The following is a 115,343-nucleotide window of genomic DNA, read 5'->3' as shown; positions in this document are numbered from 1 at the left end:
GAAGGGCCCCGCCGCAGCGGAGCCCCTTGGATTATGCTGCCGTTTCAATCGGCTGGCCGTTGTTGTCGAGCCCCAACGCAGCGAGATCCGCGGCGACTGCCGGTTTGATCGTCGCGGGAACTTGATCGTACGTACGGCGTCCTGCGATGATAAGCGTCACATAAACGGATACGATAGCCATGGATATATCACCTCCTCTCAGGCATAAAAAGAGGAGCCCCAGCAGCATGCGGATCATTGCTGTTCAGCTCCTTCGTTCAATGCTGCTTCGACTTCCGGGCGAACGGGCTCGGGAACGCTATCGAGCGTCCGCCGACCCTCGCGGATCAACCGGACATAGACTTGGACGATCATGTTCATGCGGCACCCCCAGCAAGGATCATTTCGTAAAGCTCGGCGACCGCTTCCATGAGGGTCAAGTTATCGGACCGCAAATTGCCGTTCGCCGTCTCCAGCTCCGCAATCCGCTGCTCCGACGTGACCGGCTGCGGTGCGTTGCGGATGGCGTCGATTTCCTCCTGCGTCAGCCCTTCGATCCACTCCGAATTAATAAAGTCCCATCGGGGCAGGTACAGCCCGTCAGGGACTTTCTCGGCGACGATATAGCCGATGACTTCCGGCTCCTTTTCCTCGGGCTCCTCGCCCTCTTCCGGCGGTTCTGGCGCGGCGTAGATTGGCGTCACACCCGTCTGCTCGTCCGGGACGATTGTCGGTTCCTGGTACTTGCCGTTCAGGTCGGCAATGATGGCTTCTTTCAATTGTCACCCCTCCTTATTGTTCGGAGCGGAAAGTGACCCCATCTAGCGATATAAGGTCAGTACCGCCGCCCTGGATGATAACTCTCCCGATAGTATCAATAACAATTTCAGAGATTATGGAACCTGCTTTATAAGAAAAACCGCCGAAGTCCAGAACGGTGTTCGGCCTGTATCCCGCGGGAAGCATTATGGCAACTGTAGTTAGAGACCCCGACTTAATGTTCCCTCTTAGGCGAACGATTCCGTTATCGTCTTTGAAGTACCCTACCGGACGAGCAGCGGCGTCGTAAAGAACCCACCCATTGAGCAAAGTCGGCGCGATCCATTGCGGCGGCTGCTTCTGCGCCTTTGTCGCTTGCAACACGGACAGCGCGGCGCGGGCGTCGGTCATGTCCCGCGTCAGGGTGTCGACGGTCTCCTTGATGTTGGGCGCGTACTCTCCATCGATGGACGCCGGGGCGATGCCGAGCGCGTACGTGTCGAGGGCGAGATAGGTGACCGAGTAGGCGGCTGCCTGGTCAAATTTTGATTGGCCAATCCCCGCTGCGAAGTTACCGTTCACTTCCTGCCCAGTCCAGGTGGCCCACGCATTGTCTACTTTTTCATTCCGAAAAATCGTGACAAATTTCGCGAGTCTGTTTTTGAGCGCTGAACCCGTAGCCTTATTGTTAATGTCCCAGTTTGAACCGAAGGTAGGTTTAACTGCCTCCCGCACGACGACGCCCGTCCCGACCTCGATCTGGTTCGCTCCGTCGTGCAGCATCAGGTCGCCCTCGTAGCTGATCGGCTCGTCCACGGATTGCGCGAGTTGATACATGAGGCGGTAGGGAGTAAAGCCGGCATAAGTGTCTGTCGGCAAAACAAGCGAACCGCCTCCTAGATCAGTACGCCTACACCATCCCTTTGTACCCGAGCCGTTGTATACAGAATTGACGCTCTGGGGATCTCCTACGGTGTACATTTTCCAACCGTAGAAATACGCCTTGATCTCATCGTTACTTGGTGTGTAGTCCTGCCCCCATCCAGAGTCCGCGTTAGTGATAGTTACAGCAAAGTCTCCGTTAGCATCGAGATTAGCCTGGTCACCTGCACTCCAGTTAAGGGAAAATCCGTCGCCTAAGATTTTACCGTCATATTTCAAGACCACTTGAGTCCTGGACTTGAGGTTACTAACCAGCGCCCCCAGACCGACACGCTTATAGCCAGTAAACGGTGCGACACCGTTAGCCCCCCACCAATATGACCCGTCGACTACCATCTCCCGGAACCGCCGCACCGCGCGCGGCCGCCCCTGCCCGTCCGTGTAAAGCTGATCGGCGACGCTTCCGTCTACGTTCGACCGCAGGTTAACGTCGGGCAGGTACAGGTAGGACGGGCGCTGCGGTTCGAACGAGAGCGCAGCCGATCCGACGTTAAGCATCGGATTGGAAAACGTGCATGTATCCGCGCCTGCGGACCCGCTATACACCCGCGCCCTTATCGACCGCGTGTTGGCGTTCGTCGTAAACGGAACTCCCGATACAGCCGCAAAAGCCCCAAGGCTCCCGCCGTTAGCGTCCAACTCCAGCAATTGCAAAAACGGCATGGCTCCGGTCATGCTTATGCTCGGCGTATATGTTGTCGAGCCGGAAACCGGTATGATGATCTCGGAAGTTTGATTTGCCGCAGTAGAATTCAGAGTCAGTTTGTATGGTTCGGTAACAACCGAATTCGCGTGAAGCTGCCACTCCGTAAACGGGGGCAACAGGTTCTTCCCCGGATTGTTCACGTAAACCGCGTTGACATGCTTCACGTCGTCGACATACGGATACATAGCGGCGATCTGCGCAGCCGTCATTCCGTCCAGGGCAGCGTATTCGGCGGCCGTAATCTTATACGTGCGGCAGTTGTCAATGTTGACCGTATTGCCTGATGCCCCAGTGATCGCCACGTAGGGGAGCAAATACGATGTTCCTGGATCTGGCGGGATTTGCGCCTGGAATGCACCGTATAAAATGCTCCATGAGGTTGTACTTGCTATCGAATTGGTCTTGTTCGAATACGCTAAGCCCCCGGAGGTATTGATGGACATGGAAACTCTCATAGCGCTATTGCTAGGCTTCGCTTCCACGACCATCAAGTAACAATCCCAGGCTGCCGGGTACACACGCCCATTCGTAGTGCCACTCGGATAAAACGAGGCCGATGTACTGGTCAAAGATAGTTTAGTGCTCCCTTTGCCGGACTGGTAGGCGGATGTGTCGGTAGAGATCGTCCCTCCCGTGACCGTCTGGCTGGCGGTGGACTCGCATCCACCATCCCGCCCTAGCAGGTTAACAAGCGTCCGGCCCTTAATCCGCAGACCCTTGAGCCGCGACCGACGCGACGCCGTCACGATGTTCTGGCCGGGAACGAGCGAGACAGGGACCTGACCGCTGGGGCTGAGGGCTGCCGTGTTATCGTTGATCTCCCGCCCGATCTGATTCAAGTCTTCGGGCTTGACCGTGTCTCTAATTGTCCAATCTGTTCTTGCCATTAAAACGTCGCCTCCTTCACCTTCAAAGTCTGGAGCATAAATGTGTCCGATGTGATCGGCACGTTCACTGTATTCGACGAAATCAGGTTGTCCGCCGAATCTTTCAACTCGATCAGGGTAATCAGCGTGACGTCGGATACCGGGACGATGTAGTTCAAAACGAGGTTGTTGTTGGTAACCTGTTTCGTTTCGAAATCTGTAATTTCTAAGGCGCCGTTGATGACGACTTTCGAAACCCGGCCCTCCGTATAAACGGCCACATCGTGCAAAAACGTTGTTGCGATCATTTAATCGGCACCTCCGTACCCAGCGTTACAAAAGGTTTCTCCCCGAGCTGCCAAGTCCCGTTTAACTTGTAATTCCATTCAATGGTTTGCCGCGAGATGTGCTCCTCGATCGCTATAGTATTGTCGATCGCCGTTTTTTGCTGATAGACCAAGTTGGCCGGCTTTACCGTCTGGATTGTATATTGGACTTCTCGGAAGACGCTCGCATTCTCAATGCTAGCCGTGACGTACAGCACGAAGTTCTGAACGTCAACGGAAACAATGGTCATCCCAGGGCCGACGAGCCGATCAAGCTGCTCCTGCAAATAGCGAATCGTGAACGGCGGTTTGGTCGAATACCGGTTGATGATCCGGCGGCGTCGGAAGTCCAGCGTCTCCGTCGTCGGGTCCGCCTGGATGCCGAGCATCCTCTCCCGCCGCTTGATTGCGTCCAGGCCGGACGTCATAACAAACTGGTCATTGAATAGCTGGCCAATGGCATCATCGGCTAGCTGCAGCTCCTCATCTTCCGTTTCCGCGAGGTCGATAAACTCCCGAATGTCGCGGTAAAAGGAGGGAAGGTAATCCAGGATCGGGTTGGTCAATGGGTCGTCACCGCCCCCAATTTCGGAATTTGCGCATCGGTAAGCGTCAGATTTGCAGGCGAACCGTTCAATGTCGTGCCGGTCACGTCGTCCACGCCCTGAACCCTCAGAATTCGTGCTTCAATCTGCGCCACGCGAACGACAAGCTGCACTTGATTGGCCCAGTCCTTCCGCAGCTCTAACAGATAGGCGTCAATCGCCGCCCTCACGTCTGCCTGTACTTGCCCGATCGTCACACCTGAAGCAAGCGTCAACGTGGTTTCGACATTAACGATGAGGTCCGTCACCCCGGCGATTGTAACCGTATGACCGATAGGTGCGAAGCCGTAGCCGAGCCCGCTATTAACGGTCGGATCGATAATGGTTTGCACCTGATTGGTCAACGCCGGTGACGGGACGCCCCAGTCCGAAGCAATGATCGTCGCCAGCACAGTCCCGCCGCCAGACCATGCGGGCGTAATCTTGACAGCGCCCACTCCAGCGATTCCGCCGATCTTCTGTTTGTAATCCGCCATGTTCCCACCGAACGCCGGTTCGTTGACCGTTTCGTAATACCGTTTGCGGAGCGCATCGTCGGTCTCATCGTCTTCCCCAGGGACGAGCACGTCCGTTAGATTTGCAGCCGACAACCCGGAGATGTTAACGATCGGAAGCAGTGCCCCGAATTTCTGATTCCCGACGATGCCGGCCGTCTCGCATTCCAATGTGAATACGCCTGTTGAGATTTGGTCGATGACGACATAGGTCAAATCATCGATGCCGTACCGGCTACCGATCGGCACATTCATCGGCACGTTGCCGGATCCGAAAAACGCACCCTTGCGCCGGGCTTTCGTCGCCGGTTTTCGGTTGACGCCGAATTGAGCGGTAATCCTCGATAAAAAATCTCCCGTCGCTGTATCCGCGAACGAGAGATTATAGTTGATGTCCAGCTCGGCATACATCTGCGCCAGCTCGGCGGCCGCCGGCGCCAACGCGTCATGGATGATTGAGCCCTCCCGCTTGTCTACGTCTCCCGGGACGCGGTCAAGCATCCGCTGCAGGATCGTATCAAATGTCTGGCCTTCATACATTGTTGATGCGCACCTCCTCCTGGAAAGCCCCGTACACGGAGACGACGACGAACCGGACCAGCGCGCTGTCCCCGTCGACAGTCGTCTCGAACCGCTCCACCGTTTGGACCCGATCGTCTACGATGAGGGCCTCGCGGATCCGCCGCGGAATTTCGGAACGGAAGAGGAGCGGCGACGTACCGAGGAGCTGCGAGCCCTCCATCCCGTAATCATTGCTATAGATGAGATGCTCGAAGCGCTCGGTGCTCAGCGTCTTAAAGACGAATTGCCTGAGCGCCTCAAGCCCATCTACTTTTCCGACAATCCGGTTTGACTCGAGATCCAAACGATACGTCCTACTTGGCTGCTGGACCTCCTCCACAGGCATGTCCAGCTCAATGCCGCCGCTCGGAATCATTCATCCGTCACCACCCTGTCCAATACGATGTATTGCTGCCCGCCTTGCATCCGCAGGAGTAAAAACTGGTTGCCGATCATGTAACCGCCCGCGGTCGAAGCGGTGAAAATGAGATGTTCTTTCTTGAGCGGCAGCCGCTGGTCAACCGTAATCACGAGCGGCGTCGTCGAGGTGACAATGCCGAAAGCGACCTCGACCGGCGCGCCGGCCGTAATGACCCCGGCGGCCACCTGCTTAATGGTTCCGACCAAGCGTTCTACGCTCATATGACCTTCAGCTCCAAGCTCATGGTATGGCCCCCGTCGAAGTGGTGAGAGCATTCGTCAACAAGGAAGGACTGGTTAATGCCAAAGTCGCCGATGAGAACCGGGAGATAACAACCGGCACGGACCCGAATGTCTCCGATCGCATCGATCTTCAACGTCTTGGTCTCCTTGTTCTTTGTGGCGATCAGCGCGTTGAGCAGCTCGCGGATCTGCGCGGCATTCATCTTCTCGTCCACGGACTGCGTGAGCTGCAGCAATCCCCATTTCGCGATGTTCGCGCTGTCCTGGGCAATGTAGGTGTCACGCTTTCCGGCCTTCTTATTGTCCTGGTACAACTTGACCTTGTTATAGGTGTCGCTGTCTATTGAGCGCTCAGCCGCAAAGTCGTACATGAGGCTTTCGTCGCCGATGAAAAAACTCAGCAACATGTCATATGAATTGCGCAGCGAGAGCTCTCCGAAATCGTCGTAGAGAAAATAGTTTCTGTCCGCCTTGATAAGCGTCCAGTCTAAAGCCTTGCAGATTGTGTCCAACAGCTTCTGATTGTCTTGAATCAAACTCGGGATCCGATACCCGGTGTCATCGATTTTTCCGACCTTCAATTTGAAGTCGGACGCAATCTGCTTCACGACATCTGAAGCCGTTACATTCGAGAAGACGTATGTTTCGCTCGCCAGCAGATAACGAATCTGATCGTAACAAAGGATCTTTACGTCTTCGCTCATACCCTCACCGATCCGGAATACGTACCCATAGAACACGTTCACGCCGTCTTTTCGGAATCGAACGACGTCCCCGTTGTTATACCTGAAGCCAGGATCTTGATAGATCCCATTTCGAACGAGCGTGAACTCAAGGCTCCCGGGCTTCCCGATCCGGCTCGTCTTCCATGTCACGTCGGAAACAATGTTCGAGAGGTCCCAGACATTTCCGTTACGATTATCCAGCAGCAACTCAAGCATGGTTTCCACCCGTGCCTCCCGGTAGCTTCAGCACCTTTCCGACGGGTAGGCTTTTCAGTTGCGCGTCCGTCAACCCGTTGACCTTCTGTATCTCCTTCCAGCGATCGCCGTTTCCCAGTTGCGACTTAGCGATTTTCCAAAGCGTGTCGCCGGACCGGAGCTTATACGTCCCCGGTGTCTGCCTGTCATTAGCGCGAGCTGCTGCGACCTTCTTGATGGTCGCGGGCTTGGTGGCCGTGGCCTTCTCCACCTTGACCTTCTGCGCGCTGTAGAAGACGTACTTCTTCATCTTCAGCGTGTACTCGACGTCACCGCCGCTCCCGGCAACCTCCTTCCATTCGAACGACTCTATCGACGCGGCCACGTTGATATCGAAAGAGTCTCCTGTAAAAACAAAGCGGATGGGCCGCTTAGTCCCCATCCACTTGGTCAGATAGTTGATATAGTCCTCCGGAGCGTATTGCAAATCCGCCTGTACGAGCGGATCAACAGTGATGCCAGATACAAACGCTCGTCGGGACGACAGTGACGGAAAGATGCTGCTGAAGCTGTATTCGCTGAGCTTCGGGTTCTTGATGACATTGATTTCTCCCAAGCCAGCGACATCATATGTCGTCCCCTTGCTCCCGTCTCCTATCTCAATACTGCCGGGATTGACCGGGATCTGAAAGCCCTCGGCTTGGTTGTTGAAGCTCAGCCATATCCCATAGTTCAACCGTAATCCCCCCTCACGGATGCCCCGACGTGTTCCTCCATCGCTACCGTGACCCGGTCGATGATAGTGTTGATGTCACTTTCTTGCTTCACGTGCGTATCTCCAAAGGAGAAAGAAGGCTGCAGCGTAACGAAGTTCTGTATGTTCTTCATCTCGGCCAGCTCCCGCATGGTCTTCAGATCTTCGCTGGAGATATCTACCTTGTTTTTGATCTTACCGACCTCGTTGACTTTGTTGATGTTTCCATTCGGCGAAAACAAAGAAGTTCCGGAGAAATTAGAAGCACTTTGTTTATCGGCTTCCTTCGCCGCGCGTTTGCTCGCTCTCGAATCAAGCAAGTCCAGGACTTTCTTCTCACGCTCCGCCGCTTTATCCGCCGCGGCAGCCTTCATCCTTTCGATCTTATCTTCGCCAGCCTGTCGGATGGCCTCGGCCTCGGCAGCAGCTTTTGCGGTTAGCTCGACATGATCGACAGCATCCAAGCTTACACCAGGGATCTTGTTGAGCGTATCTATTAAGCTGTTAAGGTGATCGATCGTTCCGTTGACCAGTTCTTCCATGATCTTCAATGATGTAACCTTTGCCCATTGGAATCCGTCAACTATTCCATTCCCTATTTTTTGGAAGAATATCGGGACTTGATCGAAGAAATTTAAGATGGTGTTCCAAGCCCTCATCATCCCCGCCGCAAACTGATCGTTGGTTTGCCAAAGACGAACCAAGTAGACAATAAGCCCAGCAATAAGTGAAATAAGAAGGATAAATATGTTCGCTTTCATCGTTGCATTTAGCCCTGTCCAAGCAGCGCGTAAACCTTGTGTTGCGAGCATTTGAGCGAATACTGCTGCGGTCAAAATCCCTGTACGGATGGTCGCGAGTAATTCGCCAGCAGCCGCGACCCTTGTAGCGACTCCCCACGCCACTAACGCTGCAACCACACCCCAGACTATCGGTCCTATTGTCGGCCAATTATCCGCGATGAACACATAAATCTGGGAAGCGAGCGTTGCTAACTGTACCAGCCACGATACTGCAATCGCGACTCCGCTTGCGAGTCCGTTAAACAGCGCTTGCCCGTTAGAACTCTGCAAATATGCAGTAAGCGCTTGGACCTGAGTGGTTATGTTCTTGAGAGGTCCATCAGCGCGATTAAGAGCACCTAGCCACTCGAAGAACGAATTCTTGAGAATGGTCATCGACTGGCCGAATGTCATAGGCATTTGGCTGTACATTTTGTTGATCTGATCACTTTGATTTGCAAACGCCTTGACTATCTTATCGGACGTCAGTTTCCCGTCCGCGCCCATCTTCTTCAGTTCTCCCCGGGCAACGCCTAGACCGTCAGCCAAAATTCTCATGAGGGCCGGAGCGGTTTCGCTCAAGGACCGCAGCTCGTCCCCCTGCAGCACGCCGCTACCGAGCGCCTGCGACATCTGCAGAATGGCGTTTTCCGCTTCCCATGCCGATGTTCCGCTCAGCACCAGCGTCTTATTGAACTGCTCGGCGAACCTCAGCATCTGATCGTCGTTCTTAAACACTCCCTGTGTGCCGGCCCCGATCTTTGTTATAAGGTCAGCTGTAGCCATGTAACTCGCGCGAGTTTCGTTTGCAACATCCAGGACCTGCTGTTGAAATTTTTCTTGCGTTCGAAGACCGTCATTCACGAGGGATAGGCGGGAATTCGTAGCAAGCACCTCGTCTGCCATCTTCATAAATCCGCTGAGTGAATCCCATCCCCGTTTGAGCAGCTCAATTCCCTGATTTATGACGATAACGGCAGCGCCTGCAGACCGGAGATTTGTCTCCCCCCGTTTAACGGATTCATTAAAACGGTCCTGGGAATTCTTCGATTGGTTAATCTGACGATTGATTTCTGTTTCTGCCTGAGCGATACGCTGCTGAGCAGCCAAGAGTGCCTTATCGACATTTACATTCTTGCTCGTGACACTCTCCATCTGCCGCATCGTGGAGATCATGATATTCATCCCCTGGGTAATGCTCTTGAGCGGTCCAGTCATGGAGTCGAAAAGCTTGAGTGTCGAGGATACTGTTGCCATAACACGTCCCCCTTTTTTGTCGTCTTCGGGTATAAAAAAGCACCCTCAGATGAGGGTGCCAGAATAATCGATCATTATTTTACGCCGTTGAAGATTTCCTTTGCCTTACTGTTAGACGACTCGAGAAGAAACTTCCCGTTTACTGGCCAGTCATCCTTGATTATCTTAGCGTCGGCACGAGCCTTTTTCAAGGATTTTGCCGAGTCATATTCATAAATAGCAACTTTTTGCCCGTCAATATCAAAAATAACCCCGTCTTTTGCTCCAATTAACTGAAACATTGGTTTTTCATTGCTATCCACTGTAATACCTTGATCAACATACGCCTGTATTACTCTGTCGAGAGTTACATCACTTTTTTCATTTTTCGATGATGAGCACCCAAATAGAACTACCGAAAAGGCAACCAGCATAATAAAGACCAAACTTCGCTTCAATATGTACCCTCCCTATTTCGATAAAATCCCCTAAATAGTACCACATTTTGCATAGGGAGGGTTAACGTTTTACTTTGCTCGCTTCTCTTTTTTCAGCTTCGAGCCTGAGATCGATAGCCGCCATGATAAATGCTTTCTCCTCCCGGGACATGTTGGTAAACTGGCCCGGGAGGATATGCAGCTTGTGGAGGGCGTAGTAAGCATAATTCGACTCGCCGTCGCCCTCCTTGATCAGTTTTTTGCTTCTTCGACGAGCTCGTTCATATCAACATCGAAGCCGCTGAGCTTCTGGATCTGGTTCACAAGCTCAGAGATTTCACCGGCGAGCAGCACCTTGTTGAGGTACTCATCCGGCGTCGTGCATCCCATTTTCTTGATGCTCTCGGCATCCTTGAAGTCCGGGACGATCGTGTGGTTGATGATAACTGCGGTGTTGAATTTGTGGGCGTCAAATTCTACCTTGCGCCCCTTCTTGACTTCTGTGCAGCGCCGGCGAATATCGTCGAATTCCCGGTTGGTCATCCCCTTGATTTTGAATTTCAGAGGGTTGCCGTCCTTGTCGCGAAACCGCGCAGAGACGACGACGTCATCCGTCAGTTGGTCAATCGGGTTGGAATTCAGAAAATCCTGTAATGCGCTCATTGTAACCCTCCGTTACGCTCCCGTGATGGAGCTGAATTGGTCGAGCAGGTCGTAATCGCTGTAGGTAAACGCCAGCTCTTCGTCGAGCATGTCGTCCCCCGTCGCATCGAATTTCGCAGCGATGATGCTGTCCAGGTTGCAACCCATCAGCACCGCCGTCTGCTTGCCAGCGCTGGATCCCGGCTGCTCATTTACGACTTGCAAGTCGAAGTAGAAGTCGCGGCCGTTCTTGATGTAGTCGAGCATGAGGTTCCGGAACATGGACGTTACATAGTATATCGTCAGTGTTCCCTTGCCTGCCCATCCCGCCGAGCGCTTTGCGACATTCGTCTTTCCCAGGACAGGGACGTCCGTCTTGTTCTTCTCGATCGTCGCTTCGAGGGATTTGGCGTAGAACAACTCCTCCACCCGACCGTCGATCGTTGCGAAAGCCATAGCCTGCTTTCCGCTGATGGCGTCTTTTTCTTGCATGAACATGGTTTACTCGCCTCCTTAGCTCACGGTGACCGCGACGTAGATTTTTTCAATTGAATCTACCGGCTGCACGTTCGTCTCAATTAGGACGGCGTCGCTGTCCGCTCCAGCCGAGACCGTGATGTCCGTCTGGCTGTCGAAGTTCTGAACGGCTTCGATCCCCTGCAGCGTATCCAGGTAGTTGATGCATTCGCCCTTCAGGAGGTTGCGGCCCGCAGCGTTGTTCGATACCTTCCCCAGGTAGAATCCCGAGAAGATTCGGACGAAGTCGTTGCTGATGCCGTCCAGCACACGAACAACCCTGTTTTTGGCGAACATCTTCCCTTTTTCGGGCGAGAATCCCGTCAGGGTGTTGATGTCCTGCTCCACCACGGCCTTGCCCTTGCTCGGCGTGAAGAGAAATTCGCCAGCTCGCAGCGCCGCCACGATCTGAGAATTCGTATATCGCGGCGAGACGTCCACGGCGCCCTCGTAAGCCGCATACGTGAGTGACTCGTTCACATTGGCCCCTGCGGTGGCTCCCGCCGTCCACGCGGTCGCCTGCGCGGCCGTGAGCGTCGTCCCGTCGTCCAGCACGACGCCGTTCTTGACGCTGATGACGCCCTCGTAGTCCGCCGCAGGGTAATTCTCCAGGACGGCAACGATCTTCTTACCCTCGTCCTCGCGCAGCCGCTTAACGAAGGCGACGACGGCCGACTTGATCGTGCTCGTCGTGACCGGCAGGCCGATCGTATTGAAGTCCTCGATCTCGAGCGCCGCCAGGTAGTCGGAATAGTCCTGGATGGCTGCCGTCCCATCAGCGCCACCGACCAAAGGTGCCCCGGCCGTTGTCGCCAGCGAACCGGTTCCGCTCCAATCGATCCACGCATTCGGTATCAGCCCGGTGATGTTCGCAACGGTCTGCGTATTAACTGCCGTCCCTTCCAGCTTCGTGATGACATCGAACTTCGTGTTTTCGTCGACATTCGTTTGAATGACGATGGACAGATCATTCCCGCGTACGCCGCCCCACTTTGCCGTCGCCGTCAAGCTGCCGCTCGTAGCGGTCGCTTTCGTACCTGCGTTCACCCGGTACAGCAGCAGCTTCTTAGCTCGCTTAAGGGCTTCACGGACCAGCAAGAGCTGCGGAGCCGAAATATCGTATCCGAGCTTGGAGGCCGTGTTCTCTCCGGCTTCGATGGCGACAATCACCTTCGGCTGCCCCCATGAAAGGGTAAGCGGCATCGACACGACGCCACGCTCCCCAAGGGAGCCGAGCGCCTTCGGCGCGCTCTTGGTGTTTACGTAAACGCCGGGGCGCGTCTTGTTTTGGACTGTCCAGGTTCCTCCAGCCAATTACTTCGCCTCCTGTTCGAAAAGTTGATCGAGCAGCTGTGCAGCCTCTTCGACCGTATATTCGGCACCTTCTTGCAGCAAAGCTTGCAACCAATCCCGTTGATTCGGACTGAATCGCTTTGCTGCCAAGATCTGCACCTTGGTAAACTTGGCCGGCTCACCAGCAGCCGGCACCTGCGCTTTGCTCATGGCTTAAGTCCTCCTGACTGTTCCATCGTCCCCATGACCGGATCATCCGGTCGCTGGCGCCAGACGAGGAACGTATAGTCCACGAAAAAATGCAGAACCCGGCCGACGATCTCATGTTTCATCGCCATTCCCGGGAAAGCTCCTACGCCAACGTTCAGAACGTCGAGAATGTCATAGAGCTTCTCCGCAACGTCGTGCATCTCCCGGTTGTCCCGACCGAAGTAGTGGATATCAAAGGAGAGAATCCGGCGATACCGCCGCCCAAGCTCGCGATCGGCAGCTGCGTCCAGGAGCTTGACGAAAAAGCAGGGCTCTTTCAGTCCCTGCTTGATCTCTTCGCCGTGAATTTCGACGCCTGGAAAGGCCGCATCCAGTACGGCGTTGACGCCGTCGCGTACCATATTGGTGGTCACGGTGTTCACGGCCTCAGCCTCCCTTTTTCGGCGGTCGCCCATTCATCAGTTGTTCCAGTAATTCCATTTGCCGGCGCTCCAGGTATCGCGGCAGCTCACGCTCGATTTCTTTCATGGAGATCGTCAGCATGAACCGTCCTTCCGTCCACTCTGTAAGGCCGGGACCAGACCGGTGGCCGTACTCCACATATGGGCCGTACTCCGTATTGTTGAAAATCTCGACTACGAACGAGTTACCCCTGCGCTCCACGTTGCCGACCATCCAGTTCCTCCGGAGCTCGCCGCTATCGACTGGCGTGCGCTTCTTGATCTTGCGGACGGCACGCATAGCCATCTCCATCAAGAACTCCCGGAGAAACCTTTCAACCACTCGTTCATCGAGTGCCTTCTGGAAAGTGTCCGCCAACTTCTTCATGTCGCCGAAGTCGAAGCTCCCCCACTTTGCCATCAGGCCCAGTCCCTTCGTTGCAGGCTGACCTCTTGGTGAGTCGAATACGGCGGAAATGGCTCGCCGGCTTGGAAACGCCATGTTCGGCCTTCGGCCAGCGGCTCCCATCCGGATGCCGTATGCACGCCGCGGATGACGTCGACCTGGTCGCCCTGCCGGATCTCGAGCTCGGGAGCGATGAAGAGCTTTGCCTCGTACCGGATGTCGTTCTGCGCGTCGGACTGATCGTTTTTTGCAAGCCCCGACTGCGAAAGGCGGCACGGCACGGCTACGAGCACAGGCTGCATGTCTTCCTTCGTTTCTTTCGTGACTGGATCCTTGACCTTCTCCGGCCGGCTGATCGTGCAGCGGTCCGTATACATTCGCTCGATGGCGCGGCGGTGCTTCGTGAAGATCAATGCTACCACCTCAGCTTCCGAAAGGCGTTCAGCTCTCCGCGATAGTCGAAGACAACCGAATCAAGCACCGCGACCGTCGGCAGACTCGGCGCGGTGACCGATTTGATCGGCTTGACAGTCGTGTCCCCGATCGTCGTCTCGAATTCCACGGTTTCCTCCCCAGGCGGGAACAAAACGGCGAGCTGCTCCGCTGAGAGAGCGCTCGCCACCATTGCCGCCCAGGTGTACGTCAGGGCTTCTGGGACAGCCGTTGCGTTGATATACGTCCGGATCCGCTGGCCGATCTCATCCGTGTACAGCTCGATCAGTTCATCATGATCGTTCACGCGAACGCCGAGCCGTTTCTTGACGAGCGGCCAGATGTCTTTACTGCTGGTCGCCATCGCCCGTACCGCCGTTCGGGGCGCCACCAGCCTGCTGGGCCGCCAGAATAGCGGCCAGAATAGCGGGCTTCTTGTCTGCGTCTCCCAGATCGATATTGTGCAGCTCAGCATACGCCTTCAGCTCTGCCACCGATTGCTTCTCAAGCGGTTTTTCGGCAGCGGGCTTGTCTTCGTCATCGATCACATCGAGATGGCCGGCGATTCGTGCATAGCCGGCGCGGTCGATTTCGAATTCCTCTCCAGGGACATAGCGGTGCCCGTTATGGTTCACCGCGATCAAATTCGGAGTTACGATCATCGTTTATCTCCTCCCCTTAGATTACTTGCGCCTGAAAGACTTCGTCTGCAGCCGGGAAGCTCGGCAGCGCTGTCGCGACCGCCTTCGTCCAGGTGCTCACCGGGTCCGCGCTCTCTTCATAGACCATCGCCAGCACGTTACCGATGGTCTGCGTATCGATGCTCGGATCGCGCGCCAGCCGGATCTCCTCAGCCGTCGGACCGTAGACCGTCTCGCCAAGCGGGCCGTCAGGCAACAGCACGAACTTGTTCTGCGGGAAGTACCGGTACTGCGTATACGACCCGTTTGCGTTCTGCTTGCGGTACACCTCGTCATACGTTGCGATCGTGGGCAGTTCCAACTGTTCGAGGTACGAATTCAGCTCGGCCCGAGACGCGACGCGGCTCGTGTCCTGACCGAACAGCGCGCCCGCAACCTTCGGATGCCGCAGCAGCGCGCCGAGGATGGTATTGGACGTCAATGCACGACGTGGCTTGGTGCCGAGAGCGTTCGACCAGTCCATGATCCGTGCGATCGGGTCACTCGAGACGTCCGTCCACAGGCTGGAACCGGAAAGCACCTCTTTGTGATCAGTCGGCACGCCGTAGTTGATCGTTGCGCTCAGGCCGTTCTCAGCAAGCGTGACCGTACCACTCGCGACTGCCTCCATCCGCATCGATTCAATGCGCGCCCTGACGCCTTGAACGAGAACGTCGACGTCGTTGTACACCTCCCGCATCAGGTATTGCTGTTCGGCTGGCGTACGCGGGTTTTCGAGGGCGATGATGTCCTTTTCCTTCAACGGCAGTTTGCGCTTGATGAGCGCGAGTTCCAGCGCCTGCTTGCTGGCCTCCCGGCTGCCGATCTCGGCCTCCGTGTCGAACGCGTGGACGCTGGCAATGACCGGGATCCGGCGCGCGCCTTTGATTTGGTCGAACTCCAGCGAATCACGCTTCACCTCGGGGAACAGCGATTCGCCGAGCAGGGGTGAGTATTGACGGTTTTGCAGATAGTTCAGCACTTCGCGCTGGTTGAACAGATCCAATACGCTAGGCATGGATGATTTCCTCCTCTTGAGTCGCTTACACGACCGTTTTGAATTTGATAGCCTTCATGGCCGTTTTGGCTGCTGCCACGGGAGCGGTCGGGAGACGTGCCTCCAGGAGCCAGCCCTCCACGATGACTGCGCCAGGCTGCGGCCCATTCGTAACGTCTACATCCGACAGCAGAATGCCGATAGCCGTCGCGTCATTGATCGGAAAAACCGAGCCCGCGGGAACGATCTTCCGGCCGTTCGCGTTGGGAGTAACGCCGGAGTCGTTCACTTGGTACGTAAATGCGGTGTAGTCGGCGCTGGCGAGAAAGTTGATTTCTTCGCGCTTGCCGTAGTCCTTGACATAAGGCATTTGGTTTCGCTCCTTTCTTTAGCCCCAGGGATTCGGCGCGGCAGCGGGGGCTTTTCCGCTCTCATTTGCCGCTTTTGCAAAGCTCGCACCAACCGAGGCGTCCCCACCTCCGCCGGCACCACCTCCGCCGTCCGGCGGTTTCGCGCCTTTGAACTTCGGCGTGTTGCTGGATTCCGGGACAAACAAAAAAGCCTTGCTCGTTTGCAGGGCTTTGATTTGGTCGTCCAGGCCGGTCTTGACGTTGCCTGCGTCGTCCAGTTCGACCTTCGATTTGTCGAGCAGCCCCGCGACGATGTCGGGGTCATGGACTTTGCCGGCGAGTGCCAGCTTGAGCGCCGTGCTTAGGTGTAGGTCTTTGACCTCGGATTCGTATTTGTCCTTTGCGGCCTTGTTGTCGTTCTGCAGCTGGGCAATCTGGTCCTGCAGCGCCTTGTTGTCACCGGCGGACTTTTTCAGCTCCTCGAGCTGCTTGTCGCGGTCTTTCAGGTCGTCCTCGGCCTTCTTCTTGGTCGTGTTGACCTCGTCGAACCGGTGCTTCGGGATCCAGTCCTTATAGTTCGTCTCCACCCCCTCGGTGATTGCCTTGATCTGAGCCTCGCTGAGGCCCTGAGCTTCAAGCAGCTTTTTGAGCCATTCCATTTTAGACCATCCTCACTTTTTTCCCGGTGGTGTCCGGTCATGATTAAGGGCCCCGGCAGTCTCAGCCGGAGCCCAACTCGCATTGTATTTTCACGCAATCAAAAACGCCCTCGCGGATGCGGGGACGCTCATTGATTGATGATTCGATTTGCCTCTTCTTCGGAAATTTCCTCGTAGTCGCTAAACTCGCCGATGAGGATGTCAGCCAAGGAGATGTCCTCAACCCATCTGTCATCCACGTATCGCTCGAATAGACCTTCGTGCAATCGGGCGACCGCAAAGGGGGCCTCCTTGGTCGTTCCAAATTTCGTAATGGCTAGATACTGCGTCTCCAAGTTTACCGCTCCCTTCGTCACCTGATTTGCTCAATGCCTTTCGGTTTCTTCAAGCCCTTCGACATTTCAAGCATTTGCTGCAGCAGCTCTTTCTTGCGTGCCGGCTTCGTGGTCCCAAGCCGGTATTCCTCATAAAGCAAATGGATCCTGTTCTGCTTCATGTCGAAGCTCTCAGGCGTATGGAATTGCAATTCAAAGTTTGGCCCATTTGGGGCATGAAATACGACGTTCACACCTTTGTAAGGATTGAATGGTTGGTTCCAAGAATTCTTAGCCTTAATGAACGTATAGCCTTTCGAGAGAAGCTGATCCTTCATGTCCTCGTAAACTTGAACGAGCCGATCGCCATCGGCAACGGCCGTATACCGGACAACGTCGTTCATGCCGCTTGCGATCTCTTTGCGGAGGATGTTCTGACCTGCCGCCTTCTGCTCGGCGTAGTCGCTGCTCACCTTGCGTTTGAATGAATCCAGCGTCTTCAGCCGGAAATCAAGGCCCACAGGCTCGGCACCGGCTGCCGCAGACACCTCTTTGATGTGCTTGGTGATTGCAGGTTCTGCCGCTGCGAAGGAACGGTAAACATCGGCCAGCGCTTTGTCAGGCCTCACATATTCATCATACCATTGCTCGTATTTCATGTCAGCGGGAACATGATAGGTGTCACCCTCTGTATCCTTGGCGATCCGCTCTCCCGGGTCGATCTCGTCGTCGAAGTAGGGGACAGTCGTCGTCCGGCAGCGCGCATGGAACGGCGGATAGTTTACGCCCGGCTCCTGTTCCGACACCAGGAATACCTTGCCGTCCATCCCGCGGCATATCGAGGATGTCCGATTGTCCAACGTCGCGAGGATCTCATACCGGTTGACGACGCCGCTCTCGCGATAACCCGCCGCGGTTGCCTGGCCGACGAAAAAAGCTGCCTCCGTCTGGACGAGCCGCTCCGCGTTCGATCGTGACACGTCCATGCGCGCGGCGAGATCCCGGATCGTTCTTTCCGCCGGCTCGCCGCGGATGAATGCCTGCGCGAGCTTGGTCCGCAGCTCCGTAGCGAGCTTGTCCCGATCGCCCCAAATGCGCTTACTCCAATTCGATCCGGCGAAATCAGTCCGGAGAATCATCTCCAGGGAGGCCGGATCGATTCGCGCGAAAGACACCCCCATTCCGGTGCCCTTCTGAATCTCGTAAAGGGTTCGATGATAGGTGTCGGTGTAAACGTCGCCCAGGAGATCGCTCGTGCCACGCTGCCGGCTACCGGCGACCATCTCGGCCTGTTGGCGGATCTGAAGCTGCAACGCCTCATATCGACTCACGCGCGTCCGGAAGTAGACGTTGTTGAGCCCCTGGGTCCATCGTCCATCCGCGTTGTCCTTCGCCTTGGCCGTGAACTCTTCAAGTGACATCTTGAACTCGCCGAGCTCGCGGCCGGAAAGCTGCTTTCGAGCCTCGGCCATACTGACGGAGTCGTTGATCGCATAGCGTTGGTAGAAGACTTCCACACTCCGGCGGATCTCGTTCACCGCACGGGCATATTCCCGGTCCTGCGCTGCCTCGTACTGCTCCGCCTTGGCGAATTGCCTGGCCGCGATCTGCTCGCTGCGTTTCTGCCAGTACGCGGTCGGCTTCATCCGCCGTCAGTCCCGTTCGGATCCGAGCCAGACTTATCGCCTTGCGGCTGCCCGAGAGCCCCGTAGTCCGCCAGGCTCGCCTCTCGTTCGCGCTTCAGGCGCTCGAGCTCTTCCTGCGTGTCGGTCACCCACGGGTGATTTGCCACGATCGTCTCGTCCGAGATCAGGCCGACGCTATTCTTGGCGTTGCTGATCGTGTCCGTCTCGTTGATCAGGATGTCTCTGTTAAAGACGATATCGACCGACTCGTCAAAGAAATCGCCGGCGCCTGTGTTGGCAAGGTGCGTGTTTACGAACCATAGTAGTTGCTCGAGGCTGGCCTGAAATTCGGTTTCGATGATATTGGCGTCCATGTCCAAGTCGCTGTAGAGGAAGCGCAGCGCGATACCGCTTGGGCTATTCCCGAACTTATCCGACTGGCTGTCCACTCCGCGGCCGAACTCGTAAATATCCTTGCGCAACTGGTCGATGTGCTGCTTGAGCGCCTCCGGGCTGAACTGGAGCGTCAGCGTCTCCACACCGCCCTCTCCTGATACCTTAACCGCCCGGTACCGTGACAGGTTACGTCGGAACTCCCCGAGATCTGTTCCGTCGTATTCTTTCAGGACATAGATCCCGTTCGGCAGGTCAGTCAGGTTGTTGGAGTTATCACTGGTCTGCTCGTCGTAGTCGTCAACGAGCGACTTCAGAAACTTGATCAGCGGCTGCTCCTCGTCGTTGTACTTGAAACAGATGAACGGCACGCGCTCCCAGTTGAGTGGCTGCTCCGCTTCATCCTCTTGGGCAACAAAGTGCGCCGACACCGCGCCCGCATCCTCATCCGGCGTGAGCCCCGCAGAGCCCGGCGCGTTCAGCACGAAACGCTTGACGCCGCTCTCGTCCCAATACTCGACCTTTTCGAGGACGTGCTTGGTCGTGCCCTCGTAATAGTCCTGCTTGTAAACCCGGATAAAAGCTTCGAGCTCCGTGTGCGCAGCATCGCGCCAGATCGGGATGCCTTCCTCGGTGGGAATGACTTTGAAAGTCAGCTCGCCCGCATCGTTGTAATGCGGATGAAGCCACCCGCGGCCGCCGTTGATCGCGTTCTTCCCAACGTTCTGCAGGATGCGAAGAAACGCCTTGTTGAACAAGCCGCCGATCGCATCGGCGTAGTTCTTGTTCTTCGTCTGAATCGACGGCTGCTTCGAGAGCAGATATCCGACCTTCTGGTCAACAAGCTTGCGGATGAAGGCGTGAATAAGCTTTTTGTTCGCTAGGTTCTTATCTTCGACCATCCGGCCGCCGTCGCCAATGATCTCTCGCTTGCGGTCCTTGATCGCATGTTCAACCCGGTAGTATTCCTTACCGAGCTGAATCAGTTTGAGCTCCGGAGACTTTCTCCAATCATCGATTTCGAGCTGGATGATCTGCTCTAGCCGCATAGGGGCCGCGGCGGTGATGGCGCTGTTAATACGGTCCGTTTCCGTGGGCACGCTCCTCCCTCCTTCCCGTCAGAATGAAATGCCTGGCTTGCGCATGTCGCCTTCCATCGCGTACCGGCATTGGTCGATGCTGTGATTATCCGTCTCTTCGAGCTTCGTGCGCGGGTTGCCGTCCGCGTCCGTCTGGTAGTCTATCGACTCGAACTCCCGGGCCGTCTCCGGCGTTCGCTGCGGATCGATGACGATTTCCTCCAGGTCATCCAGCCACTTCTCGCCGTACTCGACGCTGCCGGGGCCCTTCTTGGCGCTGCGGATCCGCAGGCCGTGCCCCTTCATCTCGTCGATCGACTTCGGCTCGGCTGAGTCCGCCGTCGTCATCTCGGTATGGTAGCCGCGCTCCTTGATCCACTCCGCGGCCTCCCGGTTGCTGATCTTTACGCCGTGCAGCTCGTCCAGGGCATAGAGCCGACGACGCGTCTTGTCGTAATGCCAACGACCGAAAGACAGCGGGTCCACGCCGTAGCCCCAGTCAATGCCCTGCCGGATGTTGTCAAAGGACCGGACTTCTTCGTCTGTGATCCGGCGGAAAGTCAGATTGTCGAACGGAACAACGCCACTGCCGATCGCCTGGCCGAGGTACTCCCATTTGTACCGCAGAGACAGGCCGTCCTTGTCCTTCTTGCCCTTCTTCTTGGCCTCCTCCGCTTCTTGGAGAAAAGCCTTTGATAGATGCGGGTTATCCAGATACGTGGAGTGATGCACGAACGTATTGGCCGGCAGAAACTGCGTTTCGAACTTTTTGTTTGTCCAGTTCTGCTTGCGCTTCGGCGGGTTGTAGCTGTAGTAGAACGCGTAAAAAAGACCATCCGGCAGCTCCGCACGTAGCACGGAATTCTCGATGGTCGTGACTTCTTCTTCAGTCTTAAACTCTGCCAATTCCTCGCCCCAAAGGATGGCGATTGGGAACTTGCTCACCTTGATAGACTTGAGCTTCAGCGGATCGTCGGCGCCGCGGAATATGATCTTGTTGCCGCGCGGTAAGTAAATGAGCTGCAGCGGCGACTTGAGCACGCGCCAATATTGACTGACGCCCAGGATCTCAATCGCCTCCTTGAGCTGCTCAAAGACCGACTCTTCCAACGTGCGGGCCACTTTGCGAAGAACCAACGCCGTAACCGGGTATTTCATGACGTCCTTGACAACCTTCAGAGCGATATGCGTCGACTTCGCACTACCGCGACCGCCCTTTAGCACATGACGCAGGAAGCGGTGCGAATTGGACGCCTGCCAGAACGGAACAAACTGCGGTGTCACGATCTCCGAGAGCTTCACCTGTTGCTGTGCAGCGGTAACCAACCCGACCACCTCCCTCTATGCAGTCATTATGCAAAGACATATGTACAAAACATTGGAATTTGCACAAAAGTCATTTTTAATCATTGCGCGGAATCCCAGACAGGACGTGGCGTTTTCGGCTTAAATGCCGAACGGCAGTTATGCAGCGTTTATGCAGAAATCGCCGAAACCCCGCATCGTTGCAGGATTTCGGCGAGAATTACCGTTGCGATTATTTCCCGAAATACAAAGGCAAAACCGGGTGGATATGCACCGTTTATGCACCGTCTCCGCTGCCAATGTCGTCGATGATCTGGACGCCCACCTCACCGGACAGCTTGAGGCCATCGGTCCACATACCATACCGCTTGCCCAGGAGCTCCAGAGCTTTCAGCTTGTCAGCGAAACGGACCTCACGCTCGATCATCTCCACATCGCCGCTCATGCTCTTTACCTTAACGCTGGCGATCGCGGCCCGGTCGTCGGCGCTCGCATTATCCTGCAACTCGGCGCTATCCATGTTGACGAGCTTCGTCGGATCCAAAAAGGCGATGCGGGCGAGCTCCCGCATGATACGCTCCTGATTAATCCCAGTCCGCGTTGAAATTACGGCCATCCGTTCATCGATGTACGCACGGACCTTAACATTCGCTAACAGCCTCGAACCTTGCTCGGTCGCAGTCTTGAAACTGTATCCGGCTCGGATTGCAGCTTGTGTCGCATTCAGGTCGATCAAAAATTCGTCGGCAAACTTCTGTTGCTTCACAGGCAATGCCACCCGCATCGCCTCCTTTCAACGAGATTTACGACAATAGCCCATCCGTTACAAGAAGGGGAATACTCCCAGCTTGTCGAAGTATGCTTTGGAGGTGTAGCTATGCCAATCAGGTATCCACTTCGGGATGAGCCAGGAAAGACTATGTTCGTATTTGAAAAACTTGGCAAGATATACGGCCATGTCATCAAGGACCGAACGGATAAATCGCCGGCTAAGTTTGTATTTGAAACCACCAAGTACGACACACTTGAGTTGCTGAAAGCCGATTACCCGGAGGCGGAATGATTGTTTAAATCAGGCTTTGAACTCGACACGGATGCCAAACTCTTGGCTGCACAGCACAACCAGTCCGACGTCTCTGTCTGGCAACGTGGCAAGATCGTCTACTACGGCGGCCCGATCGAACGGATATCGTCTGAAGCAGTATGGATTAATAGCGGAATGTACTTCAAGGCTACTTACCAATTCAAGATAAAATAAAGAGCCCGCAGGATATCCGCGGGCTCTTCGCGCATGAACATCCGACTTTACCAGGCACCACTACTGCGGCACGCGCCGCGCCAGGAGTCGCATAATGTCCCTCTACTAATAGGCTTTTCGTACGTCAACCGTACGTCATAAAACCCGAAATCACTTATCCCGTCTGGCACTCGGGGATTTTTCCTTTTGCCCGTTCAACTGATTGTTGTACCGTTCTTTTTGAAATACCCAGTTGCCGGCCGATCTCAGAATAAGATTTTCCCTCGACCGTATGCAACAGGAAACAGTCAAACTCTCGCGGACTCATAGCCCGGATCGCCGCCAGCGCCTCCTCTTTCTGCTCAGGCGTCAATCGGAATAACTGAACAGGCGGATCCTCCTGCAGCGATGGGAACAGGTCCTTGTCCAGCACGTGCGGAGCCTGGTATACGCCCCGTCGATCGATCCCGCGATACACCCCCGGCTGCCGGCCTGTCCGCATCCAATCGATCGCGAAGACCATGCTGCTCACGATGCCGTTCAGCATGGCGAGCTCCTCTGTCTCTCGGTCCGTAAGGTGCTCGGGCTTAATCCGCAGTATACGCGCCCGGGCTTTCGTGATCATGCTTTTGCTCTTTCTGTATTCCCGCAGCAACGGCTCCGTCCAATCCTCCACGCTTGCCACCTCCAGTCTTAGGCCCTCGCTTATTGCCGGACAGGCCATACTTTTTCAAAAGCGTACTAACCGTCCCGTACGGGATGCCCAGCCTTTCGGCCATCTTAGCGACGGTCATGCCCGCGTTCTGCATCTCACGAAACGTCTCTGTGGGGATATTGTGGCGCCTGCGGGTTTCTGGCTGTCGTCTGGTTCGTTTCGGCGGCTCCGGCTGCGGACCCCTATTAACGTTGTTTGCTGCCTTTGGCTTCGCAAGGCCGCGCTGCTCGGCTGTCGGGATCTTGTTCAGCACCCCCGCGTTCAGATATGCTCGCTCGACATCGGATAGCGAATATGTGATAACAGGCCCGTTGCCCGATGAAACCTCGTTTCGTCTGTTCGGTATGGGATACCTCATTGCCCAGTCACCCTCTCGATGCGCGCCTTCAGCGCCGTTAGTAGACGATCCTGTGTCGATGCCTTGTCCTCCAGCGCGGCCATGACGTCCTCGTCCGCTCCGCCCTGAACAACCAGGTGATGCAAGATAACTTTCTGGGTCTGGCCTTGCCGGTGCAGACGGCCGTTCGCCTGCTGGTACAGCTCTAAGGACCAGTTAAGCCCGAACCATACGACGTGGTTGCCGCCGTCCTGCAGGTTAAGCCCATAGGCGGCGCTCGCCGGATGCGCCAGCAGCACGTCGACCTTCTTGGTGTTCCAGTCCAGTTGGTCCTGCGGCGTCTTCAGCTCGCGAACGCGGAGGCCAGACCGCTCCAGCGCCTTGTGGATCCGTGTCAGGTCATGCTGGTAGCTGTAGAACACCAGCGCCGGCTTGCCGTTCAGCTGCTCGATCAGCTCCAGAAACGCCTCGATTTTGCAATCGTGGATCTCGTGAACGTTCCGCTCCTCGTCGTACAAGGCACCGTTGCATAGCTGCAGCAGTTTGCCAGACAGCACCGCCGCACTCGTCGCTGTGATCTCCGTCCCTTCCAGCTCCAGCAGCAGGTCTTCCTCCAACTTCTTGTATTGCTCCTGGGCCTTCGCGTCCAGCATGACCGGCACGACGTTCACGATCTTGTCCGGCAGCTCCAAATAATCCTCCGCCTTCATGCTGATCGCGATGTCGCTTATTCGCTGGTGGATGATCTCCTCGGCGCCGGGCTTGGCCTTGTAGCCGTGGCCGTTGTAGTTCTTCACGAAATACCTCTCGCGGTAATGGGTGACGAACTTCTCCAGCCTCTTGCCCTGATCCAGCAGAAAGATCTGCGCCCACAGGTCCAGCAGTCCGTTCGGCGCCGGCGTGCCGGTGAGGCCGACTAACCGCTTGATGTGCGGCCGTACCCACGTTAGCACCTTGAAGCGTTGCGCTTGGTGATTCTTGAAGCTGGACAGCTCGTCCAGCACCACCATGTCGAACGGCCAGGCGTTCCGGTAGTAATCAACCAGCCATTTGACGTTGTCGCGGTTGATAACCCAGACGTCACCCGGCGTGTTCAGCGCGCGGATCCGCTGCTGCGCCGTTCCCAGCACCGGTACGATCCGAAGCAGCTTCAGGTGCTCCCACTTGCTTGCCTCCGTCGTCCAAGTTGCCTCGGCGACCTTCTTCGGCGCCACGATCAGAACGCGGCGGATAGCTAACCGGTTGTATTTCAGATCCATGACAGCGGTCAGCGTGATGACTGTCTTCCCGAGGCCCATGTCCAATAACAAGCCCATGTACTCATCCGTCAAAAGCCGGTTGATGCAGTACCGCTGATAGGCATGGGGTACGAACCGTTTACGTTCGGGGGCTGGGGCGGCCTGCAGCGCGTTGGCGCCTCTCGTCCTCCGGCTCACAGGCGCCCCTCCCTGAACTCCGTCAGCAGCTCGTCCACTTGCTCACGGCTGTCGATAACACGGACGTGGTGTCCCAATCCTGCCAGCTTCCGGTGCTGCGATTGCTGCAAGGCCGTCGGCTTTTTTCCAGGCGCCTTCGTCTCGACGAATACGGTCACCTTGCCCGGTAGAAAGACGATCCGGTCAGGTACCCCACTATTGCCCGGCGAGTTCCACTTCATCGCGCGGCCGCCAGCGTCCCGGACTTGATCTCGCAGGTAGGATTCTATATCTCGTTCTCTCATGCTTTAGCCCTCCTGAAAATATTACTTGACTCGTATCGAACTGCAGTGTTACGCGTGTGCGCCTCATGTACGCGATAACTTTTCACGAATTAGGCGCGCTAGGCGTATCGCTTACTCTCTATTCTCTTTATTTATTACTTTTAATAGATAAAGTGTCCAAGTGTCCAAGAGTATATAGAAATCGTTGATGTGTCGCGGTTTTTGGCTTGGACAGATGCTTGGACAGATGCTTGGACAGTCGAAAAATCTGTCCAACTGTGACTTGGACACTTGAAAATCTGTCCAACGCCATCTGTCCAACTTGTCCAAGGCCTACCCGACCCCCAATCTGCGAAAGCCACGCTGCCAACTGTATGGGCCGAATGCGCCCTTGTACTCCTCCCATCCGGGCATCCCGGCCAAAATGCCATTGATCTCGCGGGTGTCTGATTGCCTCATAAACTTGATGTCCGAATTGAAGCACTCGCACCAAACCTCCGCGGCACATATGCGGTCCCGGGGCCCTCCCGCGCCTTCCTGGGGCTTCCCGAACTCGCCGCCCCAGTACGTCCGCCGCTGAGACAGATCGCGCCGCTGCCAATCCGGCGGCACTGGCCGCTCCACGAATGCGCGGATGATGCCCTCTTTGGCGTTGCTCTCCCTGTGCGCGTCCTGCTGCTCCTTCGCCATCTGTTCCGCCTCGCCTGTCAGATACAGCTGCTCTCCCAGTCGCCAGTACGCGAGCGCCTCCGCAAGGATCTGAGGCACCTCGGCCTCCAGATCCCGCCAGACGTTACGCTGCGGCGTCTGTGTGCCCACGTCGACCGGCCAAAAGCGCCGATTGCCTGTCCGATCCCGCAAGAACTCAGTATCGTTGGTTGTTCCCCAGAAGACGCCTCGCCGCGGATACGCCTTAGTACGGCGCCCGTATGGCTCCCGGTAGATGTCCTCCGTCCGGCTAAGGAATTGCTTGATCGCGCCGGTCTCCGACTTGCTCATGCCCGCCAGCTCGCCGACCTCGTTGATCCAAATGCCTTGTATGAGCTCGGACGCTTCCTTGCCTTCGAACGTCGTCAAGCTGTCGCTGTACCAACGCCGCCCGAGGATCCGTAAAAACGTACTCTTCCCGAGCCCCTGCGGCCCCGCCAAGATCGGCATTTGATCGTATTTGCAGCCAGGCGTCATTGCCCGGGCCACGCCGGCCACGATCGCCTTCCGGCACACCGCCCGGGTATACACCGTATCGACCGCACCCAGGTAGACCGTCAGCAGCGTATCCAGCCGCCGGACGCCGTCCCATTGCGGCAGCGACCGCAGATACTCCTGCACATCGTTGAACGTATGCCGATGCGCGCAGAGCGCAATCGCATCGAATACGCGCTCCTTACCGGAGATCCCATAAACGCGCTCGAGATAATGCCGTAGTCCCGCGTCGTCGATGTCCGTCCATTCCCGCCGCTCCGTCCGGCGATCCCATGGCAGCGAGCCCAGAACCAGCCCACGCACGGCGAACTCGTCATAGCCCAGTTTGCCGCGCAGCATCGGATCGTGTTCGAGGATGATCAGGATATTGTCGACCGTCTTCGCCGGCGCGCCGGTCGTCGGGCTGAACTGCAGCAGCCGCATCCATTCCGAGTCCGGTACGGCTGGCGCCTCCTGCTCCATGACCGCAACGCTCGCACCTGCACCGGGCACCGTGCCGACCGGTTCCAGCGGCGCCGCGACGGCCTCCCCGAAGCTCGCCAGAGCCTTGTCATATCGCTCCTGGTTGAGTGCGCCGGCCACGGCGGCGTCTTGCAGCGCGTAGGCGCTCATGGCCGTGTAGCTCGGCAGCTTGTTCGTCGGCGTGTCCGGCTTCGCGTCGTCGTCCTGGTCGCCAAACTTGTGCAGACGGACCAGGTCGAACGCGTTGACGAGGCGGCCACTGGTCGGATCCGTCGCATGATGCGAGAACAGGAACTGTCCGTCGTCGTAGATGATCGCGCCACCCACCGTGCTGCCGCCCGCGTACGTCAGGCGCCCGGGGCCGTCCGCCGCCTCCGTGTAGACGCCGGGTAGGAAGGCGGCGATCGCCGCGGGGATGTCATACTGCCGGCAGAATGCGCCGACGACGCCGGGCTTGCTCGTTGGGTCGCCTTGCTTGGCGGCCATACGGACGTGCGCCTGGCTCGCGCCTGGCACCTGCGGCCACTCGTGCCAGTTCCGCCAGTCTGCGTACATCCCCAGCACACCGTCTGCTGAGAGGAACGGCCGATCCGCGAAGTGGAAGACATACTGGCTGTCCGCGCTGCAGCTCGGCCAGTACATAAGCCGGGTCGCTTGGAACGTCGTCGGGTCGCAGAGCTGAATGCCGATGATCTGCCCGAGCTTCCGCGCCAGCGGCTCGTACTCGTCCGCCGTCGCTGTCCGGTTAATCGGCACAAGCACGCGGAGCCTTGGCCGGGCCTCCTCGTGCTTGCGGGTGCTGTAAACGGCATAGGCGCAGCCGAGTCCCTCGAGACGGCGCAGCACGTCGGCCGTGCCGCCTGCGGGGATATTATCAAGGTCAAGCGATAGCACGTCGCGCCCGACGACCGCGTCAACCTTCCGGCGTCCGCCCGCGAGCTCGCCGCCCACGAACCCGCCAATGTCCTTCAGGTCGTCCTGCTGGCTCTTCGGCATCGCGAGGTACTGCGCGAGCGTCTCCGTGCCGCGCACGGCAGTCCGCAGCCGGGTGACCAGCTCAGACCAGAAAAGCGTCTGAGCCGGCCAGTGGGTCGCCTTGCGGCTGCCGGCGGCGGAGATGATGAGTTGCCTGTCGTTAATCACTGCCGTCACTCCTCAAGCCGGACAAATGGTAGATCAGTCAGTAAATTAATTTGATATGCCGGCAAGCCATAAAGTTCGATAGTCCCATGATTCCCGTGTGTCTTTGAATAGTGAATCCAGAGACTGAGCTGTTCGATACGTAGGCTTACGTGATAACCTCGAAGAGTCCGCAGGAATCGTATGAACATCTCATAGTTGATCGTTATAAGCTCACCTTCAAAAGCGACCGTAGTTGGAAGACCCCTTACGTCACGCAGGGCGTCAAACTCTCGGAGCAGCGCGCTCTTCGTCGGGCCGGTTCTTACTGCTCGAATCCGCCGTCCCAGATCCTTGCGCCGCTTAGACAGTTCCAGATTCGCCTGTCTGCGCGCGACTGTGCTTTGCGCTTTCTCTTCTTCCGACAGAGGTCTCATGGACTCCTCACCCACCTTGTTTTAGTGGATAGATCGCGTTCGGCGCGCTCTGCTCGAGAAGACCAGCCTTCCCGGCGTCGTCTCGTGGATCCGACCGGGAACCATCCGTCGGCACGGTAAACCGTGCCTTCATGCCCTTGCCCAGAGCTCGAATATGAGATGAGCCCTTTAATAGAAGGAAGATGCTTACGGATATGCTTACGGGCCAGGGAGAGCGCCCGGCTCTCCGCGTTCGGCTCCGTCTCGTCAACCAGATACATGCGCGTCAGCTCCAACAGCGCCACCTGGTCAAGGCTCCGCGCCGTCGGCCGTCCCCACATCATCGCGCCGATCCGCTCGCCAGCATCGTCCAGGATCCACAGCCGGAGTTGCGCGCCAGGCGGCGTCGACTGGAGATAATGATGCTCGGCCAGCCATCGGTCCAGTTCTGTCGAACGGCTGAGCTCGAGCCTCATAACACCTTGCCCCCATGCCGGCGGTCTAGCATCTCAACGAACGCAACGGCCACCGCCGCCACCTGGATCGCCTCGGTCCGCATATTGGCGTAGCCGCCTTTCGCGCGTTCCGCGGGGCCATTGTTGAATACCGTCTCGTTCACCGCCTGGCAGAGCTCGCCGAACTCCTCGCCGAGGATGCCGGTCCAGAACTGCGGTTCGTGATTCTGCTCGCCCCATTTTGCATCCTGGCGCTTGCGCTCATCTTGTACGTCCAATAGTACAATGGTTGATTGCTTCATATATGAGCCCTCCTTTGAATTAAGCGAATAACAACTCCCTGTCCAACTTCGAGAAACGATCCGCCATCCGAGGCACGCAATGCTCCGGCAGGTTCGCCCGGGTAAGCGCTGCGGACATGACCGGGGATACCGAGTTTCCGCACTTGGCAACTTGCTCCGCCTGTGTGAATGGTTTGCCGTTGAATATCGGATTGATAATGTAACTCTCCGGAAAGCCCTGCGCCCGGTAGAGCTCCCGAGGTGTCAGCATCCGCATTCCGATGTCCACGATAACGTAGTCGACGCCACGGATCCGGACCAATACGAGGCCGAAGCGATCGTGTGTTGTCACAGTGCCTAGCGGATCCGCCATATCCTGTCCGACGCTGCTCCCGTAGTAAGCGACCATGAAGGCATAAACAGCTGCAAGATGCTGGCCACCTGCGGTGATCGTCGGGACCGGGGCGTCCATTCCGCTGCCGATGTTGTCGCCGCGAAACTTGATCAGGTGTGATGCGACAAGCGCGCTCTTGCCTCCGCCTCCCGCGGTGACGGTCCCAACCGGATCGGCCATGTCGCTACCGATCGATTCGCCGAAGTGCCGGGCGATATGCGCCGTCATTAGGCCGAACTTGTTTCCGCCCGCCGTAATTGTTCCGAGCGGGCTCCCGATATCCAGCACGCGTGGATCCTGTCCCGGCCGCTCACCGTAGCCCATTTGAATCAAGCTCGCGCACAGCAGTGCATTGTGGTCGGTCGTTGTGATAGTTGAAAGCGGGTCTTCCAGCGAGTTGCCCGCACCGTTGTAGTTGCCGCCGTAATGCTTGACTAAGGACGCCGTGACCATTCCCATCGCGTGAGCTGCTCCAGCGGGCCGTGTCGCCCCTGCTCCTGACGTAATCGTGTGAAGCGGCTCATCTATCGAATGCCCCGTGGACCCGCCGCGGAACTTCGTGATATGGGGGACAACGAGACCGATACCGTTCTTTCCGGTAATCGTCTGCAGCGGCTCGCCGAGCCCTTGGCCGCGGAATCCTTCGCCTCCGTGGTTCACGTTTACGAGAAAGGGAGCCATGAACGGCACACCACCTGCCGCGGCCACCTGCAGGATAAATTTGTCGATGCCGCGAGCGATCCGCCGCTTCGTGTTATCCGCCAGCTCACGCTTGCGACCGAAGATCGACGGCACCGGAATCGACCAGTCAATAATGTCGGCTGCCCGGCGATATGGCAGTGGGCCGCCTGCGGTGATCTTGAACGGCTTGTCCACCTGGACGTGTGTCGGCTCCGGCCAAACGATCGCTTGACCGTCGCAGCGCGCGATCAGGAACAGCCGCTTACGGATCGTCGGCGCGCCGTAGTCGCAGGCGCGAAGGATGCGCCATTCTACCTCGTAGCCCTGGCGCTTCAGAGCGTTGACGAAGGTTCGGAACGTTCGGCCCTTTTGCGCCTTGATCGGCTTCCCCTCCGCGTCCAACGGCCCCCAATCCGCGAACTCCTCCACGTTCTCCAGCATGATGACACGAGGTCGCACTGTGGCCGCCCACCATACCGCTGTCCATGCGAGTCCACGTATTCCCTTCTCCCGGGGCTTGCCGCCGCGCGCCTTACTATGGTGTGTACAGTCCGGAGAGAGCCAAAGGAGGCCAACGCGCCGGCCTGCAGCGATAACACGAGGATGAATGCTCCAAACGTCTTCGCAGTGGTGTCGCGTCTGCGGATGGTTGGCCTCATGCATAGCGATCGCCGCGGGATCATGATTGACAGCCTCGTCAACGTTGCGACCGATAGCATACTCGATGCCAGTCGAAGCGCCGCCCCCGCCCGCGAAGCTATCGACGAAGATTTCGTCTTTATGAAAGTCCGGATCGCTAGCTATGACCTTGAATAACTGGCGTCGATGTTCGCCGACAGCTATTGCAAGCTCTCGCTCCCTCTTGAGTTTCCGGCGCCGATTCATTTGCAGTCTCCGTTGATTAGGCATGGGTTGACGGACAGCTTCACCACAGCCGGTAGGATCTTGCTGCCGCCGTCGAAGTCCGACAGATTGACCCCGAGCTCCTTCAGGCGTTTATATGCCTTATCACCGCTGTGCGACGAATTGATGATCGTCGTAAGCTCGTCCGTGAGCTTTATGAGATCCTGGTATTCGGCGATCGCCATGGAGTGCTGATCGGCTACGGATGCAGATAACGTATCCAGACCATCCACGAGGACATCAGTGCAACGGTCCAGTAAATTCCCGACCGCTATGTTCGTTTGTCTCTGCACAATGTCCTCGCGAATGCCGATTGCGTATCGATTTACATCTCTTAGCAGACTGGTGAAATTCCAATCGGTCAGGCGTTTGTTTTGGTTGACTGCCCTATCGAGCTCGCGGTGAAAAGCGTCAGCTTTAGTCTCCAGCACTCCAAGATCCGCATGGGCAGCGAAGACGAAGGGCCTAAAAGTCTCCTCAACAGCTGCCCTGACGACTTTCCGCACCTCGGCCTTGCGTTTCTTTGCCTTCTCTTCAATGAACTCTTTCAGATCAGCTTTGTGGATTCCCATGTACGAATCCTCCCTAGATTAGGTATCAAGATATTAAAGCGGCGTTCCTATATTTCGACAACATCAATTTGGGTAAAATGCTATGATTGCCATCGGAGGCGATAGCATGTACAGCGATCTTGTTAATCAATTTTTGGCCTACAGCCGCAAGCACCCCGAGGGTGATGGCGATATATACGATCGGTACAAGCGGTTCCTGATGTTCATCGGGTTTGACGATGTGGATGCTTCTTACGAAGCTGCTCTATGGATGGACAGGGTGGCAGATCTCATGGCCTGATGTCCTTCCGTATACATCCAAATACTTGAGGCCCGGCTTAAGTATCCGAACCGTTGAACAGCCGACCGCCAACCAAGTACCAATGCCCGTCATAATCCGACTTGAAGGCGATTGGCTTCCTGCATATGGAGCAAATATGCTGGTCGTACTCCACCAGCCCGTCCTGCAGGATGAGAGAAGCCCTGCTGCAACACACGACCTGAATAAAGAAGGTGACTCTGGCTCTCGTGGTCGCTCAGTCCTTCAAATAGTAGTTGGTATCGAAGCCCGCGGCCCCGAGCGGCAGCCCTGGCGCCCACGGGATCGGCGCGCCCATGATTTCGGTCATATGATCGACCGTCTCGAAACCATCGGGCACGTCCGCGACCGCTTCGTCGTGAACATGGAAAACGGTAAGATAGCCGGCGCTCGTGAGCCGCCCCAGCGATACGGCCAAGCAGTCGCGCGCGATCGCCTGAACCACGTTCTCCACGAGACGACCGCCGTAGGTCGACATCGTGCCCCACTTCTTCGTCTTCTGGTCGACACCCCAATAGTGCAGCGCCTCCTTGCCGAAATCGTTCTGCGCGAGGTGCGGCCGGGCATAGAAGAGCTTGCGGCCGCTCGGGAGCTGGATCGTCAGGAAGTCCTGTTGCGTACCGTGGTGGCTTTCCCGGGCGATGATCATGCCGCGGATCCCTACGGCCTGCCCGGTTCTCATGACTTCCAGCACAGCGTTCTCGAGGCTGTACCACAGATCGACGATTCGCCGATTCGCATTCCGCCAGCGCAGCACGATGTCCGGCAGCTCGTCCTCCGTCAGGCCCATATCGAGCGCGCCCATTGCGATCAGCGCCCCCGGGCCGCCCTGATATCCTAGCGCGAGCTCGGCCACTTTGCCGCGCTGCCGCAGGTCGCTGCCCTTGCCGATCTCCTCGATCGGGATGCCGAACATCTGCGACGCTGATGCCTCGTAGATCTTGCCGTGTGTCTTAAAGACTTCCAGCCGCCACTGCTCACCGGCGAGCCACGCAATGACGCGGGCCTCGATGGCGCTGAAGTCAGCCACGCGCATAACGTTACCAGGCGATGGCACGAACGCGGTCCGGATGAGCTGCGAGAGCGTGTCCGGGATGTTGCCGAAAATCAGCTTCAGCGCCGCAACGTTCCGGGCCTTGACCAGATTCCGCGCCAGGTCGAGCGGGAAGCCGTCTTTATTCCGCGGCAGGTTGTGAATCTGTACCAGCCGGCCCGCCCAGCGCCCGGTCCGGTTCGCGCCGTAAAACTGCAGCAGCCCCCGGATCCGACCGTCATCACAGACCGCCTGCCGCATAGCGGCGTACTTCTTGACACTCGTCTTGCTAAGCTCCTGCCGGATCTCCAGTACGCGCTTGACGTTCCCTTCATCTACCTTGTCTATCAGTTTGCTGACCGTATCCTTGCGTAGGTTGTCGACCTCTTCTTCTAACTCCGCTGTCAGCCACTTCGTCAGCTGCTGAACGCTCTTCGGGTTATTCAGCCCAGACAGCCGGACAGCCTCCTGCATCAGCTCTGCACTAATCTGCTCGTCGATCGCCAGCGCGCCGTCAATCACGTCCCGGTCCACCGCAACGCCGTACGCGTTGATATGCTGGTCGAGCTGCCACAACCATTGTTCTTGGTCCGGAACCGGGAAGACGGACAACCGGTTCAGAATCTCCATCTCGGCCACGACGTCGCCGGCACAGTACTCTTTAAAGAGCTGCCACTTCTCCGGCTCGTGATGCGGGAGCGTTCGGATCCGCTGGCCGTTCGTCTTGCTAGGCTTCGTCGGCAAGCAGAACGTACGGATGAGCGCGCCGCCGGTCCCAAGCTTGCGCTTGTCCTGCGGGATGCCCAGCGCTTCCCCGGTAGGCCCGAGGCCCGCCGTATAGCCACAGTAGAGGCCGTGCATCATCGTGCAGCGCCATTGATCGATCGGAGATTGCCAGAACTTGTTGAGGCTGTACCACTCGAATGACGCGTTGTATGCGTGCTTGATGACGTAAGGGTCATTGAGTGCGAGCAGGACGTGCCCCGGGATTTCTTCGCCTTGCGCCAAGTCAATGACGCGGACAGGCTCGCCGTCCCAGGAATACGCGAATAGGAGGATTTGAAAATCGGGGCTCTGCACATATTTGTAGAGCCCCGATTTCTTGAGGTCGACCGAGGAATACGTCTCGATGTCAATGGACAGGTGGACGATCATCTCGGCCTTCGTGGTCATATGCCGTATACGTTGCCGTTAAACGGCTTGCCGGTGATGGGATCGACTTGCGGTTGCGCCTGCTGCGGCGGATAGGCCGGAGGCTGCTGCATCGGCTGCTGGCCGTAGCCCTGTTGCGGCGGATAGGCCGGAGGCTGTTGGCCGAAGCCCTGCTGCGGCGCAGTCGCTGGCTGGCCGTACTGCTGGGCCGGAGCTTGTCCAAAGCCCTGCTGCGGAGCAGTTGGTGCCTGACCATACGACGGTTGTCCGAAAGCCTGTCCGGGCACTTGGCCGAACCCGCCAGGTTGGCCGTAGCCTCCCTGTGGCGCAGGAGATCCGCCGAACGCCTGCTCCGCGCTGACACGGCCGCCGAGCGGTTCCCCGTCGGAGAGCTTTTGCACCGGACCGAGTCCAGCACCGATGCCCTTCTTCCTGTTGGAATACTCATAGAAGTTGATGTTCACGCGAGCGTACACGCCGCTGTAGATCTCCGACTGGTTAAGGATCGGATTCATGTTGATATCCACTATCGCCTGCTGTTGCTTGCTTCCTGCCGTCAGAACCCAATGTCCTTTGCACTCCTGTCCAAACGGCTCTCCGTTCGGGCGGACTCCGTCTCCGTCGTGGATAGGAACGTTCGGTTGCGAGTTGGCGGTCCAGTATCCCTTCGCGACACCCTTCTGGTGCGCGGCATGGGTGGCGGCCTGGATGCGCTGCATCGTGGCGACATCCGACTTCGGAATGAGGATGGTCGTGCTATATTTCGGCTCGTCACCCGGTTGGCTTGCGTACGGCTGGAACAGATGGACGAAGCTCAGACGGACGCGATCGGTCGTAACGCTAGTTGCTTGATTTTGCTGGGTCATAGAAGTGGTGCCTCCTGATGTTTTTATTTTTTCGGGCATCGAGGGCGCGACAATTCGCTGCAGCTCCGCCCGATGCCCTAATGCTTAGGCTTCTTCTGCTACGGTGCCGAACACAGTCGCCGGATCAATCCGGTCCGTGATGGCTTCCCGCTTGTCATCGGCGGGAGCGATCGTCGGCTTGCCCGGATCCACTCGGATGTGACCCGGCTCCTCGAGCAGCTCCCGGTACTGCTTCGTTTTCAGTATCTTCTCGACTGCCGGTGCGGTCAGCGGCTTGCGCTCATAGAGCAGCGCCTCGTCGATGCCGTTGGCCATCAGGTGCGCGAATGCCGCGTCGATGTTGGCATAGTTCCGGCTGCTGCGTCCTCGGACAGCCTTCCAGCCGGGAACTTCGCCGCCCTGCAGCAGCTGGGTGAGCGCCTGGTCCTTCAGCTTGCCGTACCAGTTGACGACGCCAAGCCTTTCGAACTGCTCCAGCACCTTCGCCGCCTCTTCCCACGAGATCAGCGGCGGCTTGAGCGGCGCGGCGGCCGTGGCGGACATAATGCTCTCTACGCGCGCCCGGCAGGTCGCCTGCGCCCGGCAGAACTTGCAGTGTTCACCCGGGATATAGTCGCCCTCGCCGGCGTAGGCTTTGGCCGCGATCGGCTTGATCGACTCACCCCAGGCTAGCAACTCTTCTATCGAGATCTCGTCCTCGCTGATCGTGTTCAGGCGCGGCTGAATGATCGCCATGCGGATTGTACGGATGTCATGGAATAAGCGATACGCCGCGACGGCCCCGAGAGCATAGAGCCGCATTTGTGTGTTTCCAACGGCTGACACGGGATGTCCCTTGCCATACTTCAGGTCATTGATAGACAAGACGCCGCTGCCGACGATGGTGCAGTCACCCGTCCCGAAGCCCTCCTGCGCATAAGCGCTGTAGTCGAGCCGTTTCTCGATCGCCACGTGCGGCGGCGTCGTGAAGCCGTGGACGAGTTTCTGAATGTATTCCAGGTAGACGTCCGTCGCGGCGTCCATCTCGTCCTCATAGATCGGGTTCGTCTTCAGCTTCTTCATCTCGGCGTTGAACTTGCGCGGCCCCATCGGGGTAAAGTACTTCTGCAGCTTCAGCTCCGCGATCTCATGGGCGAGCGTGCCCTTCTTCGCAGCCTCACCTGCTGTATCCGGCAGCGTCTCCTCGAGTCGAACGCTCGGAGTGCAGACCAGCCAGCGGTGCGAAGAGCTCGCCGAGAGAAGCGCGTGCGCTCTCTCAGCGTGAGCTACGGCCGTCATACGCGGGCTCCGAGCGACCTCAGATAGGTCGCGAACGCCCCGTACTGCTCCTTGGGCAGCGCCATCAACGAATCCGCTCCGAATTGCCCACGAAGGCAATCGACGATCAATTGTTGCTTGTTAGGATCTGAGTCGATGAGGCTGGTCGCCGCTACGCCAAGCATATCGAACGTGTATTCCTGGGCGGAAGCAACCGGAACGGCGCCCTGTGGCTGTTGCGCGGGCGGCTGCTGGACCGGAACACCGGTCTGCGGAGCGACAAGCGGCTGTACTGGCACGGCGGCCAGTGGGGCCTGTGGCTGACCATACGACACTTGACCTTGCTCGGGCGCCTGGTAGGCGGCTTGTTGCGCCGGGTAGGCCGGAGCGGTCGGGAACGACGGAGCAGGCGATACAACCGGTGCTGCCGGAGCTTGTCCGACGTCGAGTTGCTTGGAAAGAGACGGGATATGTGCCGCCAGATCGGCGAGCTCTTGAACGGCTTCGGCAGCGTTGCCGCCTTTGATATGGATCTCGATAGGCATGGATGAGTCCTCCTGATGTCGCTCTTATTGAGCCTCTTTTTGAAAAATGTTGTATGCGATGACAGGACCGCTCAGAGCAGATAGGCTTTCAGCATCGAGGCTGTCCGAGGGCAAGCGCACATGAGCCTTATCACGTTTCCATTGCATTTCTTCTTGGTCTTCTGGATCTTCGTAAATCCCAGTCCCAGCGAAGTGGCCACCGAGACTCGATCGCATGTGTCTGATCATTCCAAGCGCCCCCTTCAGTCGTAGCTGCGGCTTTGTTCCTGCGCGATCTGCAACTCATTCCGGAGCCGATCAATCTCGTCCTCGGCTTCCTTGGCGAGGCGGATGGCAGCCGGCCAGCCGATGAGAGCGGCTTTCGCGAATTGGACCAAGCGGCCGATCGCGTCGAAAGATTGGATTGTCACGCCTGCAGCATCCTCGCAGCGCTTCAGATCGGCGTCGAGGTCACGCGCTTCCGACTTAGTGGACAAAGGCATGCTCCGGCACCTCCTGCGTCATATCATTGATGCAATGCGTGCAGACGCTCTTGCCGTTCCACGGGCGCAGCATGCGGACGTCAACGTGATTCCCGCACACCTCGCACTCCGGCTCGAGCAAGCCTATCGTCACGACGGCGAGGTGCAGCTGGCGCTCCAGGCGACGCGCAGGCCGCCGAGCTGCTGAAATAATGGATCCCATATGGGCCCTCCTGATTTACAGATAATGAATGCGATGATACAATGGCGATGAATTGTTTCCTCTGCGCCCCTTCTCGGCTCCTACCCCGAGATAGGGCGTTTTTACTTGCTCGTAAGCGCGGCCGCCATCACCAATGGATTCATTCCGGCATCTGCCTTCAGCCGGCGCTTAACTTGCTTCACGTGACGCTTGGCGGATTTCTGCTCATGCCATTTTTTATTCGGCGCGGTATTTCCGGCCAGCTTACGGCGTCTCGCTTCTCCCATATCCTTGTTCACCTCCCTCACAGGGTCTACTGGGCTTGATAAACGATCCATGCGCGGCCGACTCTCTGCATGGCACGACTCACCTGAGACTGGTACGTACCTAGAAGGCTTGCAATCTCTTGTTGCCTGGTGCCCGTCATTCGCATTTTGATGATCCGCGCTTCACGCTCAGGTAACGTAGCAAGAAAGTCCGCAACATTCACCGAGCTATAATCGTCTTCGTTCGAGACTGAATCCCCTAACGTCCAGGGCTTGTCCTCATCCGAACCCAGCAGTTGACTGTCCAATGATGAAACTTGGATCGCGTGTACATGGCGGGCGCGTTGCACTTTCTTGATTGTCGTTCCGAGGATTGCTGCAACCTCGTCGTCGGGCTTGTCCAGCAAATGAAGGCATATCATTTTGTTGAGCAGCTCCCGTGCAGGGCGAGGCACTTTTACACACGGCCCGCTGTACTCCCGAAGGTGGCGCAAAATGCTGCCTCGGATTAGGGAAACGGCGTAGGTTGAAAATGTGAAGCCCCGGTCCGGGTCGTATCGTTGTGCAGCCTCCACCAGCCCCATGTAACCTGCACTCACGATGTCATCGAAATCAAATGCGGCTTTTGCCCGTAACCGGTATTGCTTCGCGACCTTCCCGACTAGGGGCATGTGGTCCTCTGGTCTAATCGCGTTAATCGTTCTCACCTCCTTCTATGGAACTGCTCGGCACGCTCGTCCGCCCGCTTGGCGGCCGTCAGGATCGACGACAGGACGAAGATCAATGCAACTAGACAGACCAGACACACCAGCGCGGCCATCATCGGCCCACCGGGGCCAGTACGCCGTGCAGCCCGCAGACAATCTCGACCGCCATCTGCTCCGTGGAGTGCATCATAATCGGCGTGCCCTCCGCGGCCGGCTCCTGTGCTTGGCGATAATACTGTCGGCTGTAAGTGGCGACCGCGTCGCCCTCTTGCATGACGATCGTGTCGGCATCCTGCCGGATCGGCGTTCCAGTAAGTAGCGTCTTCAACATCCCTTTTCACCTCCTTCCAGAGCGATTGTCGGCCTCCAGTTCAGCCGATCGGCCCTCAGATAGGCGTTCAGTGCTCCTTTGTATGCCATCAGGCGGTTAAAACGATGTGGATTGCTGTGACGTCGCTGGCTGTATTGCAGTGCCTTTCGGGCGTAGTAACCGATACGCTTTAGGGATTGGTCCATAACTCAACTTCACCGCTTTCGCCTCTCGGATAGTTATTCCTGACTTGTTCGTTTACCCAAGCATCAATGTCTGATTGCCTGAAATAATACTGCCCACGCTGCCGGAAGAACGGAATTTCTCCATTAACGCACATCCGACGCACTGTCGACTCCGATATTCCTTGGTACTTAGCGGCCTGAGTCACATCGAAAGTGTTTCCGTACAAACGCTTTTCGATATAGGGTTCAAGCTTTTCAAGTAGCCTTTTTTCAAGATCGTTTGTTATGTCCTCCCGAAGACTTTCGATAAACGCTGCAGTAGCGGACATCTATATCGCCACCTTAATCCCGTTTTTCGCGAACGATTTCATCGACGGTTACACCCAAGGCATCAGCTATTTTTAGCAGCGTCTCGGCTGTGGGACCCTGTTTTTTATCCTTGATCCCGTAAATCGCAGATAACGATACGCCGCTCATTTTGCTTAATCTGTAAGGTGTAATCCCGCGCTCATCAATCAGGCGATTTACGTTCTCTTCGATTATCAGCCCCATGCTCAGCACCTCCTTTCGAAATAAAGAATATAACTCTTTAGAGGTATAATCAAACTAATTCATAACTCAATTTAGTTATATAATCCAATGATCTCTCTAATTCTCTCCCATATTCTTGACTTATCACTCTTTTGTAAGTTATTATTACTTCATTGAGTTATATCCTAATTAAGTTATAGTGGAGGCAGGAACGTGGAGATCGCGGAAAAGATCCAACGTCTAATGGATGAGCGAGGTATTACCCCTTATCGCCTCGCCAAAGAGACCGGGGTCTCATACACCGGCCTTTCGAAGATCCTATCCCAACAAACAAAGAACCCACAGATAGATTCACTTAAAGCCATTGCAGCATACTTCGGAAAACCGGTCGACTATTTTACAGAAGAGGGGGATTTCAGTACACCCGAATGGGCGACGGCCAAAGATATCCGGGATTTCAAACGAATGCTAGAGGAAGATTCCCCTATTATGTTCGATGGCGTTCCACTGGACGTCGAGTCTCGGCAGCGTGTGATGGATATACTTACTGGATTGTTCTGGGACGCGAAGAAGCAAAACAAGAAAACGTATGGACGCAAGGCAAAGACCGACACCAACAATAAAGATACTGAGTAGGTGGCACCTTGATCCGCACGACACGTCGACTTATGAAACGCTTCAAAACAAACGACCCTTTCAGTATTTCAAAAGGTCTTAACATACAAGTTAAATTTGAACGACTCGGCAATGGAACTAGAGGGTTTTATGTACGCATGCTTCGCCGTCGTTTTATCGTGATCGATTCAGATCTGAGCGCAGATTGGCAACGATTTGTATGTGCACATGAGCTTGGTCATGACCGACTCCACCCAGGAATAAACCGCTTCTTCCTCGATGAACAGACTCTCTTTAATGCTGGCAAATACGAACGTCAGGCGAATAAATTTGCTGCTAGTCTCCTTACATATGGGGACCAGCCCCATTCTGGCGAGAGTATCCACGATTACTATAACCGGCATGGTATACCTCCCGAATTGCACAAACTCCTATATTGACTCCGCGGTCCATGTCCAAGGGCTTTTTCTCGCCCTCAGACCGAACATACATTCCTATTTAGGGGGTTTTCTCTATGCCCAATATTGAGCAGCGGGGCGAAAACACATGGCGACTCATTGTTTACAACGGGTACAAAGCTAACGGCGATCCTAACCGAGAACGCAGGAAGATCACTGTCGAAGATCCAGCATTGCTTAAATCAAAGGTTAAACTGCAACAGTATCTAGAGTCAGAGTGGTATAAGTTCAAAGAAGAAGTTGAGACTGGGCAGTATATTAAAATTGACAAAGTGACTTTCGAGGCATTTGTTCCGGAGTGGAAAAAGGGATACGCGGAACAGAAACTAGGCGGCTATACACGTCGCAATTACTATGGCATTATCAGCAGTCAACTACTACCTGAATTTGGCCATGTTGAAATCAATAAAATTAAGACAATCCATATCGTGAAGTTCATGACACGACTCACAACCGCATCCGGTCGGAAGGACGGCAAGTCAAAACCATTAGCCACTAACACACAACTTAATATTTATCGCACCCTGAAATCGATTATGGATACAGCTGCAAAGTGGAAGATCATTTCCTCGAATCCAATGGAAGGCGTCGATCGTCCGACCCATAGTAAGACCGAAAAACGAGAAATGAAGAAACGTAAGAAGTCGCTAACACCGGAAGAGACGAAATACACGATTGAGAAGCTTCGGCAAGTGTCATTCCAGTGGCGAATGTATTACGTGGGTGTCATCCTCGGTGGTTTTCGTCGTGGCGAAATGCTTGGGGTTGAATGGCCCGCAGTTGACTTTGAATCTGGAGGGATCCATGTCGAAAAGCAGATTACCTTTGACGAGGATAGCAATCCAGTTGAAGGTGAAGTTAAGACGGAAGAGTCTGAAGGATTTGTTCCAATGCCACAATTTTATATGAATGCTCTCAGGAAGTTTAAACAAGCATGGGAGGAAGAGAAAGATCAGTTGGGGAGCAAGTGGAAGGGCGGAGAAAAGCTGTATGTTTTCCACAGCGGTTGCGGTGAAGGGTACTATCCCGATGCTCCTACACGTCAATGGGCAAGAATCAAAGCCAAGTATAATTTGCCGCCGGTGCGCCTTCATGATCTTCGTCACACAACAGCTATGCTTCTACGTGAAGAGCAGGTAGATATGAAGTCGATCCAGGAACGTCTACGCCATTCAAGACTCGAAACAACCTCAAACATTTACACTCATGAGTCCGAAACGATTAGCCGCTTTACCGCAGATAGACTTGAAAAATACAGTCCAGTAACCCCGCTCTAGTTTGGGGTTAAAATGGGGTTACTGATTTCAATTCCGACTGATTGCGTATGTTAATCATGACTACTGACTAAAACCAAAACCCTTGATTTTAAAGGATTTTGACCACATATGTTCATGCAGAATAAGGGGAATTCTAATTTCCTAAACTGCAGGTCGTACGTTCGAATCGTATCGGGCGCGCCAGATGATAAAATGACGAGAACCGCGATGAATCGCGGTTCTTTTTGTTTTGTATGGGTGTGTGAGTGCGAATCGCTTGCTGGCGAAATTAGTGGTTCTGTTGCCCTGAGGACAACAGCAAACAGCAGTGGGCATCCAGGTTGTTCAAACCTAAATGTAACCTTTACAACCATTTAGTTGCATGCTATATTTCAAATACTACTAATATTATCCATTTTTGCGCAAGCTAACTTTACTTTAAATGCATTAATTTAAGAAAGTATGCAAAAAACAAAATAAAACTAATATTTCATTTATTTTTATTTCAGATAAAACATAATTATTAATAAGACGTTTCTTTGAGGTGATGACGTGATAAATTTATCAGATCTTAAAAAAGTCTTTGATGAATTAAAGAATTTAAACGAAGAAAATATAAAAATAAAAATAGTAGTAGAACTATTTAAGCGATTAGGGTATGACTCGAACAATTTTATCTTTGAACATCCCGTTTACCATCGCGATAAGAGGGTCGATTTCATATATGAGGATGTAAGTAAGCAAGCCATTTATTTTGAAACTAAGCGAGGAGATAGAGATTTAACTGCAAGAGATATTGTTCAATTGGCTAGTTACTTGCACATTAGAAATATTGAGTGGGGATTTTTATGTAATGGGAAAAGGTTAATACTACTTAACGATAGAATTCAACCTACTAGTCAGAATGAAACTTCACTAGAAGATAAGATAGTATTTGATTTAAATATCTATTCGTCTAGAGATAAAAAGACATTAGATTTTATAACACATGCCTCCTTGTTACAAATGCATACTACTAATTACTTTAGAGATGTAGCACAGTTCAGGGCAATAAAATTCCCGTTAGGCAGTGGAAGCTGGAGAGTTTATAAAAGTACCTTAATGAACTTTTATACTTATTATGCTGAGCGTGAAAAAAAGTATCGACCATTAGAACAAGTCCGCATTGATGACTTTGAAAGATATCTGAAATATGACCAAAAAAATAAAGAAAGCCATAAAAAGAGCGTTAATTCAGAACAAACATTTAATAATAAATACTCTCATCTACGTTCGATGTTTATAGAACTAAAGAAAAGCGGTATTATCGCATCACATCATTTCGATCAAGATCGAAATAAGTTAATTACCGCTCTAGACACAGTAGATGTTTCGAAGAGTTCCGACCACTTAAATTTAATTAACTTGAAATCAATTATTAGATTCTTTCTTGATTCAGAGAACTCTATTAGAGACGTTACTATGCTACTTCTTTGTGTTTATCTAGGGTTAGAACGTTCAACATTAAGGACTTTGAAATGGAGTATGTTCAATACTCAATTTACTATCCTTAAACTTTCCGAAAGAACAATTACACTACCTTCACGCATTACTCATTATTTAAAACTATTGCGTGAAGACATTAATACTAAAGGAATAAAAGGAGAATATCTCTTCTACACAAGGTATTGGAAAAAATTTAACATATTTAGCGAAACTGCAATCAATGAAATATTCGCTAGACTACAAAGGATAGATAATGAAGATCCTAGTTGGAAAGTTTTTTCTCCCCAATATTTTCGTATGAACATGCCAAGGATTCTATTTCAGAATGGATACTCTATTGAAGAAATATCTTATCTTTTTGGATTGGATTTACAAAGCCTGTCAAAGTTAATCACTCAGGAAGATATTTATGAAAAAGTTAAAATAATAGGTTCGGAACAGATTAATAAACATCCTTTTGGGGTCGTTCTAACTTAGCCACGTACCACCTAATTACATCTCGACATTGGTTTCTCTATTTGGCTAATGTATTACAACAACGTTGAGTTATAGTACAAAAAATAGAAAGGAGATACATCAGATGACAAAGCAGTTGCTGGATGAATTCTTTCTAGGTCTAAACGTTTCAATTACCCTGTTTCCTGAACAGAGCACTAGATCTTATAAAACCATAGATAAGTTTCAAGAGTTTATCATTAAAGAAAAAGAGTTCTGGCAGAGTGTCAATTCCGAAGTTGGAAGCAGATTTCAATCAATTGAAGATCAAATCAATAATGCGATTCGATATGCAGAATCTAATAATATGAGTCAAGCGCAAAGTTGTGCCTCACAGGCATTAAGTTTGGCGCAACAAAACAGTTGGCCAACAGTATACTCGAAAACAGCCGCCGCCCAATTTATTAAAAAACAAATACAAACAAATTCAGCCCGTGGGGATGCTGCAATATACTACCTTCTGAGAGGACAAATGCCAAGCTCTAACAGTATCGATTACTTTAAAGGGTATGTGGATGCCTATATTTTTGAAGAATCCGCAAGATCTTTCAAAGAAGCTGCTGCGACACATGAGACAACACTCACTGAACTACATACTGATTATCAGAATAAGCTTAATGCTCTCGATGGTGATTATCATATTATCACAACGAGTTGGAATACCGAGTTTAATAATGCAGTGACCGCTTGGGAGGTCGGAGTCGAGAACTTCAAGGGAACAACCACAGAATGGCGCGACACCATTGAAAAAGAAACAAGAGATAAGCTTGATAGAACATTGCGTGAACTTGAGCAAATTCGTAAGACATATACGGAAAAACTTAGATTAGAGGGACCTGCTACATATTGGAAAGAACTTGAAAAGGAGTACAATGAGTCGGGTAACAGATGGAGATGGTGGGCGGTTGGATCGACAGCTATTTTCGTAGTTATTCTAACTGTTATTCTTTTGATTCACCCCGATTCACAATTTATTACAAATGGAGCTCTAGACGTTAATTCATTAAGGAATGCTTTGGCATTCACGATAATCACTTCAATTTGCATTTATCTAACAACGCTTTTTGTAAAACTCTCTGTCAGCTCATATCATTTAGCTAGGGATGCAAAAGAACGATATCAATTAACTCACGTTTATTTATCGCTGCTTAATGAAAGTGCGGTTAATGAGGTAGAACGAATTACTGTACTTCAATCAATATTTAGTAGATCTGACACGGGGCTGCTTAAAGGAGATAGTGGACCAACAATTCCCGACAGCCTTACCCAAATTATTAAGTTATTGAGAAAATAATAACAATTGACGAGTTAGATAGGAATTTCTTTGTAGCCACTTACGGTAACACCGCTTCAACCATCCGGCCATTAGAGCCTCGGTCTCCATGCAGAGATTGACCCTCCAGTTGCTTGGAGGGTCTGATTTGTTGTGTGTTCATCTTTATGCCAACAATTGCTCCAACGCCACCGTTATTCATTCCTCCATCTGCGGCGTTACATGGGAATACGTGTCCAGCGTCATATTGACCGTGCTGTGCCCTAGCCGCCTCGAAACAGCCTTCATCGTGTTAATTCCTGCCTGCAGCAACAGCGTGACGTGGGTATGACGCAGCGCATGAAAGTTGATCTTTACTCACACCGTTTACCTTCAACAACCTTCTCCCTTTGATAAAATTGTTCGGAAAGACAAAGTTGCCGTCATACGTGTGAACGATAAAATCCTTTGGCTTATCAAACAGTCCCTCGTCTACTTAACCTCTTTTATCGTTAAGATGTCTCACATTTTTGATAATCGTCAGTTCATTTACAATTCCTTGCTCGCTCAAGTAGGTTCGTGACACAAAATAAAAATAGCAGCGAGGCCTACGCCTCACTGCTATTTTTTGCCCGGTTATGCAAAAGGATGTATCAGTTCGTCTGCATGAATGACGATAAGCACGATATTGATGGTTGCAAACACCAAGGCGGGCGACGATTTGCCAATCGGGTCTTTGGCCTTGAGATGCACGAAGAATGCGGCCACCATCGTAACGCCCAGCCAGATGCCGGCCCATCCGATCGCCCCCGCGTACCAGTAGCCGACGATGAGGACGGCGGCGCCGGCTAATTGGACGAAGCCCGTGACGACGCGGAACCATTGCGGCAGTCCAAGATGCTGGAACATCTCGCTCCAATATTTGGCTCCGACAACCTTGGCGGTGCCCGAGAAGAGATAGTATAAGATCAGTAAAATTTGCAATACGATCGAAAGTACGGTCATTTTCGAAATCCTCCCATAAATTTTAGGAATGTGGTACCATATCTTCACTCGAATGTGGAGGGCGTCAGCGGCAGCGTATACGCCCGTCATTCGCTTAGAACGGCCAGATCGAGCTGCTCAACCCGTGCCGGATCGTCGACCTGATCGATCGCGACGATCTTCCCGTCAGCGTAAGTAAGCACGAGTACGAGCAACAGCCGTCCATGCGGAGCGACGATGATGCCGACATCTCCGTTTACTAGCGCCGGGCGTGCGGCGCGGGCGCGTCCAAACATAAGCATCTTGGCTACGGTCTGCGCACCGCGGATCTCGCTGGAAGGGTCTGGCGACACGGCTGCGCGGTCGTTCCGCAACACGACTTCCGGATCTAGCACCTCCAGCAGCGCTTCGAAGTTGCCGGTGCGCGCCGCGGCGAGGAAGGCGTCGACAAGCGTCCTCTGAACGCCGAGATCGGCCTTGGGAGCTGCCTCCGCTCCTTGTACGCGGCGGCGCGCCCGGCTCGCCAACTGCCTTGCCGCAACCTCGGAGCGCCCTACGATGGGTGCGATCTCTGTGAAAGGGATGGCGAATATGTCGTGCAGCACAAACGTAATGCGCTCGACGGGATTCAATTTACCGAGCACCACGAGCAGCGCAAGACCTACGGAATCGGCCAGCAGCGCTTCGTGCTCGGGATCGCCTCCGGCCGTACGGCCCACGACCCGATCCGCTTCATACCCCTCAATGGACTCTTCGCGCCGCGCTTTACGCGAGCGCAGCATGTCAAGACACACCCGGGAGACGACCGTCGTCAGCCATCCGCAGATATTCTCGATCTCGCTCCGATCGGATCGGCTAAGTCTGAACCAAGATTCCTGGACAGCGTCGTCCGCCTCGCTCAAGGATCCGAGCATTCGGTAAGCTACAGCCTGCAAATGGGCTCTGTTCTCTTCAAACTGCTCCGCCAACCAATGATGTTCGTTCATCGGCCACATTCCTCTCTTCTATGCTCTCATAAGGATGACGAATGATATCGGACCGGTGTGACCGATAAACCGATGATCTAAAATAAAATTCTCATTCGATCGGGAATTCCATAACTTGCACATCCCCAATTATAAATAGAAGCGGTACACGGCGCGATGACAAAGAGGATCTCGGTCCCTTAAAATAATAACAATGAGCCTGCCGACGCCTTGTCGCGGAAGGGAGACGACGAGATGACCAACGCCACCGAATACGGCACCTACGGCTTCCGGTTCGCCGAATCCCCGGAGCTGCCGCTCTGCGGCTTATTCGCCGTCGGACGAGAACGGGAAGCCTGCGCTTCTTATCGCTGGGACGGCTTGACGCGTGAAGACGGGCCTCTTCTGCTCTTTCAGTACACGCTGGCGGGCGAAGGCGCCGTCGAGATCGGGGAGCGGAAGGAAGCCGTCGGCGCGGGCAGAGCCTTCCTCGTCGACATCCCCGGCGACCACCGCTACTACTTGCCGGCGGACAAGCCGGAATGGGCCTTTTATTTTCTGCTGTTCCGGCCCCGTCTCGTGATGCCCGCTTGGGAGGCGATCAAGGCCAAGCTGGGCGATGTGGTCGATCTGCCTGCGGGCAGCGCCCCGATCCGCCAGCTGCGGGCGATCTTCGAAGACGCGCGCGACGGCAAGATCGCGGACCCCTATTCGGCATCCTCCCACGTGTATCAATTCGTCATGGCGCTCGCCCGCTTCGCGTCCTCTCCCGACCGGGGGCAAGAAGCGTGGCCCGCTGCCGTTCGCTCGGCGGTCCGCTACATCGATACGAACTACGCCGGGATGATCGGCCAAGCGCAGTTGGCCGCGGAATCGGGACTGTCCAAATACCACTTCCTCCGGACGTTCTCCCGCTACGTCGGCCTGACGCCAATCGATTATGTGAACCGCGTGCGGATCGAACGCTCTATCGAGCTGCTCGGCCGCTCCGACTGCAATATCGAGGCCATCGCCTCCGCCGTCGGGTATTCGAGCGGCAGCTATTTTATCAAAGTGTTCCGCAAGCTGACCGGCCAGACGCCAGGGCAATTCCGGGAGGGTCGGCAGCTTCCGTACAGCCGGCTTTTCTTCGACACCTAATCATGCAGCAATTCCGTGCTATTCATCGTCCAAAATTACGGTATTCAGCTTGATCCGGCGGCATTATGATGAGGACACAACCGCAATTATATCTCTTCGCATAGGGAGTGTGTCCGCTTGAATCATCACGCGATCGCCCCAACGCCGCCGATGGGCTGGAACAGTTGGGATTGCTACGGAGCCGCCGTGACGGAGAAGGAAGTCCGCGCCAATGCCGACTATATGGCGAAGCATCTGAAGGACTTCGGATGGGCATACGTCGTCGTCGATATCCAATGGTACGAGCCGGGAGCCGTCTCTTCGCAGTACCGTCCGTTCGTGCCGCTCGAGATGGACGAATACTCGCGATTGATGCCGGCTGTGAACCGATTCCCGTCCGCCGCGGACGGCCGAGGCTTCAAGCCGCTCGCCGACTACGTTCACGGTCTCGGTCTCCAATTCGGCATCCATATCATGAGGGGCATCCCGCGCCAAGCCGCACACGCCGGAACGCCGATCAAAGGCGCCTCCGTGACCGCGCGCGACATCGCCCACCCGAACTCGATCTGCCCGTGGAACACCGACATGTACGGCGTAGACGCGATGAAGGAAGGCGCGCAAGCCTACTACGACTCGCTGTTCGAGCTGTACGCGGAATGGGGAGTCGACTTCGTCAAGGTCGACGATATCGCCGCCTCCCGGCTGTACGACACGCATCTCCCGGAGATCGCGATGATCCGGGAAGCGATCGACCGCAGCGGCCGGCCGATGACGCTGAGCTTGTCCCCGGGACCGGCTCCGCTCGCGCACGCGGACTTCCTGGAGCGGAACGCCAACATGTGGCGGATGACCGACGACTTCTGGGATTTGTGGGCGCTGCTGCTCGACATGTTCGACCGTTGCGAGAAGTGGCAGGGACGGACGGGCCCGGGGCATTGGCCCGATTGCGACATGCTGCCGCTCGGGCATATCGGCATCCGTTCGGTGGACGGGGGCGGCGCGGACCGTTGGACCCGCTTCACGAAGGACGAGCAGGTGACGATGATGACGCTCTGGACGCTGTTCCGCTCGCCGCTGTTCTTCGGCGGGGAACTGAACGACAACGACGACTGGACGCTATCGCTCCTCACCAATCGCGAGGTGCTCGCCATGCACCGGGACGGGATGGAGGCGAGGCTAGTATACCGCACCGGCGATAGCATCGTCTGGACGTCGAAGGGGCCGGACGGCGTCCGCTACGTCGCGTTGTTTAATACCGGCGCAGCGCCGCTCCAGGTCGGCGTCACGTTGGACGCGCTCGGATGGAGCGAAGGCGCTGCTTCGGCGCTGGATATGTGGGCTTCGGAAGCACTCGGAACGGTCGGGGAACGCTTGGAGCTAGAGGTCGCCTCGCACGGGGCGAGGCTGATTAAGCTGTCCTAGTTGCATAGCCAAAAGACCGCTCCCTTGCCTGAGGGAAGCGGTCTTTTCATTAACATGCGCGAAGCTCATTGCCGCTGCAGCATTAATTGCTCGATCTGCCGCATCTCATCCGGCGTCAACGGTCCGAAATCCATCGCCTTGGCATTCTCCGTCACCTGACTCACGGTGCGGAATCCCGGGATCGGGACGGCGTGCGGGCTCTTGGCCCAGAGCCAAGCTAATGCACCTTGGGCCAGCGTCCGGCCGTTTGAAGTCAGAATCTCCCGCATGGCTTGCAGACGATCGGTCATGTCCGGAGACGGGACGCCGTCTTTGAAGTAGATCAGCCAATCCAGGTTATTTCGGCGCCGGATATCCTTCGCATCCCCGACCGTCGCATCGGCGGCGTACTTCCCCGTCAAAAGCCCCATCGCCAGCGGGCCGCGGTTGATGCTCGCCAGCTCATGCCGCTCGCAGATTTCCAGCATGTCGTCATTGTCGCGGAAGAGGTTCAGTTCATGTTGAATCGCCGTGCAGTGCTTACTTTTCGCAAAAAGCAGGGCCCGGCTCGGCAGATCCGTCGACCATCCGAACGAGCGGATCTTGCCCTCGGCTGCGAGTTCCTCCAACACCTCCAACACTTCATGCGCCAGGTGCTCCGGGTAATCGCCAAGATGGAATTGATAGAGATCGATATAGTTGGTTCTCAGTCTGACGAGCGATGCTTCGCAAGCCCGCCTGATGTAGGCGCGGCTCGCATTCTCCCCCGTGGCCTCCTTCGTCTCTTCGTTCGTCATGAATCCGAATTTGGTCGCGAGGATGACATCGCTGCGCCGGCCTTGCAGCGCATGGCCGATGACCCGTTCGCTATGGCCGGCTCCGTAGTTGTCCGAAGTATCGATGAAGTTGATGCCTGCGTCGAGCGCACAATGAATCGCCGCGATCGATTGTTTGTCGTCGACCTCCCCCCAGCCGAAAGGTTCGCCCGTCTCCGCATCATGCCATGGCCCTCCGATCGCCCAGCCGCCAATGCCCAATGCGCTTACCTCTATCCCCGATCTTCCCAATGTTCGTTTGAACATGAACGACATCTCCTTTTATCGAAGCTTTATGCTCAGTATAATGAGAGCTATGGGTCCTCATAAGAGCCAAATTTACGCTAAATTGAAGAACCAATTCAAAGGAGCGTGGACATGTTCGGATTCATCCCGGCAGCGGAAGGCGGTTCGATCTTAAGCCAATTGTGCGCTTTCTTGCGCGAGGGCATCACGTCCGGCAAGCTCTCTCCCGGCATCCGACTGCCCCCGACGCGCAAAGTCGCCCAGGAGCTGCGCATCGCTCGCAACATCGTCATCGAAGTCTACGAGCAGCTCGCCGCAGAGGGATATTTAACTTCGCGCGTCGGCTCCGGAACGTTTATCGCGGAAGGCATTCAAGTGGAAGCTGCGCCCCGGTTGCGGTCAGAACCGGTACCGATACCGGAATCGGCCCTATCGTCCGGATCGAAGGAGAATGTGATCGACTTTGACGCGGGTACGCCCGATCTCCGCTTGTTTCCTCGCCGACTCTGGCATAAATACGTCAAGGAAATAATGGACTATGGGGCCGACGTTGCGTTCGATTACGGCGATTATCAAGGCATTCGCGTGCTTCGAGAGGAGATCGCCCGATATGTCTACCGCGTGAAGGGCATCCGCTGCAATCCGGATCAGATCCTCATCACTTCAGGCACGTCGGAAGGGTTGATCATGCTGGCCTCTGCCCTCTCGCCCTTGTACCGAACGGCGTATGTCGAAGATCCGACGATCGGATTCGTCCCGGATGTGCTGGAGCGCCTGCATTATGACATCCATCCCGTCCCCGTTGATCAGCATGGGATGTCGTTAAGCCGCATCTCTCCAACGGATCCGGCGGGCTTGATCCTCCTGACGCCATCCCACCAATACCCGACCGGTAGCATTCTCTCTATTCAACGGAGACAGCAAGCGGTGAAGCTGGCTGAAGCGGCGGGGCACTACATCGTGGAAGACGACTACGACAGCGAGTTCCGGCACAACGGAGGTCCGGTTCCGCCGCTCCAACTGCTGGCGCCCTCTCGCGTCATCTATGCGGGCACGTTCAGCAAGACGTTGTCGCCGGCCTTGCGGATCGGATTCCTGATCGTCCCTCCTCCGCTCCTCGAACGCGTGCTGCAGACGAAGGCAGGCTTGAATCTGACTGCTTCGGGCATTACGCAATTCGCCTTGGCCCGGTTCATGGCAGACGGTCACTTCGATCGGCATGTTCACAAGATGAAGGCGATCTACAAGAAACGGCGGATCTTCCTCGTCGAGCAATGCCAACGGCGGTTCGGGGATCAAGCGCAGATTCTGGGCGATGAGGCGGGGATGCATGTACAGATTGCCTTTGGGGGAGCAAGATACGCCAACATCGACTGGCAGCGGAGTGAAGCCTACGGCATTCGGCTCAGTTCGCTCGACGACTACGCCAGGATCAAAGGCCGGCTGCCCGGCAAAATGGTGCTCGGCTACGGGAAGCTGACGGAAGAGGAGATCGGCGAAGGGCTGCGGAGGCTGCATGCGTTCGTTCAATCGCACACTCAACCGTAGACAACCTCCGAATCAACCCCCTATAATCTGCAATATGATGCTGAATTCAGCCAATCTCTGGCAAACGCCGCCAAACAAGGAGATTCCCATGACAAATAATCGGAATATGGCTTTGTCGTTGTCGTCTTTGAATGCCGCTAACGACTTCCCGGATCCCGCGTCCATGCAGCGCATCTGCGAAGCCGTCCGCTTCCCGGAAGACGTCGCGAACGCGCTCCGCGAGGAAGCCGAGCGTATCGCGCAGGACCCTGAGCTCGCCGAGACTGCCGGACGATATCTGCGCGAGCTGTTCGCCGGCGGCGGCCGTCCCGCCGACGACGTGAATCAGGAGCTGCTGGACCTCGGAGCAGATGGCGAGATGCTGGCGGCTGCTGTCTATGCGGGCGCGATTCCGCAGCTGTGGGATCGTTATCGCCAGCGGAATATCCCCGCTGAAGTGCTCGTCGATACAGTCCAGGATATCGTCATCTGGATGGAGACGCACCGCAAGCGCCACGGACGCTGGGGGCTCAGCGAGCTGGGTTGGCTGTATCTGCATATGAGCGGCGAGCTCTTCCGGCTCGGCCGGCTTCAGTTCCACTTCATCCCTAACCCCTTCGAAGTCAAGGTGTTCCGGCATCGGGAGACCGGGGAAGTCGCCGTATTGTCGGATGCCGGGATTCGCTACCGGGCGGATGGGCAGGTCGACGGCACGAACGGCGTCTCCGATCCCGAGGGCGGCTGGACATCGGCGTATGACTTCGACGGCCGGCACTACCAAGGGAATCCGATCTCGCGGCTGAGCGCGACTAGCCGGTCTCCCGTTCAGCTGGCTGCCGGCGAGTGGGAGCTGGTCCTGCAGAAAGGCGATATCGTCCTGAACGTGCACATCCCCGAGGGCGGACGCATGTCGCCCGAGACGTGCCGCGACTCGTACGCCCGCGCTTCCCGCTTCGCGGCCGAATACTATCCGGAGCAGCCGTTCGGCGCGTTCGTCTGCGAGTCCTGGCTGCTCGCGCCGCAGTTCCAGGCGCTGCTGCCGGCGGACGCGAACATCGTCCGCTTCCAGCGCGACTATCATCTGATCCCGGTCCTGGCGAATGAAGGCCAGACGCTGGAGCGCGTCTTCGGCTTCGGCACGAAGCTTGACGGCCTACCGGGCTTGCTGCCGCAGTCTTCGCTGCAGCGCGCCGTCTACGATCATCTGACGCGAGGCGGGCAGATTCACAATAGCGGAGGGATTCTGCTGAAGGGAGAGGCCATCGTAGACTAGTCTTGGGCGGCCCATTCACATATAGCCGCAACGCGAGCGCACAGCTTTGCATTGCGGTTATTTCGGATATATAGGATCGTGATTCATCGCAACCAATGGACATCTCTTCCGTAATCCTTACTAACAGCCTGGAGGTGTCGATCATGCGAACAAATAAGAAAGCTTCGGCTCTCGGTGTAGGAATCGCGCTAGGCGTGGTGTTCGGCCTCTTGATTCACAACCTGGCGTTAGGGATCGGGGTTGGCGTCGCCATCGGGATTGTTATGAGCAGTCGGGCGAGATAATTCGTTTTTCCGGCCGGCGCATCCGCGGATATCCATTCATCCCCTGCCCCTTGCGCATCCGGTGAGTGATTTGGGAGTATCGCTTGCTATGATGCGTTCGATAAGTGACGGGACCGTCGCCAGAAGGATCGGTTACCGGCAAAGGGGGATTCGGGTTGGAAGCCGCAGAAGGGATGTTCCAGGGACATCAAGGAATCGAGCTGTTCTACAGAAAAATCCCGGCGTCAGGTGCGCCTGCCAGAGGAGCGGTCATCGCCGTTCATGGGCTTGGCGACCACAGCGGAGGCTTGCAGAACCTGTGGGGCATGTTGACGGAGGGCGGCTATCACGTCTACGCCTTCGACTTGAGAGGACACGGCAGAAGCTCGGGGAGCAGGGGTTTTATCCGCGATTGGGAAGAATATCGAGGCGATCTGCATGCGTTCAGGACGATGGTCGCTTCCGAGATCGCAGAGCTGCCCCTCTACTTGGCCGGACATAGCCTTGGCGGCGTCGTCTGCGCGGATTATGCGCTGTACCACGGTCGCGAGCTCTCGGGGCTCATGCTGATCGCGCCCGCCCTCTCGTATGAAGCTACTTTTTGGGAGAAATGCCTGATCGCATGCATGGCGCAGATAAAGCCCGATCTGACCGTTCGCAAACAGGGGAGCGCGGATGCATTGACGTGTATTCCCGAGATCCGAGCGCGGCTGGTCTCGGATCCTTGGCGGCACAACGCGGTAACGCCGGGCCTGGGTCTTGGACTTATGCGGGCGATCAAGCGGATCAGGAGCCAGGCCCACGCCATACAGGTCCCCCTGCTGCTGCAATACGGACTGGACGACGCGATTACGCCGCCCGCCCAGCTGCAGGCGTTCTTTGATACCGTCGGCATCGCGAACAGACAAAAGTTCGAATACGAGGCGGTGCGGCATCGTCCTTTTGAAGATGAGGGACGGGAGACTTTTGGCGCGGATCTGCTCGGTTGGCTGAACCGGCACTAGCGATAGAGGAAGTACGACTTTCTTAAGAAAAGGTGATCCTATCGGCAACATCGACAAACGCAATCGCCTCGACGAAGAGGTATTCGACTATACGGCCAACAAGGACAACAAAGTCTTCATCACTTGGCACGGCAAGCAGGTCAAGATTCTGTCGGGCAAGGAAAGCGAGAAATTCCTGAGCCGGATCGCCGGCAAGGAACATAAAGAGGCCCAATTGATCATGGCGAAGATTACCGGCAACCTCAAGCGCGGGAACGAAAAGGACAACAAGTAAAAACGGTTGCGCCGTCTTCCCTGACGAGGCGTGAAACTTATTAATGCTGTATGACAAATATAAGCGCAACCAGTTTCTGGTTGACGCTGTTCGCAAGCCCGTGATATAGTTTCCCTATTCGAGTTCGCGTTTCCATTCCAATGATCCAACAAAGGAGGTCGCCGACGTGGCAAACCCAATGATCCCATCCCCATCCAACTTCATAGGTTTGGACCCATCGGCTGACCCTGCCGTGCGTATGCGTTGATCCTTCTTCTGCATACCTCGCTCCAGGCGGTTGCGCCTGGAGTTTTTTTGTCTTCTCCTCCAGCTCCCCGTCTGTGCAGTCACGGTCCCAAGCGTTCATGCGACACGATTGCTAGAATACAGAAAGGGGTTCCTCCGCGATGCCGCATCCACCGCACCAACCCAATGTTTCCATGTCCTGGCTACTTCAATACCTCCGTCCAGTCAAGTGGCGCATGCTCCTCCTGATGCTCATGCTGCTCGTCATGACGGGGCTGCAGCTCGTGAATCCGCAGATCGTCCAGCGGTTCATCGACGCGGCGACGGGGTCGGGAACCGTCTCCAGCCTGCTCGGACTGGCGGGCATGTACCTGGTCGTCGCCGTGCTCAATCAACTGTTCACCGTATCGGTCGACTACCTGGGGAACGACGTCTCCTGGCGCGCGACCAACCGGATCCGGGCCAACCTGCTGAAGCATGTCCTCCGCCTGGATATGCGGTTCCACAATGTGAAGACGCCCGGCGAGATGATCGAACGGATCGACGGCGACGTCACCCATATGTCCAACTTCTTCGCCTTGTTCATCGCAAAGATCGTGGGCAGCTTCGCCCTGCTCGCCGGCATTCTCGGTTATATGTACACCTACAACTGGCCGATCGCGCTCACCATGACGGCGTTCACCTGCCTGTCCGTCGGCGTCATGTTCGCGATTCGCGACATGGGCGTGAAAGCCTCCCAGTCGGAGCGCCAAGCGAATGCCGCCCTCTTCAGCCTGATCGAGGAGCGGATCGCCGGCATCGAGGACGTGCAGGCCAACGGCGGCGTCCCACGCCTCATGAACCGCTACCACCGGGCGATGCGGGCGGTGTTCCTCGCCGGCCGCAGGGCCTGGATGCTCCGGGTCATGCCGTGGAACATCACCGTCGTGATGTTCACGATCGCCGTCACCGTCGTCCTGATGATCAGCGTCCGCCTGTATCTGAAGGAGGAGATTACGCTCGGCACGCTGTTTCTCTTCTTCCAGTACACGCAGATGCTGAACGACCCGATCGAACAGCTCGGCGATCAACTGCAGGAGTTCCAGAAGGCGAAGTCCGGCATGCGCCGCTCCCAGGAGCTGCTCTCGCTCCGCAGCGAGATCGCGGACGGCGACGAAGACGAGCTGCCGGACGGCCCGCTGTCCGTCTCCTTCGAACGGGTGAACTTCAGCTACAACGAGGATCAGCGCATCCTGCACGACATCAGCTTCGAGCTGAAGCCGGGCGAGCGCCTCGGCCTCATCGGACGCACCGGCAGCGGCAAGTCCAGCATCAGCCGGCTGCTGCTCCGGCTCTACAACCTGGACAGCGGCGTCATCCGGGTCGGCGGCAAGGATATCCGCTCCATGCGCCTCGAGGCGCTGTACCGGAGGGTCGGCATGGTCACGCAGGACGTACAGCTGTTCGACGGCACGCTCCGCGACAACCTCACGCTGTTCAATCCGCATCTCTCGGATGAGGAGATTCTCGAGACGACCGGCCGACTCGGACTGCGGCCATGGATCGAGGCGATGCCGGCCGGGCTGGACGCCCGGCTGTCTGCCGGAGGCGCATCGCTCTCCGCGGGCGAGGCGCAGCTGTTCGCGCTGACGCGCGTGTTCCTGACCCAGCCGAGTCTCGTCATCCTCGACGAACCGTCCTCGCGGCTTGACGCCGCGACGGAGGCCGCGCTGCAGACGGCCGTGGACCAGCTGCTGGAGCAGTCTACGGGCATCGTGATCGCCCACCGGCTCTCCACGCTCGACCAGGTCGACAAGATCATGGTGCTGCGCCAGGGGCGCATCGTGGAATTCGGGGACCGGACCGCGCTGGCCCAGGACGCATCGTCGGAATACGCCCAGCTGCTGCGAACGAACCGACAGGAGGAATTGGCATGACGGTAACGCGATTCATGGGGCGATTGTTCCGTTACAATCCCTCTTTATATCTGATCAACGGCCTGCTGTGGGGGTGCTTCCACGCGATGCCCGTCGGCATCGGGCTCGGCATGAAGTGGTTCTTCGACCGGTCCACGAGCGGCTCGCACGATTACATGTGGCTGGCGCTGCCGCTGATCGTCGTGGCGCTCGTCCGGTTCTCCCGGGTCGGCATGTTTTTTGTCGCCTTCTTCAAATGGGTGACGTACATCTACCACCTCCAAGCCGTCCTGCGCCGCAATATGCTGGCCGGGATCATGCGCTGGCCCGGACGCAATCTGCCCGCCTCGCCGGGGGAAGCGATGACCCGCTTCCGCGAAGACGTGGACGAAGTCGTCGAATACGTGGAATCCTGGGTCGACTTCTGGGGCCGCGTGATCTACGCCTGCACCTGTATCGTGATCATGGCCAACATCAATTGGAAGATCACGGTCGTGGCCATCCTCCCGCTCGTCGTCGTCACGCTGTTCAACAACCTGTCCGGCAACCGCGCGAGGAGGTACGCCAAGCTCAACCGGGAAGCGACCGGACGGATCACCGGCTTCATCGCGGAGACGTTCGGCGCCGTTCAGGCCGTGAAGCTCGGGAAGGCGGAGGATCACGTGCTGAACCGGTTCCACCGGCTGAACGAGAGCCGCCGTCAGGCCGCTCTGCGGGACAATCTGTTCAAGCAGTGGATGAAGTCGCTGAATCAGCACGTACTCAGCATCTGCACCGGCGTCATCCTCCTGATGTGCGCCGCGGAGATGAAGGCCGGGCGCTTCACCGTCGGCGATATCGCGCTCTTCACTTCCTATCTGAGCACGTTCTCGTTCAGCGTCTCTCTGTTCGGCTATATGGTCTTCCAGCACAAGCGGCTGCGGATCGCCCTCGACCGGATGCGGATCTTGTTCCGCCCCGGCGAGGAAGACCGTATCGCCGAGCACAGCGAGATTCATCTGTACGGCGAACCTCCGGCTGCCGAAGAGCCGGCGACGAGCGAGGACGATCGGCTCCAGCGCTTGGAGGTCGAGAACCTCGCCTACACGTATCCGAACTCGGAGAATGGCATCCGGGACATCGGCTTCCGGCTGGAGCGCGGCAAGTTCCTCGTCGTCACCGGTCGGATCGGCGCGGGCAAGTCGACGCTCGTGCGCGCGCTCCTCGGCCTCCTGCCGAAGGCGGACGGCGACATCCGTTGGAACGGGCGGTTGGTCGAGGACCCTGCCGTCTACCTGAAGCCGCCGAAGACCGCCTACACGCCCCAAGTGCCGCGGCTGTTCAGCGACTCGCTGCGCGAGAATATCACGCAAGGACGAGAGGTCACGCCGGACGCGCTGGATCGCGTCGTCCGGCTGGCCGTGATGGAGCAGGATCTCGAGATGCTGGAGCACGGGCTGGAGACGCCTGTCGGCCCCCGCGGCGTCATGCTGTCCGGCGGCCAGATCCAGCGCGCCGCCACGGCGCGGATGCTGATGACGCAGGCCGACCTGCTGATCTTCGACGACCTGTCGAGCGCGCTCGACGTCGAGACGGAGCAGGTGCTGTGGGAGCGGCTGTTCCGCGAGCGCGACGTGACCTGCATCGCGGTCTCCCACCGCAGGGCGGCGCTGGCGCGGGCCGACCACATCCTCGTGCTGAAGGACGGCCGGATCGAAGCCGAAGGCACGCTGTCCGAGCTGCTCGCGACGAGCGCGGAGATGCAGCTGCTGTGGCAAGGCGAGGAATCGGCGGAGACCGCCGAGGAAGAAGAAGCCGAGCAGCCGGCGTAATGCGCGAAGGAATAAAAAGGAGGGCCGCCCCCGTCTCAGTAGACGGAAGGGCGGCCCTTTTTTATTGCAGTAACATATCCAAAAGTCGGTTCGCGTATTGCATCCGTTCTTCTTGCGACTCCTGTTTGCCTAAAAAGTTCAATTGGAATGCATGCTGAAAACAACTTCCCAGCAATAAATCCGCCGCGGCTCTCGGATCCATTCCTTGTCCAACCCTGCCAAGCTGCTTCTCTTTTGACAGATACCGCTCCACCGCTTCGTTGGCCCTGTGGGGACCTTCATTGCGCGTAGTAAAGCCTTCCCGAAGGCGAAGCAAAATCGGCGGACGGCTATCGTCCCGGATGGCCATTCCTATCGCTCTACCAGCCCCAGATGGAGGATCCAGCTATATGGATCACCTCCATCTTTTTTTGTGGAAAAACCCGGCCTCCGCGGCAGCTGCGGACATTTAAGGTTCATTAAAGGCTCCCGCTCTAAGATCATCCGTAAGCCGGCCGCGCAGCGAACCCGGCCCAGATACCCGAGAAGGAGTGATCGTCATTTTCCGCAGACGAAAGAAGACTAAAATTTTCTCCATCATAGCCGTGCTGCTCCTCGTCATCGGTACGATTCCGTGGAAACGGCCCGACCTCCCATGCGATCCAGTTTTTCGATCTCACTTTTCAATGGAAGGCAGCATGATCTGAACCGTTGTCCCCTCGCCTAATTTGCTGGTTACTTTGATTTGACCCTGATGCGCTTCAACAATCCATGCCGCTATCGAAAGTCCGAGACCGACACCTCCGCGCAAGCGGGATCTGCCCTTGTCAATCCGGTAGAACCTGTCAAAAATATACGGGACGTTCTCTTGCGGAATACCGATTCCCGTATCGGAGACTTGAATGACGGCATGATGATCTTTACGCCATAACCGCACTTGGATCTCGCCGCCTGGTTGATTATATTTGATCGCGTTGTCGAGTAAAATGTACAGCAGCTGCTTCATCCGCTCTTCATCGCCGTAGAACATAAACCCGCTGCCGCCGGAATGAGCCGTCGAACAGGAGATCTGAATGTTCCTCTGCGTACCCAATATTTGGAACGCCTTCGAAGAGGATTGCAACAATGCTCCCAAATCAAAATAGTCCCTTGCAATCTCGAGCCGCCCGGAGTCGCTTCTGGCCAACGTTAACAGTCCTTCGATCATGCGGGTCAATCGACCCAATTCCTCTTTCATGTCCTTGAGTACTTTTTGGTGAAACGCGGGGAGCGCGTTCTGCTCTTCTTCCAATACTTCGACGGACGCCTGCATAATACTAAGCGGCGTTCGCAGTTCATGGGAGGCATCCGACACAAAATCTTGCTGTCGCGCATAGGCCCGTTGAATGGGAACCATCGCCCTCTTGGAGAACCAATAGCCCATCCCGATAGAGACAAGCAGCAGCAACCCGGCAATCAGTCCCAGTACCCACTTCATGTTGCTCAGCAACTTCACATTGTCGGTAACCTCCATGCCGATATAGAGCACCGTGCGATCCTGATTTTCGATACTGCAGAATTTAAACGCTCTGTCCCCTTGGAACTTGAATGTTGTATATTGCGCATACTGGCTCGCGGCCAGGTTTTCTTCCAACGCGGGTTTTAGGAAGGATAGCAGCGCTTCGTCCCGCAAGGAATGAAACAAAACGGCCCCATCCTCCGATGTCAAAACGAAAAATTGATTTAGCGGTATAAAAACGTAATTGATATAGGTCGCTTTTGCCGGAGACGAAGGTACGGTTTGAGGCATTTTGTTGTTCCATTCCTTCAGAATCATCTCAGAGGTAAGACGCAGTTGTTTTTCCTCACCGTTCGATATGGTATTGGAAAGAAGGAAATAAAACAAAATGACCATAATCAAAAGAATAAGCCCGATTAAACCGCTATACATCACGATAAGTTTCGTTCTTGTTTTTTTAAACATTGCGGTTTTCCTTTGTACCGATGCTGTAACCGATGCCCCGGTAGCTGTGGACCAGCTTTTCCGAATAAGGAGCGTCGACTTTCTTGCGCAATAATTTGATCGTTGCGTCCACGGTATTTGGCGTCACTTCGGCGAGTCCCCATACCGCGTTCATAATCTGTTCTCTGGACAGAATTTGTCCGGGATGCCTCATGAGGTACTCCAGCAGCTGGAACTCCCTGCGGGTCAGGAGAATGGGTTCTCCCCGCCTGGTTACTCGGTGGGAATTCAGATCAAGGGTTAAATCGCCGATGGCCAGCAAGTTGCCGCTCCAATTGGTATCTTTACGCCTGCCGAGCGCCTCAATGCGGGCCGTAAGCTCTTCGAAGGCAAACGGTTTGATCAAATAATCATCCGCGCCCTGTTTGAGGCCGATTACGCGATCCGCAACGGCGTCTTTCGCCGTAATCATCAGAATCGGGGTGTTGTCGTTTTGCTTGCGAAGAAGCTCGCACAACTCCACTCCGGTTCGATCCGGGAGCATCCAGTCGAGTACATAGACGTCATAATGACCGAGCGAAATATAAGACACTGCCGTCTCGGCATCCGTTACCCAATCCGTTGTATGAAATGCTTTTCTAAGCTTATATTCGATTAAGGGCCCCAGCTTCGCATCGTCTTCAACGAGCAAAATATTCATATTCGAATCTCCCTCTACATTTGTTATTAATTATAGCTAGGTTTAGATGAAACTATCCTGAAAAAACAAAACGGCCCCTTCTACACTTCATAGAAAGGGGCCGTACTCCGGTGCATCCGATTCGTTAACGCTTATGCCTTAATTGTCGTCGCCATCGTTGCTTTCGTTGCCATCATTGCTATCGTCATCGGACTTTAGAACTTTACCCGTTTTCGCATCGACCTTCACATCAAATCCCTTGCCGTTCGCATCCACGATGTGAACGCCATATACGGCAGTTCCATTCTCGTCTTCCAATTCTACGGACTTAACCGTCCCTGGAACCTGTTGCAGTGCCGCAGCGGTCGCCTGCTCTTTTGTCAATGCTGCCGCTTGTTGAAGCTTCGCTTGTTCATTTGGATCTTGCGCTTCAGGCTTTTCTTTCGCGCTCTCCTTACTCGTCTCGGTTTTTACCGCAACAGGTGCAACCGGTGTTTTCGCCGGCGTAGAAGCAGTAGCCGCATATGCGCTCAGCGGAATCATAGCGGCCAGGACAGCCGCAGCACCGAGAAGCGTGAACGATTTCGATTTTTTCATGTTAATCCTCCTGGTTTTTGTGGGCGAACTTCCTTCAACAACGAGGAACAAGTTGCCCGGATTTACCTGCCGGCTCTCATCGCGGGCCCTCGAATTCGTCCGGTAGGTCATCTTGATATTACGAGAACACGATGAAATTAACATGAAAAAACCCCAACCCCTCATGCTGTACAAGTCCCGTCTGATCCGGACTTCATTCCCGATAGTCGCCGCCGTTCCCGGACGCTCCCTCCTTCTCCTTCGACGCCGCAATCGCCGGAACCCGGACGCTCACTTCCGTGCCGCTGCCCGCGCGGCTCTCGATTGCAAGTCCGTACCCCTTGCCGTACTGCATGCGAATTCTGCGGTTGACGTTGGCCAGGCCGATGCTGCCTCCAGGGAGGGACGGCGGCGCAGAGCCGACCGCGCTCGCGAGCAGGCTCTCTCGAAGCAGCGCGAGACGCTTCTCCGGAATACCCGTCCCGTTGTCGGCGATGGCGACGATGAGGTCGTCCCCGTCCCGGCGGGCGGTGATGCTAATCGTCCCCTGATAGCTCTTCGAGGTCATCCCGTGGATGAAGGCGTTCTCCACGATCGGCTGCAGGATGAAGCGGATGATCCGGCAGTCGCGCAGCTCTTCCGGGACTCGGATGGACACCTCGACGCCTTCTCCATAGCGGGCGTTCATGATTTTCAAATAGTTCTCGATATACGCCAATTCGGTCTGCAGCGGCACCGTCAGCGAGCGGTCCTTGTAAATCGTCCGCAGCATGTTGCCGAGCGTCGTGATGCTGTCGACGATACTGAGCTCCTTGCGCACCATCGCGATCCACTTGATCGTATTCAAAGCGTTGTACAGAAAATGCGGGTTGATCTGAGACTGGAGCGCCTCCATCTCCAGCTTGCGCTTGTCTTTTTCGATCGCTTTATTTTCCTCAATCAGCTCTTCGATGCTCTGCGACATCTTGTTGAACCTTCTGCCGATGATGCCCAGCTCCGTGCTCGGCGTCTCGTCCAGCATGACGCCCAGATGGCCCTTCTCCATCTCGCGCATGGCGTGAACGAGATGATTGAACGGCTTCGTGATCCGGTAGATCCAGTAAGCGGACAGCAGCAGCGCCAGCACGCCTCCCACGGCCCCCGCAACGAGAATGAGCTGCCGAAGCGCAAGGATATTACGGATGAATTCCGCCTCCGGCATCTCGCTGATGAGCGTCCAGCCCGTGCCGCCGATGCGGTAATAGGTGATCTGCTTCGTCTGGTCGCCGCTGCGGATCGCGAAGCTCCCGTTCGTCATGGCGGGATCGATCCGGTCGGCCAGCTCGGCCCGCGAGCCGATCTCGCCGGAGTCGGACTGGGAGATGCGGATGCCGTCCGCGTTGATCAAGTATTGGACGTTCTTCACATCGCCGCTGTCGCCGTTGAAGATCGAGCCGAACTCCGACTGCTTCACGTTGACGGCGATGACGGCGGACTGGTTGACTCGTCCGAGCAAGTAAACGTTGCGGACGACGGTCACATAGGGAACCGCCCGCTCGTCCGGGTACGCCCGGTCCGCCAGCCGGAACTGTGTCGAATCCATCTGCCCGTCCCACAGAAAGCCGTTCCCCTGCCGGACGATCCGGTCGTAAACCGCCGACGAATAGAACGGGCTGACGTCGCGCGCGTCCTCCCGGTACCAACTGCCGGACCCGGAATCGAACAGCGCTTCTCCGTTCCGTCTGTACAGCGAGATCGAATCGACGTAAGGATACGTACTGAGGATTTTGTCCAGCGATTTAATGACGACTTGGGCTTCGCTCAGCCGCGTCGCTTCGTCGGGAGCGTCCGACTGTCCGATGAAGCTTTGGACGTCTTTGTTGATGGCCAGCATGCCCGTCATCTTCTCCAATTGATCGCGGAAATTAAGGATGTTGTATTCCGACTGACGGAACTGGCGGGTGACCATCTCCTTCGACTGCGTCTTCAGAATGGACATGACGCTGTGGTAGACGAGCAGTGAGATCACGCTAACGATCAGCAGCGTCATCGTGAGGAATGAGGCGATCAGCTGCGTCTTCAGCTTGACGTTAAAATTGCGGTCGGAAAAAATGTTAAGTATCTTCATGCGAACCCGCTTTCCCGCCCAGCACTTTCGTTTTGCGGAATTCGACGGGCGAGACGCCGGTCGCCTTTTTGAATAGCCGGCTGAAGTACGCGCTGTCCGGCACCCCGACGTTCTCCGCGATCTCGTACGTTTTGAGACTCGTGCTCCGCAGCAGCTCCTTCGCCTTCTGGATCCGGTAGTCCGTCATATATTCGATCAGATTGCGCCCCATGTCCTTCTTGAACAGCATGCTCAAATAATTCGGGCTAAGCTGTACGTATTCCGAGATTTCCTTCAGCGAAATGTCCTGGTCGTAGCGCTTCTGGATATATTGAACGGCTTCCGCCACTTCCTTGCTGACCGACTTGATCATGTCCTTCAGTTTGGCCGTCTCTTCGAGATAAACTTCCCAAGCATGAATCGAATCGAGAACCGCCGGACTCGCCTGAATGCGCTCCGAGCCGGACAGCTCCATCAGCGCGGCATGATCCTCGGGAATGCCCAGATAGGCGCGGCTCCAGTCCATCAGTCCGACGAACAGCCGCTTCCAGCTCGCTTCGTCCGGCAGCGGCTGCGCCAGCCGCTTCTCCGTCTCCCTTCTCAAATCCTCGCCATAGGGCGCGCCCAGGCTTTCCCATGCCGAGCAGCTTTTCAGCGTCAGCTGCTTCCACCTGCGCTCTCCGCCGAGCGGGCTCCATTCGGCCGCGAATTGGACGTAGGCTTCGGAGAAGTAGCGTCCCTCCATCAGCGCGACGCAATCCTGATAGCGCTTCTTCAGATGGCGGAAGCCGTCCCCGAAGGCGCTGACCCCAATAAAGACAGGCACGTCGAAATACGTGAGCATCACTTTGCGAATGTTGTCAAACACGACGTTAAGCTTCGCGCGATTGTCCTCGTCTCCGTTCCGAGGATCGAAGGAGAAGAGGAGGATATAGCGGTGGTCTCGGTCGTGATAGGCCTCGCCCGCGCCGTGATTGTCCATGATCTCGTTCAAGATGTTCAGCACCGTGAACCGGATCAGCTCGCCCCGATCGTCGCTGAACCGCTTCAGCAGCCGGGAATATTCGTTCGTCTCCATGATCGCCATCGCGACCCGGCCCGGATCATCGATCGGGGAATCCATCTGCTTCAGTAGCGTCCTGAGCTCGCCCTCGGAGTAGACGCCATAGAACAAATAGTCCTTGAGCAGCTTCTCCTTCAGCATGTTCAGGCTGAGCCGGTGGTTGAACGGGACGGGCGTTGCGGGAGCCAAGCTTCGGCTCCGCAGCTCCTCCGCGACGGAGGCCAGGACGTCCTCCATCTCCTCCACGGTCATCGTCAGCTTCAGGATGTAGCCGGATACTTTCAGACTCGCGGCCTTGCGCGCATATTCGAATTCCTCCATGCAGGAGAGGATCAGAATCTTCGTATCGACATCCTTGGACCGAATCTCGGAGATCATCTCCAGCCCGTCCATGACGGGCATCTTCAGATCCGTCACGATCAGATCCGGCTTCTCGCTCTCGTATACCGCCAACGCCTCGCGGCCGTTGGAGACGTCTGCGATCACCTTCATATCGTGCTGGCTCCAGGGAATGGAGTTCTTCAATCCGACGCGTACGAGCATCTCATCTTCTACGATCAACACCTTGTACATGATTACCCCCTGCATCGAAGAGAATGGAACTCGTCTCAGCATATCACGGCTTCCGCCGATGGGAAATGCAACGGAAACGCGCTCTCGGCGCTGTCAGCTGTCCGGCATGATCGTCGCCTGCGAAGCGCGAAGAGCAAGACGCCGGTCTGCCCATGGCGGCAGGTCCGGTATCTTGCTTTCGCGTGCAGTGCTATTCGAGATTACTTGACGTCTCCCACCAGCTCTTTATACTTCGCCATGCCGTCTTCAAATGACTTCTTCCAGAACGCGTCGGCTTGCGGCATTCCCGCTTTGTTCACCAGGCCGAGGATGCGCTCCTTTTCCTTCTGGAACGCCGCGTCGTCCTTGGCCATGACGGCCTTCGGCGTCTCCTTGATCAGGATCTGCTCGATGTTGGCTTCGATCTTCGCGAGATCGTCGTCTCCTTGGGATTGCAGAGCGGGCAGCGCGGGGATGAAGGCCGGGCTCAGGCTCTTGGCCTTGCCTTGTTCGACCAGCTTGTTCCAGGCATCCCCCGGATACGTGCCGCCATAGTGCTCGCTGTAATCCTTGTCGAGCGGATTCAGCTTCGTCTTAAAGTACTTCTCCGTCAGTCCATAGTCCAGATAAGCGCCGGTCGACGGATCGACGGTGCTTCCGCCCAAGCCTTGGAGTTTGCCGTAGAGGCCGACGCCGGTTTTGACCCCGAAGTCTTTGTCTTCGGTTCTGGCCTTGATTGTCGCATCCGTGAATTCGGGCTTGCCGTTCTCGATGTCCCATTGCGTACCTTTCAGTCCGTTGGAGAGCAGGCCCGAGCCTTCGTACGAGTATAGGTAATCCAGGAACGCGATCGCCCGCTCCGGATCCTTGCAGTTCTTCGAGATGACGATCCACGGGTCGTTCAGGCCGACGATCGATTGCAGGCTGTACGCCTGCGATGTTGCGCCGTCGACCACTTGGGCCACGAAGCCTTTGTCGTCCTGGCCTTTGGCCTTGAAGTAGGCGTTGGCGCCGTCCAGCTCCCAGCCCATGTGGATCGTCAGCAGTTGGCCGGACTTCACTTTCCCTTGGTAATCGCTGTACTTCTGCGTGAACGCTTCTTTGTCCAGAATGCCCGCGCGGAACGCCTTATTGTAGAACTCGACGCCTCTCCAGAACGGACCGTCGGCGGCGTAGCGGTAGACGTAGGAGCCGTCCGGCTTCGTCGTCGTGTTCTTCGTCGACTCCGTCCAGCCTTCGGCGTAAACGAAGGGAACGTAGTACGACCACAGCCCCCAGTCCGTCCAACCGGACAAGCCGTACACCTTCTTGCCTTCGTCGGTCGTCGGGTGCTTCTTCAGCTCGTCGGCGAGCATCGGAATCATGTCGTCGTACGACTTCAGCTCCGGATAGCCTTGTTCCTTGTAGTAGTCCCAACGCGTATACCAGCCGATCCACGGCGCGTAGTTGCTGAACGGCTTGGCGTTCGGGGCGATGTTGATCGGCAGGAAGTAATGATGGCCGTCCGTGTTGTTCAGGCGGGCGTTGATCACGTCGAGCGCGGTCTGGAACTTCGAGATGTTCGGCGCCTTCGCCAGCAGCTCGTCAAGCGGCATGACGAGCTTGCCGTCCAGCGCGACCTTCGCCTGGTCCGGCGGCAGGATCATAATGTCCGGCAGGTCTCCCCCGGCGAGCATGACCTTGATCTTGTCCGGATCGCTGCTGATGATGTCCATCGTGACGCCGGTCTTTGCTTTGATCTCGTTGGCGACCGGGTTGTTCTGAACCCCCGGGGTGCCGTTGAACTGCTGGTCCCAGCTGATCGACAGCTTCACCGCGCCCGCGGCGGGCGAGGAAGATCCGCCAGGCGCGGCGCTGCCGCTTGGCGATGCCGAGTTCGAATTGCCGCCGCTGCACGCCGTCAGCGCAGCCGTGAGACAAAGCGCGGCGGCGACGGACATCGGGCGGCTTGCTTTTGTTTTTTTCATGCTCCCTTGTACCCTCCTGTGAGATCATTCTATCTATACACAGCATCTATATACAGCCCTTCGGGGCAGATCCCCGCGAGAGACGGCATATCCGGGTCCGACTTGCCTAGCCTTTGATCGCTCCTAGCATGATGCCTTTGACGAAGTAGCGCTGCATGAACGGATAGACGAGCAGGATCGGGAAGGTGACGATCATCGTCGTGCTCATCTTGATGCTCTCGGGCGTGAGGACGATATTCTGCGCGTTGCGGGTAATGCTGGCCGCATCCATCCCCGTAAACGTGTTGGCCGAGCTGAGAAATTCGTAGAGCGTAAGTTGGAGCGTCTTCAGATGCGGGCTGTGCACGAGAAAATAATTGTCCATCCAGGTGTTCCACTGGCCGACGGACGCGAAGATCGCCACCGTGGCGACGATCGGCTTGCAGAGCGGAAAGATGACCTGCCAGAACAATGTCAGGTAGCCCGCTCCGTCGATCATAGCCGATTCCTCCAGTGCGGCGGGAAGCTGCTCGATGTACGTCTTGATCAGGATGACATTGAAGCCGGAGACGGCCGTAGGCAGCACGTACAGCAGGAAGTTGTCGTCCAGATGCAGCATCTTCATGGTGATGTACCACGGGATCAGACCGGCATTGATGTACAGCGTCACGACCAGCAGTCGATAGACGAGTTTGCGGAAGAGCATGCGGTCCTTCGTCAGCAGGTAGGAGAAAAAGCTGCAGCAGACGACGGTGAGCAGCGTGCCGACGACGGTACGCGCAGTCGAGACGAGGAACGCGGTCTTGATGTAGGGCAGCGTCAGAATGCTCTTGTACGTGCCGAGCTCGAAGCCGGCCGGCAGCAGGAAGATGCCTTGCACGACTTTGGCCGGATCGCTGATGGAGTAGATGAACACGTAGTAGAACGGATAAATGCAGAGCAGGACGAACAGCGTCAGCAGCACATAGTTCACCAGATCGAACGTCCGGCTCCCCAGGCGGATCGGGTTCATCGTCTTCCCTCCTTGCTTCAAATCATCGATTGGCCTCTGATCTTCTTGGAGACGAAGTTCACCGAGAAGAGCAGGATGACGCTGACCAGCGTCTTGAACATGCCGACGGCCGTCGCGAACGGATAGTCGCCGACCTTAATGCCGGAACGGTAGACGTAGTAGTCGAGAACTTCGATCTTGCCCGCGACGAGCGGATTGTAGAAGACGAAGTACTGGTCGAACGAGCTGGACAGCATGTTGCTGATGCTCAGCAGCAGCAGGACGAGGAAGGTCGGCAAGACGCCCGGCACCGTAATGTGCCAGATCGCCCGGAAGCGGTTAGCGCCGTCCACCTTGGCCGCACCGTACAGCTCGCCGTCGATGCCCGCGATCGCGGCGATATAGATGATCGCGCTCCAGCCGAGCGTCTTCCAGACCGTGATACCCGCTTGGAACAGCCAGGTGATGCGCTCGTTCCCGATCGGATCGACGGCGTGGCTCGATCCCAGCTTGGCCAGCAGCGTATTGACGAGCCCTTCGGTCGAGAAGAAGGCGAACGTCAGCGAGAACACCAGCACCCAGCTGATAAAGTTCGGCAGCGTCGAGAACGTCTGGACGAACTTCTTGTACTTCGTCGAGCGAACCTCGTTCAGCATGATCGCGAAGACGATGGCGAGCGGAGACAGCAGGATGTTGAGGAAGTTCATCGCCAGCGTGTTGACGAGCGCGTTGATCAGATCGTCGGGGGCGTCGAACATGGCTTTGAAATGAGCGAAGCCCGCGAACGGGGTTTGGGCGAGCGGAATCCCCGGCTTGTAGTCGAAGAACGCATATACCCAGCCGTATACCGGGAAGTAGTTGAACGCGATCATGCAGGCGATGAAGGGCGTCGACAGGAGGAAGAGCAGGACGCCGTCCTTGCCGATTTTTTTCCGTCCCGGATTGCCGCGCGCGGTGATGTTCGATGCCATGCGAAGTGCTCCTTTCTGTGCGATGCAAGTTCATTATAGGCCAGCATCGAAACGGACTGAATGAAGCTTATTCACACTTTTTGGAGGAATCTACGAAGTGGCGGGCCGCGTTCGGCCCTCCGCCGTACCTGCCGGCAAAAGGTTGGATATTATTCCGAGAAATGCGAAAATTTTGCGATCGGGGAAGGAGGGGGGACGAAAGGTTAGATCAATTAGGCTTGATGACGTTCGTCTTCTAGGGGATTAGGGTCGTACTGTTCGGCTTAACGGGTCTATCGGCGAAATTTCGCTTCAAGGCGACTGCGGCAACCAAAAAAATGCTCTTCGAAGCCCGCCTGCACGCGGGAATCGAAGAGCATTTCTTAGCGGCCTCTCAAGACATGCTCGATACGCTTATCCGGCACGAACCAGATCACGGCAACGAGTAAGAAAAAGAAGCCGGATATCCAAGGACTCACATATGCGGTCAAGGCCGCGATCAAGTAGAGAAAGGGGGATAATTTGCCCTTCCAGTCTCTGCCCATCGCCACGACGAATGAGGAATCGCCGGAATGCTGGTTCATAATCGCACCCTGAAGCAGCCAGTACGAGAGCGACGCTAGGAGTAGAATAATACCGTACAGCGCGGTTGGAGTGGCTGCAAAATGGCTTTCCCCCATCCAAGCTGTCGTAAACGGCACAAGGGATAGCCAGAAGAGAAGCAGCAAGTTGAGCCACATCAACCGCCCGTTCATCGTTCGAACCATGTGCAGCAGATGATGATGATTGTTCCAGTAGATGCCGATGTATACGAAACTGAAGATGTAGCTAACAATTTTCGGGCCAAGTCCGATTAGCGCATGCCAGTCATGGTCTTCCGGCACTCTAAATTCCAGCACCATGATCGTAATGATAATCGCCAACACGCCATCGCTGAACGCTTCCATCCGATTCGCTTTCAAAGCGTTTCACCTTCTCCTCTCTTCTCACGGCAATAATCAAAAGTTGAAATATTACATTCTGTAGTTCTTCAATAATATTACTTTCTATAACTATAGTGAAGTGACGACAAAACAAGCCGGGAACCCCACTTTGGGAGCTCCCGGCTCTTTTCGCAATAAACCATCCGGCGTTTAGAAATCAGTTTTGGTTTAATGCGCGGACGATTACGGCAGCAGCTTCAGCTCGGGTAGTATTTCCGTTTGGCTGAAACCTCCCATCCGGATAACCGCTGATAAGGCCTGCTTCCGTTGCGGCGGCGACTGCATCTTGAGCCCATTTAGCAATTTGTTTGGCGTCCGAGAATTTTTTTTCGTTTACATTCGTTTTTAGCTTCAACGCTTTTACGATCATAACCGTCATTTCTTCGCGCGTGATGTTTGCATCCGGATGAAAGGAGTTGTCTTGGTATCCCGTAATGATACCTTGATTATATGCGGTAGAGATCAAATCTTTGGCCCAGTGGCTTGTCGTATCGCCGAACGTTTTATCCTTCACCAACTCGAATTGGAGAGCTTTAACCAGTATGGCCACAAATTCTGCTCTCGTAATCTTGCTGTTCGGTTTGAATGAGCCGTCCGGATATCCGTTCACAACTTGAAGCGACACTAATTTCTTAATGGAAGCCTCTGCCCAGGAACCGCCGATATCCTTGAAGTTGTTCGAAGCAGGCGGCATTGTCGGTGCAGGCGTTGCTGTTGGTGTTGCTGTCGGCGTTGCTGTCGGTTTTGGTGTTGCCGTTGGTGTTGCTGTCGGTGTTGCCGTCGGTGTTGCTGTCGGCGTTGTGCCGCCGGCGCCGTCCCGGTTGACGGCAATCGTATAGGTCTGTATTTTCTCCCCGCTCTGCGCAAGCACATCTGCCGATATTGTATTCATGCCAACGGCAAGTGCAACGGGATTCGATGCGGGTTGACCGTTCAACTTCAGCGAGACGGTCGCTGCGGAATCGACCGGTTTAGCGGTGACGGTTGTCGATGCAATGGAGTTCGCCGCACTGGCCGTATAGTTGAATACATTTGGAGCTAACGGTTGATCCAGCGTAATACCGCTTAAAGACAGCGTATTGAGCGTTTGTCCCAGATCGAAGCTTTGAATCACCTGCGTCGGTCCGTAATTTTCATCAAATCCGAGGTTATCGATGTGTACGCGGCCGCTCGCGTAGACGGTTACGTTTGCCCAAGTATACATCCGGTCCGAAGGCGTATTCGTTGGTTTGGAGGCTTCAAAAGGGGAGCCGCCGGAGCCAACGATGACTTGATACGCTTTTCCCTTCGGCTGACTGAAATTCGTCGAATGTTCGTGACCGCTGAAATAAGTCGCTTGATAGTCTTCAATCACTTGCCAGAATAGATCTCGACTTTCAGGATCTGCATGAAGACTGTCGGTTGGAATGGATTTCGGATCTATGATATACGGGAATGCGTACTTATGGCCAAACACGAACATATGTTTCAAACCGCGTTGTTTCGCGGCTTCGAGGTCTGCTTTTAGCCATGCGGTTGGCGCATGCGAGTCATTTCCGGCCGGATCGGTATTGATGATCGCAAAATGGGAATCTTTCAAATCAAAAGAATAGGACAATTGATTTTGGCTTGTCGTGATGCCATCCGTACCGACTTTCGGATAGTTGCTAGGGTCCCATCCCGTGATGCTCGTCCCGATAATGCTCTTCCAGCGATCCGTGTCCATGATGACGTCGCCCATGTTAAAGCGCCAGGTGTTCTCATTGTCCACCGTAGAGAACTTGCCGTTCGGCAGCTTATCCTCCAGTTCGTGATTGCCGGGAACGGGTACGACATACGTGCCCGTCTCATACAAATCAGCCATTAAGCCGCGCCAGAACGAATATTGTTTACTTAAATAAGCGGCAGCCGCTTGCTTGTCGGAAGGATTGGAATAATACCCCATGATCATATCACCATTGAATACCAAGAGGTTTTCCTTTGCATCCTGCACTTCTTTCGCGATTCTCGCTATCGCTTTCGTATTCTGCTGCCAGTTGGCGTCCTGTGCGTTCAGATTCTGTTTGGCCGCATCGCCGCGGGAATCTCCAACGGTTGAGAAGGTTAAGAGGACTTGATCGTTATTGACGTTACCGCTGCCCGATGCATTTGTCGGCATGATGTCAAAGGAAGTAACTCCGATCGCAGAAGCCAGAACGGCTGTGCTTAATACCGCGAAAAATTTTGATTTCGATTTCATCGATTTCCGTTCCCCCTTCTTGTAAGACCTAGTATAAATCAATGCTCTTCAGCACCTTCGTTTGGCCGTAATTCTCGTCGAACCCTACACATTCAATATGGACAAGCCCGCTTTCATACACTTTGACGTTCGCCCATGCATATGTGCGGTCCGTTGGACTGTTTGTCGTATCTTTCGCGTCGAAGGGAGATCCGCCGGATCCTACCATCACCTGATAGGCTTTACTTTGAGGTTGGCTGACGTTGAAAATATGCTCATGTCCGCAGAAGTACGTGGCATTGTAATCTTCAATCACCTGCCAGAAGCGATCCCGATCCGCAGGGTCCATACCATCCGGCATCGAGCTGTCATATTGGTACGGATAGGCAAACTTATGGCCGAACACAAAAATATGATTGATTCCCCGGGCTTTGGCGGCGGCCAAGTCTTTCTTCAACCATTCGATAGGCGCATGCGAATCATTGCCGGCCGGATCCGTATTGATGATGGCAAAATGCGAATCCTTCAGATCGAAGGAGAACGACAGTTGGCGTTGATCAGTAGTCAGATTATCGGTGCCTGGATGAGGATAGTTGTTCGGATCCCATCCTTGCAGGTCGGAACCTACGATGTTTTTCCAACGGGACGTATCCATGATGACATCGCCCATGTTGCTGCGCCACGTATCTTCATTCGCTTGCGTGGCAATTTTTAACGATCCCCGCTTGTCCTGCGTTTCATGATTTCCGGGAACAGGTACAACATAAGTTCCGGATTCATATAACTTAGCTACAAGTCCACGCCAAAAGCTGTATTGCTGAGTCAAGACGTCTACGTTCGAATCAGGGGTATACCCCATAATCATGTCTCCATTAAAGAGAAACAGGTTGGGCTTCACCGCCTGCACTTCACGGATGATACGGGAGAAAGCTTTGGTATTTTGCAGCCAATGCGCATCCTGCGCACTCAGGGTTTGCTTGGCGGAATCGCCACGGGAATCTCCAACCGTCGAGAAGGATAAGAGTACTTTATCGTTCGCGGTATCGATTGGAACGGTTGAGCGATCAATGATCACGGAATACGATTTAGTTGTTGTCCCATCTTGAGCCGTAACGACGACAGATATCGTATTGGGTCCCGGGTTCAGGTTAAATGGAATGGCTGAACCGCTATTGGACGTCGTTCCATTTACCGTCATCGTTGCAACGGGATCGGATAAAGTCGCTATTACATTTACCATGGAAACATTGTTCGGAACATGAATGCTATAAGATGTCTTAGCTGATGAGAATGGTTGGTTGAGGGACCCGGGACTGACCGCTAGATTAGTCAAATCAGCGTCATTCGTTACAGCAGCAACCCGGTTCACCGTCACGGAATACTGCTTCGTTGCCGAACCGTCTTGTGAAGTCACAATAATCGTAATAGGCGTAGAATCTCCATTCAGATTGATCGAAGCCGGACTTCCATTGTTGTATACGGCGCCATTGACCGTCATCGTGGCTTGTTCATCATTTAAAGTAGCCGTTAAATGTATAGTAGTTGTTGGAAACGGGACCTGAACGCTATAGGAAAGCACATCAGGCGCAAATGCCGGTGCGAGCGTTCCGTTGTCGATCACGAGATTTTTCAAATTTGCATTATTCGTTTGCGGTTCGATCGGACTTTGGGAGTTTTGAGGGTTCCCGCCGCTAACGATAACAAAATCATTCCCGTTGTTGCCGGAATCGTATCCGTTGCCGAGGAATTCGCCGGCTTTACCTTTATTGGGATCCAGGCCGGGACCATTCGGATTAGTCGGATCTACTGCTCTGCGTTCCAGACTTTTAACGATGGAAGGTTGTGGAGTGGCTGCACCTCTATAGGCATTCGCATTACCATAACCTACGAAATCGACAAGAATATTGGCGTCAGCGCTGACAAGCGCATCCGTGCCGGGATCTTGCGCCGTCAATGCCGAAGTCGTCTTTAACAATGCTACTTTTCCATCCTTGTTGCTTAACTTGCTTGAACCCGTGGCATCGGGCGCTGGCAAATCGGCTCCGGCTAACGGTGACACGTTGGCCGCTTCCTGAATCAAATAAAAACCGTGAGAAGGAATAGAACCAGCAAGGGGTGTCGTTTCCCACGCTTGTCCGTTCGTACTGGCAGCAATATTATATTGCAACGACCAGCCATTAAGATCCACCGGGTTGCTTGTAGGGTTGTAAAGCTTTACATAATTATATTTGTAGCTTGCCGTGTTACTCGCACTGATTTGACTTCCGCCGCCATAAATTTCCGCAATCACGACATGGTTCGCTTGAGCGGCATTAGCTATCTTCGGAGCCGCCATAGGAATGGTAATCGCCGTAAACGCCAAGAGGAAAAGCAATACGGGAACACCCATTTTCGTTATGGACCCTTTTTTGAACATGTTATGTAAGAACCTCCTAAAATAATAATTACGAGATATGGAGAAATTACGGCCTGACTTAGTTTCCATTAAATTCTACTTCTCATGTATTTAGTAGAAACGATTGTTTTGTAAAGTAAGCGCAAAATATTCCTCACCATGTAAGTCGATTAGTTCTCAACAAAAAACCAAGTACCTTATAAAAGTACTTGGTTTGTAGTGCCTTACCAAGCCCGCAATCAAAGATGAGCTTTTTTTGTCCATCGGTTGCGTGACAACAAAAAGGCACCCGCATCGGGTGCCTCAAGTGTGCCTTGTGCAAGCTATCTTCTTAAACGGGGCTAACGACAAGATCTTCGTCATCGTTGCGGTTGAACGCTTCGCGATCGAACTCGCCTTCGGAGTGTGCCACGAGCAAGGAAGTAACGGTCGTACCCGTCGCGTTCACCGCCGTACGGCCCATGTCGATGAGCGCTTCGACGCCGGCGACGATCGCGATGCCTTCGAGCGGCAGGCCGAGCGCCGTCAGCACGACGGTCGTGGAGATGACCGCCGGACCGGGCACGCCCGCCACGCCGATCGAAGAGATGATGCTCACGAGTACCAAGATGATGTAGTCCGTCACGGACAGATGAATCCCGAATACCTCCGCCGTGAACACCGCCACGATCGCGGGCCAGACGCCGCCGCAGCCGTTGAAGTTCACCGATGCGCCGAGCGGCGCCACGAAGCTCGCGATACGCGGCGAGACGTGCAGCCGCTTGGTGATGACTTCGAGATTGATCGGCAGCGTCGCATAGCTGCTGCGCGTCGTGAAGGCGACGGCGATCGTCGGATAGATCTTGCGGAAGAAGCTGATCGGATTGACCTTGGCCACGAGCAGCACCAGACCGCCGAACACGAGGACGAAGTGGAGGATCAGCGCCACATAGGAGCTGACGATGACGCTGCCGAGCTCTTGGAGCGTGTCCCAGCCGTACTTGGCCGTGATGCCGGCGATCAGCGCGAACACGCCGTAGGGCGTCAGGCGGATGATGAACTTGACCACTTGGTGCATGATCTGCGTCAGAGAGGCGATCAGATCGCGCGCCGGCTTCACCGCATCGGGGTTCTTCGAGCCGACCTTGATGATCGCCACCGCCAGGAAGATCGCGAAGATGAGCACCGGCACGACTTTGCCTTGGGCCGCTTCATTCACCGGATTGGACGGCACGAGGCTCAGGATGACGTCGGAGAACGTCGGAATCTCTCGCGCTTCGAAACCTTCCGGAACGGCCTGCTGGATCCCGTGGCCGGGATTGAACAGCAGCGCGACGAGCAGACCGATGATGGAAGCGATACCCGTCGTCCCGAGGAACCAGGCGAAGGTCTTGAAGCCGATCTTGCGCAAGTAATCCAGGCTGGTTAACGAAGCGATGCTGTTCAGCACGAGCACGAACACCAGCGGCACGACCAGCATTCGGATCAGGCTGACGTAGATGCTGCCGAACGTGGTGATCGCCTTCGTATCCAATTCAAAGTTCTGGAAGAAGATCCCCGCGATCAAGCCGATCCCAAGGCCGATCAGCACCCGCGTGCCGAATCCGACCCGCTTCCTTGCCAAGTAGAACAATATCCCGAATACGACGATGGATACGACGAAGCCGTACCAGTTCGTCTCTATCGCGGACAGTAAATTATTGTCGATGTTCACTGTCTTTTCTCCCCCTAAACCCACGAATTTTGTTGGAATAAATGTTAGATTTAATTTACTCATGTCGAAGGGGATTGTCAATACGCCATTTTTTTAATTCCGACAAAAACGATAGAAAATAATTAAATATGCATTGACAGGAATAGGGGGGCCGACTAAGATGGGGATACGTGAAGCGAAATGAGACGAACGGAAGATCATACCTACATCTACTGGACTACCAGAGATTCAACGGAGAACGCCCTAGGGCGTTCTATGTTGGATCTTCTTTTATTATCCGGACCAAACGGCAAAGGGGAGTACTTGCTCATGACCGGATTATCGTCCCATTCGCGCGTCCGGGTCTAGTCCGGGCCGGCTTCAACGAAATCCCATTATCCGCGCGAAGGACGCCATCAGACGCCTCGCCGCGAAAGGACGGTCATCCATGAAAAAAGTAGCTGTATCCATCGTTGTAGCTGCCGTAGCCTTCTCTGCTTTGACCTACGCTGCCGTATCCGCCAAGCAAGGGTCGAAGGCGGAAGCCGCCGCGCCACCCGCAGTCGCCACTGCTGCGCCCGAGAGCACGCCCGCGCCCGAAGCGCCGGCCGCAACCGCGCCTGCAGCCCAGCAGGAGTCGCCTGCCGCCGATTCGGCGTCTGCCGTGCTAGCGGAAGCCTCTCCCGCTAACGCCGCCGCCGCAACGCCTGAACCATCGCCGAAGGCTGCCGCCGTGACGACCGCAAGCGAGTCGACCTCATCTCCGGTTGCGTCCGCTAAGGCCGCGGAGACCAAGTCGACCCCTGCACCCCAAGCGTCCGCCGGCGAATCCAAGGCTTCCGGTTCCGTCACGACGGCTGTCCTGAAGCCGGAAGCGACGGCTTCCCCCGCGCCAAAGGCCTCGGCCGCGCCGCAATCGACGCCGGCACCAACCGTGGAGACGCCGAAGCCAACGGCTACGCCGGCACCTGCCCCGACGCCCGAGCCTAAGAAGGTCGTCAACTTCGTGAAGAAGACCGACGTCAAGCCGTCCGCCAAAGCAGCCGCCGAACCGGCCGCTTCGTCATCGTCTTCCTCCTCCTCTTCTTCCTCCTCCTCATCGTCTTCTCCGTCCTCTTCGTCGGATGAAGCGTGCCCGCCCGAGGAAGAAATCTGCCCTTGATCTCGCTAATATCGTACTTTAATTCCCCCAATTGAGGAGACGCTATGAACAACAAATTCAACCCGAAAAGGTTGCTGGCCCTGCTGCTGGCCGCCTTCCTCGTACTGCCGGCCTTCCAGCAGGCCGGCCAAGCCAGCGCCGCCGAAGCTTCGTCTTCAGGCGCGCTCTCCGGCGCGGCGATCAGCCATTATGACTACTTCAGCGACGTCTATCCGAATCTGAACGATTTGGCCCATGTCTTCAAGACCCTCACGTACGAGGATCTCGTCCACGTGCTGGACAGCGACGGCACCTACGCCATCCTGTTCGGCGGCGCTTCGATCGCCAGCACGCAGGCCAACATCGGCTACATAAACGAAGTAGCCAAGGCCTACGGGGTCAAGACGGTCTACAACTTCGACACCAAGCTGGACGGCGCGACGCTGGACATCGCGGACAGCGCCAATCGGTTCGCCAATGTGTATACCGATCTAGTAAACAAATACTTGACCGAGAGGGATCCAAGCGGCGCGGTTGTCGCGCCGAGCCCGGCCGCCGACGTCAAGGATGCGTCCCTCTTGTTCGTCTACAATAAAAACCACAAGAACGGCGGCAACAGCGAGCCGATCCTGGCTTCGCTCAGGAGCGACGGCGATGAGTCCGACTATCTGACGGACGGCTCGCCGGACGCCGGCAAGATCGATGCCTTCAAAGCGGACGTCCTCGGCGTCTTGCAGGCGGCTTCGTCCTATGACAGCGTCGACGCCTACGACTTCATTGCGCCGGCCTTCAACGCCAACGTCTTGCACAATACGACCGGCCAGCCGCCGATCTTCGACGGATCGGACCGCAACCTGGTGTTCGAGCACGTCACCTATCACGAGCTGACCAAGCTGCTGGCCAGCCAGGGCAACTACGCCATCCTGTTCGGCGGCTCCTGGTGCCCGAACACCCAAGCGGCGATCAAATTCATCAATGAATACGCCAAAAAGTACAACGTCGACAAAGTCTACATGTGGGATCCTCGGCTCGACGCCGGCGTAGACGTCTCCAAACCGGCCGGCTACGATACGCACGAGAACGACCGGCTCATGGTGCGCGATACCAGAAATGCCTACGCCAGACTGTACGTGGATCTGGTCAATACTTACCTGACCAACATCCAGACGCAGTACCTCAAGACGTCGAACAACGTCAACTACCCTGGCCCGAACGGCGAGCCCGTCGTAGCCAACAAGCTGCAGGTTCCTTACTTCTTCATCTACAACAAAGACAACAAGGACGAAAACGGGAAAGCGGCGCCGATTTTCGGCCACGTGGAGTTGATGTACGGCTGGAAGACGATTCAGCCGGGCGCCGTCAACGCCAACAATCAGCCGTACCTGTACAACGAAACCTACAAAGCGGCGCTCGACAGCGTCTTGTCCCGTCTCGAATCCGTACCGACCGGGCTCACGGGCCTCGCGCCGACGGGCGCGGACAGCGGCGACGGCCGGATCGTCGGCGTGAACGGCCGGCCTCTGGAATACAAGCTTGCGGGAGCGTCGACTTACCTTCCTGCGAACGGCGCGTCCATCACCGGACTGGTCTACGGTACTTATGACGTGCGCTATGTCTCGAAGCCGGGCTATCAAGGTCCCGTAGCGGTCGGCGGCGTACACGCCGAGGTGGCTTACCCGGCCGGCCAATCGATCCAAGTCGTCGTACCGGCTCCGATCTTCGACCAAGCGCCCCCGACGGGCTTGAGCGGGATTGCTCCGACCACCCCCGCCAACGATGACGGACAGATTACGGGCACTACGACGGATCTGGAATACAAATTCGAGGACGACGACATCTTCCTCCCCGCTACGGCGCCTTCCATCACGGGCTTGGTCTACGGCACGTATCAAGTGCGCGTCGCCGCCAAGCCGGGTTACCGGGCGAGCCCGATCGTCGAGGTCGTCATTCCGGCCTACGGCGAGCTGGGGCAAGACGCGCCGACCGGCCTGTCCGGCATCGCGCCGAGCGCGCCCGATGCGGCGGACGGTCAGATCATCGGCGTGACGGAAGGGCAGGAGTATAAGCTCGCATCCGCCAAAGACTACATCCCGGTCACGGGAACGGCGATTACCGGCCTGACGCCGGGGTCCTATCTCGTGCGCTTCGCGGCCAAGCCCGGCTACAGCCAAAGCCCGGCCGTCGAAGTCGTCGTACCGGCTTACGAGAATCTGGATCAGGCCGCGCCGACCGGGCTGACGGGCATCGCCCCGACCTCCGCGGCGAACAACGACGGCCAAATTACGGGCACTTCGGACGGCCAGGAGTTCAAGCTTCACGGCGACTCCATCTACCGTCCGGCGACGGTTCCCGCGATCCGCGGCCTGGCTGCGGGCACGTATCACGTCCGCTTCGCGGCTAAGCTCGGCTACAATGCCAGCCCGGACGCCGAAGTCGTCGTACCGGCTTACGTCTCGCCCGGCGTGCCAGGCGGACCCTCCGGCCCGTCTACGCCGACGCCGCCTCCGACGCCGATGCCGCCGCCGATCCCGGTCGATCCGGCCGATCCGACCAAAGCCATCATCGGCACGACGGTAGCGTCCAAGACCGATGCGGCCACCGGCGTCACGACGGCCGCCATCACGGCCGCTGCGGTGCAGGATCTGCTCAGCAGCGCGAAGACGGCAGAGGCGTCCGGCAAGACGGTAGTCATCGCATTCAAGGTGGAACCCGATGCCGCCTCCAAATCGGTTGAGCTCCTCATCCCGAGGAGCGCCTTCGGCGGCCTGGCCGCCGATACGAAGGCCGAGCTGAAGTTCGACTACGGCAAGCTCGGCGCCCTTGTCTTCGACGCCAAATCCGTCGCGGGCATCCAATCGGCTTCGAATGCCGGAGACATTATCGTCAAGATCGCGGTCTCCGAGCTGACGGAGGAAGGCAAACAGGCGCTGGGCGACCGTCCGGTCTATGACTTCAACGTCTTCGCGGGCGATTCGGCGGTCGCAAGCTTCGGCGGCGGACGCGTCTCGGTCAGCCTTCCCTATACACTGAAGGCCGGAGAAGATCCGCAAGCCGTCGTCGTCTACCACATCAACGAAGCCGGCGAGCTGATCACGCTCCGCGGCGGGTACCATGCCGCCACGGGTACGGTCGACTTCGCGACGACCCACTTCTCGGAGTATATCATCGGGCACAACGCCGTCCCGTTCGCCGACGTGGCGGCCGGCACGTGGTACAAGGATGCGGTCAGCTACCTGGCCGCCCGAAGCATCACGACCGGCACCGACGAGACGCACTACAGCCCGAACGCGACGGTGACGCGCGGACAGTTCATCGTCCTGCTGCTGAAGGCTTACGGCATCGCGCCGGATGAACAGCCTTCGGACAATTTTGCCGATGCGGGCAATGCGTACTATACGAAATACTTGGCGGCGGCTAAGCGCCTCGGCATCACCGAAGGGCTGGGCGACAACAAGTACCAACCCGACAGCCAGGTCACCCGCCAAGAGCTGTTCACGCTGCTCTATCGTGCGCTAGGCACGCTGGGCGAGCTGCCGGCGGCGAAGTCGAATGTCGGTCTCTCCGGCTTCTCTGATGCAGGCAGCATCGCCGGCTACGCCCAGGATGCCTTCCAATCGCTCGTCGATGGCGGCATCGTGACTGGCAGCGGCGGCAAGCTGAATCCGAAGGACGTCTCCACCCGCGCCCAAGTGGCTCAGGTGCTGTACAACCTGCTGTCCAAGTAAAAACGGATTTGTCGTCTTCTCGGAAGAGGACAACGCGTTTTTATCGGCGGTCAAACGTCCCGGACGATTCGCTTCCAGCCGCAGCAATCCGATAATCCTTCTAAGATGGGCGGCCGCACGGCCGCCCATCTTGGCTTCTATTCGGAGACCGCAGACAAAGGAGTCTCTCGTGAAAAAGAAAATCATTCTGCTCGCTGCCGTCTTGCTGCTCATGGCAGCCGCGCAATACGTGACAAGTCGATACCAGCCGGACGAGAAGGGGTCCGCAGCCGCTCCTCCCCCTTCCGCCGCATCCGGCGCCTCGGCCGATTCCCCCTCAGTGAACGGCGTCTCTGCGGCGCCTGACGCGAATCGGCAATCCGAAGAAGCCCCCGCGGCGGCGGCCTCCGCGCCGGATCGGGTACCCGCCGCTCCCTTCACGCTGACGGATCTGGACGGCAATTCTGTGTCGCTGGCGGATCTGCGCGGCAAGCGCGTCTATCTCAACTTCTGGACGACCTGGTGCAAGTACTGCAAGAAGGAGATGCCCGCGATGGAGCAGGTGTACCGGGATTACAAGGAGGAAGGCCTCGTCATGCTGGCCGTGGACATGGGGGAGAGCGGGAAGAAGGCGGCGAGCTACATCAATGACAACGGCTATACGTTCCCCGTCTTGCTCGACGAGGACAAGCGCGCGTCGGAAGCCTACCAGGTCACTTCGATCCCCGTTACCGTGCTGGTCGATCCGGACGGGCGCATCGCCTATCGCCGAATCGGCGCCATGAAGGAGGAGCAGATGAGAGAAGCGATCGAGGCGTGGCTGCCGCGAGCAGAGGAATGAAGACCGGCCGCGCCCCATCGATCAAGCAAGCCTGCCTTCATCGGCTTCCCGTAAGATCAAAACTAATTCTTCCTGATACGCCAAGTAAAAACGACTTCGCCATCTTCTCGGAAGAGGCGACACGTTTCTATCGGAGACCATTTAGAAATGGATAAGCGTGAAACTTATACATTTCTGTATGACGAACAAAATCCCCGTCGGCTCAAGGCCGGCGGGGATTGTCGTCTCTATCTTCGCGAAGCGCCAGCCGCACCGAGCAGCAGGACGATACCTGTAATCAGATGCAAGAACCAGCCGAGGATGGGGATCCAAGCAAGACAGGAGGTGATGATCCCGAAGATGGACCCGAGCGAGGACTCCCGGTTCGCGTTGGACAAGAAGAGCGTAACGATGTGCAGAATGAACATGATGACCAGCGGCAGGTAGCCCCATCCGATCACGATCAAGCCGCCGAGGAACGGAATGGCCAGGACGATCTCGAGGCCGCCGGTCACCCACTTCATCGTTCGAGCATTCGACATGGGCGCGAGACTCCTTCCAAATGATTGAACTTATCCTATCATGAGGAAGCTCGTCCAAGCAATCCGGCCGATTGTCCAACCTTAAGTCGAGACATAGCGGCAATCGTAGACCTGCCGTACACCGCCTTGCCCCGCGGCAAACGGGACTAGGCATTTGGGTGAGCTTCGGACTAGGTCAGCGCCTCCGTCAACACGACGATGACGATCGGCACCAGCACGATGCCGATGAGGATCACCCATGCAAGCGGGTGCGCGAAGTTGAACGTCCAGCCGACGCCGTACCTTTTCTCCACCACGAGGGCGGGGTCGTTCTTGTTGAAGTAGATTCCCCCTCCGCGCCAGTATCGGTCGTCCTTGGCATTCGGCCCGGCAGCCTGGGCGTCCAGCCCGTTCCGCGTGAGGTAGACGAGGAAGCCGATCACGCCGCCCATGATCAGGAGCGGAAGCGGCACCATCACCGCCAGCAGCACCGTCTGCGGCCAATCGTAGAGCGTGAAGCCCTGGATGACGCCGAAGAGGAGAATGATGAACAGAGAAAGCGCGTAGAGGAAGATCGAATTCGCCCGCCGGAACCGCAGCTGCTTCTCCATCGAAGCCACCGGATGGTCCGGATCGAGGTTCTGGCGCGTGCCGCGGATCATGTAGTTGATGCCGATGAACAAGCCGGTCATGAAGACTTGCAGGATGTTCAGCGTGAACACGGTTCCGACCGTCTTCTTGGAGAAGCGGTCGGCTTCGCCGTTAATGCCGAAGTGCGTGGCCATCACATCCGGGATGCGGTCCCACTGCAGAATCGCTACCGCGATGCAGACGGCGATGATCAGCAGATGCACGGCGAACCAGCCGTTGCCGACGAGGCGCTGACGCTCGCGGAACCGCAGATCGATCACCCGTTTCGTCTGGTTCGGCGCCTCCCAGCCCCGCTCCGCCTTCAGCTTCAAGGCGGCCCGGCGGCCAGCCCGCCAGGCGACGATCAATCCCGCGATCTGGACGACGAGCGTCGCGGGCAGGATAGCGTCCGGATTTCCGTCGCTGAGCATCGCCGCTGCAGCGCCGGCGGCCAGCCCGAGCAGTCCGGTCAGAACCGCCCATCCGCCATAGCGCCTGCGGAGCCGCCGCAGCGCAGCGTCCGCGCGATCCTCCTCCGGCACGTACAGGCCGAAGATCAAGTAAGCCGGCGTAATCATCGATATGACGATAAAGGTGCCTGCCGTAATCACGTCCAGCATCGCCAGCGTCATCCAACCCCATTCGTTCATCATGAAAGTTCTCCCCCTTGGTCCGTTAACAGTTGCCGGTAGACCGCGGCGCTGTGCGCCGCGAATTCCGCCTCGCTCATCCCCCGCACCGCCGCTTCGGCGGCCAGCGCGCGCAGCTGCCGCTGCAGCTTGGCGGCGAAGGCATCGGTCACGCCGGGCATGCCGCCCGGCTGAACGACGACGCCCTGCTTGCGGTGAACCTGCAGGAAGCCTTCCTGCTTCAAGATTTGATAAGCTTTGTTCACGGTGTGCAGATTAATACCGAGATCCGCGGCCAGGCTGCGGACCGAAGGCAGCGGATCGCCCGGCTTCAGCTGCCCGGAAGCGATCCCTTCGATCAATTGGTCGACCAGCTGCGAGTACAACGGGACTTCGGATTGCAGGTCAATTTCCATCCACATCAGCTCAAATCCTTTCTCTTGCTAACTAATCTCCCTTAGGAGAATAAGGCTGGTACGATCAAGTGCAGCGCCAGATCCCCGGCCATATGCGCCGCGATCGCGTATTCGAGTCCTTTGCGCCAGTAGAGGACGAGGAGGACGACCGTGCCGATCAGGCTGCCGAGGGCGGCAATAGCCAGCAGCGGCCGGACCAGCGCGGACGGGTCGCGAAGCCGTCGTTCCCGTACAGCCGACTGCGCAGCAGCGGCGCGTCGAGACCGACGCGGGACGCCATCGCGAAGCCGAACCAGCTGGCGATGAAGGCCAGGATCGCGGCCTGCGCGATCGAGGCGGCCGCCGAGACGGCGAACGGGATCGCCCGGCCCTCCGGCGGGACGGCCAGCGCCAGCTGGTAAGGCATCACCGCCGCAGCGCCGACGATGGAGAGCGCCGTGAACAGCAGAACCAGACGGAGATGACGTCTGCGCATGCCCGGATGCCCGATCGATACGCGGTCAGTCGAAGCGGTACGGGATGGAATCGACATGGCCTCGCGCCTCCTGCACTTAAATGTTAGATCATCTATCTGTTATACATTATATATAACAGATAACAAAGATGCAACGATTTTCGGCAAAAAGGGTGATGTCCCCGGATCCCGATGCCCGATGCCGTTTTCGCTAAGCCGTATGTTCCCATGAGAATTCATGGGCAAAAGCCTTTCCTTTTCAATACCGCTATGCTATAATCAGATTCGTTCGTTATTCATAAAACCGTCGAGACGTGGCTCAGCTTGGTAGAGCGCTTGGTTCGGGACCAAGAGGTCGCAGGTTCGAATCCTGTCGTCTCGACCATTTTAATATCAAGGGATTGCGGGGTTTTGACCGCAATTTTTTTTGTCCGAAAAAGCGGAAATGTACCAATTATGTACCAATGAATAGAATTTAAAGAAATCGTGGAGCCTTAGAAATGATCTAGGGCTCCACTTTTCTATCTTCCGTACCTTCCGTTAGAAATGATTTCGTCGGTTACGAGGGGCCTTGCGTGGTCTATGCAGAGAGGTCTTCTCTATTGCCCGAAAGAATGGGGGTTCCATCTGATTGTTGGGCATACGAATGCATATGAATTGTGGCTGTAGCGGCTTTTTTTCAATAGTCGCGAAACAGCACTTGCTTTCGATTCTGCCTGGATTCCTCAAGCGGCTTATCGATCATATCATGGACGGGAGAAAGCGTAAGGTTCGAGGGAGCAAGCCGGTACTTGCCTTCTCCCAGCGGCTCCATTCGCTCGTCCTGGCCGATGGCCAACGCGCTGCCGGGGCTGTCGATTCCGAGCAGAAGGGGGCCGTGTCTGTAAGAGTATCCTTCAATTGTCGTGTGAAAGCCGAACGCCCTTTCCTTCCGCAGGCCGATGCCGAATGAAAGCTCGATAAGCGTGCCTTTCGGAAAATGGCCGGCGAGACTAACGAAGCCGTCACGGATTTCCGTGCCTTTACTCTCCCCGTTCACGCTCAAAGCAACGGTTGATCGTTCCACCCAGGACGGCATGAACAACCGAAGCGTAACCGGTTCGGCAACCGTACTTTCCATCACTTCGATCCGGACAACCCCTTCGTACGGATAATCCGTCTCGGTCGCCAGCTTGAGCTCCCCGTCGCCTACCGCGATTACCGCTGTAGAGCTTTCATAGAACGGAATCGCGATCGTTCGGCCCGTCGCCTGATAGCAGCTGTCGATCGCCTTCGCCAGCCCTTCGGCCCCGCGCATCGTGCAGCACCAGTACGCCTCGTACAATCCTTCCTTAGGGGACAGCATTTCATCGCGAACGCCGGCGCAAACGTCGCAGCCGAATCCTCCATTCGGGCGCTGCCCGTATCCTAATCCGTTGTAATAGATGTGATGAGCCGCCTCCAAATAGGCGCTGTTTCCGGTGTGCTTCCACAACCCGACGGCAACGATAAACGAGTCGACCACGGCGCACGGCTCTGTCCAATCCGGCCGGCCGAACCAATTGTAGTTCGCGTAATTTTCCGTCATGCCCCTCTGCATATAGACGCCGAACGTATCGATAGCCTTCTCGAGCAGCCGCGGGTCGCCGGTCGTTTCATAATGGCGAAGGATTCCCCGCAGCGCCGACAACGTAGCATGGGTTTGAAACGACAAGCCGATGATGTCGGCCGTCATGAACTTCTCGATCATCTCATCGATGAGGTCTCTTAACTCGGGCTTCGGAACGATAAGGTAAGCTTGCGTGGCGCCGTCCAACATGATAAAAGCGCAGCCGATGTCCGTGGACAGATGCCAGGCCCCAACCTTCCCGAACAACTCGCCGATGGCGGAACCGTCATACGACCGTTGCACGGGATCCAGCGGATATTCCGCATAATAGCCGACAGCCGGCAGCAGCAGATTGTCGATCAACCGATGAATGACACTCAGCGCGAAATCGTCTTTGGTCCATAGATAATATTCGCATAACGCGCGCAAAAACCAACTGTTGCCGGACAGCTGCTGTTCGTCAACCGTGCCGCGAGGATGAACGGGTCCGAAAAATCCTTTCTCGTTCAGACGAGAGGGGAGCATCCGGATCGCTTCTTCCAAGTATTCGGGCGGCCGTCTTGTGGACCGCGCAAGCAGCGTCCAACCCAGCAACGTCCGCCCCTCCCAATCCCCCGGCCAGCTGTAGGCATCGTCCCGGAACAAGCGGGGCGGCGCGTATTCCTCCGTCTCCAATCGGTTAAAATTGGCTATTGCGCGTCTGTAAAATTCTCCTTGTGCCTCCAGGTGTTGAATTGAAACGCTCTTCATAGGGTCCTCCATTCCTTTACCGCGATCATTCTTTGATGCTTCCGAGCGTCATTCCGGTAACAAAGTAACGCTGCAGAAACGGATATACCAATAGGATGGGAAGCGCGCCGAGAAAGATTTGCGCCGCTTTTGCCGTTTGATCGGAAATTTGTTGCAGACTGGCCAAATCGCTGCCGATCATCGATTGAATGTCCATCTGTACGACAACCGTCTGCAAATAGCTGGACAGCGGGTATTTCTCCGGGGTTCCCATTAAAATCAGCCCGTCAAACCAGGAATTCCAATGGCCCACCATGGCAAAGAGGGTTAGAGTAGCCAGTGACGGGGCCGACAGCGGCACATAAATCCGCCAAAGGCTTTTCCAATACCCGCCGCCGTCGATAAAAGCGGATTCTTCCAATTCCTTGGGCAAGCCCCGAAAAAAGTTCAGCAGCAAAATCACGTTAAATACGGGGACGGCCCCGGGCAAGACGAGCGCCCAGATGGAATTGAGAAGCCCGGTTTCCTTAATCACCATATACCACGGGATCAATCCGCCGCTGAACAGCATGGAAAACACGAAAATCCAAACGTATAGCGTGCGCCGCGGAAAAGACCTCGCGTCTTTGGAAAGCGGATAGGCAATCAGTACGGTTAGCAGCATATTGAGCAGCGTACCCAGAAGGACGCGTTCCACCGATATGAGGATCGAACGGATAAACTCCGGTCTTTCCGCAACGAACCGGTAGGACTGCAAGGTGAAATCAACCGGCCAGAAGGTCACTAACCCCGCTTTCGCCGCGGAGCTCGCACTGAAGGAGACGGCAAGCACATGAACAAGGGGAGCCAAACACAGGAGCGCCATCCCCACCAGAAATGTCATATTGAACACCGCAAAGATTCTGCTTGAAAGCGATCTTCGGTACAGCACGGACCAACTCTCCTTCCTTCAAAAAATCCGGTAATCGGCAAAACGGTAAGCCAGATAATACGAGCCTGAAATCAACAGGAAAGAGATCACGGACTTAAAGAAACCGATCGCTGTCGCGAAACTATATTGGGCATTGGCCAGGCCCATCCGGTAAACGAAGGTATCGATAATGTCGCCGCTTTGATACACCTGAGGGCTGTATAAATTGAAGACCTGGTCGAATCCCGCATTGAGCACATTGCCGAGGCTAAGAACGGCGAGCAAGATGATGATCGGCCTGATGCCGGGAAGGGTAATGTGCAAGGTTTGTTTCCAGCGGGATGCGCCATCTACGACTGCCGCTTCGTAGAGCGCCGGATTGATTCCCGTCAGTGCGGCCAAGTAGATAATCGTGGCAAACCCAAACTCCTTCCATACGTCGGAAATGACGAGAACGAAAGGAAACCAATGGTTGTCTCCCAAAAAATAAACGGGCTCAAACCCGATGATTTCAATGAATTTGTTCACGAGGCCGGTGGACGGGGACAAGATTTCGATCAGGATGCCGCCGAGAATGACCCAGGAAAGAAAATGCGGCAAATAGATCATCGTTTGAATGGAACGTTTGAGACCTTGAATCCGTAACTCGTTGAGAAGCAGCGAGACGGCAATCGGAACCGCCAGCCCCGCAACGATCTTCATGAGCGAAATCGAAACCGTGTTATAGATGATTTGCATCGTATCCGGGTATTGAAAGACGGTGACATAGTTCTGGAAACCGACCCACTCCGATCCGAGTATTCCTTTGGTCGGCAAATATTTCTGAAAAGCCATCACAATCCCGATCATCGGACCGTAGGCGTATATCAGCACAAGGATGAGGCCGGGCAAAATCATGCAATCTAGCGGCAGGTGACGGAATGTCTTTCTTGCCCACATATGCTTCTCTTCTCCCATGTCTTAAAATGTTAGGAGGAAAGGGGCTGGAATCGCTCCCTCCCCTTTCCGCCGAACGAAAACGTTATTGAGTTCGTGAGACGATGAGCGGTTCGCCAATCAATAAGGAATCGTAGGCTGGAGTCGCTTCACCGCCCAACACTTCTTTCCCCCAACCGACCTTGTATCGGATCGTGACCGTTTGCCCGGCGTACGCGCTGATATCGATCGCCCGTTTCGCTTTCCAGCCCGCCGTCCCGTCTATCCAATCGAAGGCTGCTTGCTCGCCATTCACGTAGACCGTGAGTGAAATGCCGTCGCTCGCCGTATTCACTTTTCCCGGAATATAGGTGAGGTACAGCTTCTTATCCCTAGGCAGCGTCACCCGGACATCGGCGTTAGCCCAACCGTTTTCCCCCATCCAGGCCGGATGGGCCTTGAAGCCGAGCCGATCGAGCGGTTTCTCCGCCGTCGCGTCGCTCTGGCTGTACATGAGTTCCAATTCGGTCGGTTGAATATACTCGAATGCGGCCCCATTGCTCAGACCCGGGATTTCGGCATCGCTTGCCAGAAGAGTTCGGTAGCTCCAGTCCTGATTAAGTCCTTTGAAATGATTGCGCCAGGAGTCGAATAAATCAAGAACGACCCATTTGTTTGGCACGGTCTTGTCCCGGCCCGGCTGATCGGTCTTGATTTTCCCCTTCATAAAGCCTTTCGGAAGCTCGATGACGGGAAGCTGGTGAGGCAATTCTGCCGTTTTCACCAATTGGCCGTTCGTAAACCGATAGAGCTGCGACGCCTGCTCTTCCTTATAATAAAATCCTTCCTTGTATCCGGCTTTCAAGCCGGCATAGCCTTCCGTAAGCTTCTGATACCAGTCGGGCGCCGGATCCCCGTAGGCATCCCGGTAGGCCGGTACGGCTTCGTTTCTCGGCTCGGCCGCTTCGATCGCGGTTTCCTCCGCGAAATCGTTAAACGATGAAATGATGACGGCCTCGGGGTTCTTTTTCAGCGCGTTGATCCACATTTTCGAATAGAGCTCCCCGTCCTCTCTCGGAATTGGGGTCGTTCCCCGGCCGAGATGAGCGGTATCCCAGCCCGGATTGACGCCGACCACTTCACCGCTGGCCTGCTCCCGGTCGAAAACCCATCCCCACAAACCGGTATCCGGCGCAACGGGTGCCCCGTCCGATACTTTTCCCGTCGCGAAGCGGACGGAAAAGCGATCATCCTTCCACTTATAAAACCATGAAGGCGCCGTATAATTGACGAGCAGCGGTTTGCCTTTCCATTGGTAATAAACGGGACTTTGCGCATAGCGGTCGAATACCAGATCCGCCTCCGCCTGCTGCTCCCGGATATCGTTCCGAGCCCACTCGGCGTACCCGATGGCGAGAGCCAGACTCGGCGCCGTTCCTGCCGGCATGGATTCCACAACCCGGAATACTTGGTCGATATGTTCGGCAATATTCCCGTTGTCGTTGCCGTGGCCGTTCGTATCGTCGAGGATGACGAAATCGATGCCGGCTTTTTTCATCCACTGCATATGCGCGCGAATCGCATCCTCATTCCCGGAGCTGTAGTCGCCAAGCAGGGGACGATACCGGGTCCAATCCGACCAATGGCTGCCGTATGGCGGCTTGTCGTCCCACCAAACCGTATACCAGATGCCGATCTGGCTGGTGAAGAGAGCCGCGTGATCCGTCTTTTCCTTCTGTTCGGCATAAACGGGAGTGGCAACAAGCAGCAAAGAGATTAAGCCGACGACGAGTCCGGTTTTCCGCAACGTCCGCACCCCCTTATCATTGCTTCTGATGAGCTTGCGCCCACTCGTTCACTTCTTTCGTAATCTGGTCGCCGCCTAGCTTCTTCCATTCCGAAACGAACTTGTCGAAATCATCAAGCGAAGAAGCGCCCATAATGACTCTCGTAATCATTTCGCTTTCCATTTTGGCGAGAATGGCGTTTTTGTCTTTCATCGTTCCCGTACCCGGCCCGTAGTACCCGTTAAAGATATACATGTTGTTTTGCAGATATTGATCGATCACCTGCTGGGTGCTCTCGTCACCGAAGATGGCATACCATGCCCACTGCTTTTGGTCGCCTTTCAGATAAGCGTCGATTTTGGCTACGACATCCTTCCTGTCTTGCTTGACGTCCGAAATGTCTTCGCCTTTTGCATGCTTCATAAAGACGCGGTAGAAGTCCACGTTTTCGTTAATTTGCCATACCTGGAACGGCGCATAGTGGAAGGGCTGCGTATCGCCGGTTTTCTCCGCCTGGAAGTATTTGTCCCTGTCGGCGCTGTCTCCTTTGGCCGCGAATAAGTTGATCAATTTGATCAGGGCTTCCGGATGCGCGGCCCCCTTCTTGACGACATAGAATCCGCCGGGCGTAACGCTGATCCCCGGTTTGGCCGGCTTGTCGTCGGAGGATACGAGCGGCAACGGCTTCCACAACGCGCCATCCTGATCATGTCCGGCCTGAGTGCATCCGAGCGGATCCGCCATGCCCCCGAAGTAAATGCCCGCCTTGCCGGATGTGAGGACTTCGCAAACCTTCTGATAGTCCTTGACGCCATATTCGCGATCGATGACACCGGCCTTGTATTCTTCCTGCAGTTTGGCCAGCGCTGTTTTCATTTCGGGCTGAATGCTGCCGTATACGAGATTCCCGGATGCATCCGGAATCCACATGCGGGGATAGGCGTGATAGCCTTGGAAAATTTGATCGATGCCGCCCAGGTCGCCCATCAGGTCTTTGCGCAAGGGAAGCCCGACCGTATTTTTCCCGCCGGCGTTTTCTTTCTTGAACGTTTCCGCGATCGTCCACACATCGTTCATCGTCTTCGGTTCGGGCAGGTTATACTTCTTCATCCAGTCCGTACGAACCCACACGAATCCGGCATAATCGCTGTACGAGGTTAACACCGGAACGGCCATCAGCTTGCCGCCGATCGTCGCCGAATTCATCCCGACTCCTTGATCGAGATTCAGTAACTCTTTCACTTTGGGAGATGCGTAGGTTTCATAGACGTCCTTCAGATCCATAATGAGACCGGCATCGGCCAGCTGCTGCAGTTGTCCGCCGTCCACTTGGAAAATATCCGGCAGATCGCTGGATGCGATGGACACGTTCAACTTTTCGCTGTACTGATTGCCGGCAAGCGGCGCGATCCATTTGTTTTTCACTCTGATGCCGAGATCTTGCTCATACGCCTTATACCAAATATTGTTGTCCCAACTGTCCCCATTGGTGAATTTGGTCACGCCGTCGTCCATTCTGACTGTCGAGATTTCAATCGCTGGCTCGTACTTTCCGAGCGGATCGGTATTCGGCTTGACTTCGGTCGATGAGGTTGCCGTAGGCGGCTTCGTTTCCGTTGCGGCATTGCCGGTTTCGTTCTTCCCGTTCGAGCTGCAGGCGGCCAGCAGCGCAAGGCACAGAACCAGCGGCACGGATAAGTATTTGATTCGTCGTTTTGCTTTCATGCGAATCCCCCTCAGCGAGTTTAAAGCGATTGGCACCGCTTACAAGAGTAAGTATAAGAGACCCCGGGCCCAATCTAAATTCTAGGATCTTTACATGCATCGAACTTTATTGACATCTTTCCGCGGATCAGGAGTGCAAGTCGGGCAGGCTGTCCCGATACTCCTGCGGCGTCATCTGGGTCGCCTTTTTAAAGACGCGTCCGAAATAGGCCGATGAATCGAAGCCCACGCCGACCGCCAAATCCTGGATTTTCAAATAAGGGTCCTTCAGCATTTCTTTCGCCTGCGCGATCCGGTACTGATTGATATAGTCGCTTAGCCCGATCCCCGTCGTCTGTTTATAGAGTCTGCACAAATAGGATGGATTCAAATGAACGATTCCCGACAACCGAGTTAGCGATAAATCCTCGCTGAAATGCGCTTGAATATGACGATTAATGGTTGAGACGACACGATGGGTCAACCGGTCCCGTTCCTGAATCCGATTTTCCAAAATGAACGTCACGACGCTTTCAAAAAACATCCCGATTCCTTTCCACGACTCATGCGCTTCCATGTCCAGCAGCTTGTCATAACCGCTCCGTCTGGCAAACGGAGAGGATAGGCCGGAACGATTGAGGTAGGACAAGAGACGAAGAGCGATATTGAAGAAGGCCTCTTGCTGCAAGTGCGGCAATGGGGGCTTCGTTTCGCAGAAGGAGACGACGCTGCGGATTACGGCATAACAGGACTCGGACGAACCGTTTTCCAAATGATGTTCCAGCAGATCCGACTGTGCCAGCAAGCGGCGAAACGGGCCGTCGTCCATCCCCTCTTCTTCAAGGCCCGTTCCATCGATCAAAATAATCCCGCTCGCCTGTCCCATTCCCCTGACCAGTCCCCCTCTCAATTCGTGGAATTTGTCGGGCGCCTCTTCCCACGAGACGAATTCGCCGGCCGCGATGAACGAGATGGACAGTTGGAGCAATTCCTTGCATGAGGACTGAATGGCATCAAGGGTACCTTGCACGAATACGGTGTTCTTGTCCTCATCCCCGCACGTTCCGTCTACCGGTTGAATCAGCCAGATCAGCTTCGAGCGTTCGTATTGGATGATCTGTACCCGAACGGAAGCCAAGTATTCGCTGGATATGTTTTCGATTGCATAAAGCAACAAGTGCTTGTCCGATTCGGATAGTCTATCATCCCATGCATCCACTCGGCCGATCACAATCAATACCTTGGAGTCGGCATCCAATGGAAGGTCCCGCTCCGCAAACCGTTCCGCCAAAGACGAAACCTTGCCGGCTCTCTCTTCTAAATGACCGAGCAGGAATTCCCGCTGCAAAACGGGCATAGCTTGCTTCATCCTCTCTCTCGCCCGCTCAATCATCCGCTCTTTTTGCATGAGTTCCGCGATTTCCCGTATCGCTTTGCGAAGCGACTGCTCCACTACTTCGAAGCTTTCGGTTTTTAAAATGTAATCCGTTCCTCCCTGCCGGAACACGGATTGAATGTAGTCGAAATCGTTATAGCCGGTCAGAAAAACGACTTTGCAAAACGGCCATTGCGCCGCTATTCTCCGGTGCAATTCCATGCCGTCCATGCCGGGCATGCGAATGTCGGTAAAGGCGACGTCCACGTGCGTTTTATAGACGATATCCAGCGCTTCGTCCGCGGAATAGGCTTTATGGAGCTGGAGATCGACGTCCTTCAAACCGAGAAACAGATCATACAGCCCGTCTACGATCACCGGCTCATCATCCACGATCAATATGTTATACATTTCCGTTCACTCCTCTGTCTTGGCGGGGAACGCGACGACGACCTTGAATCCGCCCAATGGTCCGCGAGAGACGGTCAGCCCGCCGGAGCTCCCGAACTTGATTTGCAAGCGGCGGTGGACGTTGATCAATCCCGTCGTCTCCCCCTCGAGCTGCGACGTTCTGAGTAGCGCATTCAAACGTTCGAGTTGTTCCTCGCTGACGCTCTCGCCATTGTCTTCCAAGATGATCCGCAGGCCGGAAGCGTCCGCCCGAAAGCCGATGACGAGCAGCCCTCCCGCCTTTTTGTTTTCCAATCCGTATTTAAAAGCATTCTCCACCAAAGGCTGCAAAATCAGCCTTGGCACGGCGAAATCGGCATAGGAGGGCGGTATTTCTTCGATTCTGGATTCAATGCGGTTGCGGAATCGGATCTTTTGGATTTCCGTGTACACGATAACGTGATGGATCTCGTTCGCGAGCGGCACGTCGGTTTGGCCGTTTCGGGTGACGTATTGGAAATATTCGCCCAGAAATTTCGTATATTTATCGATGCCGTTGAGATCCCCGAGCCGGGCCATCGCTTGCATGCTGAAGAAGGAATTATACAGAAAGTGAGGGTTGATTTGCGACTGGAGCTGGCGCAGCTCGGAAAGCTGGACCCGGTATTTCTGCTCGTAGACTTCTTCGATCAACACGTTCAGCTTTTGCACCGTTACGTTGAACTGGCTGTACAAATAATGGAATTCGTCCCTGCCCCCATGGCCGACGACCACACTGAGATCCCCCGTTTCCAATCGGCGAAAAGCCCTCACCAGTTTCCGAAGCGGCTGTTGAATCGTCCGGAAAATCCACGTGGCAAATAGAATAATGGCGACAATGGACAACAAGGATAAGGTCCAATACCACATGTTATACCGCTTCAATTGTCCCGTAAGTTCCGTTTCCAGCATCGACATATAGACCGTCGCCCCTAGATGGTCCAACTTTTCCCGGAATACGGTATATCTTTTGTTCGACTGAATCCATGTAAATGGATTCCGGTCGCCACGCGTCTCCTCGCCGCTTTCCAAATCCGAAAGCAGATTCGAATGATCGGGACGGGAGGCGACAGTCCACGCGCGATTCCCCCCGCTAATAAACCCGATTCCGTCCTCGCCGATGGACAACGACCCTAGCGTCTTTTCCAATGTGGCTTTTGAGATTTCAACGGCCAGGAGATAGACGGGGGGCTTGTGATCCAGATAAGTCCACCCGGGATTCGGCTGCGGGATGAACAGACGTCCCTCCCATTGAATGAACGGAGAGGTCGATTGGGCTTTTAATTGCTGCAGCGCAGCAAACTCGCTTTCCGGTAAGTCATCGTACAGCTTGTTCGCGGATATGACATACGAAATAGAGGGGATATAGACCTTGACATCCTGGATATAGCTGCTGGCGTATTTGAGCTGCAGAAGCCGCTTTTGCAGATGGAGCATGGCGAATGCCTTTTCGGGATCGGTCATGATCTCGGATTTGCCGCTTAATTCGATCAAATCGTCGTCGTTCACGAATTCATTCTGAAAGCGGATGACTTTATCAAATTCCAGATCGAGCAGATTCGAATAAAACTTCAAGCGGGAGATCATCGATTGGGAAATCTCCGAGTACACGCTCTCCGATCCTCTTTCGTTTAAGACGATGCCGATGAAATAAAACGGGGTAATGATCAAAACAAAGACAAGTAATATTTTGGGGAAAATCGACCAACGCCAGAAAGCAAAGTTTCCCATGCTAATTTTTCTCATCGGCTGCCACTCCCAGGTGTTGCTGCTTTCAATTTACTATTCCGCGTTCCCGAATAAAATCGAACAATATTGACATCGATCGCACTATATTTACTAGAACCCCGCGGTAATCCCCATTCTATGGACCGGCATGGAGGAATTCAACCGTTATTTGAAAAACGTTTGCTGTGGCAAATTCGCCGGAAACGCAAAAAAGCCCGGATTCCCTGTGCTTTCCGCAGCTTTGTTAAACCTGTTTTGAATGAGGCTGACCCTCATCCATTCGAAATGGCGGTCGCACGCAAAGATGTCTCTCGCCTGCGAGCATAATCAAAAATACCGCAGTACGCGCCTTTGCCCCGGGTTTATTTCCACTTGAAGATCAGAATGCCCGCGATCATCACGACGACGCCGATGATCCGGTTCCACTCGAACGCGACGCGCGGCGAGCCGAATAGCCCGAAGCTGTCGATCGCCAGAGCGAAGACGAGCTCCGCGACCAGGACAATCGCCACCGCGTACGCCGCGCCCAGCTGCCCGATGCTCAAGGTCACGCCCACGACGATCCCGACGCCCAGCACGCCGCCCAGCAGATATCCTTTGTTCAACTGAAAGACGTTGTCCAGACTGCCGCCCCTCAGCCATAAATACAGCAGCAGCGAGACGATGAACCCCGTGCCGTGAACGAACGTCGTGGTCATCCAGACGCCGGCTTTCTCGTTGACTCTCGAATTCATCGCGCCCTGCATGGCAATGATAATGCCCGCCGCGATGGCGTATAGGATGCCGGCCATATCGATCCTCTTCCCCTCTGTGGTCGCGCTGCTACGTATATAGGTGATTGTCCGCGAACGCCCGCAGCTTCTCTTCGTCCAGCACGTACAACCGGCCCCTTCGCCGGCTGAGCAGGCCGCTGTCCGCCAGCCGCTTGATGACGCGGTTCAAGTGACGGTAACTCGTGCCCAGCAGCTCCGCCATCTCCATCAGGTTGGTGGTGCGGATCTCCTCTCGGGGTCCCGTCTCGCCGGCACTCGGGAGCAGGGTCAGCAGATAGCTGGCGACCCGATGCTCCGTCGGGTAGAGAAGGTTGGTCGAGGCGCCGTTGCCGAGCGTAGACAATTTGTGGCTCAGGTTGCGGATCATCAATTGCAGAAATGGCGGATTGTTCATCTCGTTCGCCTGGACATGCGTCCTGCCGAGGAACAGCAGCGTCGCCCGGCCGGACGCTTCCACCGAATTGCACGCCGGATAATGACCGCTCCATTCGACATCGCCGATCAGCATCGGCGCGGTTGAGAACCGCAGCAGCATCGTCTTGCCGTTCGGGAGCACGGTGTAGATCTTCAGCCGTCCCGCCACGACCACATACAGCCCGCCCAAGAGCTCTCCACGGTCGCAGACCCGCTCCTTGTCGGCATACGTCCGCAGCTCCATCGAAGCCACGCTCTCGGGCATGAATATGCCGCCCAAGCCAACGCCGGCCAACAGCCTTCCCGCCGCCGCGGCATCTCTCGTCGTCTCCACCGGCATTCCTCCCGCGACTCGGCTCCGGATGAGATCCGATGTCTTCTGTCATTAAGTGTAATCGATGGAGGGGCTGGGCTTAAAGGACAGATGTCCTATTCGTTCGCAACGGCATGTTTATCCTTTTTTTAGATTTCATTTTAGAGCCCATTTAGAAACAAGTACTATCATGAATTAGAAGACAGGGGGTGAATGGGTTGAGAAAGCTCGGCATAACCCGAAAAAGGTGGCTGCTCACGCTCCACCTATTGTTTTCCGCGATTATGTTAGGCGTGGCCATCGTTTTTCTGTTTCTAAGCATTACCGCGGCCAACACAAATGATGAAGGTGTACTCCAAGCGTGCTACACCATGATGCACATGCTGGCCAAGACGACCGTCCGGTATTCGACGATCGCCGCTTTGGCAACCGGGATTTTACTGTCCGTGTGGACGCCATGGGGGCTATTCAAGCATTACTGGATTATCGCCAAGGAAGTATTAACTTTCTTCTTCATTATCATTGGGCCCATTGGTATGTACTGGTGGACGCTGAGAGCGGTTACGCTGGTATCGTCTGAGAGGGGACACGCTGTCCTTGATCCGGACTTCATCGTGAATAGCGGGCAGCTTCGGATCGGGATCGTTCTCCAGATCGTGTCTCTAGTCGGGCTGTTCGCGATCTCGGTCTTCAAACCGTGGGGATCGCGAAAACGGTAATCCAATCCGTATCTTGGTAGGCTGTCCTAGGTCACTATATGACCTGAGACAGCCCCTTCCATTAGGCTTCGAATCGGATCTCCCGCACGGCCGCATCCGGCGCGCTGAACTCCAGGAGCCGTTCGCCCTCCTCCGTCAACGCCTGAAGATCCGCGGGGCCGAGCGGTTCGAAGGGCTTGACGATCAGCGTGGCGACGCCCCGCTTCCGCTCCGTCGTCCACAGGCCGCGGACGAAGCCGTCCACGAGGAAAGTCGAGCGGATAATGCCGTTGACCGTGAACACCTGGGAGCGGTATGCCTCCGGCAGGATGCGGGAGCGGTCCGCGTAGGACAGCAGCATGTTGTCGAACTCGCCGATGAAGCGAACCGGGGCCGGCGTATCCGCATCGGGCCGCGGGGCGTCCGGGACGTCGAACAGTTCGTTGCCGTGCTCGTCGCGGAACGTCGCCAGGCGGGGACGCAGCGTCTCCAGGACGCTCCGCAGTCCCGTCAAGCCCGACCAAGTCTGGACGTCCATGACCGTCGCGGGGCCGAAGGCGCGCAGATAACGGACGACCAGCGTCTCCAGCGAGGCATCCGCGTCCAGCGGCCGGCCCAGCCACGACTCCGCCGACGTATGCTTGGCCTGCCCGCTAGCTCCCCAGATCCCCCGAGGCGGCACCTGGACGAGCGGAACCATGGCGCGGATCGCATCCCCGAGGGCATGCGGATCATGATCGGGCCAGCGGCTGCCGAGCGCCGCGCCCAGCTCGCTGAACGAGAGCGGCCGCTCCTCCACGAGCGCTCGCCCCGCCTCGGCCAGTTCGGCGCGGTCCACGCAGCCAAGCGACTTGTTCGCCAGGCCGGAGAGCCAGCGGTCGAGGACGGGCTGCGTCAGAGGCCGCATCTGGAGGCAGTCGCGGGCGCTCACCAGGTGGATCGTGCCGCGCATCAGTACGATGCGCACCGCCTGCCTGCCCTTGATTAGCCGGCCCAGGTCATCCGGCTGGAAGCCGTTCAGTCGCGCCCACAGGCCGATATAAGGCGGATTCGGCGCCTGGGCCTGTAAGCCGACCAGGTGCTCGATCGCTTCCAGCGCGGACAAGTCCGCCCGGCGCAGCAGATGCTGCCTCGCCAGCAGCGCCCGGTTCAGCCGGCGCTTGGTCAGTACTTCCTCTGTTCCTGTCGCCCTATCCGGCTCACGTGCCGCGTTGGTCATGACGTTTTCCCCTTTCCTCGGATCCAGCATTCCGCTCTCTCCCGTTCTACATTCATTCTACAAGAGCCGCCCTGACAACCTTATGTCAGGGTTCTCCCGCCCTTCTCTATAAATTTCTGATAACCGTCTCCCTATCCCTGACACACTGGTGTCAACGGCTCCGCGTTATACTGCTCTCAAGCGGGCGGAATCCAGCTCAGACTCCAGCCACCGTTCCGCCAAACAATTCTTAGGAAGGGAAGGATGGGATGCCATGAAGCTGGATCGTCTGCTGTCTATCGTCATGCTGCTGCTGGGCCGCAACCGGATTAACGCAACGGAGCTGTCCGAGCGGCTTCAAGTCTCTCTGCGCACCATCTACCGCGACGTGGAGACGCTCGTCCAGGCCGGCCTTCCGATCGTCTCCTATGCGGGGACGGACGGAGGCTTCGAGCTGCAGGACGACTGGCGGATGAATCGGCGTACGCTGACCCTGGGCGAACTGACCGCGATCGCCACCTCGCTGCGGAGCCTCCAATCCGCACCGGCGTTAAGTGCCGAGAACGTAGACGGATTGCTGGAACAAGTCGGGACGTTGGCCGCTCAAGCCGGACGGGATGGCGGCGCCGGCGCCGAGTCGGAGCGCATTCTGATCGATCTGAAGCCCTGGCGGAGCTCGAAGAGCGACCGGGACAAGTACGACCGCCTGCATCAAGCCGTCCTGGAACAAAGGCTTGTCCGATTCGCCTATACCGACGGGCAGGGAGACGGGACCGAACGCACCGCGGAGCCGATGGGGCTGGCGCACAAGGGTTACGCCTGGTACCTGTATGCGTACTGCCGGACGCGCGATGACTATCGTATCTTCAGGCTCTCCCGGATTCATGCGCTGCAAACGCTGGAGGAGACGTTCGAACGCCGGCCGGAGACGATCTCTCAATTGAACGGAAGATGGGACGCGCTGCCGCAGACGGAGACGGTCGAGCTGACTTTGCGCTTCGCCAACGCGGCCAAGGCGCGCGCGGAGGATCAATTCGAAGAAGCGCAGATCGAGCGGCAGCCGGACGGCTCGCTCGTCGTGCGGGCGGCGCTGCCCGAGGGCGAATGGCTGACCGGCTTCCTGCTCAGCTTCCGGGAGGATCTGCGCGTGCTCGCGCCTGCGCGGATCGCCGAAGCCGTCCGGGCGAACGCGCTGCGCGTCGCCGAGCAGTATGCGAGTCCATGACAAGAAGGGCGCCTTGGGGTAATCTGTCGGTGAGGGATTGACTCTCCTCCGACAGGAGGGATTATGCTCCTCTTATCTCAAGAGGAGAAGGAGGCGTACGCCCCATGCTGCGCATCGGCGAATTCGCCAGCTTGAACAAAGTGTCCGTCAAGACGCTGCGATACTATGACGAAGTAGGCCTGCTGAAGCCCGCCCATATCGACGAGCAGACCGGCTACCGCTATTATTCCGCCCAGCAGCTCCCGCAGCTGCACCGCATTCTGATGCTGAGGGACTTCGGCTTCTCCCTGCAGCAGATCGCGACGCTGCTCGGCAGCGGGCAGGCCGACCGGATCGTCCTGGCCATGCTCGAGCAGAGGGCGGGCGAGATCGAGGACGCGATCCGGTCCGAACAGGATCAGCTCTCCCGCATCCGCGCGCTCATGGGCGGCATCCGGTCCGGGTTCGGCCAAGCGCCCGGAGCGCTGGAGGTGCTGGTGAAGGAAGTGCCCGCCTTGCCGGTTCTCTCGCTGCGGGACACGCTGTCCGATTACGGCCAGCAAGGCCGGCTGTGGGAGGAATTGGTCGGCTATGCGCAGCGGTACGGAATGGCGATCGGGACGGCGATCGCGCTGTACGGCCATACGGCCGAGGAGGGAGAACGCTTAGCGGTAGATGCGTATGATCCGAACGACAAGGCCGACGACGAGGCGGACGACGTCTCCGATGGCGTCCCCATCGAAGTCGCTCTGCCGCTGGGGGAGCCGGTCCCGCCGGAGAACGGCCGAATCCGCGTCCGGCAGCTACCCGCGGTGAGCGAGATGGCCTGCGTCATCCAGCGCGGCGGCCATGCGGAGCTCAGGCAAGCTTACGCCTCGCTGCAAGACTGGATGGAGCGAGGCAGTTATCGTCCGAGCGGACCCGCCCGCGAGATCCATCACGTCGGCTTCAAGGAGACGCTGGACGTCTCGGAGCATCTGACCGAGGTTCAGATTCCCCTCTCGCGGCCGGAGGCGCATTAAGATGCCGCAGCCTCGTGAGGCGAACCGTCCATCTTGGCTGTCGAACCGCTACCTGCGTGCGGTACTCGCTTCGGCGGTCTTCGCGCAGCTCGGCATCTGGATCCGCAACTTTGCCGTCCTGCTCTACGTGATGGAGCGGAGCGGCGGCGATGCCGGCGCCGTAGCGCTGGTGTCGGTCGCGGAGTACGCGCCGCTCTTCCTGTTCTCGATCATCGGCGGCGTATTCGCGGACCGCTGGCGGCCCAGACGCACGATCGTCCTCTGCGAATGGCTGAGCGCGGGCTCGGTGCTTGGCGTCTGGATCGCGCTCCGCGCAGGCGACTGGCACGCGATCTTTCTGGCGGCGCTGGTCTCCGCCATCCTGTCGCAGTTCTCCCAGCCGGCCGGCATGAAGCTGTTCAAACGCCATGTGCCGGAAGCCGAGATGGCGGTCGGGATGGCCGCGATCCAGACGATCTTCGCCGTATTCATGATCGCAGGTCCGGCGCTTGGCACTTTCGCGTACGCCCGCTTTGGCATCGGGGCGGCCCTGGTCATCACGGCATCGGCCTTTGCGCTCTCGGCGATCTCGCTCGCAGCCGTGCCTAGAGATGACGCGTCGGCGGGCGGACATTCCCCCGCCGATTCCCCAGCCGGCGACCCGTCCCGCCTGTCTACCCAGTTCGCCGACGGATTCCGGTATCTGCTGAAGAGCCGCGTGCTCTCGCTGCTCAGCCTCAGCTTCGCCGTCGTCGGCCTTGGCGTCGGATTGATTCAGCCGCTCGGCGCGTTCCTCGTGACCGAGCGGCTCGGCCTGCCGCTGGGAGCCCTCCAGTGGATCACGATCCCCTATGGCGCGGGGGAGCTGATCGGCGGCTTCCTCGTCATGAAGCTCGCCATGAAGATCGCGCCCCAGCGGCTGCTCGCGCTCGGGCTGCTCGTGAATGCGGTCGGCATCGCGGCGACGGGACTCTCGACGACGCTGTGGCTCTGCATGGCCGGGCAGTTCGCGATCGCCCTGCTGCAGCCGGCGATCTTCGCGGGCAACGCTGCCCTGACGATGCAGCATACGGAGGAGCGGATGATCGGCCGGGTGACGGGCATCCGCACGCCGCTCCTGACGGGAGCCATGCTGACGATGATGAGCCTTGCCGGCACGCTGAAGGCGCATATGCCGCTGGCACTCATGTACGTCTCGGCCGCCTTGCTGTTCGTCATCGCATTGGGCGTCATCGCCCCGCTGTGGCGGTCCTCCGCGCCATCTCCCTCCGCTTCGAACGCCGCATCGCATCGCTAGGGGGCGACTCGTCGATGTCGGAGACGATACGGATTCAAATCACATTGGAGACAGGATTAGACATGACCATACAAAAAAGGAGCCGTCCCCGCAGGGACAGCTCCTTGTTTCCTTTTCCTATATGCCAAGCAGCGTGTAAGCCGACTTACAGACTGCCGCCCAAACTATCCAAGCCGAGTTGGTTCAGCTGGTCCATCGGGACGATCTCTTCCGGCTTCGGCTCGCCCATCAGCTTCACGTCGCCGTTGATGTCCGTCATCTCGGAGACGACCTTCAGAGTGCCGCTGCCGGTCTGGCCGTTGTCGTCGATCTCCGCCTTGATGGTGGCATCGCTGTAACTCGCATAGCCGTCGCCGTTCACGCCGGTGTTCACGACGATGTCGAGCGACTTGACGTCTTTCTTGAAGTCCTCCATCGACTTGGCCAGATCCTCGTCCTTGGTCTTGTCGAGCTCTTGCTTCGCCTTGTCGAGGTCTTCCTGCTTCAGCTGAAGCATCTTGCGGTATTCTTCGTTCTTCGACAGCAGGTCGATCACTTCAGGCGCGATCTTCGTGACCACGGTCTGAATGAACGGCTCTACTTGATCCTTGGTTACGTGCAACTGGATGACGTCCTTGATCTTCGACTCGTCCGGGATGCCCGCGTCCTTGGCCGATACTTTGGACAGATACGTCTTCTCGTCGATATGCTTGAAGACGATCGCCGACAGATCGTTCACGAGCTTCTGCGATTGACCGATATCCATCGCAGGCATCTCGGTGCCTTGCTGTTCGGCCAGCTTCTTCATATCGATCTCGATGAACTTGCCCACGATATCCTCGGGCAGACCCATCTGACCGAAGATCGGGATGTTCGGCACCTTGATCCACATCTTCTGCTCGTTCATGATGATCGGCAGCGAGAACGTCATGGCCAGATCGCCCTTGATCGCGATCTGCAGATTGATTTCCATGAGCATCGGATCTTTGCGGTACGCGCCCGTCCAGGACAGCTCGGCGTTCTGCAGAATGCCCAGCGCCATGCTGGAATCGGGATCCGCGGTCACCGCTTCGGGCAGCTTCAGGTCGGCGACCTTCAAGCTCCCCTTCATGCTATAGGATTTAATATCCGATGATTTCTTAATCGCCCCTTGCAACGTATCCTGCGGCGACTTCGAGCCGCTGCATCCGGACAATACCAACACCAGCATCATGAGCGCAGTCAGCGCAACAAGCCAATTTTTACGTTTTAACAATCTCTAAATACCCTCCCCGAGCCTATCGATCCTAATGTCTGCTCTTTGCAGCAGGTACATTGTATCCTAATTCGGGGAGGGGGGGAAGTTTTTTTATTTAAAAATAACGTAAAATCTTCGTAATAATTGCGCAAGTTGTCAATGAATGTCTTTCTTGCGGAAGCGTCCGCCCTTCACGTCATGGATATTGCCGACCGCGAGGAACGCCAGCGGATCCAGCTCCGTGACGATGGATTTGAGTTTCGCTTCCTCCAGACGGGTAATGACGCAGAAGATGACTTGCTTGGCGTCGCCGGAATAGCCGCCTTCGCCGTTCAGATACGTGACGCCCCGGCCGAGACGGCTGACGATCGCGTCTCCGATATCGCGGTAGTTGTCGCTGATGATCCAGACGGACTTCGATTCGTCGAAGCCTTCGATGGTCAGATCGATGACCTTGAACGCTATATAATAGGCGATGAGGGAGAACATCGCATTGTCCCACCCGAACACCAGGCCTGCGCTGCCTAAGATGAAGAAGTTGATGAACATGACCATCTGGCCGACGGAGAACGGGGAGCGCTTGCTGACGACGATGGCGACGATCTCCGTCCCGTCCGTCGAGCCGCCGAAGCGGATGACGATACCGACGCCGACGCCCATGAGGATGCCGCCGAATACGGCTGCAAGCAGGGTCTGGTCTGTGAATGAATCTACATGATGGAGCAACGAGGTTGTGACTGCCAACGTAATGACACCGAGCAAGGTGGATAGCGCGAAGGTCTTGCCGATGGATTTGTAGCCGACGATGAGGAAGGGCAAGTTCAACAGAAAGAGGAAGATGCCAAGCGGAAGCTTCGTTAAGTGCGCGACGATAATGGATATGCCTGTGATGCCGCCGTCGATGATGTTGTTGGGCACGAGGAAAATCTCTAGCGCGGTGCCAACCAGGACGGCTCCGACCATAATCGCGATCACGCGGCGGGTGATATCCAGCGGCGACAGCTTATGGTGCCTGACTGGGGTAGTGGCTTTGACTTTGGGCGGGACGGCTTTCTTGTGCTTGGAACTGGTCATAGGCACCTCCTAAATGCATGTTTTCTTATTATTATACCAGTATATACAATGCGGTTGGTAGCCTCAGTTTAGTTTCTCGACAAAAAAAATCCCGGCCGAAGCCGGGATTTCCGCGAACAAACGCAGGCGATTGAACGTTATGGGAGGGATTAACCTTCGGTATTGTGATGGCTCACGTGATTATGGTTCTTCACTTTCTTCGATCCGGACAGCGGTTCGTTCGGCTGGCGTTCGGACCGATCCTTGCGTCCTCCGCCCGATTCGCCGGGCTGTGCGACGGATTGCGCTCTCGGCTTCATGCGGCTTCCTCCTCCCGGCTACTCGTGATGGTCGAGCGAAGCGCGGCTCTTGACCGGCTCGTCGTGATTCAAGGCATCCTGATGACGCCGATCGTTGTGCTTCTGCTGCAGCTGCTGCGCGTGATGGGCGTTCACCGGGGCCTCGGCGAGATCCTCGACCACGTTGCTTAGGTTTTTGTCCGCCATTCCGTTATCGTTGGCCATGCCGTACACCCCATTCTATGCGTTGGTAAAATGATGCAGCGCCTGCGCGCACTCGTGCAGATGCCGGCGATAGTCCGAGATCAGCTCCTGCATGACGTCGGTTCGCTCGTCGACCGATTGGCCGTCCCGCTCGACGTCGGACAGCTGAATATCGATCTCCCGGCTATCCACGTATTGCACGGAGAAGTCGAACTCGAGCATCTGCCGGCCCGCCGTGCGGATATGCACGAGCAGCTTGGTCGGATCGGATTCGTCGGCCATCACGTCGGCTTGGTCGCCGGCGGTCAGCCGTTCCGGCAGCGTGTGCTGCCATGCTTGTACCAGTTCCCCTTGGGGGACGTTCAGTTGATCGTCATTGATTGACATATCGGCCACCTCCGCTCTGTTAGGTTGGCCTGCTCGGAACTTCTTCATACGATCGGCGCAACATGCGGGCCGATTGGTTTTTGCAGGGGTCGTTAGGAAATGATTAAGCGTGCTGTATCACTAAAAAAGCCGATCCGCATGCGCGGATCGGCTGTAGCTGCTATGGAATGGCGGAGAGAGTGGGATTCGAACCCACGTGGGCTTGCACCCTAACGGTTTTCAAGACCGCCCCGTTATGACCGCTTCGGTATCTCTCCAAGATGACGGGCAGTCGCCCCGTTCCCGAAGGAACCGGACCTGCCACGTAATCATATCACACGGTTAAATCAATGATCAACCCCTGCGCGGCGCGATCCGTTCGACCCCGCCCATGTAGGGACGCAGCGCTTCCGGCACGACGACCGTGCCGTCCGCTAGCTGGTAGTTCTCCAGGATCGCGGCCACGGTGCGGCCCAGCGCGAGCCCGGAGCCGTTCAACGTATGGACGTGCTCCGGCTTCGCGCCCGCCTCGCGGCGGAAGCGGATGCCCGCGCGGCGCGCCTGGAAGTCCTCGAAGTTCGTACAGGACGAGATCTCCCGGTACGTGCCCGCGCTAGGCAGCCACACCTCGAGGTCGTACGTCTTCGCCGAAGCGAAGCCCATGTCGCCCGTGCACAGCGCCAACACGCGATACGGCAGGCCCAGAACTTGCAGCACGCGTTCCGCATGGCCGGTCAACGCTTCGAGCGCGTCGTACGACGTCGCCGGATCGACCAGCTGCACGAGCTCGACCTTGTTGAACTGGTGCTGGCGGATCAATCCGCGCGTATCGCGGCCTGCCGCCCCCGCCTCGGAGCGGAAGCATGCGCTGAAGGCGACGAGCTTGCGCGGCAGGTCTTCGGGACTCAGGATCTCCTCGCGGTGCAGGTTCGTCACCGGCACCTCGGCGGTCGGGATGAGGAAGTAGTCGGTGCCCGCGAGCTTGAACAGGTCCTCCTCGAACTTCGGCAGCTGGCCGGTGCCGACGAGGCTGTCGCGGTTGACGATATACGGAGGCAGGATCTCCTCATAGCCGTGCTCGTCCGCGTGCAGGTCCATCATGAGGTTGATCAGCGCGCGCTCCAGACGGGCGCCGAGACCTTTGTAGAAGACGAAGCGCGAGCCGGTCACCTTGGCCGCCGCCTCGAAGTCGAGGATGCCGAGCTCCGCGGCCAGATCGTAGTGGGCCTTCGGTTCAAAGTCCAGGGCGGGCAGGTCGCCCACCCGGCGCAGCTCCACATTGTCGGCCTCGGAAGCGCCGACCGGGACGCTCTCGTTCGGCACGTTCGGAATCGCGAGCAGCAGGGCGTCGACTTCGGTCTCCAGCTCGCGCAGCTCTTCGTCGAGCTGCTTGATCCGGTCGCCGACCGTCTTCATCTCGGCGATCAGCTCGTCCGCGTTGCCGCCGCTCTTCTTCAGCTTGGCGACCTCTTGGGAGACGACGTTGCGGCGGTTCTTCAGGTTGTCGCTCTCCGTCTGCAGCTCCCGGCGCTTGTTGTCGAGCGCCGGGAAGCCGGCGATCAGCTCCTCCGGGGCATTGCGGTTGCGCAGCGCCTGCGCGACCTTGTCATAGTCGTTGCGTAGCAATCTAACGTCGATCATGGTTACGGTTGAACCCCTTTCCCATTCGAGGGTGATATGGTCCTCATGCTCCGGCGGCTTCGCGGGCCATGTCCAGGAACAGGCCGTGCAGGCGATAGTCGTCCGTCAGCTCGGGATGATAGGAGGACGCGAGCAGATTGCCTTGCCGGGCGGTCACGATCTCGTCCTTGTAGACGGACAGGACGTCGACCCGATCGCCGACCTGCGTGATGAGCGGCGCGCGGATGAAAACGGCGCGCAGCGGCGTCTCGATCCCTTTGACGTCGAGGTCCGTCTCGAAGCTCTCCCGCTGGCGGCCGAACGCGTTGCGCGCGACCGTCATATCCATCAGTCCGAGGTGGGGTTCCTCTCCGCCCTCCAGCCGCTGAGCCAGAACGATGAGGCCCGCGCACGTGCCGAACACCGGCTTGCCGGCTGCCGCGAACGCGCGGATCGCGTCCATGAAGTCGTATTTGCGCATCAGCTTGCCGATCGTGGTACTCTCTCCGCCCGGGATGATCAAGCCTCCGATCTCGGCCAGCTGCTCCGTACGCTTCACGGCCACGCCTTCGCCGCCCGCCAACTCGATGCTGCGGATATGTTCCGCTACCGCCCCTTGCAGGGCCAGCACTCCGATTTTCATCGCTTCTTCCCGTCCTTTCGCCGAATGAAAACCAATCGGGGCGGCTCCGCGATCGGCTCGATAGCCGTCGCGAAGCCGCCCGATCGTGACTCCCTGCCCGTGCCCGGAATCGCGTCTTAGATGCCGCGGTCCTGCATGCGTTGGGAGTTGTCCAGCTTGGAGATCTCGATGCCCTTCATCGGCGTGCCCAAGTTCTTGGATACGCGGGCGATCAGCTCGTAGTCTTGGTAATGCGTCGTTGCTTCGACGATCGCGCGGGCGAACTTCTCCGGGCTGTCGGACTTGAAGATACCGGAGCCGACGAACACGCCGTCGGAGCCCAGGTGCATCATCAGCGCCGCGTCGGAAGGCGTCGCTACGCCGCCGGCCGCGAAGTTGACGACCGGCAGGCGGCCCGTCTCGTGGACGCCCAGCAGCAGGTCGTAAGGGACGCCCAGCGTCTTCGCTTCATGGTAGAGCTCATCCTTCGACAGGTTCTGCACCTTGCGGATCTGACCCGTGATGAGGCGCATATGGCGTACGGCTTCCACGATGTTGCCCGTTCCCGGTTCGCCCTTCGTGCGAAGCATGGACGCGCCTTCTTGGATGCGGCGCAGCGCTTCGCCGAGGTCCTTGGCGCCGCAGACGAACGGAACCGTGAAGTCGGATTTGCTGATATGGAATACGTCGTCGGCCGGCGTCAGCACTTCGCTCTCGTCGATGTAGTCGACGCCGAGCGATTCGAGCACCTTCGCTTCGACATAGTGGCCGATCCGGGCTTTGGCCATAACCGGAATGCTGACGACCTTCATGACTTCTTCGACGATGGTCGGGTCCGCCATACGGGCTACGCCGCCTGCAGCGCGGATATCGGAAGGCACGCGCTCCAGCGCCATGACGGCAGTCGCGCCTGCCGCTTCTGCGATCTTGGCTTGCTCGGCGTTCATGACGTCCATGATGACGCCGCCTTTTTGCATCTCGGCCATGCCGCGCTTCACTCTAGAAGTACCTGTCTCCATTTTCTCACGCCTCCAATAGATTCTAACCATTTATTTTACAGGATGGTTCTTGAATAGACAATCCGTAAGGTCGGAATTTTGCGGTACGACAGCCGTCTATACGGCTATCTTAGAAAAGGTTGACGATGCCTTTGAACAGCCCGCTGAAGAAGTTGGCGATTCCCCGCAGCAGCAGCGTGAACCAGCCTGCCTTCTTGACGTCCTCTGCCGCGATGAGATCGACCGTGGCGAGCTTCTCTTCTTGGGTCGCGGGGTCCTTGTACTTGTAAGTGACCGTGCCGACCTTGTCGCCTTGCTTCACCGGCGCGAGCAGCGGATCCGCCGTCGGCTTCACTTCGGCGACCGTCGGTTCGACCGCTTGGCCTTTCGGCAGCATAACGGTGATATCCTTGGCGGTGATAACCGGCAGCTTCGTCTTGGAGCCCTTCTTCAGCTTCAGCGTCTCGTGCTCCGGTACGGCGCTCTTCGCGGCCACGAGCGTCTTCTTCTCGAAGTTGTTGAAGCCGTAGTCGAACAGCTTGGCCGTCTCGAGAAACCGCTTGCCGTCGTTCACCCCGCCCGGTACGCCCATGACCACCGCGATGAGGCGCGTGCCGTTCTGCAGCGAAGTCCCCGTGAAGCAGTTGCCCGCTTTGGACGTATGGCCGGTCTTCAGTCCGTCGACGCCCGGGTAGGCGAACTTCTTGAAGTTCGTGACATCCTTGTTCGTGGCGAGCATCCAGTTCCAGTTGATGACCGGGTCCTTGTCCGTCTTGCGGAACTTGAAGCTCGGGATCTTGGAGTGCTCGAGGAACTCCGGATAGTCGTTAATGATATGATATGCCAAAATCGCGGAATCTCTCGCCGACATGACGGTCTCGCCGTCGATCGAGCTCGGGCGGTACGCTTCAGGCATGTCCGCACGGTCGAGGCCGGTGGAGTTGATGAAGTGGGAATCCTTCATGCCCAGCTCCTTGGCCGTATCGTTCATCAGCTTCGCGAACGCTTCCTCGGAGCCGGCGACCGTCTCCGCGAGCTGCACGGTCGCGTCGTTCGCCGAACCGACCGCCATGGCGATATACAGTTCTTCTACCGTATGCTTGTCCCCGACGGCGAGGAAGACGCGGCTGCCGATCTGCTTGGCCGCATTCTCCTGCACGGTGATGGTCTGCTTCCAGTCGAGCTTGCCTTCCTTTACCGCCTTCGAGACGAGATATTCGGTCATCATCTTCGTCATGCTGGCCGGCGGGAGCGCTTCTGCGGCGTTGTTCTGGTAGAGGATCTGACCGGTCGCGGCATCCATCAGAATCGCCGACTTGCCTAGCAGCTGCAGGCCGCTGGCGTCCGGCGCAGCAGCCGCCGGCCGCGACGCGAATGTGGCGAGCAGGATGGCGAAGGCCAGGAATAGAGCTATGAATCGAGTAGGCGACAAGAGCGGCGAACGGTAGAAGGTCGTATGAGGTCGATTCAACGCGCGGTCTCTCCTTTATTTCTATCAATTTATCGTATTCGTCCATGAACTCCGTCTGTTATTGTAACACAACCCGCAGGTAACGAAAAAGCCGCAGGACAGAACATTCTGCCCTGCGGCGATCTTTTAAGAAATCACATCGAGTAGTTCGGGGCTTCCTTCGTGATCTGGACGTCGTGCGGGTGGCTCTCGCGAAGACCGGCGCCCGTGATGCGGACGAACGCGGTGTCGTTGCGGAGCTCATCCAGCGTTCCCGTACCGCAATAGCCCATCCCGGAGCGCAGCCCCCCGAGGAGCTGATGGATCGTGTCCTTCAGCGGCCCCTTGTAAGGAAGACGGCCTTCAATGCCTTCCGGCACGAGCTTGGAGTCGTCCTCCTGGAAGTAACGGTCCTTGGAGCCTTCCTTCATCGCGCCGATCGAGCCCATGCCGCGGTAAGACTTGTAACGGCGGCCTTGGTAAATCTCGGATTCGCCCGGGCTCTCTTCCGTCCCTGCGAACAAGCTGCCCAGCATGACGGCATTCGCGCCGGCCGCGATCGCCTTCGTGATCTCGCCGGAGTACTTGATGCCTCCGTCCGCGATGATCGGCACATTGTATTCCCGCGCGACGGTCGCGCAGTCGTAGATCGCCGTGATCTGCGGCACGCCGATGCCCGCGATGACGCGCGTCGTGCAGATGGAGCCCGGCCCGATGCCGACCTTCACGACGGACGCGCCGGCTTCGATGAGGTCGCGGGTCGCTTCGCCCGTCGCGACGTTGCCCGCGACAATCGTCAGATCCGCGTAGCGCTCGCGCAGCTTGCGGACCATCGTGACGATGTCGATGTGGTGGCCGTGCGCGGAGTCGACGACCAGCATGTCGACGCCGGACTTCACGAGCGCGTCGGCCCGATCGAACGTATCCTTCGATACGCCGACCGCAGCGCCCGCCAGCAGGCGGCCGTGACGGTCCTTGGCCGCGTTCGGGAATTGGATCGCTTTCTCGATGTCCTTGATCGTGATGAGACCCTTGAGCGTGTTCGACTCGTCGACGAGCGGGAGCTTCTCGATCTTGTGCTTCTGGAGGAGGACTTCCGCTTCCTGCAGCGTCGTTCCGACCGGAGCCGTCACCAAGTTGTCGCGCGTCATCACTTCGTTGATCTTAATGGAGTAATCGTGGACAAAACGCAGGTCGCGGTTCGTCAGGATGCCGACCAGCTTGCCTTCGCCGTCGACGATCGGGACGCCGGAGATGCGGTACTTGCCCATCAGCTCCTCGGCATCGTATACATGATGGTCTGGCGTGAGCGAGAAGGGGTTCGTGATGACGCCGCTCTCCGATCGTTTCACCCGGTCGACCTCTTCCGCTTGCTGCGCCACCGACATGTTCTTATGAATGATGCCTATCCCGCCTTCACGAGCGATCGCGATCGCCAAGGCTGCTTCCGTGACCGTGTCCATGCCCGCGCTGATCAACGGAATGTTCAGCTTGACCGAAGGGCTCAGCGTCGTCGATACGTCGACGTCCCGGGGCAGGACCGACGAGCTGCGCGGAACGAGCAGGACATCGTCAAACGTGAGACCTTCCTTGGCGAATTTGTTTTGCCACACGAAGAATTTCCTCCCTTGAATGAATTAATTGCGAGGGTGCTCCAAATTGATTATAGGCAATCTTAGCAGAGGCTTTCTAGGCTGTCAAGGCGCGGTCGGAACGGTTGGAAAAGCGCTCCATGTAAGCGTTTGTGGCCACTGGGCGCTTACGTTTGAAGCGCTTGGTAACGGCTTGCGGCGTTCCACAGCATGTAGTTCTCGACCCCCGCCCGGCGAGCTGCTCGCACCTGCTCGCGGATCTGCGCTGCCCCGTATCGCTGGTGCGGATGAACCCACCCGGCCGTGAAGCCTTGCAGCCAAGGGCGGATCTGCGCGGTGGCCATGCCGGCCTCGTTCAGCTTGCGATTCTGCTTGGCGGCATCCTGCAGCGCATGCGTCACGACGGCCCCCGGCATCAGGTCCGGCTGCTTCACGCCCCACATGCCCGGATTGTAGTGCGACGGGTAGACCATCGGAGAGATGACGTCGACTTCCGTCGCGACGGTGCGCCAGCTCTGTCCGATGCCGCCGTCCGGACCGGGCGAAGCCACCAGGCCGAACACGTCGGCCGACACCAGAGCGCCCGCGCGATGAACGCGGTCCGAAGCGACGTGCAGGAAGCGGCGGATCACCTCGTTCTTGCCGATCCCTTCCGGATTGTGAAAGCGGACTTCCCGGTTCACGCGCGATCCGTTTTCCGGGAACCGCACGTAGTCGAATTGGATCTCGTCGAATCCCATCTTGGCCGCCGCCTCCGCGACCGCAAGCGGGTATTGCCAGGCCTCCTGCCGATAGGGATCGATCCACGCGGAACCGGACTTATCCTTCCACGTGCCGCCGCTCTTCGCTTGCAGAGCCAATCTCGGCTGCAGGGCCGCAAGTCCAGGGTCCTTGAACGTGACTACGCGCGCGATGAGATAGATGCGTCGGTTCTTCAGCCTGCGGACGAGCTGCCGTAGCTGCGGCTCCGCCCGATTCGGCACGACCCGTACCTGGCCCGAAGCCGCGCGGACTTTGCCGAAGGCGCCGTTCACGTCGATGACCATCGCGTTCAGTTCCGTCTGCTCCACCAAGGAGACGAGCTTCTCCATCCGTTTGCTTCGCGCGACATGGGACGTGACGTATATCGCCCTCACCGGAACTTGCGGATGCTTGATTTGAGCGGGACGGGTTAACGCCGTTCTGCTCTCTTGCTCCGTCTTCTCCGCTTCGCTCGCGGCCTGTGCCGCGCGCATGCCGCTTGGATGAAGCTGCGGCTCCGCAACCCGAGGCTTCGACGCGCAGCCGGCATGCAGGATCAGGACCATGGATACCAGGAATGATAAGATTCCTTTTTTGCACCATGCCACGTTCGGAACCACGGCAGATCCCTCCTTCGCTCTTTGCGAGGTAGTATCTGCCGCCCGTGCCGGTCTGTTGAGATGGAAGTTATGGAAAAGCAGCCGTACCGAACCACGCCTGCGTTCGCTGAATCCGGACGACCGCCGGGGCTGTAGGATGGAAGCGCCTATGTACCGTTGAACGCGGTGCTTGGCTGGGCGCATTATCATCAAAGGCAGTTCTATCCGAGTCGAGTATGCAGAGGTGCTCTACGCTAATCTTGAAGATCGCCCGTCTCCGTCTGCGATTCGTCCTGCAGCTGCGATTCGTTCTGCGGTTGCTATACGTTCTGCGGTTACGATTCGTTCTGCGGTTGCTATACGTTCTGCGGTTGCGATTCGTTCTGCGGTTGCGATTCGTCAAGCGGCTGTTTGCTTCCGGCGGGTTTTTCGCTGAAGCTGGCCAGCGTGGAAGCCTCCCATTTCCATCGCTCCGTCTGGAGCTGGGTGGTCACCTTCGCTGCATGCGCGCCATTGGCCCAGGACGAGCCGCCCACGCTGAGCAGCAGCGCGAGCGTGCTTGCGGCCATAACTTTCGCTTTGGCCGTCTGTTTCGATTGCTTCATGGGGATACCGCCTTTCGGGATACCGATTGGGTATGAACCCATCTTACCCCTCCGATCTTAGCGCGGCTTTAAGCCCGGCTTAAATGACGGTTAAAATATGGTGGCGAAATCGGTTTTCTGCTCGGAGTTGACACATCCGTCCAACGAGGGATCGATCGGCATGCCCGTCTGTGACTGGCGCGCATCTTCGTCTTCTACTGACAGTCTAGGCAGCAGCTGAGGATTTAGAAGGAAATCGATATTGGTTTGGCTCTCCGTTCAACTACTTGCATTTGTACATCTAATTTACATCCAATCTAAGGTTTGTCGGTAATTACTTGTAAACGTACAACTTATTTGGCGGAAATCCCGTCCAAACGCAAAAAAAGGCCGAATTAGTTGTACGTTTGCAACTAAATGGCCGTGAAACGGTCTATTGGACGAAATAAGATGTACGATTGCAACTTATTTACCTTTCGGCGGTCTAAGAAGCACGATTGCAGCTTCGCTTATTGGCTCGACTGCGGACCGTGGGTCGGGCTCGCCGTTTCCGGACAACAAAAAAAGGGCTTGCGCCCTGAAAACCGGA

At 56.6% G+C, this 115,343-nt stretch carries 116 protein-coding genes, 2 tRNA genes and 1 pseudogene; 23 read left to right on the top strand and 96 right to left on the bottom strand.

Translation table 11 applies throughout. The features are described from left to right. Positions 1–31: 31 nt before the first annotated feature. From H7C19_RS06285 to H7C19_RS06140, 30 genes are all read right to left on the bottom strand, one after another. A complete protein-coding gene (locus H7C19_RS06285) occupies positions 32–181 on the bottom strand; it encodes a CD1375 family protein (RefSeq protein WP_221469071.1) in 150 nt (49 codons plus the stop codon). Positions 182–234: 53 nt separating this feature from the next. Beyond that, positions 235–360, bottom strand: a complete 126-nt coding sequence (locus tag H7C19_RS35180; protein WP_185141729.1) for a CD1375 family protein — start codon at positions 358–360, stop codon at positions 235–237. Next, complete coding sequence (locus H7C19_RS06275) at positions 357–758, bottom strand: YomQ N-terminal domain-containing protein (protein WP_185141728.1); 402 nt, start codon at positions 756–758, stop codon at positions 357–359. The genes H7C19_RS35180 and H7C19_RS06275 overlap by 4 nt, the downstream gene beginning before the upstream one ends. A 13-nt stretch (positions 759–771) precedes the next feature. Then, positions 772–2,829, bottom strand: a complete 2,058-nt coding sequence (locus H7C19_RS06270; protein WP_221469070.1) for a hypothetical protein — start codon at positions 2,827–2,829, stop codon at positions 772–774. A gap of 443 nt (positions 2,830–3,272) precedes the next feature. Beyond that, positions 3,273–3,560 (bottom strand): ketopantoate hydroxymethyltransferase, encoded by a 288-nt coding sequence (locus H7C19_RS06265; protein ID WP_185141726.1) that lies wholly within the window; start codon positions 3,558–3,560, stop codon positions 3,273–3,275. After that, a complete protein-coding gene (locus H7C19_RS06260; RefSeq protein WP_185141725.1) occupies positions 3,557–4,144 on the bottom strand; it encodes a putative phage tail protein in 588 nt (195 codons plus the stop codon). Before H7C19_RS06260 ends, H7C19_RS06265 begins: the two co-directional genes overlap by 4 nt. Next, the gene (locus tag H7C19_RS06255) at positions 4,141–5,217 is read right to left on the bottom strand and encodes a baseplate J/gp47 family protein (RefSeq protein WP_185141724.1); all 1,077 of its coding nucleotides are present in this window, start codon (positions 5,215–5,217) and stop codon (positions 4,141–4,143) included. Before H7C19_RS06255 ends, H7C19_RS06260 begins: the two co-directional genes overlap by 4 nt. After that, positions 5,210–5,614: a DUF2634 domain-containing protein gene (locus H7C19_RS06250; protein WP_185141723.1), complete on the bottom strand. Its 405-nt coding sequence runs from the start codon at positions 5,612–5,614 to the stop codon at positions 5,210–5,212. The genes H7C19_RS06255 and H7C19_RS06250 overlap by 8 nt, the downstream gene beginning before the upstream one ends. Further along, complete coding sequence (locus H7C19_RS06245; protein ID WP_185141722.1) at positions 5,611–5,880, bottom strand: DUF2577 domain-containing protein; 270 nt, start codon at positions 5,878–5,880, stop codon at positions 5,611–5,613. Before H7C19_RS06245 ends, H7C19_RS06250 begins: the two co-directional genes overlap by 4 nt. Further along, a complete protein-coding gene (locus tag H7C19_RS06240; RefSeq protein WP_185141907.1) occupies positions 5,877–6,842 on the bottom strand; it encodes an XkdQ/YqbQ family protein in 966 nt (321 codons plus the stop codon). The genes H7C19_RS06245 and H7C19_RS06240 overlap by 4 nt, the downstream gene beginning before the upstream one ends. Further along, positions 6,835–7,557 carry a LysM peptidoglycan-binding domain-containing protein gene (locus tag H7C19_RS06235; RefSeq protein WP_185141721.1) on the bottom strand — a complete coding sequence of 241 codons (723 nt, stop codon included), beginning with the start codon at positions 7,555–7,557 and terminating at the stop codon, positions 6,835–6,837. Before H7C19_RS06235 ends, H7C19_RS06240 begins: the two co-directional genes overlap by 8 nt. Next, positions 7,554–9,614: a tape measure protein gene (locus H7C19_RS06230; RefSeq protein ID WP_185141720.1), complete on the bottom strand. Its 2,061-nt coding sequence runs from the start codon at positions 9,612–9,614 to the stop codon at positions 7,554–7,556. The genes H7C19_RS06235 and H7C19_RS06230 overlap by 4 nt, the downstream gene beginning before the upstream one ends. A gap of 74 nt (positions 9,615–9,688) precedes the next feature. Continuing rightward, a complete protein-coding gene (locus tag H7C19_RS06225) occupies positions 9,689–10,051 on the bottom strand; it encodes a hypothetical protein (RefSeq protein WP_185141719.1) in 363 nt (120 codons plus the stop codon). A gap of 231 nt (positions 10,052–10,282) precedes the next feature. Next, positions 10,283–10,693 carry a phage tail assembly chaperone gene (locus H7C19_RS06220; RefSeq protein ID WP_185141718.1) on the bottom strand — a complete coding sequence of 137 codons (411 nt, stop codon included), beginning with the start codon at positions 10,691–10,693 and terminating at the stop codon, positions 10,283–10,285. A 12-nt stretch (positions 10,694–10,705) separates the two neighbouring features. Further along, positions 10,706–11,170 carry a phage tail tube protein gene (locus H7C19_RS06215; RefSeq protein ID WP_185141717.1) on the bottom strand — a complete coding sequence of 155 codons (465 nt, stop codon included), beginning with the start codon at positions 11,168–11,170 and terminating at the stop codon, positions 10,706–10,708. Between the two features lie 15 nt (positions 11,171–11,185). Next, positions 11,186–12,502 carry a phage tail sheath family protein gene (locus H7C19_RS06210; protein WP_185141716.1) on the bottom strand — a complete coding sequence of 439 codons (1,317 nt, stop codon included), beginning with the start codon at positions 12,500–12,502 and terminating at the stop codon, positions 11,186–11,188. Next, a complete protein-coding gene (locus H7C19_RS06205; protein ID WP_185141715.1) occupies positions 12,503–12,691 on the bottom strand; it encodes a type I restriction-modification enzyme R subunit C-terminal domain-containing protein in 189 nt (62 codons plus the stop codon). It lies immediately after the preceding gene. Beyond that, positions 12,688–13,113 carry a phage tail terminator family protein gene (locus H7C19_RS06200; RefSeq protein ID WP_313731420.1) on the bottom strand — a complete coding sequence of 142 codons (426 nt, stop codon included), beginning with the start codon at positions 13,111–13,113 and terminating at the stop codon, positions 12,688–12,690. The genes H7C19_RS06205 and H7C19_RS06200 overlap by 4 nt, the downstream gene beginning before the upstream one ends. Positions 13,114–13,117: 4 nt before the next feature. Further along, entirely contained in the window at positions 13,118–13,552 is a 435-nt protein-coding gene (locus H7C19_RS06195) for an HK97 gp10 family phage protein (protein ID WP_185141713.1), read from the bottom strand. After that, positions 13,552–13,959 carry a DUF6093 family protein gene (locus tag H7C19_RS06190; protein WP_313731418.1) on the bottom strand — a complete coding sequence of 136 codons (408 nt, stop codon included), beginning with the start codon at positions 13,957–13,959 and terminating at the stop codon, positions 13,552–13,554. Before H7C19_RS06190 ends, H7C19_RS06195 begins: the two co-directional genes overlap by 1 nt. Further along, positions 13,953–14,333, bottom strand: coding sequence for a DNA-packaging protein (locus H7C19_RS06185; RefSeq protein WP_185141712.1), 381 nt, complete (start codon positions 14,331–14,333; stop codon positions 13,953–13,955). Before H7C19_RS06185 ends, H7C19_RS06190 begins: the two co-directional genes overlap by 7 nt. Next, on the bottom strand, positions 14,317–14,631 hold the full coding sequence (locus H7C19_RS06180; RefSeq protein WP_185141711.1) for a hypothetical protein: 315 nt from the start codon (positions 14,629–14,631) through the stop codon (positions 14,317–14,319). Before H7C19_RS06180 ends, H7C19_RS06185 begins: the two co-directional genes overlap by 17 nt. Before the next feature lie 16 nt (positions 14,632–14,647). Beyond that, a complete protein-coding gene (locus tag H7C19_RS06175; protein ID WP_185141710.1) occupies positions 14,648–15,667 on the bottom strand; it encodes a major capsid protein in 1,020 nt (339 codons plus the stop codon). Between the two features lie 25 nt (positions 15,668–15,692). Continuing rightward, positions 15,693–16,016 (bottom strand): hypothetical protein, encoded by a 324-nt coding sequence (locus H7C19_RS06170; RefSeq protein WP_185141709.1) that lies wholly within the window; start codon positions 16,014–16,016, stop codon positions 15,693–15,695. Between the two features lie 18 nt (positions 16,017–16,034). Further along, positions 16,035–16,655: a phage scaffolding protein gene (locus H7C19_RS06165; protein ID WP_185141708.1), complete on the bottom strand. Its 621-nt coding sequence runs from the start codon at positions 16,653–16,655 to the stop codon at positions 16,035–16,037. 128 nt (positions 16,656–16,783) lie between these two features. Then, positions 16,784–16,990: a hypothetical protein gene (locus tag H7C19_RS06160; protein ID WP_185141707.1), complete on the bottom strand. Its 207-nt coding sequence runs from the start codon at positions 16,988–16,990 to the stop codon at positions 16,784–16,786. Positions 16,991–17,007: 17 nt separating this feature from the next. Further along, positions 17,008–18,615: a minor capsid protein gene (locus H7C19_RS06155; protein WP_185141706.1), complete on the bottom strand. Its 1,608-nt coding sequence runs from the start codon at positions 18,613–18,615 to the stop codon at positions 17,008–17,010. Then, entirely contained in the window at positions 18,612–20,087 is a 1,476-nt protein-coding gene (locus tag H7C19_RS06150) for a phage portal protein (protein WP_313731417.1), read from the bottom strand. The genes H7C19_RS06155 and H7C19_RS06150 overlap by 4 nt, the downstream gene beginning before the upstream one ends. 18 nt (positions 20,088–20,105) lie before the next feature. Next, complete coding sequence (locus tag H7C19_RS06145; protein WP_221469069.1) at positions 20,106–21,392, bottom strand: PBSX family phage terminase large subunit; 1,287 nt, start codon at positions 21,390–21,392, stop codon at positions 20,106–20,108. A gap of 256 nt (positions 21,393–21,648) precedes the next feature. Then, positions 21,649–22,149, bottom strand: coding sequence for a terminase small subunit (locus tag H7C19_RS06140; protein WP_185141705.1), 501 nt, complete (start codon positions 22,147–22,149; stop codon positions 21,649–21,651). Between the two features lie 99 nt (positions 22,150–22,248). Between H7C19_RS06140 and H7C19_RS06135 the strand changes: the two genes are divergently transcribed. Together H7C19_RS06135 and H7C19_RS06130 are read left to right on the top strand one after the other, a co-directional pair. Continuing rightward, the gene (locus H7C19_RS06135) at positions 22,249–22,434 is read left to right on the top strand and encodes a hypothetical protein (RefSeq protein WP_185141704.1); all 186 of its coding nucleotides are present in this window, start codon (positions 22,249–22,251) and stop codon (positions 22,432–22,434) included. Next, positions 22,435–22,629: a hypothetical protein gene (locus H7C19_RS06130; RefSeq protein WP_185141703.1), complete on the top strand. Its 195-nt coding sequence runs from the start codon at positions 22,435–22,437 to the stop codon at positions 22,627–22,629. 154 nt (positions 22,630–22,783) lie between these two features. On the opposite strand, the gene H7C19_RS06125 is transcribed toward H7C19_RS06130, so the two are convergent. The 8 genes from H7C19_RS06125 to H7C19_RS06090 all read right to left on the bottom strand — a co-directional run bounded on the left by H7C19_RS06125 (position 22,784) and on the right by H7C19_RS06090 (position 31,845). Next, a complete protein-coding gene (locus H7C19_RS06125) occupies positions 22,784–23,284 on the bottom strand; it encodes a sigma-70 family RNA polymerase sigma factor (RefSeq protein WP_185141702.1) in 501 nt (166 codons plus the stop codon). 393 nt (positions 23,285–23,677) lie between these two features. Further along, a complete protein-coding gene (locus tag H7C19_RS06120; RefSeq protein ID WP_376775323.1) occupies positions 23,678–25,096 on the bottom strand; it encodes a DEAD/DEAH box helicase in 1,419 nt (472 codons plus the stop codon). After that, a complete protein-coding gene (locus tag H7C19_RS06115; RefSeq protein WP_185141701.1) occupies positions 25,093–25,380 on the bottom strand; it encodes a PDDEXK family nuclease in 288 nt (95 codons plus the stop codon). Before H7C19_RS06115 ends, H7C19_RS06120 begins: the two co-directional genes overlap by 4 nt. Positions 25,381–25,692: 312 nt before the next feature. Next, positions 25,693–28,167: a virulence-associated E family protein gene (locus H7C19_RS35415; protein WP_185141700.1), complete on the bottom strand. Its 2,475-nt coding sequence runs from the start codon at positions 28,165–28,167 to the stop codon at positions 25,693–25,695. A 409-nt stretch (positions 28,168–28,576) separates the two neighbouring features. Continuing rightward, the gene (locus H7C19_RS06105) at positions 28,577–29,035 is read right to left on the bottom strand and encodes a Mom family adenine methylcarbamoylation protein (protein ID WP_185141699.1); all 459 of its coding nucleotides are present in this window, start codon (positions 29,033–29,035) and stop codon (positions 28,577–28,579) included. After that, a complete protein-coding gene (locus H7C19_RS06100) occupies positions 29,032–29,316 on the bottom strand; it encodes a nucleoside triphosphate pyrophosphohydrolase family protein (protein ID WP_185141698.1) in 285 nt (94 codons plus the stop codon). Before H7C19_RS06100 ends, H7C19_RS06105 begins: the two co-directional genes overlap by 4 nt. Positions 29,317–29,335: 19 nt before the next feature. Next, positions 29,336–31,174, bottom strand: a complete 1,839-nt coding sequence (locus tag H7C19_RS06095) for a DNA cytosine methyltransferase (RefSeq protein ID WP_376775329.1) — start codon at positions 31,172–31,174, stop codon at positions 29,336–29,338. A 77-nt stretch (positions 31,175–31,251) separates the two neighbouring features. Next, complete coding sequence (locus tag H7C19_RS06090; RefSeq protein ID WP_185141696.1) at positions 31,252–31,845, bottom strand: hypothetical protein; 594 nt, start codon at positions 31,843–31,845, stop codon at positions 31,252–31,254. 106 nt (positions 31,846–31,951) lie between these two features. On the opposite strand from H7C19_RS06090, the gene H7C19_RS06085 reads away from it, so the two are divergent. Further along, entirely contained in the window at positions 31,952–32,125 is a 174-nt protein-coding gene (locus tag H7C19_RS06085; RefSeq protein WP_185141695.1) for a hypothetical protein, read from the top strand. A gap of 235 nt (positions 32,126–32,360) precedes the next feature. On the opposite strand, the gene H7C19_RS06080 is transcribed toward H7C19_RS06085, so the two are convergent. From H7C19_RS06080 to H7C19_RS06025, 12 genes are all read right to left on the bottom strand, one after another. Beyond that, a complete protein-coding gene (locus tag H7C19_RS06080) occupies positions 32,361–34,349 on the bottom strand; it encodes a DNA polymerase (RefSeq protein WP_221469067.1) in 1,989 nt (662 codons plus the stop codon). Next, entirely contained in the window at positions 34,346–35,194 is an 849-nt protein-coding gene (locus H7C19_RS06075) for a DUF2815 family protein (protein ID WP_185141694.1), read from the bottom strand. The genes H7C19_RS06080 and H7C19_RS06075 overlap by 4 nt, the downstream gene beginning before the upstream one ends. Positions 35,195–35,278: 84 nt before the next feature. Beyond that, positions 35,279–36,472 (bottom strand): DUF2800 domain-containing protein, encoded by a 1,194-nt coding sequence (locus H7C19_RS06070; RefSeq protein ID WP_185141693.1) that lies wholly within the window; start codon positions 36,470–36,472, stop codon positions 35,279–35,281. Next, a complete protein-coding gene (locus tag H7C19_RS06065) occupies positions 36,469–36,996 on the bottom strand; it encodes a hypothetical protein (protein WP_185141692.1) in 528 nt (175 codons plus the stop codon). The genes H7C19_RS06070 and H7C19_RS06065 overlap by 4 nt, the downstream gene beginning before the upstream one ends. Before the next feature lie 24 nt (positions 36,997–37,020). Beyond that, the gene (locus H7C19_RS06060; RefSeq protein ID WP_185141691.1) at positions 37,021–37,224 is read right to left on the bottom strand and encodes a hypothetical protein; all 204 of its coding nucleotides are present in this window, start codon (positions 37,222–37,224) and stop codon (positions 37,021–37,023) included. A 14-nt stretch (positions 37,225–37,238) separates the two neighbouring features. Continuing rightward, the gene (locus tag H7C19_RS06055) at positions 37,239–37,478 is read right to left on the bottom strand and encodes a hypothetical protein (RefSeq protein ID WP_185141690.1); all 240 of its coding nucleotides are present in this window, start codon (positions 37,476–37,478) and stop codon (positions 37,239–37,241) included. Continuing rightward, positions 37,462–37,680: a hypothetical protein gene (locus H7C19_RS06050; protein WP_185141689.1), complete on the bottom strand. Its 219-nt coding sequence runs from the start codon at positions 37,678–37,680 to the stop codon at positions 37,462–37,464. The genes H7C19_RS06055 and H7C19_RS06050 overlap by 17 nt, the downstream gene beginning before the upstream one ends. A gap of 101 nt (positions 37,681–37,781) precedes the next feature. After that, positions 37,782–37,946, bottom strand: a complete 165-nt coding sequence (locus H7C19_RS06045; protein WP_185141688.1) for a hypothetical protein — start codon at positions 37,944–37,946, stop codon at positions 37,782–37,784. A gap of 26 nt (positions 37,947–37,972) precedes the next feature. Continuing rightward, a complete protein-coding gene (locus tag H7C19_RS06040; RefSeq protein WP_185141687.1) occupies positions 37,973–38,596 on the bottom strand; it encodes a sigma-70 family RNA polymerase sigma factor in 624 nt (207 codons plus the stop codon). A gap of 148 nt (positions 38,597–38,744) precedes the next feature. Continuing rightward, a complete protein-coding gene (locus tag H7C19_RS06035; protein WP_185141686.1) occupies positions 38,745–38,963 on the bottom strand; it encodes a hypothetical protein in 219 nt (72 codons plus the stop codon). A gap of 169 nt (positions 38,964–39,132) precedes the next feature. Next, positions 39,133–39,456, bottom strand: coding sequence for a helix-turn-helix domain-containing protein (locus tag H7C19_RS06030; RefSeq protein ID WP_185141685.1), 324 nt, complete (start codon positions 39,454–39,456; stop codon positions 39,133–39,135). A gap of 13 nt (positions 39,457–39,469) precedes the next feature. Further along, positions 39,470–39,679, bottom strand: a complete 210-nt coding sequence (locus H7C19_RS06025; RefSeq protein WP_185141684.1) for a helix-turn-helix domain-containing protein — start codon at positions 39,677–39,679, stop codon at positions 39,470–39,472. Positions 39,680–39,871: 192 nt separating this feature from the next. On the opposite strand from H7C19_RS06025, the gene H7C19_RS06020 reads away from it, so the two are divergent. The 5 genes from H7C19_RS06020 (at position 39,872) to H7C19_RS06000 (ending at position 45,261) form a co-directional block, all read left to right on the top strand. Beyond that, positions 39,872–40,294 (top strand): helix-turn-helix domain-containing protein, encoded by a 423-nt coding sequence (locus H7C19_RS06020; protein WP_185141683.1) that lies wholly within the window; start codon positions 39,872–39,874, stop codon positions 40,292–40,294. Positions 40,295–40,326: 32 nt separating this feature from the next. Beyond that, positions 40,327–40,713, top strand: coding sequence for an ImmA/IrrE family metallo-endopeptidase (locus tag H7C19_RS06015; RefSeq protein WP_185141682.1), 387 nt, complete (start codon positions 40,327–40,329; stop codon positions 40,711–40,713). A 74-nt stretch (positions 40,714–40,787) separates the two neighbouring features. Next, the gene (locus H7C19_RS06010) at positions 40,788–42,008 is read left to right on the top strand and encodes a tyrosine-type recombinase/integrase (protein ID WP_185141681.1); all 1,221 of its coding nucleotides are present in this window, start codon (positions 40,788–40,790) and stop codon (positions 42,006–42,008) included. Between the two features lie 531 nt (positions 42,009–42,539). Further along, complete coding sequence (locus H7C19_RS06005) at positions 42,540–43,949, top strand: type I restriction enzyme HsdR N-terminal domain-containing protein (RefSeq protein WP_185141680.1); 1,410 nt, start codon at positions 42,540–42,542, stop codon at positions 43,947–43,949. A 103-nt stretch (positions 43,950–44,052) separates the two neighbouring features. Beyond that, positions 44,053–45,261: a DUF6161 domain-containing protein gene (locus H7C19_RS06000; protein ID WP_185141679.1), complete on the top strand. Its 1,209-nt coding sequence runs from the start codon at positions 44,053–44,055 to the stop codon at positions 45,259–45,261. Positions 45,262–45,438: 177 nt separating this feature from the next. Here the strand turns inward: H7C19_RS06000 and H7C19_RS05995 are convergent. The 3 genes and pseudogenes from H7C19_RS05995 to H7C19_RS05985 form a co-directional block, all read right to left on the bottom strand. Then, positions 45,439–45,594: pseudogene (locus tag H7C19_RS05995) on the bottom strand (tyrosine-type recombinase/integrase); the annotation flags it as partial. A 261-nt stretch (positions 45,595–45,855) separates the two neighbouring features. Next, positions 45,856–46,224, bottom strand: coding sequence for a DoxX family protein (locus H7C19_RS05990; RefSeq protein WP_185141678.1), 369 nt, complete (start codon positions 46,222–46,224; stop codon positions 45,856–45,858). Between the two features lie 86 nt (positions 46,225–46,310). Beyond that, positions 46,311–47,189: a sigma-70 family RNA polymerase sigma factor gene (locus H7C19_RS05985; protein ID WP_185141677.1), complete on the bottom strand. Its 879-nt coding sequence runs from the start codon at positions 47,187–47,189 to the stop codon at positions 46,311–46,313. Between the two features lie 234 nt (positions 47,190–47,423). Here H7C19_RS05985 and H7C19_RS05980 point away from each other — a divergent pair, with 234 nt between their 5' ends. Together H7C19_RS05980 and H7C19_RS05975 are read left to right on the top strand one after the other, a co-directional pair. Further along, positions 47,424–48,308: a helix-turn-helix domain-containing protein gene (locus H7C19_RS05980; RefSeq protein WP_185141676.1), complete on the top strand. Its 885-nt coding sequence runs from the start codon at positions 47,424–47,426 to the stop codon at positions 48,306–48,308. A gap of 117 nt (positions 48,309–48,425) precedes the next feature. Beyond that, a complete protein-coding gene (locus H7C19_RS05975) occupies positions 48,426–49,709 on the top strand; it encodes a glycoside hydrolase family 27 protein (protein ID WP_185141675.1) in 1,284 nt (427 codons plus the stop codon). Between the two features lie 65 nt (positions 49,710–49,774). On the opposite strand, the gene H7C19_RS05970 is transcribed toward H7C19_RS05975, so the two are convergent. Beyond that, the gene (locus H7C19_RS05970; protein ID WP_185141674.1) at positions 49,775–50,770 is read right to left on the bottom strand and encodes an aldo/keto reductase; all 996 of its coding nucleotides are present in this window, start codon (positions 50,768–50,770) and stop codon (positions 49,775–49,777) included. Between the two features lie 111 nt (positions 50,771–50,881). Between H7C19_RS05970 and pdxR the strand changes: the two genes are divergently transcribed. The 4 genes from pdxR to H7C19_RS05950 all read left to right on the top strand — a co-directional run bounded on the left by pdxR (position 50,882) and on the right by H7C19_RS05950 (position 54,816). Next, complete coding sequence (gene pdxR, locus H7C19_RS05965) at positions 50,882–52,297, top strand: MocR-like pyridoxine biosynthesis transcription factor PdxR (RefSeq protein ID WP_185141673.1); 1,416 nt, start codon at positions 50,882–50,884, stop codon at positions 52,295–52,297. A gap of 88 nt (positions 52,298–52,385) precedes the next feature. Beyond that, complete coding sequence (locus tag H7C19_RS05960; protein ID WP_185141672.1) at positions 52,386–53,549, top strand: acyltransferase domain-containing protein; 1,164 nt, start codon at positions 52,386–52,388, stop codon at positions 53,547–53,549. 143 nt (positions 53,550–53,692) lie between these two features. Beyond that, a complete protein-coding gene (locus tag H7C19_RS05955; RefSeq protein ID WP_185141671.1) occupies positions 53,693–53,833 on the top strand; it encodes a glycine zipper domain-containing protein in 141 nt (46 codons plus the stop codon). Positions 53,834–53,988: 155 nt separating this feature from the next. After that, positions 53,989–54,816, top strand: a complete 828-nt coding sequence (locus H7C19_RS05950; RefSeq protein WP_185141670.1) for an alpha/beta hydrolase — start codon at positions 53,989–53,991, stop codon at positions 54,814–54,816. Positions 54,817–54,838: 22 nt separating this feature from the next. Here the strand turns inward: H7C19_RS05950 and H7C19_RS35410 are convergent, their stop codons facing one another. After that, entirely contained in the window at positions 54,839–55,147 is a 309-nt protein-coding gene (locus tag H7C19_RS35410) for a hypothetical protein (RefSeq protein WP_185141669.1), read from the bottom strand. Between the two features lie 362 nt (positions 55,148–55,509). Between H7C19_RS35410 and H7C19_RS05940 the strand changes: the two genes are divergently transcribed. Then, positions 55,510–57,231: an ABC transporter ATP-binding protein gene (locus H7C19_RS05940; protein ID WP_246469322.1), complete on the top strand. Its 1,722-nt coding sequence runs from the start codon at positions 55,510–55,512 to the stop codon at positions 57,229–57,231. Continuing rightward, entirely contained in the window at positions 57,228–59,021 is a 1,794-nt protein-coding gene (locus H7C19_RS05935) for an ABC transporter ATP-binding protein (protein WP_185141667.1), read from the top strand. The genes H7C19_RS05940 and H7C19_RS05935 overlap by 4 nt, the downstream gene beginning before the upstream one ends. Before the next feature lie 61 nt (positions 59,022–59,082). On the opposite strand, the gene H7C19_RS05930 is transcribed toward H7C19_RS05935, so the two are convergent. The 14 genes from H7C19_RS05930 to H7C19_RS34185 form a co-directional block, all read right to left on the bottom strand. Then, positions 59,083–59,370, bottom strand: a complete 288-nt coding sequence (locus H7C19_RS05930; protein ID WP_185141666.1) for a TetR/AcrR family transcriptional regulator C-terminal domain-containing protein — start codon at positions 59,368–59,370, stop codon at positions 59,083–59,085. A 306-nt stretch (positions 59,371–59,676) separates the two neighbouring features. Next, positions 59,677–60,963: a sensor histidine kinase gene (locus H7C19_RS05925; protein ID WP_185141665.1), complete on the bottom strand. Its 1,287-nt coding sequence runs from the start codon at positions 60,961–60,963 to the stop codon at positions 59,677–59,679. After that, complete coding sequence (locus tag H7C19_RS05920) at positions 60,956–61,642, bottom strand: response regulator transcription factor (protein ID WP_185141664.1); 687 nt, start codon at positions 61,640–61,642, stop codon at positions 60,956–60,958. The genes H7C19_RS05925 and H7C19_RS05920 overlap by 8 nt, the downstream gene beginning before the upstream one ends. A gap of 138 nt (positions 61,643–61,780) precedes the next feature. Continuing rightward, a complete protein-coding gene (locus tag H7C19_RS05915) occupies positions 61,781–62,218 on the bottom strand; it encodes a PepSY domain-containing protein (protein ID WP_185141663.1) in 438 nt (145 codons plus the stop codon). Positions 62,219–62,411: 193 nt separating this feature from the next. After that, positions 62,412–64,304 carry a cache domain-containing sensor histidine kinase gene (locus H7C19_RS05910; RefSeq protein WP_185141662.1) on the bottom strand — a complete coding sequence of 631 codons (1,893 nt, stop codon included), beginning with the start codon at positions 64,302–64,304 and terminating at the stop codon, positions 62,412–62,414. Continuing rightward, positions 64,291–65,919, bottom strand: coding sequence for a response regulator transcription factor (locus tag H7C19_RS05905; protein WP_185141661.1), 1,629 nt, complete (start codon positions 65,917–65,919; stop codon positions 64,291–64,293). Before H7C19_RS05905 ends, H7C19_RS05910 begins: the two co-directional genes overlap by 14 nt. A 200-nt stretch (positions 65,920–66,119) precedes the next feature. Continuing rightward, positions 66,120–67,865, bottom strand: a complete 1,746-nt coding sequence (locus tag H7C19_RS05900) for a type 2 periplasmic-binding domain-containing protein (protein ID WP_185141660.1) — start codon at positions 67,863–67,865, stop codon at positions 66,120–66,122. Between the two features lie 106 nt (positions 67,866–67,971). Continuing rightward, a complete protein-coding gene (locus tag H7C19_RS05895) occupies positions 67,972–68,856 on the bottom strand; it encodes a carbohydrate ABC transporter permease (RefSeq protein WP_185141659.1) in 885 nt (294 codons plus the stop codon). 17 nt (positions 68,857–68,873) lie between these two features. Then, a complete protein-coding gene (locus H7C19_RS05890) occupies positions 68,874–69,806 on the bottom strand; it encodes an ABC transporter permease subunit (RefSeq protein WP_185141658.1) in 933 nt (310 codons plus the stop codon). A 362-nt stretch (positions 69,807–70,168) separates the two neighbouring features. Beyond that, positions 70,169–70,747, bottom strand: a complete 579-nt coding sequence (locus H7C19_RS05885) for a TMEM175 family protein (protein WP_185141657.1) — start codon at positions 70,745–70,747, stop codon at positions 70,169–70,171. 178 nt (positions 70,748–70,925) lie between these two features. Further along, positions 70,926–72,986 carry an S-layer homology domain-containing protein gene (locus H7C19_RS05880; RefSeq protein WP_185141656.1) on the bottom strand — a complete coding sequence of 687 codons (2,061 nt, stop codon included), beginning with the start codon at positions 72,984–72,986 and terminating at the stop codon, positions 70,926–70,928. Positions 72,987–73,014: 28 nt separating this feature from the next. Next, positions 73,015–75,381, bottom strand: coding sequence for a cadherin-like beta sandwich domain-containing protein (locus H7C19_RS05875; protein WP_185141655.1), 2,367 nt, complete (start codon positions 75,379–75,381; stop codon positions 73,015–73,017). Positions 75,382–75,691: 310 nt separating this feature from the next. Next, on the bottom strand, positions 75,692–77,047 hold the full coding sequence (locus H7C19_RS05870; RefSeq protein ID WP_185141900.1) for a dicarboxylate/amino acid:cation symporter: 1,356 nt from the start codon (positions 77,045–77,047) through the stop codon (positions 75,692–75,694). 489 nt (positions 77,048–77,536) lie between these two features. After that, entirely contained in the window at positions 77,537–78,070 is a 534-nt protein-coding gene (locus H7C19_RS34185; protein ID WP_221469064.1) for a hypothetical protein, read from the bottom strand. A gap of 168 nt (positions 78,071–78,238) precedes the next feature. Between H7C19_RS34185 and H7C19_RS05860 the strand changes: the two genes are divergently transcribed. After that, positions 78,239–81,898: an S-layer homology domain-containing protein gene (locus H7C19_RS05860; protein ID WP_185141653.1), complete on the top strand. Its 3,660-nt coding sequence runs from the start codon at positions 78,239–78,241 to the stop codon at positions 81,896–81,898. Between the two features lie 169 nt (positions 81,899–82,067). Beyond that, a complete protein-coding gene (locus H7C19_RS05855) occupies positions 82,068–82,718 on the top strand; it encodes a TlpA family protein disulfide reductase (RefSeq protein WP_185141652.1) in 651 nt (216 codons plus the stop codon). A gap of 227 nt (positions 82,719–82,945) precedes the next feature. On the opposite strand, the gene H7C19_RS05850 is transcribed toward H7C19_RS05855, so the two are convergent. From H7C19_RS05850 to H7C19_RS05835, 4 genes are all read right to left on the bottom strand, one after another. Further along, a complete protein-coding gene (locus tag H7C19_RS05850; RefSeq protein ID WP_185141651.1) occupies positions 82,946–83,239 on the bottom strand; it encodes a hypothetical protein in 294 nt (97 codons plus the stop codon). A 170-nt stretch (positions 83,240–83,409) separates the two neighbouring features. Further along, positions 83,410–84,501, bottom strand: a complete 1,092-nt coding sequence (locus tag H7C19_RS05845; protein ID WP_185141650.1) for a DUF1648 domain-containing protein — start codon at positions 84,499–84,501, stop codon at positions 83,410–83,412. After that, positions 84,498–84,899 carry a GntR family transcriptional regulator gene (locus tag H7C19_RS05840; RefSeq protein WP_185141649.1) on the bottom strand — a complete coding sequence of 134 codons (402 nt, stop codon included), beginning with the start codon at positions 84,897–84,899 and terminating at the stop codon, positions 84,498–84,500. The genes H7C19_RS05845 and H7C19_RS05840 overlap by 4 nt, the downstream gene beginning before the upstream one ends. Before the next feature lie 151 nt (positions 84,900–85,050). After that, positions 85,051–85,425 carry a hypothetical protein gene (locus tag H7C19_RS05835; RefSeq protein WP_185141648.1) on the bottom strand — a complete coding sequence of 125 codons (375 nt, stop codon included), beginning with the start codon at positions 85,423–85,425 and terminating at the stop codon, positions 85,051–85,053. A 230-nt stretch (positions 85,426–85,655) separates the two neighbouring features. Between H7C19_RS05835 and H7C19_RS05830 the strand changes: the two genes are divergently transcribed. Further along, positions 85,656–85,732 (top strand) — tRNA-Pro (locus H7C19_RS05830). Between the two features lie 294 nt (positions 85,733–86,026). Here H7C19_RS05830 and H7C19_RS05825 read toward each other — a convergent pair. The 9 genes from H7C19_RS05825 to H7C19_RS05785 form a co-directional block, all read right to left on the bottom strand. Then, positions 86,027–87,610, bottom strand: coding sequence for a beta-L-arabinofuranosidase domain-containing protein (locus tag H7C19_RS05825; RefSeq protein WP_221469063.1), 1,584 nt, complete (start codon positions 87,608–87,610; stop codon positions 86,027–86,029). 100 nt (positions 87,611–87,710) lie between these two features. Continuing rightward, positions 87,711–88,595, bottom strand: coding sequence for a carbohydrate ABC transporter permease (locus H7C19_RS05820; RefSeq protein WP_313731411.1), 885 nt, complete (start codon positions 88,593–88,595; stop codon positions 87,711–87,713). A gap of 18 nt (positions 88,596–88,613) precedes the next feature. After that, positions 88,614–89,531 carry an ABC transporter permease gene (locus H7C19_RS05815; RefSeq protein WP_246469321.1) on the bottom strand — a complete coding sequence of 306 codons (918 nt, stop codon included), beginning with the start codon at positions 89,529–89,531 and terminating at the stop codon, positions 88,614–88,616. Positions 89,532–89,595: 64 nt separating this feature from the next. Beyond that, positions 89,596–91,296, bottom strand: a complete 1,701-nt coding sequence (locus H7C19_RS05810; RefSeq protein ID WP_185141645.1) for a glycoside hydrolase family 71/99 protein — start codon at positions 91,294–91,296, stop codon at positions 89,596–89,598. Positions 91,297–91,312: 16 nt separating this feature from the next. Continuing rightward, positions 91,313–93,001 (bottom strand): extracellular solute-binding protein, encoded by a 1,689-nt coding sequence (locus H7C19_RS05805; RefSeq protein WP_185141644.1) that lies wholly within the window; start codon positions 92,999–93,001, stop codon positions 91,313–91,315. A 127-nt stretch (positions 93,002–93,128) separates the two neighbouring features. Next, a complete protein-coding gene (locus H7C19_RS05800) occupies positions 93,129–94,766 on the bottom strand; it encodes a response regulator transcription factor (RefSeq protein ID WP_185141643.1) in 1,638 nt (545 codons plus the stop codon). A gap of 6 nt (positions 94,767–94,772) precedes the next feature. Further along, positions 94,773–96,395 (bottom strand): sensor histidine kinase, encoded by a 1,623-nt coding sequence (locus tag H7C19_RS35405; RefSeq protein WP_185141642.1) that lies wholly within the window; start codon positions 96,393–96,395, stop codon positions 94,773–94,775. 479 nt (positions 96,396–96,874) lie between these two features. Continuing rightward, positions 96,875–97,303, bottom strand: a complete 429-nt coding sequence (locus H7C19_RS05790; protein WP_185141641.1) for a DMT family transporter — start codon at positions 97,301–97,303, stop codon at positions 96,875–96,877. A 31-nt stretch (positions 97,304–97,334) separates the two neighbouring features. Next, the gene (locus H7C19_RS05785) at positions 97,335–98,033 is read right to left on the bottom strand and encodes a Crp/Fnr family transcriptional regulator (RefSeq protein WP_185141640.1); all 699 of its coding nucleotides are present in this window, start codon (positions 98,031–98,033) and stop codon (positions 97,335–97,337) included. 188 nt (positions 98,034–98,221) lie between these two features. On the opposite strand from H7C19_RS05785, the gene H7C19_RS05780 reads away from it, so the two are divergent. Then, the gene (locus H7C19_RS05780; protein WP_313731408.1) at positions 98,222–98,731 is read left to right on the top strand and encodes a DUF2269 family protein; all 510 of its coding nucleotides are present in this window, start codon (positions 98,222–98,224) and stop codon (positions 98,729–98,731) included. Positions 98,732–98,792: 61 nt separating this feature from the next. On the opposite strand, the gene H7C19_RS05775 is transcribed toward H7C19_RS05780, so the two are convergent. Further along, the gene (locus H7C19_RS05775; protein ID WP_246469320.1) at positions 98,793–99,959 is read right to left on the bottom strand and encodes a winged helix DNA-binding domain-containing protein; all 1,167 of its coding nucleotides are present in this window, start codon (positions 99,957–99,959) and stop codon (positions 98,793–98,795) included. A 223-nt stretch (positions 99,960–100,182) separates the two neighbouring features. Between H7C19_RS05775 and H7C19_RS05770 the strand changes: the two genes are divergently transcribed. The 3 genes from H7C19_RS05770 (at position 100,183) to H7C19_RS05760 (ending at position 103,410) form a co-directional block, all read left to right on the top strand. Continuing rightward, positions 100,183–101,133 (top strand): helix-turn-helix transcriptional regulator, encoded by a 951-nt coding sequence (locus H7C19_RS05770; RefSeq protein ID WP_185141638.1) that lies wholly within the window; start codon positions 100,183–100,185, stop codon positions 101,131–101,133. Between the two features lie 104 nt (positions 101,134–101,237). After that, positions 101,238–102,134 carry a MerR family transcriptional regulator gene (locus tag H7C19_RS05765; protein WP_185141637.1) on the top strand — a complete coding sequence of 299 codons (897 nt, stop codon included), beginning with the start codon at positions 101,238–101,240 and terminating at the stop codon, positions 102,132–102,134. Between the two features lies 1 nt (position 102,135). Then, on the top strand, positions 102,136–103,410 hold the full coding sequence (locus H7C19_RS05760; RefSeq protein WP_185141636.1) for an MFS transporter: 1,275 nt from the start codon (positions 102,136–102,138) through the stop codon (positions 103,408–103,410). A 145-nt stretch (positions 103,411–103,555) separates the two neighbouring features. Here the strand turns inward: H7C19_RS05760 and H7C19_RS05755 are convergent, their stop codons facing one another. The 13 genes from H7C19_RS05755 to H7C19_RS05695 all read right to left on the bottom strand — a co-directional run bounded on the left by H7C19_RS05755 (position 103,556) and on the right by H7C19_RS05695 (position 114,775). Then, on the bottom strand, positions 103,556–104,644 hold the full coding sequence (locus H7C19_RS05755) for a hypothetical protein (RefSeq protein ID WP_185141635.1): 1,089 nt from the start codon (positions 104,642–104,644) through the stop codon (positions 103,556–103,558). Between the two features lie 138 nt (positions 104,645–104,782). Continuing rightward, the gene (locus tag H7C19_RS05750) at positions 104,783–105,700 is read right to left on the bottom strand and encodes a YitT family protein (protein WP_185141634.1); all 918 of its coding nucleotides are present in this window, start codon (positions 105,698–105,700) and stop codon (positions 104,783–104,785) included. 149 nt (positions 105,701–105,849) lie between these two features. Continuing rightward, entirely contained in the window at positions 105,850–105,999 is a 150-nt protein-coding gene (locus H7C19_RS05745; protein ID WP_185141633.1) for a small acid-soluble spore protein P, read from the bottom strand. Between the two features lie 18 nt (positions 106,000–106,017). Beyond that, the gene (locus tag H7C19_RS05740) at positions 106,018–106,203 is read right to left on the bottom strand and encodes a hypothetical protein (RefSeq protein WP_185141632.1); all 186 of its coding nucleotides are present in this window, start codon (positions 106,201–106,203) and stop codon (positions 106,018–106,020) included. Between the two features lie 15 nt (positions 106,204–106,218). Beyond that, positions 106,219–106,569, bottom strand: a complete 351-nt coding sequence (locus H7C19_RS05735) for a hypothetical protein (protein ID WP_185141631.1) — start codon at positions 106,567–106,569, stop codon at positions 106,219–106,221. Between the two features lie 168 nt (positions 106,570–106,737). Then, a tRNA-Ser gene (locus H7C19_RS05730) sits at positions 106,738–106,826 on the bottom strand. 76 nt (positions 106,827–106,902) lie between these two features. Beyond that, on the bottom strand, positions 106,903–108,189 hold the full coding sequence (gene serS, locus H7C19_RS05725; RefSeq protein WP_185141630.1) for a serine--tRNA ligase: 1,287 nt from the start codon (positions 108,187–108,189) through the stop codon (positions 106,903–106,905). A 43-nt stretch (positions 108,190–108,232) separates the two neighbouring features. Further along, on the bottom strand, positions 108,233–108,811 hold the full coding sequence (gene pdxT, locus H7C19_RS05720; protein ID WP_185141629.1) for a pyridoxal 5'-phosphate synthase glutaminase subunit PdxT: 579 nt from the start codon (positions 108,809–108,811) through the stop codon (positions 108,233–108,235). Between the two features lie 116 nt (positions 108,812–108,927). After that, positions 108,928–109,809 carry a pyridoxal 5'-phosphate synthase lyase subunit PdxS gene (gene pdxS / locus H7C19_RS05715; protein WP_185141628.1) on the bottom strand — a complete coding sequence of 294 codons (882 nt, stop codon included), beginning with the start codon at positions 109,807–109,809 and terminating at the stop codon, positions 108,928–108,930. Between the two features lie 109 nt (positions 109,810–109,918). Next, the gene (locus H7C19_RS05710) at positions 109,919–111,259 is read right to left on the bottom strand and encodes a D-alanyl-D-alanine carboxypeptidase family protein (protein ID WP_185141627.1); all 1,341 of its coding nucleotides are present in this window, start codon (positions 111,257–111,259) and stop codon (positions 109,919–109,921) included. Positions 111,260–111,393: 134 nt separating this feature from the next. Beyond that, entirely contained in the window at positions 111,394–112,851 is a 1,458-nt protein-coding gene (guaB, locus tag H7C19_RS05705) for an IMP dehydrogenase (protein ID WP_185141626.1), read from the bottom strand. A gap of 146 nt (positions 112,852–112,997) precedes the next feature. Then, on the bottom strand, positions 112,998–114,191 hold the full coding sequence (locus H7C19_RS05700; protein ID WP_185141625.1) for a putative glycoside hydrolase: 1,194 nt from the start codon (positions 114,189–114,191) through the stop codon (positions 112,998–113,000). Positions 114,192–114,526: 335 nt separating this feature from the next. After that, the gene (locus H7C19_RS05695; RefSeq protein ID WP_185141624.1) at positions 114,527–114,775 is read right to left on the bottom strand and encodes a hypothetical protein; all 249 of its coding nucleotides are present in this window, start codon (positions 114,773–114,775) and stop codon (positions 114,527–114,529) included. Positions 114,776–115,343 lie beyond the last annotated feature (568 nt).

This window comes from Cohnella nanjingensis (genome assembly GCF_014212125.1).
Taxonomy (GTDB): Bacteria; Bacillota; Bacilli; order Paenibacillales; family Paenibacillaceae; genus Cohnella; species Cohnella nanjingensis.
This window is presented reverse-complemented; position numbering and strand designations above follow the sequence as displayed.

Bases quoted from the DNA above. Each gene is read 5' to 3' on its own strand.
- H7C19_RS06285 (WP_221469071.1), bottom strand. From the start codon at position 181: ATGGCTATCGTATCCGTTTATGTGACGCTTATCATCGCAGGACGCCGT.
- H7C19_RS35180 (WP_185141729.1), bottom strand. From the start codon at position 360: ATGAACATGATCGTCCAAGTCTATGTCCGGTTGATCCGCGAGGGTCGG.
- H7C19_RS06270 (WP_221469070.1), bottom strand. From the start codon at position 2,829: ATGTCCATCAATACCTCCGGGGGCTTAGCGTATTCGAACAAGACCAAT.
- H7C19_RS06265 (WP_185141726.1), bottom strand. From the start codon at position 3,560: ATGATCGCAACAACGTTTTTGCACGATGTGGCCGTTTATACGGAGGGC.
- H7C19_RS06255 (WP_185141724.1), bottom strand. From the start codon at position 5,217: ATGTATGAAGGCCAGACATTTGATACGATCCTGCAGCGGATGCTTGAC.
- H7C19_RS06250 (WP_185141723.1), bottom strand. From the start codon at position 5,614: ATGATTCCGAGCGGCGGCATTGAGCTGGACATGCCTGTGGAGGAGGTC.
- H7C19_RS06245 (WP_185141722.1), bottom strand. From the start codon at position 5,880: ATGAGCGTAGAACGCTTGGTCGGAACCATTAAGCAGGTGGCCGCCGGG.
- H7C19_RS06240 (WP_185141907.1), bottom strand. From the start codon at position 6,842: ATGCTTGAGTTGCTGCTGGATAATCGTAACGGAAATGTCTGGGACCTC.
- H7C19_RS06230 (WP_185141720.1), bottom strand. From the start codon at position 9,614: ATGGCAACAGTATCCTCGACACTCAAGCTTTTCGACTCCATGACTGGA.
- H7C19_RS06220 (WP_185141718.1), bottom strand. From the start codon at position 10,693: ATGAGCGCATTACAGGATTTTCTGAATTCCAACCCGATTGACCAACTG.
- H7C19_RS06215 (WP_185141717.1), bottom strand. From the start codon at position 11,170: ATGTTCATGCAAGAAAAAGACGCCATCAGCGGAAAGCAGGCTATGGCT.
- H7C19_RS06205 (WP_185141715.1), bottom strand. From the start codon at position 12,691: ATGAGCAAAGCGCAGGTGCCGGCTGCTGGTGAGCCGGCCAAGTTTACC.
- H7C19_RS06195 (WP_185141713.1), bottom strand. From the start codon at position 13,552: ATGGCAAAGTGGGGGAGCTTCGACTTCGGCGACATGAAGAAGTTGGCG.
- H7C19_RS06185 (WP_185141712.1), bottom strand. From the start codon at position 14,333: ATGGCGACCAGCAGTAAAGACATCTGGCCGCTCGTCAAGAAACGGCTC.
- H7C19_RS06180 (WP_185141711.1), bottom strand. From the start codon at position 14,631: ATGATCGTAACTCCGAATTTGATCGCGGTGAACCATAACGGGCACCGC.
- H7C19_RS06175 (WP_185141710.1), bottom strand. From the start codon at position 15,667: ATGCCTAGCGTATTGGATCTGTTCAACCAGCGCGAAGTGCTGAACTAT.
- H7C19_RS06170 (WP_185141709.1), bottom strand. From the start codon at position 16,016: ATGCCTTATGTCAAGGACTACGGCAAGCGCGAAGAAATCAACTTTCTC.
- H7C19_RS06165 (WP_185141708.1), bottom strand. From the start codon at position 16,655: ATGGAATGGCTCAAAAAGCTGCTTGAAGCTCAGGGCCTCAGCGAGGCT.
- H7C19_RS06155 (WP_185141706.1), bottom strand. From the start codon at position 18,615: ATGAAGCCGACCGCGTACTGGCAGAAACGCAGCGAGCAGATCGCGGCC.
- H7C19_RS06135 (WP_185141704.1), top strand. From the start codon at position 22,249: ATGCCAATCAGGTATCCACTTCGGGATGAGCCAGGAAAGACTATGTTC.
- H7C19_RS06115 (WP_185141701.1), bottom strand. From the start codon at position 25,380: ATGAGAGAACGAGATATAGAATCCTACCTGCGAGATCAAGTCCGGGAC.
- H7C19_RS06105 (WP_185141699.1), bottom strand. From the start codon at position 29,035: ATGAGGCTCGAGCTCAGCCGTTCGACAGAACTGGACCGATGGCTGGCC.
- H7C19_RS06100 (WP_185141698.1), bottom strand. From the start codon at position 29,316: ATGAAGCAATCAACCATTGTACTATTGGACGTACAAGATGAGCGCAAG.
- H7C19_RS06090 (WP_185141696.1), bottom strand. From the start codon at position 31,845: ATGGGAATCCACAAAGCTGATCTGAAAGAGTTCATTGAAGAGAAGGCA.
- H7C19_RS06085 (WP_185141695.1), top strand. From the start codon at position 31,952: ATGTACAGCGATCTTGTTAATCAATTTTTGGCCTACAGCCGCAAGCAC.
- H7C19_RS06080 (WP_221469067.1), bottom strand. From the start codon at position 34,349: ATGACCACGAAGGCCGAGATGATCGTCCACCTGTCCATTGACATCGAG.
- H7C19_RS06075 (WP_185141694.1), bottom strand. From the start codon at position 35,194: ATGACCCAGCAAAATCAAGCAACTAGCGTTACGACCGATCGCGTCCGT.
- H7C19_RS06070 (WP_185141693.1), bottom strand. From the start codon at position 36,472: ATGACGGCCGTAGCTCACGCTGAGAGAGCGCACGCGCTTCTCTCGGCG.
- H7C19_RS06065 (WP_185141692.1), bottom strand. From the start codon at position 36,996: ATGCCTATCGAGATCCATATCAAAGGCGGCAACGCTGCCGAAGCCGTT.
- H7C19_RS06060 (WP_185141691.1), bottom strand. From the start codon at position 37,224: ATGATCAGACACATGCGATCGAGTCTCGGTGGCCACTTCGCTGGGACT.
- H7C19_RS06055 (WP_185141690.1), bottom strand. From the start codon at position 37,478: ATGCCTTTGTCCACTAAGTCGGAAGCGCGTGACCTCGACGCCGATCTG.
- H7C19_RS06050 (WP_185141689.1), bottom strand. From the start codon at position 37,680: ATGGGATCCATTATTTCAGCAGCTCGGCGGCCTGCGCGTCGCCTGGAG.
- H7C19_RS06045 (WP_185141688.1), bottom strand. From the start codon at position 37,946: ATGGGAGAAGCGAGACGCCGTAAGCTGGCCGGAAATACCGCGCCGAAT.
- H7C19_RS06040 (WP_185141687.1), bottom strand. From the start codon at position 38,596: ATGCCCCTAGTCGGGAAGGTCGCGAAGCAATACCGGTTACGGGCAAAA.
- H7C19_RS06035 (WP_185141686.1), bottom strand. From the start codon at position 38,963: ATGTTGAAGACGCTACTTACTGGAACGCCGATCCGGCAGGATGCCGAC.
- H7C19_RS06030 (WP_185141685.1), bottom strand. From the start codon at position 39,456: ATGTCCGCTACTGCAGCGTTTATCGAAAGTCTTCGGGAGGACATAACA.
- H7C19_RS06025 (WP_185141684.1), bottom strand. From the start codon at position 39,679: ATGGGGCTGATAATCGAAGAGAACGTAAATCGCCTGATTGATGAGCGC.
- H7C19_RS06015 (WP_185141682.1), top strand. From the start codon at position 40,327: ATGAAACGCTTCAAAACAAACGACCCTTTCAGTATTTCAAAAGGTCTT.
- H7C19_RS06010 (WP_185141681.1), top strand. From the start codon at position 40,788: ATGCCCAATATTGAGCAGCGGGGCGAAAACACATGGCGACTCATTGTT.
- H7C19_RS06000 (WP_185141679.1), top strand. From the start codon at position 44,053: ATGACAAAGCAGTTGCTGGATGAATTCTTTCTAGGTCTAAACGTTTCA.
- H7C19_RS05990 (WP_185141678.1), bottom strand. From the start codon at position 46,224: ATGACCGTACTTTCGATCGTATTGCAAATTTTACTGATCTTATACTAT.
- H7C19_RS05985 (WP_185141677.1), bottom strand. From the start codon at position 47,189: ATGAACGAACATCATTGGTTGGCGGAGCAGTTTGAAGAGAACAGAGCC.
- H7C19_RS05980 (WP_185141676.1), top strand. From the start codon at position 47,424: ATGACCAACGCCACCGAATACGGCACCTACGGCTTCCGGTTCGCCGAA.
- H7C19_RS05970 (WP_185141674.1), bottom strand. From the start codon at position 50,770: ATGTTCAAACGAACATTGGGAAGATCGGGGATAGAGGTAAGCGCATTG.
- pdxR (WP_185141673.1), top strand. From the start codon at position 50,882: ATGTTCGGATTCATCCCGGCAGCGGAAGGCGGTTCGATCTTAAGCCAA.
- H7C19_RS05960 (WP_185141672.1), top strand. From the start codon at position 52,386: ATGACAAATAATCGGAATATGGCTTTGTCGTTGTCGTCTTTGAATGCC.
- H7C19_RS05955 (WP_185141671.1), top strand. From the start codon at position 53,693: ATGCGAACAAATAAGAAAGCTTCGGCTCTCGGTGTAGGAATCGCGCTA.
- H7C19_RS05940 (WP_246469322.1), top strand. From the start codon at position 55,510: ATGTCCTGGCTACTTCAATACCTCCGTCCAGTCAAGTGGCGCATGCTC.
- H7C19_RS05935 (WP_185141667.1), top strand. From the start codon at position 57,228: ATGACGGTAACGCGATTCATGGGGCGATTGTTCCGTTACAATCCCTCT.
- H7C19_RS05930 (WP_185141666.1), bottom strand. From the start codon at position 59,370: ATGGCCATCCGGGACGATAGCCGTCCGCCGATTTTGCTTCGCCTTCGG.
- H7C19_RS05925 (WP_185141665.1), bottom strand. From the start codon at position 60,963: ATGTTTAAAAAAACAAGAACGAAACTTATCGTGATGTATAGCGGTTTA.
- H7C19_RS05920 (WP_185141664.1), bottom strand. From the start codon at position 61,642: ATGAATATTTTGCTCGTTGAAGACGATGCGAAGCTGGGGCCCTTAATC.
- H7C19_RS05915 (WP_185141663.1), bottom strand. From the start codon at position 62,218: ATGAAAAAATCGAAATCGTTCACGCTTCTCGGTGCTGCGGCTGTCCTG.
- H7C19_RS05910 (WP_185141662.1), bottom strand. From the start codon at position 64,304: ATGAAGATACTTAACATTTTTTCCGACCGCAATTTTAACGTCAAGCTG.
- H7C19_RS05905 (WP_185141661.1), bottom strand. From the start codon at position 65,919: ATGTACAAGGTGTTGATCGTAGAAGATGAGATGCTCGTACGCGTCGGA.
- H7C19_RS05900 (WP_185141660.1), bottom strand. From the start codon at position 67,865: ATGAAAAAAACAAAAGCAAGCCGCCCGATGTCCGTCGCCGCCGCGCTT.
- H7C19_RS05895 (WP_185141659.1), bottom strand. From the start codon at position 68,856: ATGAACCCGATCCGCCTGGGGAGCCGGACGTTCGATCTGGTGAACTAT.
- H7C19_RS05890 (WP_185141658.1), bottom strand. From the start codon at position 69,806: ATGGCATCGAACATCACCGCGCGCGGCAATCCGGGACGGAAAAAAATC.
- H7C19_RS05880 (WP_185141656.1), bottom strand. From the start codon at position 72,986: ATGAAATCGAAATCAAAATTTTTCGCGGTATTAAGCACAGCCGTTCTG.
- H7C19_RS05875 (WP_185141655.1), bottom strand. From the start codon at position 75,381: ATGTTCAAAAAAGGGTCCATAACGAAAATGGGTGTTCCCGTATTGCTT.
- H7C19_RS05860 (WP_185141653.1), top strand. From the start codon at position 78,239: ATGAACAACAAATTCAACCCGAAAAGGTTGCTGGCCCTGCTGCTGGCC.
- H7C19_RS05850 (WP_185141651.1), bottom strand. From the start codon at position 83,239: ATGTCGAATGCTCGAACGATGAAGTGGGTGACCGGCGGCCTCGAGATC.
- H7C19_RS05845 (WP_185141650.1), bottom strand. From the start codon at position 84,501: ATGATGAACGAATGGGGTTGGATGACGCTGGCGATGCTGGACGTGATT.
- H7C19_RS05840 (WP_185141649.1), bottom strand. From the start codon at position 84,899: ATGTGGATGGAAATTGACCTGCAATCCGAAGTCCCGTTGTACTCGCAG.
- H7C19_RS05835 (WP_185141648.1), bottom strand. From the start codon at position 85,425: ATGTCGATTCCATCCCGTACCGCTTCGACTGACCGCGTATCGATCGGG.
- H7C19_RS05815 (WP_246469321.1), bottom strand. From the start codon at position 89,531: ATGGGAGAAGAGAAGCATATGTGGGCAAGAAAGACATTCCGTCACCTG.
- H7C19_RS05805 (WP_185141644.1), bottom strand. From the start codon at position 93,001: ATGAAAGCAAAACGACGAATCAAATACTTATCCGTGCCGCTGGTTCTG.
- H7C19_RS05800 (WP_185141643.1), bottom strand. From the start codon at position 94,766: ATGTATAACATATTGATCGTGGATGATGAGCCGGTGATCGTAGACGGG.
- H7C19_RS05790 (WP_185141641.1), bottom strand. From the start codon at position 97,303: ATGGCCGGCATCCTATACGCCATCGCGGCGGGCATTATCATTGCCATG.
- H7C19_RS05775 (WP_246469320.1), bottom strand. From the start codon at position 99,959: ATGCTGGATCCGAGGAAAGGGGAAAACGTCATGACCAACGCGGCACGT.
- H7C19_RS05770 (WP_185141638.1), top strand. From the start codon at position 100,183: ATGAAGCTGGATCGTCTGCTGTCTATCGTCATGCTGCTGCTGGGCCGC.
- H7C19_RS05765 (WP_185141637.1), top strand. From the start codon at position 101,238: ATGCTGCGCATCGGCGAATTCGCCAGCTTGAACAAAGTGTCCGTCAAG.
- H7C19_RS05760 (WP_185141636.1), top strand. From the start codon at position 102,136: ATGCCGCAGCCTCGTGAGGCGAACCGTCCATCTTGGCTGTCGAACCGC.
- H7C19_RS05750 (WP_185141634.1), bottom strand. From the start codon at position 105,700: ATGACCAGTTCCAAGCACAAGAAAGCCGTCCCGCCCAAAGTCAAAGCC.
- H7C19_RS05745 (WP_185141633.1), bottom strand. From the start codon at position 105,999: ATGAAGCCGAGAGCGCAATCCGTCGCACAGCCCGGCGAATCGGGCGGA.
- H7C19_RS05740 (WP_185141632.1), bottom strand. From the start codon at position 106,203: ATGGCCAACGATAACGGAATGGCGGACAAAAACCTAAGCAACGTGGTC.
- H7C19_RS05735 (WP_185141631.1), bottom strand. From the start codon at position 106,569: ATGTCAATCAATGACGATCAACTGAACGTCCCCCAAGGGGAACTGGTA.
- serS (WP_185141630.1), bottom strand. From the start codon at position 108,189: ATGATCGACGTTAGATTGCTACGCAACGACTATGACAAGGTCGCGCAG.
- pdxT (WP_185141629.1), bottom strand. From the start codon at position 108,811: ATGAAAATCGGAGTGCTGGCCCTGCAAGGGGCGGTAGCGGAACATATC.
- pdxS (WP_185141628.1), bottom strand. From the start codon at position 109,809: ATGGAGACAGGTACTTCTAGAGTGAAGCGCGGCATGGCCGAGATGCAA.
- H7C19_RS05695 (WP_185141624.1), bottom strand. From the start codon at position 114,775: ATGAAGCAATCGAAACAGACGGCCAAAGCGAAAGTTATGGCCGCAAGC.